This window comes from Paraburkholderia sp., assembly GCF_028283785.1.
Taxonomy (GTDB): domain Bacteria; phylum Pseudomonadota; class Gammaproteobacteria; order Burkholderiales; family Burkholderiaceae; genus Paraburkholderia.
Genome location: NZ_JAPWKB010000006.1, coordinates 114,056 through 213,608 on the forward strand (window position 1 = coordinate 114,056; position 99,553 = coordinate 213,608).

97 protein-coding genes and 3 pseudogenes (1 of these 100 only partly in view) are annotated in these 99,553 nt (G+C 63.6%); 47 read left to right on the forward strand and 53 right to left on the reverse strand.

What is annotated here, in order from left to right; translation table 11 throughout:
• The 3 genes from PW947_RS08360 to andR (PW947_RS08370) form a co-directional block, all read right to left on the reverse strand.
• On the reverse strand, positions 1–464 hold the 5' portion of the coding sequence (locus PW947_RS08360; protein WP_299630796.1) for an aromatic ring-hydroxylating dioxygenase subunit alpha. Its footprint begins 862 nt before the window's first position; only the first 464 of its 1,326 coding nucleotides appear in the window; it begins with the start codon at positions 462–464; its stop codon lies beyond the left edge, outside the window.
• Between the two features lie 25 nt (positions 465–489).
• The gene (locus tag PW947_RS08365; RefSeq protein WP_299630798.1) at positions 490–1,440 is read right to left on the reverse strand and encodes a PDR/VanB family oxidoreductase; all 951 of its coding nucleotides are present in this window, start codon (positions 1,438–1,440) and stop codon (positions 490–492) included.
• A 277-nt stretch (positions 1,441–1,717) separates the two neighbouring features.
• Positions 1,718–2,701, reverse strand: coding sequence for an anthranilate 1,2-dioxygenase regulatory protein AndR (gene andR, locus PW947_RS08370; RefSeq protein ID WP_299630799.1), 984 nt, complete (start codon positions 2,699–2,701; stop codon positions 1,718–1,720).
• A gap of 318 nt (positions 2,702–3,019) precedes the next feature.
• Here andR (PW947_RS08370) and PW947_RS08375 point away from each other — a divergent pair, with 318 nt between their 5' ends.
• The 3 genes from PW947_RS08375 (at position 3,020) to PW947_RS08385 (ending at position 6,038) form a co-directional block, all read left to right on the forward strand.
• Entirely contained in the window at positions 3,020–4,261 is a 1,242-nt protein-coding gene (locus PW947_RS08375) for an MFS transporter (protein ID WP_299630800.1), read from the forward strand.
• 60 nt (positions 4,262–4,321) lie between these two features.
• A complete protein-coding gene (locus PW947_RS08380; protein ID WP_299630801.1) occupies positions 4,322–5,407 on the forward strand; it encodes a porin in 1,086 nt (361 codons plus the stop codon).
• A 193-nt stretch (positions 5,408–5,600) separates the two neighbouring features.
• On the forward strand, positions 5,601–6,038 hold the full coding sequence (locus tag PW947_RS08385) for a PRC-barrel domain-containing protein (RefSeq protein WP_299630803.1): 438 nt from the start codon (positions 5,601–5,603) through the stop codon (positions 6,036–6,038).
• A gap of 94 nt (positions 6,039–6,132) precedes the next feature.
• Here PW947_RS08385 and PW947_RS08390 read toward each other — a convergent pair whose 3' ends face one another.
• The 8 genes from PW947_RS08390 to PW947_RS08425 form a co-directional block, all read right to left on the reverse strand.
• The gene (locus tag PW947_RS08390) at positions 6,133–6,426 is read right to left on the reverse strand and encodes an antibiotic biosynthesis monooxygenase family protein (protein ID WP_299630804.1); all 294 of its coding nucleotides are present in this window, start codon (positions 6,424–6,426) and stop codon (positions 6,133–6,135) included.
• Between the two features lie 99 nt (positions 6,427–6,525).
• Positions 6,526–7,047, reverse strand: a complete 522-nt coding sequence (locus PW947_RS08395) for an XRE family transcriptional regulator (RefSeq protein ID WP_299630921.1) — start codon at positions 7,045–7,047, stop codon at positions 6,526–6,528.
• Between the two features lie 157 nt (positions 7,048–7,204).
• Entirely contained in the window at positions 7,205–7,900 is a 696-nt protein-coding gene (locus PW947_RS08400) for an urea carboxylase-associated family protein (protein ID WP_299630806.1), read from the reverse strand.
• Between the two features lie 13 nt (positions 7,901–7,913).
• On the reverse strand, positions 7,914–9,191 hold the full coding sequence (locus PW947_RS08405; protein ID WP_299630808.1) for a M20 family metallo-hydrolase: 1,278 nt from the start codon (positions 9,189–9,191) through the stop codon (positions 7,914–7,916).
• The gene (locus tag PW947_RS08410) at positions 9,188–10,072 is read right to left on the reverse strand and encodes an amino acid ABC transporter ATP-binding protein (protein WP_299630810.1); all 885 of its coding nucleotides are present in this window, start codon (positions 10,070–10,072) and stop codon (positions 9,188–9,190) included. The genes PW947_RS08405 and PW947_RS08410 overlap by 4 nt, the downstream gene beginning before the upstream one ends.
• Positions 10,069–10,722 carry an amino acid ABC transporter permease gene (locus PW947_RS08415; RefSeq protein WP_299630812.1) on the reverse strand — a complete coding sequence of 218 codons (654 nt, stop codon included), beginning with the start codon at positions 10,720–10,722 and terminating at the stop codon, positions 10,069–10,071. The genes PW947_RS08410 and PW947_RS08415 overlap by 4 nt, the downstream gene beginning before the upstream one ends.
• Before the next feature lie 21 nt (positions 10,723–10,743).
• Entirely contained in the window at positions 10,744–11,406 is a 663-nt protein-coding gene (locus PW947_RS08420) for an amino acid ABC transporter permease (RefSeq protein ID WP_299630813.1), read from the reverse strand.
• 35 nt (positions 11,407–11,441) lie between these two features.
• Entirely contained in the window at positions 11,442–12,299 is an 858-nt protein-coding gene (locus PW947_RS08425; RefSeq protein WP_299630815.1) for a transporter substrate-binding domain-containing protein, read from the reverse strand.
• A gap of 367 nt (positions 12,300–12,666) precedes the next feature.
• Here PW947_RS08425 and PW947_RS08430 point away from each other — a divergent pair, with 367 nt between their 5' ends.
• The 4 genes from PW947_RS08430 to PW947_RS08445 are packed head-to-tail and all read left to right on the forward strand — an operon-like array spanning position 12,667 to position 15,221.
• Positions 12,667–13,038 carry a GFA family protein gene (locus PW947_RS08430; RefSeq protein ID WP_299630817.1) on the forward strand — a complete coding sequence of 124 codons (372 nt, stop codon included), beginning with the start codon at positions 12,667–12,669 and terminating at the stop codon, positions 13,036–13,038.
• Positions 13,035–13,157, forward strand: coding sequence for a hypothetical protein (locus PW947_RS08435; RefSeq protein WP_299630818.1), 123 nt, complete (start codon positions 13,035–13,037; stop codon positions 13,155–13,157). Before PW947_RS08430 ends, PW947_RS08435 begins: the two co-directional genes overlap by 4 nt.
• Before the next feature lie 7 nt (positions 13,158–13,164).
• Positions 13,165–13,905: a response regulator gene (locus tag PW947_RS08440; protein WP_299630819.1), complete on the forward strand. Its 741-nt coding sequence runs from the start codon at positions 13,165–13,167 to the stop codon at positions 13,903–13,905.
• Positions 13,902–15,221 (forward strand): HAMP domain-containing sensor histidine kinase, encoded by a 1,320-nt coding sequence (locus PW947_RS08445; RefSeq protein WP_299630820.1) that lies wholly within the window; start codon positions 13,902–13,904, stop codon positions 15,219–15,221. The genes PW947_RS08440 and PW947_RS08445 overlap by 4 nt, the downstream gene beginning before the upstream one ends.
• Positions 15,222–15,237: 16 nt before the next feature.
• Here the strand turns inward: PW947_RS08445 and PW947_RS08450 are convergent, their stop codons facing one another.
• Positions 15,238–15,924, reverse strand: coding sequence for a GntR family transcriptional regulator (locus PW947_RS08450; protein WP_299630822.1), 687 nt, complete (start codon positions 15,922–15,924; stop codon positions 15,238–15,240).
• Between the two features lie 184 nt (positions 15,925–16,108).
• On the opposite strand from PW947_RS08450, the gene andR (PW947_RS08455) reads away from it, so the two are divergent.
• The 3 genes from andR (PW947_RS08455) to PW947_RS08465 all read left to right on the forward strand — a co-directional run bounded on the left by andR (PW947_RS08455) (position 16,109) and on the right by PW947_RS08465 (position 19,019).
• Positions 16,109–17,074, forward strand: coding sequence for an anthranilate 1,2-dioxygenase regulatory protein AndR (gene andR, locus PW947_RS08455; RefSeq protein WP_299630823.1), 966 nt, complete (start codon positions 16,109–16,111; stop codon positions 17,072–17,074).
• Between the two features lie 241 nt (positions 17,075–17,315).
• Positions 17,316–18,179 (forward strand): alpha/beta hydrolase, encoded by an 864-nt coding sequence (locus PW947_RS08460; RefSeq protein ID WP_299630824.1) that lies wholly within the window; start codon positions 17,316–17,318, stop codon positions 18,177–18,179.
• Between the two features lie 42 nt (positions 18,180–18,221).
• Complete coding sequence (locus tag PW947_RS08465) at positions 18,222–19,019, forward strand: alpha/beta hydrolase (RefSeq protein ID WP_299630825.1); 798 nt, start codon at positions 18,222–18,224, stop codon at positions 19,017–19,019.
• 100 nt (positions 19,020–19,119) lie between these two features.
• On the opposite strand, the gene PW947_RS08470 is transcribed toward PW947_RS08465, so the two are convergent.
• Positions 19,120–19,380, reverse strand: a complete 261-nt coding sequence (locus tag PW947_RS08470; protein WP_299630827.1) for a hypothetical protein — start codon at positions 19,378–19,380, stop codon at positions 19,120–19,122.
• On the opposite strand from PW947_RS08470, the gene PW947_RS31200 reads away from it, so the two are divergent.
• The 4 genes from PW947_RS31200 to PW947_RS08485 are packed head-to-tail and all read left to right on the forward strand — an operon-like array spanning position 19,276 to position 22,724.
• Entirely contained in the window at positions 19,276–19,560 is a 285-nt protein-coding gene (locus PW947_RS31200; RefSeq protein WP_366146102.1) for an MFS transporter, read from the forward strand. The two genes, PW947_RS08470 and PW947_RS31200, sit on opposite strands and share 105 nt — an antisense overlap.
• The gene (locus tag PW947_RS08475; protein WP_299630828.1) at positions 19,442–20,431 is read left to right on the forward strand and encodes an MFS transporter; all 990 of its coding nucleotides are present in this window, start codon (positions 19,442–19,444) and stop codon (positions 20,429–20,431) included. Before PW947_RS31200 ends, PW947_RS08475 begins: the two co-directional genes overlap by 119 nt.
• A gap of 59 nt (positions 20,432–20,490) precedes the next feature.
• A complete protein-coding gene (locus PW947_RS08480; RefSeq protein WP_299630829.1) occupies positions 20,491–21,534 on the forward strand; it encodes a porin in 1,044 nt (347 codons plus the stop codon).
• A gap of 26 nt (positions 21,535–21,560) precedes the next feature.
• On the forward strand, positions 21,561–22,724 hold the full coding sequence (locus PW947_RS08485) for an NAD(P)/FAD-dependent oxidoreductase (RefSeq protein WP_299630831.1): 1,164 nt from the start codon (positions 21,561–21,563) through the stop codon (positions 22,722–22,724).
• Positions 22,725–22,774: 50 nt separating this feature from the next.
• On the opposite strand, the gene PW947_RS08490 is transcribed toward PW947_RS08485, so the two are convergent.
• Positions 22,775–23,974 carry an MFS transporter gene (locus PW947_RS08490; protein WP_299630833.1) on the reverse strand — a complete coding sequence of 400 codons (1,200 nt, stop codon included), beginning with the start codon at positions 23,972–23,974 and terminating at the stop codon, positions 22,775–22,777.
• Between the two features lie 160 nt (positions 23,975–24,134).
• Between PW947_RS08490 and PW947_RS08495 the strand changes: the two genes are divergently transcribed.
• From PW947_RS08495 to PW947_RS08510, 4 genes are all read left to right on the forward strand, one after another.
• Positions 24,135–24,917 (forward strand): IclR family transcriptional regulator, encoded by a 783-nt coding sequence (locus PW947_RS08495; RefSeq protein WP_299630834.1) that lies wholly within the window; start codon positions 24,135–24,137, stop codon positions 24,915–24,917.
• A gap of 496 nt (positions 24,918–25,413) precedes the next feature.
• On the forward strand, positions 25,414–27,696 hold the full coding sequence (locus PW947_RS08500; RefSeq protein WP_299630835.1) for a cellulose synthase: 2,283 nt from the start codon (positions 25,414–25,416) through the stop codon (positions 27,694–27,696).
• Between the two features lie 2 nt (positions 27,697–27,698).
• Positions 27,699–29,849: a glycosyl transferase family protein gene (locus PW947_RS08505; RefSeq protein WP_299630836.1), complete on the forward strand. Its 2,151-nt coding sequence runs from the start codon at positions 27,699–27,701 to the stop codon at positions 29,847–29,849.
• Entirely contained in the window at positions 29,846–30,679 is an 834-nt protein-coding gene (locus tag PW947_RS08510; protein ID WP_299630837.1) for a hypothetical protein, read from the forward strand. Before PW947_RS08505 ends, PW947_RS08510 begins: the two co-directional genes overlap by 4 nt.
• 13 nt (positions 30,680–30,692) lie before the next feature.
• Here PW947_RS08510 and PW947_RS08515 read toward each other — a convergent pair.
• Positions 30,693–30,854: pseudogene (locus PW947_RS08515) on the reverse strand (LysR family transcriptional regulator); the annotation flags it as partial.
• A 151-nt stretch (positions 30,855–31,005) separates the two neighbouring features.
• Positions 31,006–31,986: a LysR family transcriptional regulator gene (locus PW947_RS08520; RefSeq protein ID WP_299630838.1), complete on the reverse strand. Its 981-nt coding sequence runs from the start codon at positions 31,984–31,986 to the stop codon at positions 31,006–31,008.
• A gap of 227 nt (positions 31,987–32,213) precedes the next feature.
• Between PW947_RS08520 and PW947_RS08525 the strand changes: the two genes are divergently transcribed.
• The 5 genes from PW947_RS08525 (at position 32,214) to PW947_RS08545 (ending at position 38,528) form a co-directional block, all read left to right on the forward strand.
• Positions 32,214–33,596 (forward strand): MFS transporter, encoded by a 1,383-nt coding sequence (locus PW947_RS08525; protein WP_299630839.1) that lies wholly within the window; start codon positions 32,214–32,216, stop codon positions 33,594–33,596.
• A 2-nt stretch (positions 33,597–33,598) separates the two neighbouring features.
• Entirely contained in the window at positions 33,599–34,408 is an 810-nt protein-coding gene (locus PW947_RS08530; RefSeq protein WP_299630840.1) for an SDR family oxidoreductase, read from the forward strand.
• Positions 34,409–34,463: 55 nt separating this feature from the next.
• Positions 34,464–36,230 (forward strand): dihydroxy-acid dehydratase, encoded by a 1,767-nt coding sequence (gene ilvD / locus PW947_RS08535; RefSeq protein WP_299630841.1) that lies wholly within the window; start codon positions 34,464–34,466, stop codon positions 36,228–36,230.
• Positions 36,227–37,105, forward strand: coding sequence for an NAD(P)-dependent oxidoreductase (locus PW947_RS08540; RefSeq protein WP_299630843.1), 879 nt, complete (start codon positions 36,227–36,229; stop codon positions 37,103–37,105). The genes ilvD and PW947_RS08540 overlap by 4 nt, the downstream gene beginning before the upstream one ends.
• 79 nt (positions 37,106–37,184) lie before the next feature.
• Positions 37,185–38,528 carry an MFS transporter gene (locus PW947_RS08545; protein WP_299630844.1) on the forward strand — a complete coding sequence of 448 codons (1,344 nt, stop codon included), beginning with the start codon at positions 37,185–37,187 and terminating at the stop codon, positions 38,526–38,528.
• 42 nt (positions 38,529–38,570) lie between these two features.
• On the opposite strand, the gene PW947_RS08550 is transcribed toward PW947_RS08545, so the two are convergent.
• Positions 38,571–39,539, reverse strand: coding sequence for a LysR substrate-binding domain-containing protein (locus PW947_RS08550; RefSeq protein WP_299630845.1), 969 nt, complete (start codon positions 39,537–39,539; stop codon positions 38,571–38,573).
• A gap of 115 nt (positions 39,540–39,654) precedes the next feature.
• Here PW947_RS08550 and PW947_RS08555 point away from each other — a divergent pair, with 115 nt between their 5' ends.
• Both PW947_RS08555 and PW947_RS08560 read left to right on the forward strand, forming a co-directional pair.
• On the forward strand, positions 39,655–41,943 hold the full coding sequence (locus PW947_RS08555; RefSeq protein ID WP_299630847.1) for an NADP-dependent malic enzyme: 2,289 nt from the start codon (positions 39,655–39,657) through the stop codon (positions 41,941–41,943).
• A gap of 116 nt (positions 41,944–42,059) precedes the next feature.
• The gene (locus PW947_RS08560) at positions 42,060–42,665 is read left to right on the forward strand and encodes a DUF2867 domain-containing protein (RefSeq protein WP_299630849.1); all 606 of its coding nucleotides are present in this window, start codon (positions 42,060–42,062) and stop codon (positions 42,663–42,665) included.
• A 33-nt stretch (positions 42,666–42,698) separates the two neighbouring features.
• Here PW947_RS08560 and PW947_RS08565 read toward each other — a convergent pair whose 3' ends face one another.
• Positions 42,699–43,475 carry an SDR family oxidoreductase gene (locus PW947_RS08565; RefSeq protein ID WP_299630850.1) on the reverse strand — a complete coding sequence of 259 codons (777 nt, stop codon included), beginning with the start codon at positions 43,473–43,475 and terminating at the stop codon, positions 42,699–42,701.
• A 153-nt stretch (positions 43,476–43,628) separates the two neighbouring features.
• On the opposite strand from PW947_RS08565, the gene PW947_RS08570 reads away from it, so the two are divergent.
• Positions 43,629–44,210: a TetR/AcrR family transcriptional regulator gene (locus PW947_RS08570; protein ID WP_299630851.1), complete on the forward strand. Its 582-nt coding sequence runs from the start codon at positions 43,629–43,631 to the stop codon at positions 44,208–44,210.
• Positions 44,211–44,219: 9 nt separating this feature from the next.
• Here the strand turns inward: PW947_RS08570 and PW947_RS08575 are convergent, their stop codons facing one another.
• Positions 44,220–45,602, reverse strand: coding sequence for a PLP-dependent aminotransferase family protein (locus tag PW947_RS08575; RefSeq protein WP_299630852.1), 1,383 nt, complete (start codon positions 45,600–45,602; stop codon positions 44,220–44,222).
• Between the two features lie 170 nt (positions 45,603–45,772).
• Between PW947_RS08575 and PW947_RS08580 the strand changes: the two genes are divergently transcribed.
• The 4 genes from PW947_RS08580 to PW947_RS08595 all read left to right on the forward strand — a co-directional run bounded on the left by PW947_RS08580 (position 45,773) and on the right by PW947_RS08595 (position 50,049).
• Entirely contained in the window at positions 45,773–47,059 is a 1,287-nt protein-coding gene (locus PW947_RS08580; RefSeq protein ID WP_299630853.1) for a hydroxymethylglutaryl-CoA reductase, degradative, read from the forward strand.
• The gene (locus PW947_RS08585; protein ID WP_299630854.1) at positions 47,052–48,005 is read left to right on the forward strand and encodes a hydroxymethylglutaryl-CoA lyase; all 954 of its coding nucleotides are present in this window, start codon (positions 47,052–47,054) and stop codon (positions 48,003–48,005) included. The genes PW947_RS08580 and PW947_RS08585 overlap by 8 nt, the downstream gene beginning before the upstream one ends.
• 134 nt (positions 48,006–48,139) lie before the next feature.
• A complete protein-coding gene (locus PW947_RS08590; protein ID WP_299630855.1) occupies positions 48,140–48,667 on the forward strand; it encodes a hypothetical protein in 528 nt (175 codons plus the stop codon).
• Entirely contained in the window at positions 48,667–50,049 is a 1,383-nt protein-coding gene (locus tag PW947_RS08595; protein WP_299630856.1) for a tripartite tricarboxylate transporter permease, read from the forward strand. The genes PW947_RS08590 and PW947_RS08595 overlap by 1 nt, the downstream gene beginning before the upstream one ends.
• 3 nt (positions 50,050–50,052) lie before the next feature.
• Here PW947_RS08595 and PW947_RS08600 read toward each other — a convergent pair whose 3' ends face one another.
• The 3 genes from PW947_RS08600 to PW947_RS08610 all read right to left on the reverse strand — a co-directional run bounded on the left by PW947_RS08600 (position 50,053) and on the right by PW947_RS08610 (position 53,834).
• Entirely contained in the window at positions 50,053–51,045 is a 993-nt protein-coding gene (locus PW947_RS08600; protein ID WP_299630857.1) for an alpha/beta fold hydrolase, read from the reverse strand.
• Positions 51,046–51,168: 123 nt separating this feature from the next.
• A complete protein-coding gene (locus tag PW947_RS08605; protein WP_299630858.1) occupies positions 51,169–52,527 on the reverse strand; it encodes an MFS transporter in 1,359 nt (452 codons plus the stop codon).
• Positions 52,528–52,610: 83 nt separating this feature from the next.
• Positions 52,611–53,834: a porin gene (locus PW947_RS08610; protein WP_299630859.1), complete on the reverse strand. Its 1,224-nt coding sequence runs from the start codon at positions 53,832–53,834 to the stop codon at positions 52,611–52,613.
• A gap of 369 nt (positions 53,835–54,203) precedes the next feature.
• On the opposite strand from PW947_RS08610, the gene PW947_RS08615 reads away from it, so the two are divergent.
• Positions 54,204–55,376, forward strand: a complete 1,173-nt coding sequence (locus tag PW947_RS08615; protein WP_299630860.1) for a 4-hydroxybenzoate 3-monooxygenase — start codon at positions 54,204–54,206, stop codon at positions 55,374–55,376.
• Positions 55,377–55,396: 20 nt separating this feature from the next.
• Here the strand turns inward: PW947_RS08615 and PW947_RS08620 are convergent, their stop codons facing one another.
• Entirely contained in the window at positions 55,397–56,299 is a 903-nt protein-coding gene (locus PW947_RS08620) for a helix-turn-helix domain-containing protein (RefSeq protein WP_299630861.1), read from the reverse strand.
• Between the two features lie 148 nt (positions 56,300–56,447).
• On the opposite strand from PW947_RS08620, the gene PW947_RS08625 reads away from it, so the two are divergent.
• The 4 genes from PW947_RS08625 (at position 56,448) to PW947_RS08640 (ending at position 60,986) form a co-directional block, all read left to right on the forward strand.
• Entirely contained in the window at positions 56,448–57,290 is an 843-nt protein-coding gene (locus PW947_RS08625; RefSeq protein ID WP_299630862.1) for an SDR family oxidoreductase, read from the forward strand.
• Positions 57,291–57,325: 35 nt separating this feature from the next.
• Positions 57,326–59,110: an FAD-dependent oxidoreductase gene (locus tag PW947_RS08630; RefSeq protein WP_299630922.1), complete on the forward strand. Its 1,785-nt coding sequence runs from the start codon at positions 57,326–57,328 to the stop codon at positions 59,108–59,110.
• Entirely contained in the window at positions 59,107–59,445 is a 339-nt protein-coding gene (locus PW947_RS08635; RefSeq protein WP_299630863.1) for an NIPSNAP family protein, read from the forward strand. Before PW947_RS08630 ends, PW947_RS08635 begins: the two co-directional genes overlap by 4 nt.
• A gap of 143 nt (positions 59,446–59,588) precedes the next feature.
• Complete coding sequence (locus PW947_RS08640) at positions 59,589–60,986, forward strand: MFS transporter (RefSeq protein WP_299630864.1); 1,398 nt, start codon at positions 59,589–59,591, stop codon at positions 60,984–60,986.
• Positions 60,987–61,038: 52 nt separating this feature from the next.
• Here the strand turns inward: PW947_RS08640 and PW947_RS08645 are convergent, their stop codons facing one another.
• On the reverse strand, positions 61,039–61,728 hold the full coding sequence (locus PW947_RS08645; RefSeq protein WP_299630865.1) for a LysE family transporter: 690 nt from the start codon (positions 61,726–61,728) through the stop codon (positions 61,039–61,041).
• Between the two features lie 78 nt (positions 61,729–61,806).
• Entirely contained in the window at positions 61,807–62,568 is a 762-nt protein-coding gene (locus PW947_RS08650) for an AraC family transcriptional regulator (RefSeq protein ID WP_299630866.1), read from the reverse strand.
• A 156-nt stretch (positions 62,569–62,724) separates the two neighbouring features.
• On the opposite strand from PW947_RS08650, the gene PW947_RS08655 reads away from it, so the two are divergent.
• Both PW947_RS08655 and PW947_RS08660 read left to right on the forward strand, forming a co-directional pair.
• A complete protein-coding gene (locus PW947_RS08655) occupies positions 62,725–63,309 on the forward strand; it encodes an XRE family transcriptional regulator (protein WP_299630868.1) in 585 nt (194 codons plus the stop codon).
• A 53-nt stretch (positions 63,310–63,362) separates the two neighbouring features.
• Positions 63,363–63,845 carry a GNAT family N-acetyltransferase gene (locus PW947_RS08660; protein ID WP_299630923.1) on the forward strand — a complete coding sequence of 161 codons (483 nt, stop codon included), beginning with the start codon at positions 63,363–63,365 and terminating at the stop codon, positions 63,843–63,845.
• 14 nt (positions 63,846–63,859) lie between these two features.
• Here PW947_RS08660 and cysQ read toward each other — a convergent pair whose 3' ends face one another.
• Positions 63,860–64,708, reverse strand: coding sequence for a 3'(2'),5'-bisphosphate nucleotidase CysQ (gene cysQ, locus PW947_RS08665; protein ID WP_299630869.1), 849 nt, complete (start codon positions 64,706–64,708; stop codon positions 63,860–63,862).
• A 299-nt stretch (positions 64,709–65,007) separates the two neighbouring features.
• On the opposite strand from cysQ, the gene panC reads away from it, so the two are divergent.
• Positions 65,008–65,847, forward strand: coding sequence for a pantoate--beta-alanine ligase (panC, locus tag PW947_RS08670; RefSeq protein WP_299630871.1), 840 nt, complete (start codon positions 65,008–65,010; stop codon positions 65,845–65,847).
• 104 nt (positions 65,848–65,951) lie between these two features.
• Positions 65,952–66,611: a pyridoxamine 5'-phosphate oxidase family protein gene (locus tag PW947_RS08675; protein WP_299630873.1), complete on the forward strand. Its 660-nt coding sequence runs from the start codon at positions 65,952–65,954 to the stop codon at positions 66,609–66,611.
• On the opposite strand, the gene PW947_RS08680 is transcribed toward PW947_RS08675, so the two are convergent.
• From PW947_RS08680 to PW947_RS08700, 5 genes are all read right to left on the reverse strand, one after another.
• Entirely contained in the window at positions 66,589–67,458 is an 870-nt protein-coding gene (locus PW947_RS08680; protein ID WP_299630875.1) for a hypothetical protein, read from the reverse strand. The two genes, PW947_RS08675 and PW947_RS08680, sit on opposite strands and share 23 nt — an antisense overlap.
• A 138-nt stretch (positions 67,459–67,596) precedes the next feature.
• The gene (locus PW947_RS08685; RefSeq protein WP_299630877.1) at positions 67,597–68,736 is read right to left on the reverse strand and encodes a porin; all 1,140 of its coding nucleotides are present in this window, start codon (positions 68,734–68,736) and stop codon (positions 67,597–67,599) included.
• A 158-nt stretch (positions 68,737–68,894) separates the two neighbouring features.
• Positions 68,895–69,731 (reverse strand): ABC transporter ATP-binding protein, encoded by an 837-nt coding sequence (locus PW947_RS08690; RefSeq protein ID WP_299630878.1) that lies wholly within the window; start codon positions 69,729–69,731, stop codon positions 68,895–68,897.
• The gene (locus PW947_RS08695) at positions 69,731–70,807 is read right to left on the reverse strand and encodes an iron ABC transporter permease (RefSeq protein ID WP_299630880.1); all 1,077 of its coding nucleotides are present in this window, start codon (positions 70,805–70,807) and stop codon (positions 69,731–69,733) included. Before PW947_RS08695 ends, PW947_RS08690 begins: the two co-directional genes overlap by 1 nt.
• Before the next feature lie 39 nt (positions 70,808–70,846).
• Complete coding sequence (locus PW947_RS08700) at positions 70,847–72,076, reverse strand: ABC transporter substrate-binding protein (RefSeq protein ID WP_299630881.1); 1,230 nt, start codon at positions 72,074–72,076, stop codon at positions 70,847–70,849.
• A 169-nt stretch (positions 72,077–72,245) separates the two neighbouring features.
• On the opposite strand from PW947_RS08700, the gene PW947_RS08705 reads away from it, so the two are divergent.
• Together PW947_RS08705 and PW947_RS08710 are read left to right on the forward strand one after the other, a co-directional pair.
• Positions 72,246–72,959 carry a response regulator transcription factor gene (locus PW947_RS08705; protein ID WP_299630883.1) on the forward strand — a complete coding sequence of 238 codons (714 nt, stop codon included), beginning with the start codon at positions 72,246–72,248 and terminating at the stop codon, positions 72,957–72,959.
• Positions 72,960–72,984: 25 nt separating this feature from the next.
• Positions 72,985–74,400, forward strand: coding sequence for an ATP-binding protein (locus PW947_RS08710; RefSeq protein WP_299630885.1), 1,416 nt, complete (start codon positions 72,985–72,987; stop codon positions 74,398–74,400).
• An 89-nt stretch (positions 74,401–74,489) separates the two neighbouring features.
• On the opposite strand, the gene PW947_RS08715 is transcribed toward PW947_RS08710, so the two are convergent.
• Positions 74,490–75,317, reverse strand: coding sequence for a LuxR C-terminal-related transcriptional regulator (locus PW947_RS08715; protein ID WP_299630924.1), 828 nt, complete (start codon positions 75,315–75,317; stop codon positions 74,490–74,492).
• 129 nt (positions 75,318–75,446) lie between these two features.
• Between PW947_RS08715 and PW947_RS08720 the strand changes: the two genes are divergently transcribed.
• Positions 75,447–76,292 carry a carbon-nitrogen hydrolase family protein gene (locus PW947_RS08720; RefSeq protein ID WP_299630887.1) on the forward strand — a complete coding sequence of 282 codons (846 nt, stop codon included), beginning with the start codon at positions 75,447–75,449 and terminating at the stop codon, positions 76,290–76,292.
• Positions 76,293–76,383: 91 nt separating this feature from the next.
• Positions 76,384–77,724, forward strand: coding sequence for an APC family permease (locus tag PW947_RS08725; RefSeq protein ID WP_299630888.1), 1,341 nt, complete (start codon positions 76,384–76,386; stop codon positions 77,722–77,724).
• A gap of 20 nt (positions 77,725–77,744) precedes the next feature.
• Here the strand turns inward: PW947_RS08725 and PW947_RS08730 are convergent, their stop codons facing one another.
• The 7 genes from PW947_RS08730 to PW947_RS08760 form a co-directional block, all read right to left on the reverse strand.
• Positions 77,745–78,737: an ABC transporter substrate-binding protein gene (locus PW947_RS08730; protein WP_299630889.1), complete on the reverse strand. Its 993-nt coding sequence runs from the start codon at positions 78,735–78,737 to the stop codon at positions 77,745–77,747.
• A 14-nt stretch (positions 78,738–78,751) separates the two neighbouring features.
• A complete protein-coding gene (locus tag PW947_RS08735) occupies positions 78,752–80,647 on the reverse strand; it encodes a TonB-dependent siderophore receptor (protein WP_366146103.1) in 1,896 nt (631 codons plus the stop codon).
• Positions 80,644–80,901, reverse strand: coding sequence for a hypothetical protein (locus PW947_RS08740; protein WP_299630891.1), 258 nt, complete (start codon positions 80,899–80,901; stop codon positions 80,644–80,646). The genes PW947_RS08735 and PW947_RS08740 overlap by 4 nt, the downstream gene beginning before the upstream one ends.
• Complete coding sequence (locus tag PW947_RS08745; RefSeq protein WP_299630894.1) at positions 80,895–81,713, reverse strand: ABC transporter ATP-binding protein; 819 nt, start codon at positions 81,711–81,713, stop codon at positions 80,895–80,897. The genes PW947_RS08740 and PW947_RS08745 overlap by 7 nt, the downstream gene beginning before the upstream one ends.
• On the reverse strand, positions 81,710–82,735 hold the full coding sequence (locus PW947_RS08750) for an iron ABC transporter permease (protein ID WP_299630896.1): 1,026 nt from the start codon (positions 82,733–82,735) through the stop codon (positions 81,710–81,712). The genes PW947_RS08745 and PW947_RS08750 overlap by 4 nt, the downstream gene beginning before the upstream one ends.
• 312 nt (positions 82,736–83,047) lie before the next feature.
• Positions 83,048–83,368, reverse strand: a complete 321-nt coding sequence (locus PW947_RS08755; RefSeq protein WP_299630897.1) for a hypothetical protein — start codon at positions 83,366–83,368, stop codon at positions 83,048–83,050.
• Positions 83,369–83,649: 281 nt separating this feature from the next.
• Positions 83,650–83,961, reverse strand: a complete 312-nt coding sequence (locus PW947_RS08760) for a DUF4148 domain-containing protein (protein ID WP_299630898.1) — start codon at positions 83,959–83,961, stop codon at positions 83,650–83,652.
• A gap of 384 nt (positions 83,962–84,345) precedes the next feature.
• On the opposite strand from PW947_RS08760, the gene PW947_RS08765 reads away from it, so the two are divergent.
• Positions 84,346–85,368, forward strand: a complete 1,023-nt coding sequence (locus PW947_RS08765) for a VTT domain-containing protein (protein WP_299630899.1) — start codon at positions 84,346–84,348, stop codon at positions 85,366–85,368.
• 74 nt (positions 85,369–85,442) lie between these two features.
• Here the strand turns inward: PW947_RS08765 and PW947_RS08770 are convergent, their stop codons facing one another.
• Both PW947_RS08770 and PW947_RS08775 read right to left on the reverse strand, forming a co-directional pair.
• On the reverse strand, positions 85,443–87,590 hold the full coding sequence (locus PW947_RS08770) for a phosphocholine-specific phospholipase C (RefSeq protein WP_299630900.1): 2,148 nt from the start codon (positions 87,588–87,590) through the stop codon (positions 85,443–85,445).
• 59 nt (positions 87,591–87,649) lie between these two features.
• Positions 87,650–87,964 (reverse strand): hypothetical protein, encoded by a 315-nt coding sequence (locus PW947_RS08775; RefSeq protein WP_299630901.1) that lies wholly within the window; start codon positions 87,962–87,964, stop codon positions 87,650–87,652.
• Between the two features lie 334 nt (positions 87,965–88,298).
• Here PW947_RS08775 and PW947_RS08780 point away from each other — a divergent pair, with 334 nt between their 5' ends.
• A complete protein-coding gene (locus PW947_RS08780) occupies positions 88,299–89,297 on the forward strand; it encodes a LysR family transcriptional regulator (RefSeq protein WP_299630902.1) in 999 nt (332 codons plus the stop codon).
• 28 nt (positions 89,298–89,325) lie between these two features.
• Here the strand turns inward: PW947_RS08780 and PW947_RS08785 are convergent, their stop codons facing one another.
• Positions 89,326–90,153, reverse strand: coding sequence for an isocitrate lyase/phosphoenolpyruvate mutase family protein (locus PW947_RS08785; protein WP_299630903.1), 828 nt, complete (start codon positions 90,151–90,153; stop codon positions 89,326–89,328).
• On the opposite strand from PW947_RS08785, the gene PW947_RS08790 reads away from it, so the two are divergent.
• The gene (locus PW947_RS08790; RefSeq protein ID WP_299630905.1) at positions 90,152–90,274 is read left to right on the forward strand and encodes a hypothetical protein; all 123 of its coding nucleotides are present in this window, start codon (positions 90,152–90,154) and stop codon (positions 90,272–90,274) included. The genes PW947_RS08785 and PW947_RS08790 overlap by 2 nt on opposite strands.
• Here PW947_RS08790 and PW947_RS08795 read toward each other — a convergent pair.
• The 7 genes and pseudogenes from PW947_RS08795 to PW947_RS08825 form a co-directional block, all read right to left on the reverse strand.
• Complete coding sequence (locus PW947_RS08795) at positions 90,271–91,200, reverse strand: AlkA N-terminal domain-containing protein (protein WP_299630906.1); 930 nt, start codon at positions 91,198–91,200, stop codon at positions 90,271–90,273. The two genes, PW947_RS08790 and PW947_RS08795, sit on opposite strands and share 4 nt — an antisense overlap.
• A gap of 47 nt (positions 91,201–91,247) precedes the next feature.
• Complete coding sequence (locus tag PW947_RS08800; protein WP_299630908.1) at positions 91,248–92,345, reverse strand: diguanylate cyclase; 1,098 nt, start codon at positions 92,343–92,345, stop codon at positions 91,248–91,250.
• Between the two features lie 115 nt (positions 92,346–92,460).
• Positions 92,461–93,475, reverse strand: a pseudogene (locus PW947_RS08805) (chemotaxis response regulator protein-glutamate methylesterase).
• 91 nt (positions 93,476–93,566) lie between these two features.
• A pseudogene (locus PW947_RS08810) lies at positions 93,567–96,057 on the reverse strand (hybrid sensor histidine kinase/response regulator).
• Between the two features lie 13 nt (positions 96,058–96,070).
• Positions 96,071–96,655 (reverse strand): chemotaxis protein CheW, encoded by a 585-nt coding sequence (locus tag PW947_RS08815; RefSeq protein ID WP_299630910.1) that lies wholly within the window; start codon positions 96,653–96,655, stop codon positions 96,071–96,073.
• A 106-nt stretch (positions 96,656–96,761) separates the two neighbouring features.
• Positions 96,762–97,082, reverse strand: coding sequence for a tetratricopeptide repeat protein (locus PW947_RS08820; RefSeq protein WP_299630911.1), 321 nt, complete (start codon positions 97,080–97,082; stop codon positions 96,762–96,764).
• Complete coding sequence (locus tag PW947_RS08825; RefSeq protein ID WP_299630926.1) at positions 97,061–97,522, reverse strand: CheR family methyltransferase; 462 nt, start codon at positions 97,520–97,522, stop codon at positions 97,061–97,063. Before PW947_RS08825 ends, PW947_RS08820 begins: the two co-directional genes overlap by 22 nt.
• 25 nt (positions 97,523–97,547) lie before the next feature.
• On the opposite strand from PW947_RS08825, the gene PW947_RS31205 reads away from it, so the two are divergent.
• Positions 97,548–97,856, forward strand: coding sequence for a hypothetical protein (locus PW947_RS31205; protein ID WP_366146100.1), 309 nt, complete (start codon positions 97,548–97,550; stop codon positions 97,854–97,856).
• 47 nt (positions 97,857–97,903) lie between these two features.
• Here the strand turns inward: PW947_RS31205 and PW947_RS31210 are convergent, their stop codons facing one another.
• From PW947_RS31210 to PW947_RS08845, 4 genes are all read right to left on the reverse strand, one after another.
• Positions 97,904–98,191, reverse strand: coding sequence for a chemotaxis protein CheW (locus tag PW947_RS31210; RefSeq protein WP_366146101.1), 288 nt, complete (start codon positions 98,189–98,191; stop codon positions 97,904–97,906).
• A 55-nt stretch (positions 98,192–98,246) separates the two neighbouring features.
• The gene (locus tag PW947_RS08835) at positions 98,247–98,753 is read right to left on the reverse strand and encodes a methyl-accepting chemotaxis protein (RefSeq protein WP_299630912.1); all 507 of its coding nucleotides are present in this window, start codon (positions 98,751–98,753) and stop codon (positions 98,247–98,249) included.
• Positions 98,753–99,256 carry an MCP four helix bundle domain-containing protein gene (locus PW947_RS08840; protein WP_299630913.1) on the reverse strand — a complete coding sequence of 168 codons (504 nt, stop codon included), beginning with the start codon at positions 99,254–99,256 and terminating at the stop codon, positions 98,753–98,755. Before PW947_RS08840 ends, PW947_RS08835 begins: the two co-directional genes overlap by 1 nt.
• Positions 99,198–99,553, reverse strand: a 356-nt coding sequence (locus PW947_RS08845; protein ID WP_299630915.1) for a hypothetical protein, incomplete at its 5' end; no start/stop codon positions are given. The genes PW947_RS08840 and PW947_RS08845, both read right to left, overlap by 59 nt.

A 99,553-nucleotide genomic window follows, 5' to 3' on the forward strand; every position in this document is an offset into this window, starting at 1 on the left:
CTGGCGAACACGAAACCGCGATACACGCCGACGCGTGCCACTTTGCGCATCGAAAAATCCGGATGTTTCGGATCGAAACAGGTGTTTTGCAAGCCGTTTTTCAGCGGCGCGGACAGATGTGTGCCGTCGAGTTTGAAGGTCCATGCGTGATACGGGCAGCGAAAGAACTTGCCGGTCGTGCCGTCGCCGTCGGGAACGACTTTCGCGCCTTTGTGCGGGCAGCGGTTGTACACGACGTGAATCTGGCCGTCGCTGGCGCGCACCATCACGACGTCCTGATCGCCGAGACGGGTCGTGTGATAGTCGCCGGGGTTTTTCACCTGGCTTTCGTGGCCGACGTAAATCCACGCCTGGCCATAGATGCGCTTCATTTCGAGCTCGAAAATCTGCGGGTCGGTGTAGACGCTTTTATGCACGCTGTCCGGACGCACCAGGCTCGCGAGGGTCTCGTTGGTAAGGCTCATTCGGCTTCCTTGAACGGGGGATGTTTTATAGGTCGAGCACGAGTCGCGACGAGTTCGCGCGCGACACGCACGGACAAAAGTCGCCGCGCGCGCGGTCCTGACCCGACAGACAGATATCGCGGTGATCCGGCGTGCCGTCGATCACCTGAGTCGTGCAGACGCCGCAATCGCCGCGTCGGCAGTCGTAGAGCGGATCGAGTCCCGCATCGATCATCGCGTCGAGAATGGTCTTGTCGGCGGCGACGTTCAGCGTCACGTTGCTCGCTTTCAGCACGACTTCGAACGCGGTGTCGCCGGTGCTGTCCTGCGCCGCGGCGAACAGTTCGCTATGCACCTGCGCGTCCGGCCAGCCGAGCGTCTTCGCTTGCGCAAGCACGGCTTCGATCAGCGGACGCGGACCGCACACGTACAGATGACGACCGTCCTGCGGCGCGCCGATCGTGTCGGCGAGCGGCATGCCGTTGCGCGGATCGCCGCCGTCGAGCCAGCAGGTCGCGGCGGGCATCGTCAGCACGTCGTCGCGATACGCCATCGACACCGCTTCGCGCGCCGCGTAGTGAAGCGCATACGCGGTCCCTGCGGCATCGAGCGCGCGGGCCATCGCGAGAATCGGCGTGATGCCGATACCGCCCGCGATCAGCAGCGCGTGCCGGGTGGCGGCGTCGAGCGGAAAATCGTTGCGCGGCACGCTGACGTCCAGCTCCGCGCCGGTTTCGAGCCGATGCACCCAGCGCGAGCCGCCGCTGCTCGCCGCTTCCAGTTGCACGGCGATTTCGTAGTGATCGGTGTGATCGGGTGCGTTGACGAGCGAATACGCGCGACGTTGCGTGCGGCCGTCGATCGGTACCTGCAGGCCGATATGCGCACCCGCGCTGAAAGCGGGAAGCGGCGCGCCGTCGGCGGGGACGAGCAGCAAACGCCGTATGGTCGGCGTCAAGGCGTCGATACGCCCAACGCGCATGCGCAGCGTTGTCATCCGGGAAACTCCTTTGATTGCATTGCGGGTCAGTCGAATCGACTGTAAGACAGCGTTTTTTTGGCCTATAGCCGTTGATCGCAGCCGTTATCCAGAATGCGCAGGTTTGTCGCGGAGCGCGGTGCGTCGGGCGCGCACGCCGACGCGCGCCGGGCGGCGCGGCGTCGGCGGAAGCGTTTTGAAAGGGGCGGGAGAATGCGCGGAGACGCGCCGCGATCCATGCAAAAAGCGTGCGGATCGGGCAGAAAGAAGGTTCGGGCGAAAACGCCCGGGCGGCCTACACGCCGCGTTGACGCGACGCGCGCAGCGTATCGGACGGCGCTTCGCCGAACTTCTCGCGATAGGCGTTCGCGAAACGGCCGAGATTGACGAAGCCGCAGCTCAGCGCGATATCCGCGACGCGATCGGTGTCGCTCGCGCGCATCAGCATTTCGCGCGAACGCTCGATGCGCGCTTCACGGACCAGTTGCATCGGGCTGACATCGCGAAACCGCCGGAAGCTGTGCAGCAGCGTGCGCACCGGCACGCCCGCGGCTTCGGCGATGTCCGACAGCGTCAGCGGTTCGCACGCGTGCTCGCTGATATAGGTCTCGGCGCGGCGCACCGTGCGCGGCAGCAGCACCGCCGACTGCGCGCGCTCCTGACTGTGATGCGGCTGTCCGGCCAGCAGCAGCATCACCAGCAGCCGTTCGATCTCGACCGCGACGCGCCGGTCGCGCTGCGCCAGCGCCACCGTTTCCGGCGACGACGTCAGCCACTGCAATTGCGAGAGCCACGGCGCAAGTTCCGGCCGTGACAGGTCGATGGTCGGCTCCATCTGAAGATGCTCGAAGCCCGAGTGCGCGAGGATGGCCTGCTTGTCGACGCGCACGAAAAACTGCTCGCAATCGCCCGAAAACGTGCCGCCGAAGCGGGTCGACGGTCCGACCACGACGCCTTGCGATTGCCCGATGATGGTGCGCCGCGAGCCGACCGACACGTCCGCGTAGCCGCTCAGACTCAGGATCACGAGGTAGTAATCCTCGATCTCGCCCGCTTCGACGCTCATCGCGCCCGCGTAACCGAGCGAGCCGAACGCGAGGTTTTCGAGCCGCACGTAATTCATGTAAGCCGAATGACCGGGCTGCGCCGGGCCCGGCGTCAGCCGGTGCGGTTGCAGCACGGTCGCGATGCGCTGGCGGGTGTCGTCGACATCCGTGGATTCGAAATAGCGGTACTTCCGAAGGGCCGTCGGCGCGATCTGTAAGGAGACTGGCAGCATCAGATGGGCACTCGTCAACAGGTTGCGGGGAGCGAGGCGTGGGCAAATTTACGGTCTTTTGCGCAACTGTCCCGATGATGACTATCACTTTACCTTTTTGTGATCCAGGTCAAAAAACGGGACTTTGACCGATTGCAGGCGCTTGCCAGAAGTGGCCATGTTTTTTTGCGCTACTGCGCGTAGTGGATAGATCGGGAATTTCGGCCCCCAAAGAATCCGCTTGCCCTGACGCGATGACACAGAACCAAGGCGGCGGGGCAGGTCGGCCGGACTCCGGTCATTTCCTCACGCTCCCCCTTGCGAGTCACTCCTATGGACATGGTCCAATCTCCTTCGCTCGTGCAGCAGAGACTGCGCGGCTGGCAGGCGTTCGCGCTGCTGCTCGGCGTGCTCGGCGAGCTCTTTCTTGCCGGCGACTGGTACGGTTTCGCCGCCGTGATGCCGTTCGTGATGAAGTCGTTGACGTTGACGCCCGGCGAAGCCGGTTTCGCACAAGGCGCATTCGCGATCACGTACGCGGTCGGCATGGTGGTGTGGTCGCCGCTTGGCCGCAAATGGCCGGCGCGCACGCTGTTCGCGGTCGGCCTGATCGGCGCGGGCGTCGCGATGGTGTTGCAGGCGAGCGTGCAGTCGTACGCCGCGTTGATCGCGATGCGACTCGTGATCGGTTTTTTCGACGCGGCCGTCTGGGTCGGCACGATGAAGCTGATCGTCGGCTGGTTTCCCGTCAAACGTCACGGTCTGACGATGAGCGTGCTGCTCGCCGCGTTCAGCCTCGCGATCACGCTCGACTTCGCGATCGGCATTCCGGTGTCGGCCACTTACGGCTGGCGCGTGTTCTTCGAATGGATGGGCGTGGCCACGTGTGTGGTCGGTCTGTTCGGCGCGCTGACGATCAAGGGCAGTCCGCGCGATCTCGGCATCCGCGATTTCCAGTGGGACGATCATGCGTCCACGCCCGACCACGCTGCGGCGCAATCGGCGCAATCGTCGTGGTCGGTGTTGCGCTCGAAATGGGTGTACGTCGGCGGTCTTGCGATTTTCGGCGACATGTTCGCGATTTCCGCCGTGACCACGTGGGTCGTGCCCGCGTTCATCGAGATCCAGCAGATGCCGGTTGCGTCGGCGGCGGTGATCGGCACCGCGATGGGACTCGCGCAAGTGATCGTGCTGCTGATCGGCGGCTGGCTGTCCGACAGGATGGCGCGCACCACGATGCTGAAGGTCGGCGCCGCGTTCTGCGTGGTGTCCGCGCTGAGCTTCGTCGGCGCGACGCTGACGCATCTGGGCTGGCCGGCAATGCTTGCGATCGCGGCCTTCAGCGGCGTCGTCGTGTTGAGCGGCGGCGCGATCTTCAGCCTCGTCAGCGAGAAATACGGCGAGTCGCTGGCCGCGACGGCCATTGGTTTCGCGGAGCTCGGCGGCATTGTCTCGACCTTCGTGGCGCCTGCGTTGATGGGCGCGGTGATCGGCGCGACGCACTCGTTCACGCTCGCTTTCACCTTATTCGCCGCCGTCGAGATTGCGATTCTCGCGGTGCTCGCATTCGTCGCGCGTTGAGCGCGCAGTGTCACGTTTCCCCATTCCTGTGAATACCCAATCCGCCACCTGGAGATTTCAATGAAGAAACTGCTTTTGAGCGCGCTGTGCGCGGCGTGCTGGACAACGGCCGCGCATGCGCAAAGCTCGGTCACGTTATACGGTCTGCTCGATGTCGGCGTGACCGCGCTGTCCAATCAGAGCGGTCATCGCAACATCGTGATGGACACGGGCGTGCTGGTGCCGAACCTGTTCGGATTGCGCGGCACGGAAGACCTCGGCGGCGGCGTCAAGGCGATCTTCGACCTCGAAGGTCAGTTCGAAATGGCGACCGGCGCGTCGATCGGCAATCTGTTCGGGCGTCAGGCGTGGGTCGGACTCGACAGCGATCGTCTGGGCACGCTGACCGCAGGCAACCAGTACGACTTCATGTTCACGTCGTTGTCGGCGAAACGGCTTGGACCGGAAATGCCGTTCGTGTCGTTGACGAATCTGCGGCAAGGTCCGTTCGACGCGCTCGGCAAACCGCTCGCGCCTAGCGGCGATTTCGACTTCGACCGCACGGCGGGCGCGCAGCGCGTGTCGAATTCGGTCAAGTATCAGTCGCCGGTCATCGACGGTCTGTCGTTCGGCGGCATGTACGGATTCGGCAATCAGGCGGGCGCATTCGGCAACCAGAGCGCGTATAGCTTCGGCGCGGATTATCAGCAGAGCACGTTCTCGATCGACGCTGCGTACACGATGGTCAAATACGCGGCGATCAACAACGGCAACGACGGCATCCGCAACTTCGGTGTCGGCGGACGGATCGCGGTGCTCAAGGGCTGGGCCGACGTGCTGTACACGAATACGCACAACACGTTCACGGGCGCTGCGATCAACGCATTCGAAATCGGCGGTACGTATCCGCTGATGGTAAATACGACGCTTGCACTGGCTTACGAGTACATGAAGGGTAACGACGTGCTCGAAAACAACAAGGCGCACCAGGTGAACCTGACGCTCGACTACACGTTGTCGAAAACCACCGATGTCTACATTAGCGCCGCATACCAGCACGCGAGCGGCGACGGCAACACGGCGACCGCGTGGATTCTCGACACCGCAGGTCCGTCGTCGAGCGGCAACCAGACGGCATTGCGTGTCGGCATGCGGCACTTCTTCTAGGCTTTAGCGCGATGTCATGGGCATGGCTTTAGCGCTTGAGACCGCGTGAGCCATGCACCTTTCGCGTGCGAATCGCCCGTGTGCGTTTTCTTATATGTATTTTTCAGGACTTTTAAGAGCGAATCCGGCGACACTGTTCGTGGCTGCATCGCGTTGTGCGGGCGGCCACGCACTCAACTTCCGGAGATCGAGCGTGAAAGCAAAATGGGCACTCGCATTGGCAACGGCATCACTGATGGGCATCGCGTGCCAGCAGGCAAACGCGCAAGTCGCCGGCGCACAGACGCTGGGCGTGACTGTCGAAGAGTCGGTATTGATCGTCAACGGCTGGAGCGTGAAGAAGGGCTTGCTCGGCAAGCCGGTCTATAACGACGAAGGTCAGAAGGTGGGCATTCTGCACGACATCATCATTTCGCCGGACAACTCCGCGTCGTTCGCGGTCGTGGCCGCGCATCAGTTTCTGGGCGTATCGCAACACGACGTTGCCGTGCCGATGAGCCAGCTCGACTACACGAGCGGCAAACTGGTTTGGGCCGGTGCAACGCGCGATGCGGTCAAGGCCACGCCGAAATTCGAATACTCGCATGTGCGCGCCACGCCGGTCGCACGCAAGGATTTCGGTCACCACTAAGTTTGGGTCGTGCGAAAGCACGTGTGCCGAAGCGCCGGTTTCTAACCGGCGCTTCGTCTTTTCATGCGTGAATCAAGCGCTTCGAGTGCTTACCTTACTTGACCGCGAGTTCGGTGTGAACCACTTCGGGCGGCTTCTGGAAATACGGGCCGACCAGACGACGCCATTCCTGGAAGTCGTCGGATTCGCGAAAGCGCACCATGTGGTCTTCGACCGTATTCCACTGGACGACCAGCACGTAGCGCGTCGGATATTCGACCACGCGTTGCAACTCGACACCCGTGCAACCATGCGCGCGATGGAACAGCGGAAGCGCCTGCTTGACGCCCGCTTCGAACTCGGCTTCCTTGCCGGGAATCACTTCGAGATATGCGTTTTCGAGTACCACGGTGCTCTCCTGTAAGAAGTGCCCAAGAGCATACCCCAGTGCGAACGAGTCGGCTTGCGGGATGCCGCGAGCCGAAGCGGGAAGCCTCGCGCAAGCTTACTAGAAGGTGGGCGGCGTGTTGATCCACAGCACGCGCGTAACGACTTTGCCGGGATTGCGGTAACTGTGCGGCACGCTGCTGGGAAAGTAGAACGAATCGCCGGGTAGCAGCAGATAGCGTTCGGCGTCGAGTGTGAGCTCGAGTTCGCCTTCGATCACATAACCCAGCTCTTCGCCGACGTGCGAAATCTGCTCGTCGCTGCTCGAAAGCGGTTCGATCACGTGAATATCGCCTTGCAGCAACTGTCCGGGCGCGGGCACGACGACCCGTTCCAGTACGATCGATCCGCGCTTGCCCGCAGTCGGAAAGCTGACCGACGGCCGCTCGTTCGCGCGTTGCACGGGCGACGTGTTGATATCCGGCCCGGACACCAGCGCCGCGATGTTGGTGGACAGCGCCAGCGCGAGCCGGTGCAGCGTGGCGAGCGAAGGCGTAGCGTGACCGCCTTCCACTTTCGACAGCAGGCTTTCCGAGCAGCCTGCCTGCTCGGCGAGCGCCTTCAGCGTGAGTTGACGCACCATCCGCGCGTGTTTGAGCCGCACGCCGAGCGAATCGCCCGGCGTGGCGTGCGACGGCGCGGCGGCAGTGCCGGAAGGGGTGCGGCCGCGGCCGCTGCCCGTGGGGGAGGTCGATTTTCTGGTTGCCACCGTAGCACTATCGGAAAGGTTGAGAGAGCGGTTACGCCATCACCGTGAATTCGACTTCGAGCGGGTTCAATGCGTTGATCGGAATGATATCTTGCGGACACGCCGACATCACCACGACGCAATCCATCACCGCCTTGATATCCACGTGATCGCCGGCTTTCGACACCGGCGGCAGCCAGTCGATCGAGTAATCGGACTTGATCGGAATGTTCATCCACAGGTTGAACGGTTGCGGCACTTCGCGCGCACGCAGGCCGATCGCCTTCAGCGCGAGACGCATGTTGTCCGCGCAATTGTCGTGGTAACCCTCTACACCGAGGTTCTTGTAGCGGTACAGGTCGCACGCGGCGATCATCGTATCGTGCACGCCCGGCGACGTATCGGCCACCAGTTCAGCGATCGGGCGGCGATGGTTCGTCACCAGCGGGTCGCCCGGTTGCGGAATCACCTTGTCGATAAACGCGCGGGTATGTTCGAACGACAGGAACTCGTTCAGATGTTCGGCGTTGAAAATCCACGTGTCGCAAACCTGCGTGCCGTGCGGATTCGCAATCCGGATCGTCTGTCCGGCCTTGACGCGCACCGCGCGGCCGCAGCGTGCGGGCACCGTATACGTCTTGCCCAGTTCGGGCGAGCCGTCCGCGGAGATCGGTTCGTTCAAGGTCGCGTTCAGGCCGGTTTCGGTGCCGTTGTCGTGCGTATGGTCGTGTGCGTGAATGGTGCTCATCGTGACTCCTTCATCAAGGTTCGTTGCAAAGCGTGGCGAGGCAATGCGCGAGTGCGCGTGTGCCTAGCACGAGGTGATCGTCGTCGGTGTGTTCGAGCGGGTTGTGGCTGATGCCGTCCCGGCTCGGTACGAACAGCATCGCGGTCGGGCAGTGTTGGGCCAGATACATCGCGTCGTGAAATGCGCCCGAAGTCAGCGTCAACGTAGGCGCTTCCAGCGCGTCGGCGGCTTCGCCGAGTCGCGTCAGAAGGGCAGCATCGAAGCCGACCGGCTCATGGGAAAACAGGGCTTCCAGCATCACGTCGGGGCGTGCCGCGCATTGCGCGATCTGCTGGTCGAACGCGGCCAGCACCGCTTCGTCCGGATGCCGGAAATCGACGGTGAACGTGACCGACGATGCAATCGTGTTGATTGAATTCGGCACCACGCTCCAGCGTCCGAACGTGACGCGGGTGTCGTGCTGGCCCAATGCTTTCGCGAACGCGTCGATATCGGCGCGCACGTCGATCGCGAGGGTCATCGCATCGCGGCGAGCAGGCATCGGCGTGGTGCCCGCATGCGCGGCGACGCCGGTGCAGGTCACGGCGTACCAGCGCACGCCCTGAATCCCGCTGACGATGCCCAGCGGCCTGCCGGCGATTTCGAGCTGCGGACCTTGTTCGATATGCAGTTCGATAAACGCATGAGCGGCCTGTGTTTCATTGCGCGTCGCGAGCGATGGAAACGCATCCGAATGCGCGCTCAACGCATCGGCGAGCGTGACGCCCGACGCGTCGCTGACCGCGCGATACCGGTCGATCAGCGCGGGTTCGACGAACGCGCTCGATCCCATCGCGCCGGGTTGAAAGCGCGTGCCTTCTTCGTTGGTCCAGACCACCACGTCGAGCGGACGACGGGTGCGAATTCCCGCGTCGTTGAGCGCTTCGATACATTCGAGACCGGCCAGCACGCCGTAGCAGCCGTCGAGTTTGCCGCCGCTCGGTTGCGTGTCGGCGTGACTGCCGGTCATCACGGGCGGCAGATCTTCGGTGCCCGCGCACCGGATGAACAGGTTCGCGCAGTGATCGGTGGTGACGGTGCAGCCGAGTGCGTGCGCACGTTCGATCAGATAGCGGCGTGCGTCGAGATCGCGTCCGGACAACGCAGGGCGATCGACACCGCCGTCGTCGCGTGCGCCGAAACGGGCGAGCGCCGCGATCGCGTGCAGCAGACGCGCGGGATCGACGTGAGCCGCGGCCTGCGTGGCCGTGACGCGCAGCGCGCCGTGATCTTTTTGTTCCTGTTGCGTCATGCGATTCCCCGCGTGGATGCCGCGACCGGATCGGCTTGCGGTGCTTTTGCAGCGGTCGTGGCGGCGTTGGCAGCGTCGGATGAAGAGGCGAGTCCCGGCGACAGGCTGCGGTCGAACCACGGCTTCAGAAACTGTTGCAGACGCGGCGTGCGCGTATTGCCGAACAGTTGCGCGGGCGGTCCCGCCTCGACGATTTTTCCGGCTTCCATAAACACCACCTTGTCCGAAATCTTCGCGGCGAAACTCATTTCGTGCGTGACCATCACCATCGTCATGCCGTCCTGCGCGAGCGAGCGGATCACGCTCAGCACTTCTTCGACCAGTTCGGGATCGAGCGCGGAGGTGGGTTCGTCGAGCAGCATCACTTCGGGTTCGATTGCGAGTGCGCGCGCAATCCCGACCCGCTGCTGTTGACCGCCGCTCAAACGGGCCGGATACGCATCGGCCTTGTGTTCGAGGCCGACGCGCTGCAACGCGGTGAGCGCCTTGCGGCGCGCTTCGTCCTTGCCGATTTTCTTCGACAGCACCAGCGGCGCGGCGACGTTCGCGAGCACCGTCATATGCGGCCACAGGTTGAACTGCTGGAACACCATCGCGACCGGGCGGCGCACGTCGGCGATGCTCGCGTCGCTGTCGCGATCGCGTTCGGTGCGGCCGTTCGAGCGATAGCCGAGAAGCTGGCCTTTGATCCAGACTTCGCCTTCGTCGTACGCTTCGAGAAAATTCATGCAGCGCAGCGCGGTGGTCTTGCCGGAGCCGGACGGACCGATCAGCGTGACGATCTCGCCGCGCATCACGTCGAGGTCGATGCCTTTGAGCACGCGGGTCGCGCCGTAAGACTTGCCGACCGCCTTGAGTTGAAGAATGGGGAGTGCGCTCATGACGTCTTCTGCAAAAAGGGAATCAACGCGGTGGCGCGTGCGGCGACCAGCGCGACAGCTTGGGTCAGCAGCCAGTAGCAGACGATCAGCATCGCGTACGGGCCGATATACGTGTACGTGGACGCAACGATGTCGCTCGCGGTCATCGTGAGTTCGGGTACGGTGATGATCGATGCGACCGCGCTTTCCTTGATCACGAGGATCACCTGATTGGCCAGCAGTGGCACTGCGAAGGCGAGGGCTTGCGGCAGTTCGATCGCGCGGAACGCGGCCCAACGGCCGATGCCGAATGCGCGCGCCGCTTCGATCTGTCCGTGCGGAATGCTCGACCAGCCGGCGCGGAAAATTTCCGCGAAATACGCGGCGGCGTAAATGGACAGCGACACCACAGTGGCTTGCACGGCGGTCATCGTCAGTCCGAGCACCGGCAGTCCGAAATAGACGATCACCAGTTGCGACAGATACGGCATGCCGCGCACCAGCCACACGTAGGTTTTGTACGGAACGGTCAGCGCGTTGCTAAAGCGCATCCGCAGCGCGTTGAGTACGAAGCCGCCGATCATGCCGAGCAACGCGGCAAGCAGGCTGACTTCGAGCGTCACGAGCATTGCAGCGGCAAAGCGCGGGACCAGAGAGAGAAATGCGTTCATAGGAGTCGGCCTTGTCCCGGATCAGATTCGCTTCGCGAGACGCCGCTCGTAGCCATATGCGGCGAGCGAAAGCAGCGTCGTGATCGCCAGATAGAACAGCGCGGCGAGCGTATAGACTTCGAGCGGCCGGTAACTGGACGACGACAGTTGCTGGCCGACGCGCATCAGATCCGTCACCGCGATCACGGAAATCACCGCCGACGCCTTCACGATATCGATCATCTCGGACACCAGCGCAGGCAACGTCACCGCCACCACCTGCGGCACTTCGATATGCCACAGCGTCTGACGGCGCGTGAGATTGAAGGTGCGCGCCGCTTCGATCTGTCCACGCGGAATCGCGCGGAAACCAGCGCCGAGAATCTGCGATTGATAGGCCGCGGTATTCAGCGACAAGCCGATCGCCGCCGCGAGCACGCCCGGCAGCGTCAGTCCGATCGCGGACGGCACGTAATAGAACACCAGCAGTTGCGCTAGCACTGGTGTGCCGCGAAACACGCTGACGTAGACCCGCGCCGCGCGCGACAGCAACGCGCTGTCGCTGGCCGACATCGTGTAGATGAAAATTCCGGCGAAGAAGCCGCACAGCACGGCGACTGCCGACAGCCACAACGTGGTCAGCGCGCCATCCATCAACTGCGGCAGATAGCCGAGGCAACGGGTCAAAAGATCAGGCGTGTTCATGTCGTCTCGATGATCGGATTACGGGCCGTGCGGCTTTACATCGTCGGCTCGGGCAACGCGTCGGACGGGACGTCCATGGTCGTGCCGAACCACTTCTGCTGAAGCTTCTTCATCGTGCCGTCCTTGTTCGCGCGGGCGATGCCGTCGCTGAACAGCTTGGCGAGCGCCGCGCTGTCGGCGTCCTTGCGGGCGACCCAGGCGAAATAGCTCTTCGGTCCGATGGTTTGCGGCATCACCACGAACACGCCGGGGCGCGCCTTCATCAACGGTCCGAGATTCGCCACCGATTGCGCGACCGCGTCGAGTCGTCCCACTGCGAGATCGGCGTAGGCTTCGTCGAAGGCGACGTATTGCTTGATCTGCTTGAGGCCGGGGCCGCCTGCGTCCTTCAGTTTCTTGTCGAGCGCGACGAGTGCCTGAAGCTGCGCGGAGCCGGTTTGCGAACCGACGATCTTGCCGTTCAGGTCGTCAGGGGATTTGATTGCGGTTTCGTTGGTGCGCAGCAGCACGCCAGTGGTAGCGTCGGCCACGGGCAGCGTGAACGCGAAGTGGCTGGCGCGGTCCTTGTTGACCGTGACGGCGGTGACGACCATGTCGAAACGCTTCGCGTCGAGGCCGGGCAGCAAGCCCTGGAACGGCAGGTCGAGCTGCTTGACCTTGACGTCGGGCAACGACTTCAGCACGTACTGCATCAGGTCTGCGTCGTAGCCGACGATCTTGCCGTTGTCGATGTATTCGAACGGCGCGTAGCGCGCCTCGGTGGCGATCGTGATCTCTTTGCTGGATTTGATGCGGGACAGCAGATCGGTGTTCTGCGCCCAGCCAGGGACCGATGCGCAGAGCGCGAGTGCGCCGGTTAAGGACAGTACCAGAGTGCGGAAAGGCTGATGCATGTTGCTCCCGAGCAGTGCGATGCTGTTAAGAAATTCGTGTGAATTATATTCAAGTGACTTGAATTATCTTCAATATGCATGAAGTGTGCCAGCCGGAAAACACCGTTTTTCCGTGCCCGGCGCGCCGTCGATCTGCACCGTCGAAGGGAATGCGCGGCGTCGGCGCACTCGATGAGTGCCGAAGGCACCGGTGCGGGGACCGGCGTAATGGTCCGAACCGCGCGAGAATCATCCGAATACCGCGCATGTTGAAAGCTTGTGTGTCGGTGACGCGTCTGGATACACTGCGATACACATCGACCGGAGCGTTGCGCGATGATGGCGTCCATTGCGCATCTGCCTGCGCATCCACGTCATGGAGACACGTATGAGCACCGACCTCTTTCACGGTTCCTGCCATTGCGGTGCGGTCAGGTTCCAGGTGCGCACTGCCGTTACGCCGGCCGGCCGTTGCAATTGCAGCCTGTGTCGCCGCAAGGGCGCGTTGATGACGCCGGCGTTCGACGCCGGCGAACTGACCATCACGCAAGGCGAGGATGCGTTGACGCTTTACCAGTTCAACACCCGCGTCGCGAAGCACTATTTCTGCAGGCACTGCGGTATTTATCCGTTTCATCAGACGCGTCGCGACCCGAATCAATGGCGCGTGAATATCGGCTGTCTCGACGGTGTCGATCCCTATGCGCTCGAAGCCAGCGTGGCGGATGGCGCGAGTCTTTCGGTGATGGAGGACGCATGAAACGGCTGATCGCGATCCTCGCGCTGATCGCGGGCGGTATCGCCACGGAATGCGTGTATCCGCTTCAGTGTTCGCTGCTCGCCGGCAGCAGCGTCAATGTGAAACGTCGCAAGCACTAAGGTAGAGATGGACAATCCCGACCACGTATTGATCGTCGACGACGATCGCGGCATTCGCGAACTGCTCGCGGGCTATCTGGAGAAAAACGGCATGCGGGTTTCGCTCGCGTCCAACGGACGTCAGATGCGCGCCGCACTCGATAACGGCGCGCCCGATCTGATCGTGCTGGATCTGATGATGCCCGGCGAAGACGGCCTGACGTTGTGCCGCGAATTGCGCGCGGGCAAGTTTCGCGCGGTGCCGGTGTTGATGCTGACCGCGCGTAACGAAGAAGCGGATCGTATCGTCGGCCTCGAAATGGGCGCCGACGACTATCTGCCCAAACCGTTCGCCGTGCGCGAACTGCTTGCGCGAATCCGCTCGGTGTTGCGGCGCACGCGGATGTTGCCGCCCGGCATGGAGGTCAAGGAATCGGCGGGCATGCTCGTGTTCGGCGACTGGCGGCTCGACACCACCGCGCGCCATCTGCTCGACGCGGAAGGCACGATGGTCGCGCTGAGCGGCGCGGAGTACCGGCTGTTGCGTGTGTTCCTCGATCATCCGCAACGTGTGTTGACGCGCGACCAGTTGCTCAATCTGACCCAGGGCCGGGCCGCCGACGCATTCGACCGCTCGATCGATCTGCTGGTGAGCCGCCTGCGTCAGCGGCTGCGCGATGTCGCGCGCGAACCGCGCTACATCAAGACCTTGCGCAGCGAGGGTTACGTATTTTCGGCGACCGTGACGGAGAGCGAGGATCCGCAATGAATCCGCGCGCGTGGTTGCACTGGCCGCGCACGCTGTTCGCGCGGCTCGCGGTGATTCTGTTCGTCGGGCTGGCGGCGGCGCAGGCGCTGTCGTTCTGGATCACGCTGACCGAGCGCGATCAGACCATGACCAATGTGATGGTCGGGTATATCGAACGCGAAGTCGCCAGTTCGGTTGCGCTGCTCGATCATCTGCCCGCCGGCGAGCGCGCCGCGTGGTTGCCGCGTCTCGCGCGACGCAGTTACGAATTCGTGCTCGGACCCGGCGTGACCGGCACGCCGCCCGACGCGCGTTTGTCGGAGCGGGTCGCGGCATCGATCGCGGACGGCATCGGCGAGCATTACCGTTTGACGGCGAACGCGGTGCCCGGCGACGCCGAACGGGTGCAGGTCCATCTGCAACTGAGCGACGGCACGCCGCTGACCATCGATCTGCGGCCGATGTCCGGCGCGCCCGTCTCGCACTGGTTGCCGTGGGTGCTGGTGTTGCAACTGGCGGTGCTGGCCGGATGTTGCTGGCTGGCCGTGCGGATCGCGACGCGGCCGCTGCATCAGCTGGCCGTCGCCGCCGACACGCTCGGCCCCGATCTGAAAGCCGCGCGTTTGCCGGAAGACGGGCCGTCCGAAGTGACGCGCGCCGCGCGTGCGTTCAACGCGATGCAAGACCGCATTGCGACGTATATGACCGAGCGGATGCAGATTCTCGCCGCGATTTCGCACGACCTGCAAACGCCGATCACGCGAATGCGTCTGCGCGTCGATGTGATGGACGACGACACGCAGGGCGCGAAGCTGCGGCAGGATTTGCAGGAGATGGAGTTGCTCGTGAAGGAGGGCGTCACGTATGCGCGCACCATGCAGGGCTCGACCGAAGCGCCGTGCCGGATCGATCCGGACGCGCTGTTCGACAGTCTGGTGTGCGACTACGTCGATGCAGGGAAGAACGTGTCGTTGCACGGCCATCTGGCTGCGTCGCTGGTCACGCGTCCGCAGGCGTTGCGCCGCATTCTCGGCAACCTGATCGACAACGCGCTGAAATTTGCCGGCGCCGCCGAAATCGCCGTCACGCATTCCGCCAGCGGACTGATGACGGTGTCGGTGCTGGATCGCGGACCAGGCATTCCCGCCGAATCGCTCGATGCGGTTTTCGAGCCGTTTTACCGGCTCGAAAGCTCACGCAACCGCGACACCGGCGGCACCGGACTCGGGCTGGCCATCGCGCGTCAACTCGCGCTGTCGATGGACGCGACGCTGAGCTTGCATCAGCGAGAAGGCGGCGGCCTGGAAGCGCGGTTGACGCTGAAAAACGCAGGCTGACGGTTCGGACTGAGGCTCAGGCGTCGGCTTCGAGTAAGGCGAGGAGCGGCAATAGCTCGTCGCGCGTTTTCTCCTGGTGCGCGGTCAGCAGCGCAATCGCCTCGTCCACGTCGCCGCCCAGAATGGCCGCGACAAGCTTCTCGTGTTCCGCGACCATGCCGTCGTCACGGCCGGATACCGGCAACAGCGCCCGGTAATAGACCTCGGCCTCGTGCGACAGACGCAGCACCGCCTGATACAGACGCCGGCTGCCGCACCCTTGCAGCACCGTGCTGTGAAAAGCGTCGTGCCGTTCGAGCCACAACGGATTCAGTTCGGTCGCGTCGTCGGGATCGATCATCGGCGTACACGACAGCTTGTGATGCGACGCCAGCACTTCCGCCTGCCAGTCGACGCTCGCCGTCGCCATGCAGCGTCGCAACGCGACGTTCTCCAGCAATATCCGCTGATCCATCAGATCGACAAAATCTTCATAGGAAACCGGGCGCACCGAAAAACCGATCTGCGGCTCGAAGTTGACGAGCTGCTCGCCGGCCAGCCGGTTCAGCGCTTCACGCACGACGGTCAGACTCGCCTCGTGGGTTTCCGCCAATGCCGCCGCACTCAGTTTTTCGCCCGGGCGCAGCCGCCCACGAACGATATCCGCCCGGATCACCTCGACCAGATTGACCTTGGCCGCCCCGTTCGCCCTCTCAGTACGCATCGCTCTTTGCTCCCCGGCTTTTCGATGCTCAAATTGTCTCACAGACAAATAAACTATTCTAAGATTAACAATCTATCCTGATTGACAAAGTAGTTTTGGCTGTCGACGATAGCCATGCCCGAGCTATGAACGTCCATATGGACAGCGCGGGCAGCGTGCCAGCGGTCGCTTGGAGGGAGGATGGATGGTGGCCACCGATATTTCTGCGTTGCGGGACAACCGGCTGTTCGAGACGCCCGACCTGGACGAGGCGAGGGCATTGATTTCGTCTGTGATGCAGCCGCATGGGTTGGCGGGCGGCAAGGCCCATCCGGGCGACCGTCCGAAATCGCATATGGATTACGTGCAATGCGGACGTCTCGGCGTCGGCACGATTGCGTTTTCGCGGGCCACGCAGGTGACCGTTCAGGGCTTGTCGAACTACCACCTGTTTATGTATTGCGTGTCGGGCACCGCGCAAACGCAGATCGACTCGGTGGCCGCGCGCGCCAGTGCGACCCAGGGCGTGTTTTGTCGAAGCGGCCAGCAGTTCGTCGCCGATCTCTCGCCTGATTGCGAGCAACTGGTGCTGCGAATCGGACTCGATGCTGTCAACGCGCACACCGGCATGAGTCGGGTCGCGTTTCCCAACGAGATCGCACTCGATCGGCTGGATGCGCGTCCGTTCAATGAAATGCTGGCGAGTTTCTTAGGTTCGCCGGCGCTGGTCAAATCGGCGCAGACCAATCCGATCATCGCGCTCGAAATGGAACGTCTGTTCGTCGCGCTGCTGCTTCATGCACGCAATGAAACACCGTCGCAAGGTGTGCGTGCGTCGGTCGCGCCGGGCATCGTCAAGCGCGCGGAAGACTTCATTCGCGAGAACGCCGCGTCCGCGATTTCGCTGGGCGACATCGCGATCGCGACCGGCATTCCCGCACGCACGCTGCTGGAGTCGTTCAAGAAGTTCAAGCACTGTTCGCCGATGCAGTACCTGCGTTCGTATCGTCTGGAACTGGCGCGCGAACGCTTGTGCGGCGCGTCGTCCAGCGATCAGGTGACGGCGATCGCTTACGACTGCGGGTTCTTTCATCTTGGCCGCTTTTCGATCGCATACCGGGAGCGGTTCGGCGAAACGCCGTTCGCGACGCTAAGCCGTCACCGTCTCTAGAACACCACCTGAATTGAAGGCCCCGCCGACGGGGCGCGTCGAGCTGTCCCACGCGGACGCCCGATGACCCGTCACGCGCGTTTCGCGCTACCTGTATGCATCAAAACGTAAATTCGCCCACCGAAAAAATCAGCGGCGATTTCTGGATAGTGTCAGCTGCACGACGTGTTTTTCGGATAGCTACACGTATTCTGGCGCCGAAAAATTCCCCTCACTGATGACGCAACACGCAGGAGGTTTCATGCAATTGACGCACCGTTCGAACTTCAAGTCGATTCCCAACCCGATCGACGACTGGGAGATCGCTTACTCCAATCGCATTGCGGTGCCGTCGTTTCCGAAATGGCTGGCGAATGCGCGGGAGAAGTCGGAGCAGTTTCATCGCGACCACGCGGATCGCGCAAGCATCGACGTACCGCACGGGCCGCATGCCCGCAATACCTTCGACGTGTACGAACCGCAGACACCCGCGACCGGCACGCTGGTGTTTATCCACGGCGGCTATTGGGTGGCCAGCGCGAAGGAAGACTATCGCTATCTGGCGGCGGGCGCGCTGGCTCGCGGCTGGCGTGTCGTGTTGCCTGAATATCCGTTGTGCCCGGACGTATCGATTGGCGAGATCGCGTCGGGCTTGATACCCGCGCTCGAAACGATTGCGTCGCGCTGGCACGACGGACCGATCGTGCTGTCCGGCCATTCCGCAGGCGGCCAGCTTGCAACGTATCTCACCAGCGCGCAAAGCGGCGTGTCGGCGGATGCATTGCGTGCGATCACGCGGGTCGTATCGCTGAGTGGTCTGCACGATTTGCGTCCGTTGATCCGCGCAACAGTACTCAACGCCGCACTCAAGCTCGATCCGGATACCGCGCATGAACTGAGTCCGGTACTGCGTGCGCCGGGTGGCGGATTCGATCTGGTCTGTGCGTGCGGCGCGGCGGAACTCGCCGAATTTCGTCGCCAGAACCGGCTGCTCGGCGATATGTGGTTCGGCTTCGGTGTGCCGACGCAAATCTACGAGTACCCGGACATGAATCACTTCACGTTGCTCGATCCGCTGTCGGACTCGCACAGCGAATTGACCGCACTCATGACGTTAGCGCTTTGACGACAGCGTCTTGCACTCGCATCCATTCAAAGGAGTCTTTAAATGAAATCATTGCAGATCAACGGTGAACTGCTGACGTATACCGACTACGGCAATCCCGCATCGCCGGCGATCATCATGCTGTCGGGTTGGGCGCAAGACTATCGGTTGTTCAAGAACGTCGCGCCGATTCTCGCCGAGTCGTACTACGTGATCTGTCCGGACTATCGCGGCCACAACCCGGACATGCTGCTGTGCGCCGACTTCACGTCCGACGACCTCGCCAGCGACATCGTCGAACTGGTGAAGCGTCTTGAGCTCACGAAATTTCATCTGGTGTCGCACTCGCACGGATGCTGGGTGAATATCGAAATCTGCGAACGGCTTGGTTACGCGACGCTCGACAAGACCGTGCTGATCGACTGGTTGATGGAGCCGCATCCTGGCTTCGACAGGCAACTCGCCGACGGTCAGGATATCGAGCTGTATGCGGCAGGCCGCAAGAGCATGGCCGACGAGTGGGCATCGAAGACCGATAACGAGGACGTGCTCAACCACATCTATAACGAAATGCCGTCGTTCGGCGGCGCGATGTGGCGTCGTGCATGCCGCGAAATCGCGAAGGGTTATGCGAAGTGGGGCAGTCCGCTCGAACGCATGTCCGCGCTGGAACGCAAACCGGCCGTCGCGCATATCTTTTCGCAACCGCTGGCACAGGCATATCGCGACATGCAGGCCGACTTCGCGAAACTGAATCCGTGGTTCACGCCGGTTTATATCGCTGGAGAAACGCATTTTCCGTCGTTGGAAAACGGCCCGCAGGTTGCCGCCGCGATTCTCGCCCATCTTGCGCCGACCTGAAGCACTGAAGCAAAGCACTGACGTGATGCACTGAAAACAACAACGGCCATGCCATGTGATGCGCGCGAGTCTCGCGTCGCGCGTGGCATGCACAGTCCCCTTACTGTCCGACAAAGAGACCATGAACTATAAGCTGCTCTCGCCGCCACAACTGGCGACCCTGCACCGGTGGAAAGTCGTCAGCCTGATCCTTGGACTTGCCGCGCAGATTTTTCTTGCGGGCGACTGGTACGGATTCGCGGCGATCATTCCGTTCATTACGAAATCGATCGATATGACGCCGACGCAAATCGGCTTTGCGCAAGGCGTTTTCTCGATTACGTACGCGCTCGGCATGATCTTCTGGGGCGGCGTCGGTCATCGTTTTTCCGCGCGTTCGCTGATCGTGTGCGGCCTCGTGATGACGGGTCTGATGCGTGTTGATGCAGTCACGCGTCGAGTCGTATCCGGCGTTGATCGCTTACCGGCTCGCCATCGGCTTCTTCGATTCCGCCGTATGGATCGGTGCGGCGAAACTGATTGTCGGCTGGTTTCCGCCTGAACAGCGCGGCCGCGCGTTGGGTGCGTTGCTGGCAGCGTTCAGTCTTGCGATCACGCTCGATTTCGCGATCGGCATTCCGTTGTCCGCGAGTCTCGGCTGGCGCAGTTTCTTTGCGTTGCTCGGTGTCGGCACGCTGATCGTTGGTGTTGCAAGCGTGTTCCTGGTGCGCGACGTCGCGACACAACTCGGCATTGCGCAGTTCAGCTGGGACGACACGACCGCCGTTTCGTCCGGCGCGCGTCTGCGGGACATCTTCAGGATGAAGTACTTCTACATTGCGTCGCTGGCGATCTTCGGCGCGATGTTCGGCATCTCCGCGACCGCGACGTGGGTGGTGCCCGCGTTCATCACGACGCAGCATATGCCGCCGCCGTCGGCTGCATTGATCGGAACGGTGATGGGTCTGTCGCAAGTCGTGTTTCTGATTGTGGGTGGCTTTATGAGCGATCACTACGCGAAACGCATTGCCGCGATGAAGGTTGCCGCGTTGCTGTCGGTGATCGCTGCGGCGCTGTTGATCGTGTCCGCGAAAATCGCGTTGCCGTTTAGCGCGCTCATTGCAATCTCGATCTTTTGCGGCGTGGTGGTGGCGGCAGGCGGCGCGATCTTCGCGTTGATCAGCGAGAAGTGCGGCGATGCACTGGCCGGAAGCGCGATCGGTTATGCGGAGATGGTCGGCATTTCGTCGTCGTTTATCGCGCCGCCGCTCCTTGGCGGGATTCTCCAGACAACCGGTTCGTATGCGGCCGCGTTCTGGGGGTTTCTGCTGGTCGAAGGCCTGATCTTCGTGGTGCTGATGCTGTGCAAAAACGAGTCGCGTGCCACGCACGCCGCCGTCACGCGTCACGCCGTCGGTGCCCAACCGCTGTGATGGGCGGTCGGCCGGCAACATCGTCTCTCTTCCAGGTGCTTCGTTTAAGCGATAACAATATGAAAAAGAACTTGCAGTGCGCCGTCGCGCTGACACTGTGTGTGGCCGCGCACCCTTCGTTCGCGCAATCGTCCGTGACCTTATACGGCGTCGTGGATGAAGGCGTGCAATATCTGTCCGGTGCGTCGTCTTCCGGCGGGAAAGTGGTCGGTTTGCAATCGGGAAACCAGTGGCCGTCGAACTTCGGGATCACCGGTAAAGAGGACCTTGGCGGCGGATACAGCGCGTTGTTCCGGCTCGAAGAAGGCATCGACGTCAGCACGGGCAAGAACGTAATTCCGGCGACGCCGCTGAATCGCGCGGCGTACGTGGGACTGCAAGGTCCGTTCGGCACGGTGACGATGGGTCGTCAATACGGCGTGATGTTCGACCAGACGCTGATGTACGACCCGACCTATCTCGCGCAATTTTCGTTGATGTCGTCGAACCTGATTCCGTCGAGCATCGAGCAGTTGAACAACTCGATCAAATGGTTGAGTCCGACCTATCGTGGATTGTCCGTGGAAGCGATGTACGGTTTCGGCCAGCAGATCGCGGGGAATTTTCGCGCCGGAAAATACATGGGCGGCGCGCTCGCGTATGCGAACGGCGGTCTGAGTGCGCGGGTCCTGTTCGAGCAGACGCAAGGCTCGTCCGCCGACGGTATCGACGAGTCCGGGCTCAAGGACCAGCGGATGGGCGTCGCGATGAAATACCGGCTCGGCGACGTGACGCTCGAAGGCGGCTATCACTATGTGCGCGGCGATCTGGAACTGTCGCCGCCGGGTAGCATCTTCAACCTCGGCGCAATCTATAGCGCGACGGCGCAACTGAATCTCGTCACCGAAGTGATTCACTATCGCACGCGTAATCACGAAGGCACGCCGCTCTGGTTTGTTCTCGGCAGCATTTATTCGCTGTCGAAGCGCACCGACCTTTACGCGTTTGCCGGTTATCTCGACAATCGGGGCGGCAAGTCGTTCACGCTCAATACGTACGACTTCTCGTCGCCGGGCGGATTGAGTCAGGCAGGTGTGCAGTTAGGGATCACGCATCGTTTTTAGCATCGCATCTTGAGGAAGGAACCAACATGAAACAGAAGCTGACTGCGGTGATCGCGGGCGGGGGAATTGGCGGGCTGGCCGCTGCGGCGGCGCTCGGCATGCGCGGCTGGGACGTCACGCTGTTCGAGCGGCAGGACGCGCTGCGGGCATCCGGCTCCGGCATCTACATCTGGGAAAATGGCCTGCGGGTGCTCGAAGCGTTGGGCGCGGCGGAAGCGGCCACGCAACACGCATTTCGCGGGCACTACTTCGAGCAGCGCGACAACCTCGGCGGCATTATCGAAAGCGCGCCGATCCGCGCCGACAAACGGCTGATGACGGTGCGCCGTCCGCAGCTTCTGGCCGCGCTGGCGGACGCCGCGCGCCGGTATGGCGCGAAGATCGTGACCGGTTGCGAAGTGACGGGCGCGACCGCGCGCGGCGAATTGCTGTTGTCGGACGGTCGTCGTGTGTCGGGCGATCTTGCGTTGGGCGTCGACGGCGTGTGGTCGCGCGTGCGGCAATCGCTGGGGCTCGAAGTGCTGCACGAGCAGGCGCAGGAAGGCGCGCTGCGCACGGTTATCGAAGCGATGCCCGGCGACATTCCGACCGCCGATGCGGGCAAGTACATCGAGAACTGGAACGGTCCGCTGCGGCTTCTGATCACGCCGGTCAACGATCGGGAAATCTATCTTGCGTTGACCTGTCCGGCGACCAACGCCCGCGCGAAATCGACGACGCTCGACAAGGCGTTGTGGGGCGATGCGTTCCCCGCGTGGCGTCATCTGATCGATCGGGTTGGCGCGGACGTGTCGTGGGGCGTGTATAGCGTCACGAAGGTCACGTCGTGGTCGGCGGGGCGCACGGCGATTCTCGGCGACGCGGCATTCGCGCAACCGCCGAATCTCGGCCAGGGCGGCGGCATGGCGATGCAAAGTGCGTTGGCGCTGTCGGTCGCGCTCGCGGACGTCGCCGACGCGCGCGATATTCCGGCCGCGCTCGTCGCGTGGGAAACGCAGGAGCGGCCGCTGGTCGATCATTGCCAGAAGTGGTCGTGCCTGTACGGTGAGGTCGCGAATCTGCCCGACGAGGTGCGCACGATGACGATTCGCGCGGCGATGAGCAATCCGTGGGTGTCGGCGCAGGTGTTCCGCGCGGCGAATCATATTCCGACCGGCACCGGGCATATTCCCGTTTGGGATCAGCGCTAGGCGTCCGGCGACCGGCCGCAACGGCCGGTCGATCGCCCGCGCAAGCTTCGTCACGCCACGTGCGTTGTTTCGGCAAGCGCTCGCGTCGTGGCGTCGCTGGCCAAGGTCCGTCGCATCGCTGCAGGCACACAGGCCAGCACCAGCGCCATGACCGCCGCCACGCTGAAGATTCGCGCGGCGTTGCCCGGCATGTAAGCCATGAACGACGACGCGAACTGCCCGAAAAAGATCGCCATCGACAGATAGGCGAGATTGCGTCCGCGTTGTCGTGGATGGCTTTTTTCCACGGTCATATGGTTGACGAGCGGCACCGACAGTCCGAAGCCGCATCCCATGCACACGCCGCCGACGACGAAAACCGGCACGCTGTCGGCCAGCGCGAAGCACAGATGCGCGGCCGCATAGAACACAAAAGCGCCGACCAGTACGCCACTTTCGCCGATTCGTGCCGTCGCGCGCGGCATCGACGCGGCCGCGCCGACCGCGACCAGCGACACGAACGACAGGAAGTAGCCGGTCTGCGCCTCGCCGATGCCGAGTTCGTGGAAGCGCATGGGTAAAACGATCACGCCGGTAAAGAACGACACCATCGAAAATATCGCGACGACGTAGATCGTCCTGAGCGCGTTCGAAACCGGCGTCCGCGCATCGCGCGCGTGATCCCCGGCGTGATGTGCGGGATGCGTGGAACCAGCGACCGGCGAAGGCGCGGGCACCACGGCGAGCACTAGCGCGAGCATCAACCACGCGAACAGATACAGCGCGAAGGGCCAGCGCCATCCGTGCGCCGCGAGCAGTCCGCCCGCGAACAGAAACACCACGCCGCCCAGTTCGATCGACATGCCTTGCTTCGCGATCATCGCGAGTCGCGCGTGGCCGTCGTAGAACACGGAAATCAGGCCGGTGCCGGACGTCATCACCAGCGCGGTCGCGCCGCCGAGCAGAAAGCGGTCGGCAAAGACCGCGACCGGGCCGTGCAACCACGCACCGCCGACGCCGAGCAATCCATACGAAAACAGACCGATGCACAAGGTCCGGTACAGGCCGGTGCGGGCGGTCAGCCATCCGGCCAGAGGTCCGAGCACGACGACGCCGAGCGACGGCACCGTCACCAGCGCGCTGGCAAAACGCTCGACGCCGAGTTGCGGCGCAATGGCCGGCAGGCCGGGCACGATCACGCACCCGACCATGATGGTCAGGCACGCGACGGCGAGCAGGGTGAATGCGGTCGCGCGGGAAGGCGGGTTCATGCAAGGCTCCTTGATCCTGAGTCCGGATCGTTCTACACTGTCCGTACAGTGGAACAGTAACCCGTTATATGGATATAGGCTAAAGGCGAATGCGAGCCAAAGTCAAGGCGTGGCCGCGTGCGGCCATCGGAGAACCCGCGTGAATTCATCCAGCAACGACATGACAGACCTTCCTGTGAACGAGACGAATCCCGACGCGGACAGCAGTGCCGGAAAACAGGTGATCGCGCGCGCGGCCGCCGTGTTGCGCGCGCTCGAAAACCAGTCGGCGGGCCTGAGTCTGTCGCAGATCTCGAAGGCATCGGGATTGCCGCGCACCACCGTTCACCGGATCGTCGCGGCGCTCGAAGCGCAGCAAATGGTGATGAGCGGCGACAAGGGCATCAGGCTCGGGCCGGCCATCGTCCGGCTGGCGGCGTCGGCGCATACGGACGTGATCGCGGTGGCGCGGCCGTTCGTCGAGGCCTTGGGACGTCGAACCCGCGAAACGGTAGACGTTTGCGTGTTTCGCGGACAGTTCGCGGTATCGGTGGATCAGTACGCGTCGGATCATGAGTTGCGGGTCGTGTCGGCGGTCGGCACGGGGTTTCCGGTGCATTGCACTGCGCACGGCAAGATGCTGCTGGCCGCCAGATCGAACGACGACGTGCGCGCCGTGCTCGGCGCGCAGCTTCCGAAGCGCACGCCGAACACGCTGGACACACTGGACGCGTTGATCGCGCAACTCGACTACGCGCGCACTTGCGGCTTCGCGGTGGACGATCAGGAACATGCGCTCGGCGTGTGCGGGATCGGCGTGTTCGTTCGGACCGGACTCGCAGACGATTATGCAATCGCGCTTGCGGTTCCCGCATTGCGTTTCAAAGACCAGTTCGACGCGTTGCAAGCGGCGCTAATGCAATGCAAATCGGAGATTGAATCGGTATTTGGCACCGCACGATAATGGGCGGGTGCGATCACCGTTTGAATTCGCGAATGGATGCGATAAATCGAAGTGAATACGTGTTCGAATGAAATTCGAAGGCAGTTCGTCGCCTATGCGGTAAAGCGTGACGATTTTCACGCGTACGACTGGGACGACGTCTAAAACATCGATCTCCGCAAAACCTCGCGAGAGAATCGACGGGAAAATACCCTGCCAAACTTCGGCCGCTACTACTTCCGGTACAAATAACCCATCTGCTTTTCCCAACTGCGCGACAATCACCCCCTCGCGCGCCTGCCGCTTATTTAGCGCCAATTTTGCCGCACCCCTTCAGAAAATCGGAAAGGTGCCGTAATAAATGCCGAATGACGTGTGCCGGACCTCGTCAATGCGTTTACAAACGCCCGACGACTATCCGGACATTCTCGCGTTTGCGCTGCCCCGATCGCCCGCGACGGCGACGGGCTTGCCGCAGCCGTGACAACAATCGCAAAAGCAGAATATGTCCGCTCGGATGACAACGATTTTCCGCACGCTAGTGCTTTGCGGCGCGACCGCAGGCTGGCTTGCGTATGCGCACGCCGCACCGGCGCCGCATCCCAAACCGTCGGCTGGGCCTGCGTCGAACGTCAGCGCAGGCACGAACGCGGACGCGTCGAATCCCCGCACCGCGTTCGCCGACGCGCTGTTCAATCCGGGCAACAGCGGCATTGCGCGGATCGTCACGCTGCGCAGCCTCGGCGTGCACGACGTCGTGACGCTCGATTCGCCGCGCAGCGCCCGCGAATACTATTTTCCCGTACCGGCCGACGTGCCGCTGACCAACGCGCAACTGCAACTCGACGCCGACTATCTGCGCGCCGATGGCGGTCGCACGACCCTGCTGGTGTCGATCGACGGTTCGCCGTCGCTTGCGCGCGCACTGACGCAGCCGCAAGGCGACACCGCAACGAGCGTCGGCGTCAGCGGCGACGCGCGGCCGGGCGGCTACGTGCGGGTCGGTCTCGCGTGGGCATCGCTGATCAGCGATGCTGTGTGCGCGGACCAGACGGCGATCGGCAATCTGATGCACGTCGCGCCGACCACGCGCCTGAGCTATCGCTACGACAGTCGCGACGTCAAGGACCTGCGCACCGCGTGGTCCGGCTTGCCGCCCGCACCCACTATCGCGATCTCCGCCAATCGCATCGACGCGGCGCATTACGACACCGCGTGGCGCGTCGCTGCCTTGATGCAGCGCGACGGGCGCGAGCCGGTGGTGCGCGCGTGGCCGGCCGTCGGCGATACCGTCGATCTCGCGACGCTGAACGTGCCCGCCGCGTTGCGCGCGTTGCCCGCGTTCGCGGCACTCGCCACCGCGACGGCCGGCGCGCCTGCCGGCAAGCACCGGCTGGCAAATCCGGCGGAAGTCGCCGCGCTGCTGGTCGCAGGCAATGAAAGCACGTGGCCGGTCAGCGTGATCGTCGCCGACGACGCGTGGCGCGCGTCGCTTGCCGCATCGTTCGACGCATTGCGCGAGCAGGCGGCCCATCTGTCGTCCGACGCCGCCGACGCATTCGATGTGTGGCACAAACGCACGGTCGCGCCGTTGCTCGCGCCGCTGGCGCCGGGCGAAACCCGGCTCGCGCATCTCGCCGGACAAGCGGTGATCGTGCTCGGCGATACCCGCGCGACCGGCGTGCTCGCGCAGGCGTGGCGGCCGGTCAATGTGTCGGATCAACTGATCGTCCACGACATCGACAGCGCCGCCAACGGCAAGTCGGACCGCGTCGCGCTGGCCGCGCTCGGCGGCCAGCCGGGCACCATCGACGTGCTGCGCGACGCGTCGTGGGGCGCGAATTTCGATCTCGGCGCGGTGGGCGGCGCGGGACGTCTGCCCGACAGCGTCGTGCTCGATCTGGCCGGCACGCCGAACACGCGCGGCGCGGGCGTGGTCGCGTCGATCTTCGTCAACGACGTGCTGATCGGCGCGAAACTGCTCGATACCGACGGCCATCCGCAACGCGTCGCCGCGCATATTCCGCGCTACGCGCTGGCCGCGCGCAACCAGTTGCGCGTGTCGTTCCAGCGTCAGTCCGATGCGGGCTGCGCGACCGCGCAAGGCTATCCGGTCGCGGTGCTGCCCGATAGCCATCTGACGCTCGCGCACGCCGACGGCGAGGCGAACTTCACGGGCCTGGTCGGGCGTTTCGCGGCGAGCGCGAACCTGATCGTGCCGGCCGCGTATCTGTCGAACGCGACGGGCACCGTGCTGGGTGTGGCCCGTCTCGCGGATGCGGCAGGCGTCGCGCCGCAGCGCGCGTCGCTGAGCGTCGCACCGGACGGCCAGCCGGCGGCGCCGGGCGGTCCGTTCCTCGCGATCGACGTGCCGCTGGTCGATGCGAAATCCCATGTGCGGATCGCCGGGACCGGGCTGACGATTCTCGGTCCGGACGGCGCGACGCTGTACGACGTCGGCGGCGTTGCGAATCTCAGAGGGATCGGCGTGATCGACGTCCAGCAGTCGGGCGGCGCGACCGGCGTGGTGTACCGGCACATCGGGCCGAACGCGCCGGTGTTGCCCGCCGGGCTGCAACTCGCGCGCGGCGATGTCGCGGTGATCGATTCGTCCGGCGTGCTGAAACTGCTCGACACGCTGCACGCCGACGGCGTCGAAACCGATACGTCGGGCACGCCGTGGACGCGTCAATGGCTGACCTGGGTCGTGCCGGCCGCCGTGGTCGCGCTGTTCGCGGGCTTCGTGCTGCTGACCGTCGTGGTGCGCCGTCGCCGTCAACGCGATCGGGACGCCGGTTAACCGTGAACGCGACGGATCTCGTGCCTGCGCCGATTTACGTCGCGTATTACGCGACGCAGTACTACAACGTCCTGCAATATTGCGCGGGACTGATCGCCGTGCTGATCCTGCTGTCGAGTCTCGACGATCTGTTTATCGACGGCTGGTACTGGATTCGCGAGAGTTATCGCGCATACACGGTGCGGCGCGTGCATCGTCCGTTGACGGTCGAGCAGTTGCGTACGCGCGAGGAGCAGCCTATCGCGATCATGGTGCCGGCATGGCGCGAACACGACGTGATCGCGGCGATGATCGAAGACATGGTGCGGGTACTCGACTATCGCAACTACGTGGTGTTCGTCGGCACTTACCCGAACGATCCGGACACGATCGCGGAAGTCGAGCGGATGCGCCGCCGCTACAAGCAGCTTCGGCGCGTCGAGGTGCCGCACGATGGCCCGACCTGTAAAGCCGATTGTCTGAACTGGGTGATCCAGGCCATTTTCAACGACGAGCGCGAAACTTCGGTGGAGTTCGCGGGCGTCGTGCTGCACGACAGCGAAGACGTGCTGCATCCGGTGGAACTGAAGTTCTTCAACTATCTGTTGCCGCGCAAGGACATGATCCAGTTGCCGGTCGCGTCGCTGGAGCGGCAGTGGTACGAACTCGTCGCGGGCACGTATATGGACGAGTTCGCGGAATGGCACGCGAAAGATCTCGTCGTGCGCGAGAGTCTGGTGGGCTCGGTGCCGTCGGCGGGCGTGGGCACGTGTTTTTCGCGGCGCGCGCTGGTGGCGTTGTCCGAAACCACCGGCAACCAGCCGTTCAATACCGACAGTCTCACCGAGGACTACGACGTCGGCGCGCGACTCGGCAAGCTCGGCATGCAGTCCATTTTCGCGCGCTTCCCGGTGCAGTTCCGTACCCGTCGCGCGAGCTGGTTCGGGCTCGGCAAGCCGCGCGAAGTGATCGTCACGATGCCGCTGTGCGTTCGCGAATTTTTCCCCGACACGATCCGGACCGCGTACCGGCAACGGGCGCGCTGGGCGCTCGGCATCGGCCTGCAAGGCTGGCAGCATACGGGCTGGAGCGGCTCGCTGGCGAACCGCTATCTGCTCGCGCGCGACCGCAAGGGCGTGTTCACCGCGTTTGTCGGCATGATCGCGTACGTGCTGCTGATCCAGTTCCTGCTGTTCATGATCGCGGACGCGCGGGGGCTGATCCAGACGATGCTGCCGTCGCCGTTCATCGATTCGACGTGGATGCGCGTGGTGTTGTGGGCGAACGTCGTCGCGGTGACGCTGCGGGTCGTGCAGCGCTGCTACTTCGTCACGCGGTTGTACGGCTGGGAACAGGGGCTGATTGCGATTCCACGGATGGTGGTCGGGAACTTCATCAACTTTCTCGCGGTGTCGCGCGCGTGGCGGCAGTTTCTCGCGCATCTGCTGACCGGCAAACGGCTCGCGTGGGACAAGACGATGCACGATTTTCCGTCGGCTGACGGCTTTGCGGGCGACCGTCGGCAGCGGCTCGGCGAAGTGTTGCTGTCGTGGCAGGCGATCGACGAACACCAACTCGCGATGGCGCTCGACGACGATCACGCGCGCGAGGCGCCGCTCGGCCGCGTGCTGATGGCCAAAGGCTGGCTCGACGAAGAAACGCTCGCCGAAGCGATCGCGTTCCAGTCGGACCTGCCGCGCGCGTCGCTCGATCCGCAGCGTCTGCGTTCCGATAGCGCGCGTCTGCCGCTCGATGTCGCGATCCGTTTTCGCGTGCTCGCGCACGGCGCCGACGCGGCCGGACGCATGATTCTGCTGAGCGCCAGCCCACTGTCCGCCGAAGCGATGACCGAACTCGCGGCGGCCGCCGGTCAACCGGTGACGGCGCAAATCGTCCGCGAAAGCGAGATTGCCAATGGCCTGCGTCTGCTGCGCGGCGCCGACGACGCGGTGACGCCGGGTTCGGCGCGTGTGCCGTTGATCGGCGATCTGCTGATCGAACTCGGTCACGTGACGCGCGAGCGTTTCGATCAGGCGCTGCAGTTGTACCGGCCGGACCGCGACGGCCGGATCGGCGATTTCATGATGGCGCGCGGCGTGATTACCGGCGACGCGCTGAACGAGGCGATGGCGATGCAAAGCCGCGCCCGGGAACATGGCGTGGCGGCGCCGTGACGCGTGTGTCGATGGGGCGCTGCGTCGCGCGGCTGGCGGCCGTGGTGTTGACCGCGGCGCTATCCGCGTGTCAGCCGACACCGCTGGTGCAGGGTGTCGCATGGCAGGTCGATAACGCGCATCTGGAGCCGCACGGCGACTGGCAGGCGCTCGGCGCTACCGACTTGCTGATTCAGTGGACGGCGGTGGACGGCACCGCATTCGTGGCGGGCAGCGGCTTGCCGCAAGCGCCGCATCTGCCGGACTGGCCGCGCATCGCGCGCGAACCGTGGGCGCAACATGTGCTGGTCGGTCTGTCCGGCCGGTTCGACGAAGCCGATGCGCGCGCGCACGCCGCCCAACTCGTCGACGAATCGATCCGGCTGGCGGCTGCGGCGCCGCCGCTGCAAATCGAAGGCTGGTACTTTCCGGTCGAAGTCGACCCGACATGGCAGGACGCGGCGCGCCTCGCACCGTTGCTCGCGCGCTTGCCGAAGCCGTTGTGGATCAGCGTCTACGACCGCTCGAACATCGGCGGTGCGGCGCTTGCGAACTGGTTGGACGACTGGTTGCCGCACGATGTCGGCGTGCTGTTCCAGGACGGCGTCGGCGTGTATGCGCGTGGTCCCGAAGCGGCCCGCGCGTATGCCGACGCGCTGGCCGCCAGACTCGGGCCGTCGCGTGTGCGGATCATCGCCGAGGCGTTTCGTCCGGATGTCGGCAAGCCGTTTCGCGCGGCGACGGCGGCGGAACTGAAGCCGCAACTCGACGCCTATCGCGGCTACCGGACCTATCTGTTCGACGGTCCGCATTATGTGTCGCGTGAACTGGTGAGCGGGCTGCTCAGATAAGCGCGCCGATGCGTTAGACCGTCGCCCGGCCCGATGCATCGCCGGCTTCCCGGCTTTCGCGAATGACGTCGATAAAGCCGCGCAATCCAGCCGGCACGTGGCGATGTCCGGGGTAATACAGAAGCAGTCCGGGAATCACCGGGCACCATTCGTCCAGCACCGTCACCAGACGCCCATCGTCGAGCCACGCGCACCCGGCATTTCGCCTGACGCTCGGCAGCACCGCCTATGCGTCGATCAGCACGCGCTGGCCGAACGTCTGCGTGCGCTCGACGCGCAGAAGGACGTCGCGATGTCCGGCGACGGCGCGTCATGACAGGCAAACGTTAACCGCCCGATCCTCCCGATCCACCCGCCTGATCGAGCATCAACTCGCCCGCCACTTCGCGCAGACACGCACTGAACAGCTGCGCGGCGGGCAAGCTCGAATCGAGCCGCCAATACACGACGATCTCGCCGAGCGGTTCGAGCGGCGGCAACGGCAGCACGCGCATGCTGCCGCGCATCACGTGCGGTCGCGCAATCGACATCGGCAGGATCGATACGAAATCGCCGCTGCGGATCAGCGCGATATTCAACGCAAGTGAACTCGATTCGACCGCGCCGCCGCCGACCGAAATATCGTTCGCGGCGAGCGTGTCGATCAACGTCGCATAGGCGGGCGAGCCGTGCATCGGCGTGATCCAGCGGCACGCGCGCAGGTCGCTCCATGTGACCTGCCGGTCGGGATCGCCTGACGGATGGTGCGCGCCGACCACGAACACGAACGGCTCCCGATGCACGACTTCCTGCCGCAGCGCGGTCTGCGTGGCGGGAATCCGGTTGCGGCCGAGCGCAATGTCGAGGTCGCCGTCGTCGAGCATCTTGATCAGGCGGTCGAGCGTCGCTTCCGCGAACGAAAGCGACGCCGACGGCGCGCGCCGCATAAACAGTTGCACCGAGTTCGCGATCAGCGGTTCCGGGATCGTCACCACCGCGCCGACCCGCACGTGACCGCCGGTTCCCGACGCGAGCGCGCTGACGTCGCGCCGCGCCAGTTCGATATGGCGCAGCACTTCGCGACCGCACGCGACGATCACCTGACCGATTCCGGTCAACTCCAGCGCATTACCGACCCGGTTCACGACCGGCACGCCCAGCGCGTCCTCGATCTCCGCGATCTGCTTCGAAATGGCGGGCTGCGTGACATGGAACGCAGCCGCGACGCGCGTCACCTGGCCAAGCTCGGCAAGGCTTACGAGGATGCGCAGATGCGGCAGCTTCAGTCCGCTACGAAAGAAACGCTCGATCGGATCGCTGTTTTGCATGGCAAGGGTTTTCCCGAAAATACGTGTCGGCATAACTGAGTAGTTATAACTTTCGCCGAAATCGTGATTTGCGGCAACGCGCACGACGCGGCTAATCTTTCGACACTGCCGCAAGAAGGCAACGGTTCGCACGCAACACACCCCACGACGACGCGCCACGCGTCGTCGGCCGCGATCCCATACAACAGAAGAGACCGCGCGCCCACCGCGCGCACTGGAGACAGAACATGAGCGTCCATTCATACGGACCCGATGTCGCCCCCGGCGACGACGCGTCCCGTTCCGCCGATCCTCACAACGCCGCGCTGTACAAAAAGCTCACCCGGCGCATCGTGCCTTTTCTGTTTCTGGCCTTCGTGGTCGCGTATATCGACCGCGTCAACGTCAGCTTCGCGAAGCTGCAAATGCTCAGCGACCTGTCGCTGAGCGAGACGGTCTACGGCGCGGGCGCGGGCATTTTCTTTGTCGGCTATTTCTTCTTCGAAGTGCCGAGCAACCTGATCCTGAACCGGGTCGGCGCGCGTCGCTGGATCGCGCGGATCATGGTGACGTGGGCGGTCGTGTCGAGCCTGACGATGTTCGTCAGCGGTCCGACGTCGTTCTATGTGATGCGCTTTCTGCTGGGCGTCGCCGAAGCCGGATTCTTTCCGGGCGTGCTGCTCTATCTGTCGAACTGGTTTCCGTCGGCGCGGCGCTCGCAGATCATCGCGCTGTTCATGACCGCGATTCCGGTGTCCGGCGCGATCGGCGGTCCGTTGTCGGGCTGGCTGATGGCGCATTTCGGCGGCAGCTACGGCGTGGCCGGTTGGCGCTGGCTGTTTCTGGTCGAAGGGATCGGCTCGCTGGCGGTCGGTATCGCGGCGTTCTTCGTGTTGCACGATCGCATCGACTCCGTGCGCTGGCTCAATGCCGACGAAAAAGCGCGCCTCGCCGCCGACCTCGCCCGCGACGCCGTCACCCGCACCGAAACCTCGGCGCGCGGTGCGTTCGCGAGCGGTCGCGTGTGGCTGCTCGGCCTGCTGTACTTCTGCATCGCGATGGGCAATTACGGACTGGCGTTCTGGGTGCCGACCATCATCAAGGCGAGCGGTGTCGCGAGCGTGGGGAATATCGGCTGGCTGTCGGCGGTGCCGTCGCTGATCAGCGCGGTCGCGATGGTGCTGATCGCGCGCCACGCCGACCGTCACGACGAGCGCCGCGTGCATGTGGCCGTCTGCTGCGCGATCGGCGCGGTCGGTTTGCTGGCGTCGGTGCTGTTTGCGTCGAATGTCGCGGTGTCGATCGTGGCGCTGATCGTCGCGGCGATCGGCATCAATTCGATTGCGCCGGTGTTCTGGGGAATTCCGACGGCGTTGCTCGGCGGCGCGGGCGCGGCGGCGGGAATCGCCGTAATCAATTGCACCGGCAATCTGGCCGGTTTCGTCAGCCCGTTCGTCGTCGGCCGGCTGGCCGATCTGAGCGGCGGCAAGCTGCTGCCCGGCATGCTCGCGATCGGCGCGGCGCTGCTGACCGGCGCGGTGATCGTGCTGTGCATGCCGCTCAAACGCGCTTCGCAGGTTTCCACCGGAGCTAGTGGTTCCAACGGTTCCAGCATTCCTCAAAGGACTTGAACATGACGCAATCGAGCACGCCTGTCTGTGTGGTGACGGGTTCGGCTTCCGGGATCGGTGCGGCGAGTGCGCTGCGTTTCGCGCAGGCGGGCTGGTCCGTCGCGATCGGCAACTTCGACGACAGCACGCGCGACGCGGCGCACGCGGTCGAAGCCGCCTGCCGCGACGCGGGCGCGCAAACGCTGGTGTTCGATGCGGACGTCGGTAACGACGCGCATTGCCGCCGCGCGATGGATGCGGTTGCGAGCCGCTGGCAACGGATCGACGCGCTGATCAATTGCGCGGGCACGACGCGCGTGATTCCGCACAACGCCTTCGATCAGATCGACGATCTCGAATTCGAGCGCGTGTATCGCGTGAACCTGATCGGGCTGTATCAGATGACGCGCGCGGCCGTTCCGCTGCTGCGCGAATCCGCGACGATGGCGCACGCGTCGGGCGCGAAACGTAGCACCAGCGTGGTCAATATTTCGTCGCTGGCGGGTTTGAACGGCACGGGTTCGTCGATTGCGTATGCGGCGTCGAAAGGCGCGGTCAACACGCTGACGGTGTCGCTCGCGCGCAATCTCGCGCCGCATATCCGCGTCAACGCGATTGCGCCCGGCATGGTCGACGAAGGCCTGTTGCTGCGCGTGCTGGAGCCGCACGCGTATGACGGCGTGCTCGCCAGGATGACCGACGCCGCGCCGCTGAAACGCGTGTCGATGCCATCGGAAATCGCCGATCTCGCGTGGTTTCTCGCCGCGCAGGCACCGGCGATTACCGGTCAGGTGATCGCGGCGGAAAACGGACTGCTGCTGAACGGCGGCTGAACGCCGGACCGGACGCACACTGGATCGACCTTCAAAAGAACACGGATTTCCCTACATGACCAATCTTCACAAGCATCGCTCGCGCATGGTGACCGACGGCGTCACGCGCGCGCCGCATCGCGCGTTTCTGCGCGCCACCGGTCTCGACGACGAGTCGATGCAAAAGCCGTTCGTCGCGATCGTCGATACCTTCGGCGAAAACACGCCCTGTTCGATGTCGCTGAATCAGGTGTCGGACAATGCGCGGCTCGGCATCGCGGCGGGCGGCGGCGTGCCGATTCGCGGCTCGGCGATCTCGGTGTCGGACGGCACGTCGATGAACCATTCGGGCATGCGCATGAGCCTCGTGTCGCGCGAAGTGGTCGCCGACAGCGTCGAGCTGTTCGTGCGCGCGCACGGCTACGACGCGCTGATCGGCGTCGCCGGTTGCGACAAGACCTTGCCCGGCATCCTGATGGGCATGGTGCGCGTCAATGTGCCGGGCGTGTTCCTGTTCGGCGGCGCGATGCTGCCGGGCGTCGCGCCGGGTCAACTGCCGGGCGGCGCGGGCACCGGCCTGCAACGTCAGGCGACCATCCTCAGCACGATCGAAGCGGTCGGCACCGCGCAGCGCGGCGACATCACACGCGCGCAACTCGACGCGATCGAAAAGCAGTGCACGCCGACGGCCGGTTCCTGTCCCGGCCAGTTCACCGCGAACACGATGGCGATGGTCGCGGAAACGCTCGGCCTCGCGCCGCTCGGTTCCGCGATGGTGCCTGCGGTCTACAGCGAGCGGATTGCGATCGCGCGTCGCGCGGGCGAAACCGTGATGCGGATCCTGAAGGCGGGCGGCCCATTGCCGCGCGATCTCGTCACTGTGCAGAGCCTCGAAAACGCGTGTGCGGCGGTCGCGGCGACGGGCGGCTCGACTAATGCCGCGCTGCATATTCCGGCGATCGCCAACGAAGCGGGCATCCGTTTCACGCTCGACGACGTGCAGCGCGTGTTCGCGAAGATTCCGCTGATCGGCGATCTGCAACCGGGCGGCCGCTATCTCGCGCAGGATCTGCACCACGCGGGCGGCGTGCCGGCGGTGCTCAATGCGCTGCTGGCGGGCGGTTTTCTGCACGGCGATGCACCGGCGCTCGGCGGCGGCACGCTGGCCGAAGCGCTGAGCGCGTTCGCCGGACCCGACGGCACGGTGGTGCGTCCATGCGATGCGCCGCTCGGCGAGAATGGCGGCCTCGTGATCCTGCGCGGCAATCTCGCACCGGATGGCGCGTGCCTGAAAGTCGCCGGACTGAAGTCGCTGACTTTCACCGGCGCGGTGCGGATTTTCGAATGCGAAGAGGATTGCATGGCGGTAGTTGCCGCGCGCGATTATCGCGAGGGCGATGTGCTGGTCATTCGCAACGAAGGACCGAAGGGCGGTCCCGGCATGCGGGAAATGCTGAGCGTGACGGCGGCGATTTACGGGCAGGGCATGGGCGAAAAAGTCGCGTTGCTGACGGACGGCCGTTTCTCCGGCGCGACGCGCGGCCTGTGCATCGGATACGTCGGACCGGAGGCGGCGGCGGGCGGCCCGATCGGTCTGTTGCGCAACGGCGACCGCGTGCATATCGACGCGCGCGAAGGCATCCTGCGGGTCGAACTTTCCGACGACGAACTCGCCCGGCGCCGCGCCGATGCGCCGCCGCGCGCATCGCGACGCCTCGCGGGCGTGCTCGAAAAATACGAGGCGCTGGTGCGTCCCGCGCATCTGGGCGCGGTCACGCATTCGGGCGCGGTCGATTGGCCTTACGACGCGCCGACTCACGGCGACGACGGAGCCGCCGCATGACGCGCGCACGTGTCGGTTTTTGCGGCCTCGGCAAGATGGGATTGCCGATGGCGCAACGTCTGGTCGATGCCGGTTATCCCGTGCGGGTGTGGAACCGGTCGATGGAGAAAGCGAATGCGTTGCAGGCGTCGGCGGCGAATTGCGTCGCGTGCGATTCGCCGGCCAACGTCGCCGCCGACGCGGACATCGTGATGCTGTGTCTCGCGGATGCCGCCGCCGTCGAAGCGGTCGCGTTCGGCGTCAACGGTCTGGCGAGCTTTGCGCGGCCAGGCACGACGCTGGTCGATCATTCGACGCTCGCGCCGTCGCAGACGATCGAATTCGCGCAGCGCTGGCACGAACGCACCGGCGGCCGATGGATCGACGCGCCGGTGTCCGGCGGCACGGCGGGCGCGTCGGCCGGTACGCTCGCGATCATGGCGGGCGGCGACGCGGCGCTGATCGGCTCGCTCGGCCCGATCCTCGCCGCCTACGCCGCGCGCGTCACACGCATGGGCGACAGCGGCGCCGGTCAAGCCACCAAGCTCGCGAACCAGACCATCGTGATGACGACGATCGCCGCGCTCGCGGAGTCGACGCGGCTCGCGCGCCGCGCCGGGATCGATGCGACGCGGATTCCCGCCGCGTTGCAGGGCGGCTGGGCCGACTCGGTCCTGCTGCAAACGCTGATGCCCCGGATGATCGCGCCGCCGATGCACGCGTCGGGCACGATCCGCACCATGCTGAAAGACCTCGACGCCGTCGAAGCGCTGGCGCACGACAGCGGCACGGCGATGCCGGTGGCGTCACTGGTGCGCCGCTGGCTCGCGCAGGCGGTCGAGCAGGGCCTCGGCGACGCGGATATTTCGCAGATCGTGTCGGTGGAGATGTCGTAAGCGGTATCGAACGCACACCGGGCGTCGCGGCATGGCGGACGCGCCGGATCCATAGATACGCCATGCGTCAGGAGACACGATGCCAACCCTCGAATCCGCGAACGCGCGCGGCACGCCGTTCGACAGCCTCACCGCCAGCCAGTGGCGGCTGATCATTCTCGCGAGCCTCGGCGGCGCGCTGGAGTTTTACGACTTCGTCGTGTACGGCGTTTTCGCGCAGTTTATCGGCCGCGCCTTTTTCTCGATGCTCGATCCGATGACTGCGCTGGTGTTGTCGTTCGCGGTGTTTGCGATCGGCTATCTGTCGCGGCCGATCGGTGGCGCGGTGCTGAGCTGGTTCGGCGACCGCTATGGACGGCGGCGGGTGTTTATCGTGTCGGTGATCGTCGTATCGCTGTCGACGATCGGTATGGGACTGGTGCCGACATACGCCAGCTGGGGCATCGCCGCGACCGTGACGATGGTGTTGCTGCGGCTCGTTCAGGGCTTCTGTCTGGGCGGCGAACTGCCCGGCTCGATTACCTATGTCGTCGAAACCGTGCCGCGTCGCGCGGGCTTCGTCTGCGGGATCGTGTTCTTTTGCGTGAACTCGGGCGTGCTGCTCGCCGCCGCCGTGAATCTCGGCGTGCACGCGGTGCTGACGCCCGACGGCGTTGCGGCCTACGGCTGGCGGTTCGCGTTTATCTTCGGCGGGGTGATCGGCCTGCTCGGGTTCTGGCTGCGTCGAAAGCTGGAGGAAACGCCGGAATTCGCGCATATGAAGCACATCGCCGCGAAGCATCCGTTTGCCGAACTGATGCGCGAACACTGGCGGCCGGTGGTGCTCGGCATCCTGACGACGGCGGCGACAGCGGGTTACAACGGCTTGCTGTTCGCGCACATGCCCGCGTATCTCGACAAGGTGCTGCACTACGATGCGCATCAGGTCGCGCTCGGCCAGAACGTCGCGCTGGCGACGGCGTCGCTGGGCATTCTGCTGATCGGGCGTCTGGGCGACAGCATGCCGCGTCGGCATCTGATGCGCGCGGGCGCGCTGCTGCTGATCGTGCTGACGATGCCGTTCTATCACGCGGCCGTCAGTCACCGGATGGACCTGATCGTGCTGATGCTGCTCGGCGGTCTGGGCGCGGCGCTGATCAACGGCACCTTCGCCTGCATCATCGCCGACATGTTTCCGACCCGTGTACGGTTCAGCGGCGTCGCGCTGGCGTTCAATCTGAGCTTTACGATTTTCAGCGGGACCGCGCCGCTGATCGGCACCTGGTTGATCGGCCGTACCGGCGATCTCGCCGCGCCCGGCTATTTCATGGTCGTGTGCGCATTGCTGACGTTCTTCGCGACCTTCGGGCTGAAGTCGCTGAGCGGGCGGATCGCGCAACCGGCGACATCGGCGAGTGGCGTACCGTCGATGGACAGCGTCTGACCACGCATGGCGGGGCGGCGTCGCTGCTCCGCCGCCGCTGAATCACGTCGCCGGGTCTGCGTGCGTGGCGCGGCAAATCTGCCGTAGCGATGCCGCGAACGCGTCTTGTGCCGCCGAACGCGGCGCGTCCGCGCGCGTGAACATCGCGATCGGCGGCAGCGTCCAGCCGAACGAATACGGAACGATCGCGACACCCGCGATCCGCACCAGTTCTTCGGCGATATCCGCAGGCACGATCGACACGGCCGCTTCGCTGGTCGCGATCATTTCGCCGATCAGCTTCGACGAATAGCTTTCGACGAACGGCACCGGCGGCACGGTTCCCGCCGCCAGGAACAGGTCCGACACCTGTTCGCGCATCGGCGTATGCGGCGCACCGAGAATCCAGTCGAGCGTGACCAGCGTGCTCCAGTCGAGCTTCACGCGACCGAGTTGCGCGGCCAGACGCCGGCTCGCGATCAGGCGCGGCTGCTGCCGGTACAGCACTTCGAAGCGCACCTGCGTCAGATCCACCGCCGACGACGCACGGCCGATCACGATATCCACCGTATGGTCGCGCAACTGATGCAGCAGCTGGTCGCTGGTGCCTTCGTGGATGGTCGCGGTCAGCCGCGCCATGTCAGGCTGCGTGCGCCGCAATGCCGCCGACAGCATCTGCCCGGAAATAAACGGAATGACGCCGATATGCAGATGCGCGGCATGCCCCGACGCGACCGCTTCCATGTTGCGCGCGAGGTGATCGAGGTCGTGGATCATCGCTCGCGCGCGCGCCAGCACGACCGCGCCGAGGGCCGTGGGCAGCATGCCGCGCGAGGTCCGCTCGAACAGCGGCGTGCCGAACATGCTTTCGAGTTCGGCGAGCGCGTTGGTGACGGCGGGCTGGCTGCTCGCCATCTGCTCGGCCACGCGCGTCAGCGAACCATGCTGCTCGATCTGCAGCAACAGCATCAGGTGCCGCATTTTTAAGCGTGCGGTCAACCGCCTGACCAGCCCGTTCAACTCGAATGTCATCGAAAACTCGTCGCATCATTAGAAAAAAGTGATGGGGCAATACTAAAACAAAATGATCGCGTTATGGCGTGTCCCTAGAATCGCCGTCACAACTGACTTTCAGAGACCTACGGACATGAACAAGACCGATCAGCAAGCCGCTTTCGACTATCACGAGTTTCCGACCCCCGGAAAGCTTTCGGTGACGGCGAGCAAGCCGCTCGTCACGCAACGCGATCTGTCGCTGGCGTACACGCCGGGCGTCGCGAGCGTGTGCGAAGCGATTGCGGCCGATCCGCTGCAGGCGTTCCGTTTCACGGCGCGCGGCAACCTGGTCGGCGTGATTTCGAACGGCACGGCGGTGCTGGGTCTGGGCAATATCGGCGCGCTGGCGTCGAAGCCGGTGATGGAAGGCAAGGCGGTGCTGTTCAAGAAGTTCGCCGGAATCGACGTGTTCGACATCGAAATCAACGAAACCGATCCGGACAAGCTGGTCGAGATCATCGCGGGTCTCGAACCGACCTTCGGCGGGATCAACCTCGAAGACATCAAGGCGCCGGAATGCTTCACGGTTGAAAGCAAACTGCGCGAACGGATGAAGATTCCGGTTTTCCACGACGATCAGCACGGCACCGCGATCACCGTGTCCGCCGCGTTTATCAACGGCCTGAAAGTGGTCGGCAAGTCGATCAAGGACGTGAAAGTGGTCACGTCGGGCGCGGGCGCGGCGGCGCTGGCCTGTCTCGATCTGATGGTCGATCTGGGGTTGCCGCTCGAAAACGTCTGGGCGACGGATATCGAAGGCGTGGTCTATCGTGGCCGCGAGAAGCTGATGGACCCGCACAAGGCGCGCTTCGCGCAGGACACCGATGCGCGCACGCTGGCCGAAGTGATCGGCGGCGCGGACGTGTTTCTGGGGTTGTCGGTGGGCGGCATTCTGAGCGCGGAGATGTTGCGCGAGATGGCGCCGCGTCCGCTGATTCTCGCACTCGCCAATCCGACGCCGGAGATTTTCCCGGAACTCGCGCACGCTACCCGCGACGACGTCGTGATTGCAACCGGCCGTTCGGACTTCCCGAATCAGGTCAATAACGTGCTGTGCTTTCCGTACATTTTCCGTGGCGCGCTCGATGTCGGCGCGGTCACGATCACGCGGGAAATGGAAATTGCCGCGGTCCACGCGATCGCCGGTCTCGCCGAAGAAGAGCAGAACGAAGTCGTCGCGGCGGCCTATGGCGCGTACGACGTCGCATTCGGTCCGCAATACCTGATTCCGAAGCCGTTCGACCCGCGCCTGATCGTGCGGATCGCGCCGGCCGTCGCGAAGGCGGCGATGGAAGGCGGTGTGGCGACGCGTCCGCTGCCGGATCTGGATGCGTACGTCGAGCAGTTGCAGCAGTTCGTGTATCACTCGGGCGCGTTTATGAAGCCGTTGTTTTCGACGGCGCGTCAGTTCGTGCGCGATGGCGGCAAGTCGCGCATCGTGTTCACCGAAGGCGAAGACGAACGCGTGCTGCGCGCGGTCCAGGTGATCGTCGATGAAAAACTCGCACGGCCGATTCTGGTCGGGCGTCCGGAAGTGCTGTTGGCGCGCATCGAGAAATTCGGCTTGCGCCTGAAGCTCGGTCAGGATGTCGAAGTGACGAATCCGGAATACGACGAACGCTTCCCGCAATACTGGACGACGTACTGGGAATTGATGTGCCGCGACGGCATCACGAAGGAAATGGCGCGCGTGGAAATGCGGCGTCGTTTGACGCTGATCGGCGCGATGATGGTGCGCCTGGGCGATGCGGACGGCATGGTGTGCGGCACGGTCGGCGCGTATCACGACCATCTGCGGTTCGTCGATCAGGTGATCGGCAAGAAGCGCGGCGCGAAGACGTATGCGGCGATGAATATCCTGTTGCTGGATCAACGCACGGTGGCGCTGGTCGACACGCACATCAACGACGATCCGACCGCAGAGCAGATTGCGGAATTCACGATTGCCGCCGCGAAGCAGATGGCATGGCTGAATCTCGCGCCGAAAGCGGCGTTGCTGTCGCGTTCGAACTTCGGCTCGGGCAGTGCGGCGTCGGGCGCGAAAATGAGGCGCGCGCTGGAGATCGTCAAGGAACTCGCACCCGACCTTGAAATCGACGGCGAAATGCATGGCGATTGCGCGCTGGACGAGGCGTTGCGCCTGCGCATCCTGCCGATGTCGCCATTGAAGGGCGCGGCGAATCTGCTGGTATGCCCGAATGTCGATTCGGGGAATATCGCTTATAACCTGCTGAAAACCGGCGCAGGCAGTAATGTCGCCGTGGGTCCGTTCCTGTTGGGCGTGAATGGCCCGGTCAATATCCTGACGTCGAGTTCGACGGTGCGCCGGATTGTGAATATGACGGCGTTGACGGTGATCGAGGCGAATCGGGAAGTGTAAAAATCCGGACCCGAACCGGAACCCAGCAGCGCGACGTCCCCGAACCGGGACGTCGCGCTTTTTCGATTATGGGCGCGACTGCAGACCAGGCGGCGGAATAGTACGATCATGAACATATGGGCGTCGACATCGACGCCCCGTTCAATCGCTGCTCCTTCGGAGCTTGCCGCATGAAAATTTCAAGCCGTGTCCAGTCCACGTCACTGCCACTGGAAAGCACACTCGCACCCACGTTCGCGCGCGCCGATCTGGCCGATGCTTTCGTCTTGACGATCCCAAATGCGGACAAGTCGTCGGTCGACGATTGGGCGCATGCGGTGCTCGATCATCCGTCACCGATGCTGCGTGGCTTGCTCACGTTGCGGGACACGCTGGTCGCACCGTTGGGCCTCAAGACCTCACGCGCGTTGCGCACGTCGTTGCGAAACCGCGCGGTCGAGCATATGGACTTCTTTCAGGTGCGGTCCCGTTCCCCGAACGAGATCGTGCTTGGCGAGGATGATAGCCATCTCGACTTCAGATTGTCGCTGTTGCTCCGCGCATCGAGTGACAATGCCGCACGCCAGCTTGTGGCCACGACGGTCGTGCACTGTCACAACCTCACCGGCCGCGCGTATCTCGCGCTGATCACGCCTTTTCACAAGCGGGTCGTCATACAGAATCTGAAGCGCGCGATGCAGTGGATGCCACGCTCGACGGTGGTTTCCGGGCCGGATCGATAGAGGGACACGCGTCCATCGTCGGCCCGGAGGTCATCACCCTTTCCTGAACATCGGCCCGCCCCACGGCGCGCCGATCGTCCCGCCGTCCACCACGATTTCCGCTGCGGTAATCCCCGACGCATCCGTCGATGCGAGGAACACGGCCGCCGTCGCGACTTCTTCCGGCGTCGCGAGACGCGCCATCGGAATGCGCGGCGCGAACGCCTGTTCCGTGCCGTCGATGGTGGCGCCGGCGCGCGCGCCGCGGGTCCAGATCGGCGTGCGCGTGCCGCCCGGAATCACCGTGTTCACGCGAATCCCACGCTCGATCAACTCGGACGCGAACACTTTCGCCATCTCCGTAATGCCTGCTTTCGTCGCCGAATAAGCCGCCGTTCCCGACGCGCCGAGTTCGCGCATCACCGAGCCGTTCAGCACGATCGCGCCGCCCGCGCTCATCAATGGCAACGCTGCTTGCACCGTCAGGAACACGGCCGTCAGATTGGTGCGCAGGATCGCGTCGAATGCGGCCGCGGTCGTGCCGCCGAGTGGTGTCGGACCGGAAATGCCCGCGTTGGCGAACACGACGTCGAGCGAGCCGAATTTCGCCTTGATCTGCGCGGCCATCGAATCGACCTCGGCTTCGTTGTCGAGATTCGCGCGGATGCCCAGCGCGTTCTCGCCGAGTTCGGCAACCGCTTGATCCAGCTTCGCGCCATCGCGCCCCGTGATCGCGACCCGCGCGCCTTCGGCGATCAGAATCTTTGCCGCTGCAAAACCAATGCCGCTGTTGCCGCCGGTAATCAGCGCTGTTTTTCCCGTGAAACGCATAAACCTTCTCCTGATGAAAATCGGATAAATCGAAGCAACCGGATCAGACCGGACACGTGATGCTCGATCTGAAATTCTGCAGGTTGAGCATCATGCAGATTTTCAGTATTATGCTCGTCATGCAGATTGTCAAGTCTTGAGAAGGCGAAAAAAATGGGTTATTCGCAGGCGCAGAAAGCGGAAAGCCGGCAGCGTGTGCTGGAGAACGCGTCGCGGCAGATCCGCGAAAACGGCATCGACGCGCTTGGCGTGGCCGATTGCATGCGGAGCGCGGGCCTCACGCACGGCGCGTTTTACGGGCATTTTTCGTCGCGCGATGCGCTGATCGTCGAGGCGCTCGAACATGCGGTACAGCAAAGCGAAAAGCGGATGGCGGCACGCGCGGCGAATCCGGACGCGCAGGACAAGACGCCGCTCGCGCTACTGGCCGACGCGTTTCTAAATGAGCGTCATGTGCGCAATCCGGGCGAAGGCTGTGCATTGTGTGCGCTCGCGGGCGATGCGCGACATGCGATTCCCGACGTGCGTGCGCTGCTGACGCGCTACGTGCAGGTGCTCGCGTCGCGGATCGCGGGCGCGATGGCGAGCGATACCGACGGCCCGGCGCTCGCGATCGTCGCGACGATCGTCGGTGCGGTGACGTTGGCGCGTGCGGTGGACGACGACGAGCTCGCGAAGTCGATCATCGCTTCGTCGCTCGATCTCGTGATGGCGCAGGATGCCGACGTCGTCTGACGAAGCCGCTCACGTCATGGACTGAAGCACGGCCGCGAAGCGCGGATCGGACAGATACGCGACGTTGTACCGGCAATACGGCGACGCGCTGTCCGGATGCGGCGAGAACACCGTGCCCGGCGCGAGAATCACGTTGTGTTCGAACATCGCGTGAGCGAACGCGATCGAATCGTCATGGCCCGGCAATGCGGCCCACAGATACAGACTCTGTTCGCTGGCCTTGTAGATCGTCGCACCGAGCCGCGTCAGCGATGCAATGCCCGCGTCGGTCGCGCGTCGCAAGCGCTCCTGCATGTGGTTGGTATGACGCAGGAAATGACCGTCGCTGAGAATCGCTTCGAGCGTGCGCTCGCAATACTCGGAGCTGCTCACATGCGTGAGCATTTTCACGTCGGCCAGATCGCTCGCGAGGCCCACGTCGCAGGCGATAAATCCCACCCGCAACGCCGCCGACACCGACTTCGCAAAGCTGCCGATATAGATCGTGCGGCGCAACTGGTCGAGCGTCGAAATGCGTGTCATCGAGCGCGGTTTCAGATCGGCCAGCGCGTCGTTTTCGACCACGATCAGATCGTAGGTTTCCGCCAGTTGCAGAATGCGATGCGCCTTCGCGGCGCTGGTGTCGGTCGCGGTCGGATTGTGTCCGACTGACTGCGTGAAAAACAGCTTCGGCCGATGCGCCTTCAACCGTTCTTCGAGCGCGGCGATGTCCGGCCCGTCGATTCCGCGCGGCACGCCGACCATATTCGCGCCGCTCAGCTTCAGCTTGCCGAATAGCGGGTAATAGCCGGGATCGTCGACCAGCACGGTATCGCCGGGACGCACGAAATAACGCAGCACCATGTCCATTGCCTGATTCGCGCCGTGCGTGAGCACGATCTGCGTCGGCGCGGCTTCGATCTCGTAGCTGGCGAGTTTGTGCTGCAAATGCTGTCGCAGCGGCAGGTAGCCGTAGCGGCTGCCATAACGAAACAGCGAGCCGACGCCAGTGCGCACCACGCGTTGATGGAACTGGTCGAGCCGGGTTTCCTCCAGCCATTCGACGGGCGGAAAACCTTCGCCCAGATTCAGGATGTCGTTTCTGGTCTGCAACTGTTCGCGCATCAGCCACACCACGTCCATCGCGCGATCGAGCGTGGTGGTCTCTTCCTCGCTCGACGGCGCGCTGCCCGAACGCGTGACGAAAAAGCCCGCGCCGCGCCGTGGCTCGATCAAGCCGTTGGCCGTCAGGATGTCGAACGCGCTGATGACGGTGTTTTTCGAGTAACCGTTCCCCTCGGCATATTCCCTAATAGACGGCAAACGATCGCCCGCTTTCAGCAGACCTTCGTCGATCTGTCTGGTCAAATTGTCCGCGATTGAACCCGGCAGGCTCGTCTTCTGGCGTTTCATTGTCGTGTCCCGTGTCTCTCAGTTGGCGCTGTACTGGGTACAGTCTGATCGCTGTCGCAAGGAATTGTGCCTTTTAAAAGGGTACAGCCCGCCTATTATTCGCTCATTCACGAGACGCCCGCAAGCCCGACACGGCTCGCGGAATCACAGAAAAGCGAAGGAACACACTCATGCAAATCGATTCGAAACTGCCCAATTTCCGCGCGTTGTCGCCGGCTCAACGTCTAAAGCACATTGCCGAAGCCGCGAACCTCGACGATGCGGAATACGCGTTGCTGAACAGGCCGGGCGCGCTGCCGCTCGACATCGCGGACGGCATGATCGAAAACGTGATCGGCACCTTCGAGTTGCCTATGGCGGTGGCCGGGTACTTCCAGATCAACGGTCGCGACGTGCTGGTGCCGATGGCGGTCGAAGAGCCGTCGATCGTCGCGGCGGCATCGTTCATGGCGAAGATGGCGCGCGAAGCGGGCGGTTTCCGCACGTCGAGCACGGGGCCGCTGATGCGCGCGCAGGTTCAGGTGCTGGCCGTCAGCGATCCGTACGGCGCGCGGCTGTCGATGCTCAAACACAAGGAAGAACTGATCGAACTCGCCAACAGCCGCGACAAGGTGCTGATCGGCCTGGGCGGCGGTTGCAAGGACATCGAGGTGCACGTGTTTCCGGACACGCCGAGCGGCGCGATGATCGTCGCGCATCTGATCGTCGATGTGCGCGATGCGATGGGGGCGAACACCGTCAACACGATGGCGGAATCGGTCGCGGGACGGGTCGAGGAGATTACCGGCGGCAAGGTGCGTCTGCGAATCCTGTCGAACCTCGCCGATCTGCGGCTCGCCCGCGCGCAGGTCCGCTACTCGGCGGACACGCTGACGACGAAGGAATACACCGGCGAGGAAGTGATTCGCGGCGTGGTCGAGGCATACCAGTTCGCGGCGATCGATCCGTATCGCGCGGCCACGCACAACAAGGGCATCATGAACGGCATCGATCCGGTGATCGTCGCGACCGGCAACGACTGGCGCGCGGTCGAAGCGGGCGCGCATGCGTTCGCTTCGCGCAGCGGCCGCTATACGTCGCTGACGACATGGGAAGTCGCGAACAACGGCGATCTGGTCGGCACCATCGAAATGCCGATGCCGGTCGGTCTGGTCGGCGGCGCGACGAAAACGCATCCGCTCGCGCGTCTCGCGCTGAAGATCATGGACGTCCGGTCGGCGCAGGATCTCGGCGAAATCGCGGTGGCCGTCGGACTGGCGCAGAACATGGGCGCGTTGCGCGCCCTCTCCACCGAAGGCATCCAGCGCGGCCATATGGCGTTGCACGCGCGCAATATCGCGATGTCGGCGGGCGCGCGGGGCAGCGATGTCGACTGGGTGGTCAAGAAAATGGTCGCGGCGAAAGACGTGCGCACCGACTACGCGATGGCCTTGCTCGCCGGTCCGCGCGATGCGTGACGCATCCATCGTGAGCGATCCGTCGTTGCCGGCGCGCGTGCGGATCGTCGAAGTCGGTCCGCGCGATGGCTTGCAGAACGAGCCGTCGTTCGTATCGACCGGGACGAAGGTCGAACTGATCGAGCGCCTGATCGACGCGGGCGTCAGCTACATCGAAGCGGCGTCGTTCGTGTCGCCGAAATGGGTGCCTCAAATGGCCGACGGCGCGGACGTGCTGACGCGCGTCGGTCGCCGCGACGGCGTCACGCTGGCGGCGCTGGTGCCGAACCTGACCGGACTCGACGCGGCGATCGCGGCGAATTGCGAAGAAGTCGCGGTGTTCGCGGCGGCGTCGGAGCGTTTCTCGCAGAAGAACATCAACTGTTCGATTGCGGAGAGCATCGAGCGTTTCGCGCCGGTGATCGCACGCGCGACGGCGGCGGGCTTGCGGGTGCGCGGTTACGTGTCGTGCGTGCTCGGCTGTCCGTTCGAAGGCGCGATTGCGCCCGGGCAGGTCGCGAGCGTCGCGGAGCGTCTGTACCGGCTCGGTTGCTATGAGATCAGTCTTGGCGATACGATCGGCGCAGGCACGCCGAACAAGACCCGCGCGATGCTCGACGCGTGCGCGCAGCGTGTGCCGGTCAGCGCGCTGGCGGGGCACTTCCACGATACCTACGGGATGGCGATCGCCAACGTGTACGCGGCGCTGCAATCCGGCGTCTCGACCTTCGACAGTTCGGTGTCGGGCATCGGCGGCTGTCCGTATTCGCCGGGCGCGACGGGCAACGTGGCATCGGAAGACGTCGTGTATCTGTGCGACGAACTCGGCATTGAAACCGGTATCGACCTCGCGAAACTCGCCCATGCCGGCGGGTTTATTTCGGATGCGCTGGAGCGGCGGACGTCGTCGCGGGTCGCACGTGCGCTCGACGGCAAACGCAGGCGTCGTGAAGCGACGCCGGTATAAAGGCGGTTCTGTAAAAGCAGCAAGCATTGCACGCATTGCACGCGCATTCGATGCCGTGCCCATCACAGAACGACAAACGCGGTCCGCGCCATCCGATGGCGGCTCCGCCTGAACACTCCATCAACGGAGGAGACATGAAGCATCCCATCCCCGATCGCGCGTCGCCGGATCGACACGCGCGCATCCCGTCGTCAAGCAGTCCGATCGTCGAAGTGTGGGGCGATACGGTCGATATCCGTCATCTCGGCTGGTCCGTGGCGCTCGGCGTCGCGATCAGCCTCGGTGCGTTTTACGGCGCGAATCGCGTACTCGCCGCCTATGTCCACGATGCCGCGATGGGCCGCGCCTACGCGATGCTGGTCGGTCTGGCCGGTTGCCTGATCGCCGGTGTGGTCTGCGCGAAACTGTTCCGGCCGAAGCGCGAAGTGGTCGAGGAAGCGTCGGATCTGGCGAGCCGCGACGCCGTGCTCGACCAGCTCGCGGCGGAAGCGGGCGGTCTCGGCACGGTCGCCGACCTGCCGCCGGCGGTCGCGGCGGAAATGAAAGAACTCGGCATCTACGACGTGTTCGCTGCCTACGAACGGCGCGCGGCTCGTGCGCCGGATGCGGGATCGAAGGCGGACGGCACGGTCACGCTCGCTGGCGGCAAGGAGGCATTCTGATGGACGCGTTTCTCCAGCAATTGCTCGTCGCGCTGTCGATGGGTTTGATCGGCGCGGTGGTATTCGCCGGCGTGGGCCTGATTTCCGGCACGGACGAAACCACCACGATCGCACCGCTGACACTGCTCGTCGCGTTGCTCGGCGTGCCGCCCGTCGGCGTGTTCACGTTCTTTATGGCGGGTGCGGTCGCGAAGCATATGACGCACGCGATTCCGACCGCGTTGCTCGGCATTCCCGGCGACACGATGGCCGCGCCGCTGTTGCCGCAAGCGACGATGCTGCGCAATCTCGGCGTGCCGCATATCGCGTTGCGCAAGATGATTTCCGGCGCGATCGTCGCGGCGTTTATCGCGGTGCCGCTGGCCGTGCTGTTTGCGGTCTTGCTCGCCCCGTTCGGCACGTCGATTTCGAAAGCGGCGCCGTGGGTGTTTCTCGCGGCTGCAATCGCGATTGCCTATTTTTCGGCGGGACGCTGGGCGTCGGTGTTGTTGCTGGTGCCGTTCGTGTTGCTGATCGTCGGATTGCAGACGTTGACCGGCAAATATGGCGTGAAACTGAGCGTCAGCTATTTTCTGGGCATTGCAATCGGACCGCTGATCGCCGATCTGTTCTCGATCCTGTCGCCGGCGGACCGCAACCGGATGCGCCGCGAACGCGTGAAAACATTTTCGCTTGCGCCCGACGTCAAAGGCTGGAGCGGCTACTTCCCGAATCCGTTGCGGGTGCTCGATGCCCAGCAGCGTAACTGGACGGTCGCGACCGCGGCGATTTCGAGCGCGACCTTCGTGTTCAGTCCGGTGGCGATGACGGTCGTGATGGGCGAACTGGTCGGCTCGCGAATCCGTCATGCGTATCACCGTCTGACGACGGTGATCGCCGCACGAAACGGTGTGACGGAGGCGACGTATATCGCCGAAGCGCTGATTCCGCTGATTGCGTTCGGTCTGCCGTTGAGTCCGGTGGCGGCGGGTCCGGCTGCGCCGCTGTTCAATGCGCCGCCGCGCTTTTTCGTCGATACCGCGAGCGGTCATATCAACAATCTGCACACGCTGATGTCGAGCTGGCAATTCCTCGGCTACGGCTTGCTCGCGGTGGTGCTGGCGGCACTGGTCGCCTATCCGCTGGCGATGAATTACGCGCACCGGGCGGCGTCGTTCGTTGCGCGCAAGGTCAGTCACGAGTCGATCATCGCGACCTTTGCCGGGCTGATCGTCGTGATCAGCGTGTGGGAAGGGCAACTGCTCGGCTTCCTCGTGATCGTGACCGTGGGACTCGTGGGTGGCTTGCTGTCGCGGCGCTTCGGGTTCAATACCGGCGTGCAGTTTATGGGCTATTACACGGCGGTGTTGAGCGTGCCTGCGTTGACGAAGCTGATCGGCTGACGCTTATCCGGTGCGATGCGCAAACGGCGTTGCATCGAGTGAGGCGACGATCGCGTCGAGTGCTTCCGGCGCGAGCGTGAGTCCGATATGACCGACGCCTTCGACGATCGTTACGTTCGTCGAAGGCTTCGTGAATTCCGCTGCGAATGCGTCCGCGAAAAAGGCTTCGTCATCGGAGCCGATCAGTACATGCATCGGTTGCGTGGCGTGTCGAATATCCGCACGATAGTCGGCGTTCGGCCTGAAGTTTTGCATCAGGTTGAACGAGTACTGCGGCGTCAGCATCTTTTGCGCTTCGGGCGTCAATGCATACGCGATGGTGCGCAGATGATTGAACACCTTGATCCTGACAGCATTGAGCGTGACCAGGACGACGATGCGCGGCATGCCGACATGCGCCCATCCGCCCGCTGCGGGGCGTGTGGTCGGTGAGCGATGATGGAGAAACGGCGACAGCAACACATAGCGCGCGAACGCGTTTTTGCGCCGGTCGGCCGCGAAGCGCAGCGCGAATCCGCCGCCTGCGGAAAAACCGATCAACGTGCGCGGCGTGGCGGGATCGAGTGCGGCGAGACAATCTTCGAGATCGTCTTCGAGCTGGCCGATATACGCAATCGTGCCGCGCGCGCCCGATTCGCCGTGACCGCGCATGTCCAGCGTGTAACTCGCATAGCCCGCTTCGGCGAGCCGCATCGCAAGCGAATGCAGACTCTTGCCGCTCGCGGACGAGCCGTGAATCAGCACGGCGCTGCCGCGCGTTTGCGCCACACGTGACGGATAGAACCGGTATGCGAGCGCGGTGTTGTCGCGGGCCTGAACGTACTGGATTGCGGGCAAGCCGGACAGATCGACGGAACGGAAAGGATCGTTGATCGACGCGACCGGTTTGGGTTGCTTCGGGCCGCCTTTGATCAGTGCGAGTGCCACGGCGGCGACGGCGGCGGCAGCCACCGCGAGTACGACTACTACCACCATCAAATGCGAAGTGCCGGTCATGGCCGCATCCTCGGGACGTGGATGATGTCGGGATCAGGAGGATGACGCGCAAAGAAAAAGCCCGCATGCCCGGCAGTGTTGCTGCCGGTCATGCGGGCATTGTGCCACGCGAAAATCGTCGGATCAGTGACCGAACGACTTCGTTTCGAGCGGCGCGCCGGTGGCCGCATGCGGACGCGCGGCCTGCTTGATCAGCAGTGCAATGCACGCGAGCACGCCGGCAATCGCAACCATCGCGAAAATCCCGCCGAACGTGAAGTGACGGCGCGTCAGCTCCGCGACGAGGAACGATCCGGCGATCCCGCCAAAACGGCCGATACCCAGCATCCACGCCACGCCGGTGCCACGACCTTCAGTCGGGTAGAACGCAGCGGCGAGTGCGGGCAACGACGATTGCGCGGTATTCATCAACACGCCGGCGACGAACACCGTGAACACCAGCATGCCGACATTGCCCACGGCCTGACCGATCAGATACACGCTGACGGCGGTCAGCGCATAGCATGCCGCGATGATCCGGTTCGCGTTGAAGCGGTCCATCAGCACGCCGCACAGCACCGCACCGACGCCGCCGAGCGGGAACAGCGCGGAGATCAGCGTCGCGCGTTGCGGCGCGAGACCGGCGTCCTTCAGCAGGATCGGCATCCAGTTGATCGACGCGTAGAAGATCACGAGGCCCATGAAGTAAGCGATCCACAGCATCACCGAGCCGACGATGTACGAACGCGACAACACGACGCCCAGACCTTTGCCGCCGGTTTGCGGCGCGCTTTCGGTCATCGCGAACGAAGCGGCTTGCGATGCGTCTGCGGAGATGCGCGACAGCGCAGCGCGAATCCGTGCCACCGGCTGGTTGTTCGCCACCATGTAGCGCACCGACTCCGGCATTTTCAGCAGCAGCACGACCAGCAGCAGCAACGGCGTAACACCGCCGAGCATTAGCACGCTGCGCCAGCCGAAATGCGGAATCAGCCATGCGGCGAGAAAACCGCCGAAGGCCGCGCCGAGCGGGAAGCCGCAGAACATCAGGTTGATGACGGTCGCGCGACGGCGATCCGGGCAGTATTCGCCCATCATCGTGACGGCGTTCGGCATCGCGGCGCCGAGACCGACGCCCGTGATAAAGCGCAGCACCGTCAGTTGTCCGATGCTGGTGGAAAACGCGGAACCGAGACAGGCCACGCCGAACAGCGCAACCGATGCGAGCAGCAGCGAGCGTCGGCCGAGACGGTCGGACAGCGGACCCGAACCCAGCGCGCCGCACGCGAGGCCGAACAGCGCCGCGCTCAGCACCGGCGCGAGCGCGGGCCGGCTAATGTTCCATTCGCCGATCAGCGACGGAGCGATAAATCCGATTGCGGCCGTGTCGAAGCCGTCCAGCAGGACGATGACGAAGCACATGAAGAAAATGAGCCACTGAAATCCGGAGAACGGATGCTCATTGATGAAGGTCTGTACGTTGACAGTGTTACTACGGCTCATGTCTGGTCTCCTGACTGCAAACGGCGCGCCGAGGCGCGCCGTCTTTTTTCTGCTTCTTAAGGCGTTAAGCGCGAACCCGGCGCTTAGAACCGGTGAACGATACCGACGCCTGCCGCGAACTGGCTACGCGACGAAGACGGCGTGCTCTGGAAGCCGTCGCCGATCACGGCCGTTGCGTCGATGATACGCGTGCCGCCGGTCGATGTCGGTGCGAGCGTCTGGCCGTTCGTGCGCTGGAATGCCTGCAACGCGTAGAGGCCGGTGCGCTTGGACAGCGAGTAGTACTCGGACAGGTTGAACTGCTGATACTGCGCCGAGCTGGTGATGCCGTTCGCCTTGGTCGCGCGCGTGATGCTGTAGCCCGTCGCGAAGTCCCATGCCACCGACGCCTTCCAGTGCAGCACGACGCCGCCCGTGTTGAAGATCGCCGTGTTGCGGTAGAACGAACCCGTACCCGGAATGTACTGCACGTTCGAGTAGGCCGCCGACACGTCGAAGCCGTTACCGAAGTTATAGCCGCCCGTCACCGCGAAACGTTGTTGCGCCTGTGCCGTCGCATAGCCGTTGGTGACAGCCGACACGCCCGATTGCGCGCCGTTGTTCGACGTCGTCGAATCCGCACCCCATGCGCCGCCGCCGAGCGTCGAGTTGTTGATGCGCATGAAGCCGACCGCGAGTCCGACCGGGCCGTTCAGGTACTGGAGCGCGCCGCTCCACGTCGAGCCGCGATTCAGGCTGCCCGGCACGCCGCCGACCGAATACGAACCGCTTGCCGTGAAGCCGTACATTTTCGGCGACGTGTAGACCAGCGAATTGTTGGCGCGGTAGATCGTGTCGAGTGCGTCGATGTCGCCTGCGTGCGCGCCGTAGAAACCGGTCAGCCACGTGGTCGGGCTATACGGCGACAGCAGCGTGTAATAGGCGGTGTATTGACGACCGGCCTGGAACGTACCGTAGGTCGGGTTCGTCACACCGACCCATGCCTGACGACCGAACATCGCATTGGTGTATTGCTGCGCACCGCTCGCGGCATTGAAGCCCGACTCCAGCTGGAAGATCGCCTTGGTGCCCGCACCGAGGTCTTCCGCGCCTTTCAGGCCGAAGCGGCTGCCCGCCCATACACCGGTCACCATCTTGACGGCGGAATGGCCGTTCGCCGTCGCGCCGAGCGAAGCCGAGCTGGATTGATACCCAATGCCGTTATCGACGATCCCGTACAGCGTCACGCTGCTTTGTGCAAAAGCGGGAGCGCACGACAGGGCCATGACAGCGCCAGCGACGCGGGTCAGTTTGATGGTGTTCTTCATGTGGGTGTGTCCTCCAGGGCCGACCTGCGAGCGTGTCGTTGGCGACACCGGTCGAAATGTTCTTGATTGATGTTTCTGGTTCGTATTGCGAACTTCGTTTCACATTACGAACGGGCGGACTGTAATAAGTTTGCTATAGGGGAGCAACGCGGGATAACCCGAAGTGGCTCTGGATAAGGCTTTGCGCTGTCTCTTTTTTGCACAGGATAGTTAATTTCGTTGCTTACATGGCACGTTTGCCATCTATCGGCCATCTAATCTGTATCTCAAATTCGAATAGTGCATATCTCTGTTATCGCGTTGCGCGATAGGGTGGTTGGTCGGCACACTTGACGGACAAATTCAATTCCCCGCATCAGGAGACAACTCATGCGCACTCAAGTTGGCATCATCGGTGCCGGCCCCGCCGGCCTGCTTCTTTCCCATCTTCTCCATCTCCGCGGTATCGAATCCGTCGTGCTCGAATCGCGTAGTCGCGAGCAGATCGAATCGACGATCCGCGCGGGCGTGCTCGAGCAGGGCACGATGGATCTGTTGACGGAATCGGGCGTGGGTGCGCGGATGAAAGCCGAGGGCGCGCTGCATCACGGCTTCGAGCTGGCTTTCGAAGGCAAGCGTCGCCGGATCGATCTGACGGGTTTGACGGGCCACGCAATCACCGTCTACGCACAACACGAAGTGATCAAGGATCTGGTGGCCGCGCGCATCGACGCGGGCGGCGCGATCCATTTCAGCGTTTCCGACACGTCGATTCATGACATCGACACCGCGACGCCGTCGATCCGCTATCGCCACAACGGCGAAGACCAGCAATTGCAGTGCGACTTCGTGATCGGCTGCGACGGTTCGCAAGGCGTCGCGCGAAAATCGATTCCCGAAGCGTTGCGCAAGGATTTCGAGCGCGTGTATCCGTTCGGCTGGTTCGGCATTCTGTGCGAAGGGCCGCCGTCGTCCGACGAACTGATCTACGCGCGCCACGAACGCGGCTTTGCACTGGTCAGCACACGCTCGCCGAACGTTCAGCGCATGTACTTCCAGTGCGATCCGAAAGACACGGTGGAGAACTGGTCGGACGATCGCATCTGGGCGGAAATGCACGCGCGTGTCGATTCGTCGGACGGTCAGAAGGTGATCGACGGCAAAATTTTCCAGAAGAATATCGTCGGCATGCGCAGCTTCGTGTCCACGACGATGCAGCACGGACGCCTGTTTCTCGCGGGCGACGCCGCGCATATCGTGCCGCCCACCGGCGCGAAAGGTCTGAATCTCGCGGTGGCCGACGTGCGCGTGCTGACGAAGGCATTACAGGCGTTCTACGTCGAGAATCGCAGCGATCTGCTCGACACGTATAGCGAAACCGCGTTGAAGCGAATCTGGCGCGCCGAGCATTTCTCTTACTGGATGACGCGGATGATGCATCGTCTGGACGACGCATCGCCGTTCGAGCAACAGCTCCAGGTGGCCGAACTCGAACACGTGACAACGTCGCGCGCCGCCGCAACGGCGATGGCGGAAAACTACGTGGGTGTAGTGGCCGTTTAAGCGCGCAACAGGTTTCGCATTCAGCCCAGCGACAGATCGTTGTGCGCGGCGGCCTGAAATTCGGTCGGCGTCACACCGGTCTGTTTGCGAAAATAGCGGCTGAAATAAGCAGTATCGTCGAAACCCAGCGCATGCGCGATCTGTTTGACCGTCAAGCCGGAATAGATCAGATCGCGCTGTGCTTCCCGAATCAGATGCTCGTTGACCAGCGACATCGGTGAATGACCCAACTGGTCGCGGCAGATCCGGCTCAATTGCGCGGCCGTCATGCCGAGCTTTTCCGCATAAAACTCCACCGGCCGATGCTCGCGATAATGCGCGGCGACCAGTTCGCGCAAGCGCTTGATCTGCGCACTGCGGCGGTCGGCGGTAGCGGCATTCGCGGTTGCGCCTGCAACACTCGACGCTTCGCCGAGCCGCGCCACCTGCACGAAAAGTGCAATCATCAGCGACATGCCCGCCGCGATATGCCCGCGCGCACTGCCGCGAAATTCCTGTTCCAGAAGCCTGAATAAAGGCATCAATGCGTCATCGTCCGCCGATGCGCGCACGGGTATGACGGACGCACGCTGCAAGACCGGCAACAGCCCCGGCGACACGACCTTCGAGATCGACTCCAGCGCGCGCTGAGCGGCGGTAATCACCAGACCGTCGATATCCGGCGAAAACACGAAACCATGCACCGTCTGTGCCGGAAGCAGCACCACGCAAGGCGGATCGAATGCGACCTTGTCGCTTTCGATCACCACGTGACCGCTGCCGCTGCGGATATACAGAATCTGCAGAAGCGCGTCGTGCCGATGCGCGCCGATATGCCAGTCGTTCGGCGCACTGCGTTCCGCAATCCACTCGAAGTTGAAAGCGTCGTACCACGCGGGTCGCGCCGACTCGCCATAGAGGTCGTAGTTAGGGATTTTCCTCATACGTGCCTGTCTCCTGTGTACGGATTGTCCTGCGATGCGCCGCCTTTGTCCAATTTCATCCGCACCGCCGTCGCTATACTTTTTTCATCGGATAGGCACGCGGGCCGCTTGGCCAAAAGAGCGGTTCAGCGAAAAAATGGAGATTCGGATGGCTAATCAAAACGCATATGAAGATCGCGCCGGACACTGGCTCGCGCTTGACGGCGACGTGTGTGTGGTGACCGGTGCGGCCGGCGGTATCGGCAGTGCGATTGCAGCGGTGCTCGGCAGCGCGGGTGCACGTCTGGCACTGCTGGATCGCGATGAAGAGAAATGCGTGGCACTTGCGCAGTCGCTCGACGCGCGCGGCATCGAAGCGATTGCAGTGGCATGCGATATCGGCGATATCGACAGCGTGCAGGGCGCGGTCGAATCGGTCGATGCCGCGTTCGGCGCCGCCGATGTGCTCGTGAACAACGCGGGTCTGCTGCGTCCGGGCGGCATCGAAGAGATCGCGCTCGACGCGTGGAACGCGATGCTGCGCGTGAATCTGACCGGCTACATGCTGTGTTCGCAGAAGTTCGGTCGCGGGATGCTCGAACGAGGCGCGGGCAGCATCGTCCACGTGGCGTCGATTGCCGCCCATCATCCGCAGACGTGGAGCGGCGCGTATAGCCCCGGCAAGGCGGCCGTTTCGATGCTGTCGCGGCAGATCGCCGCCGAGTGGGGCGGGCGCGGTGTACGCAGCAATGCGGTGTGTCCCGGCATGATCCGCACGCCGCTGTCCGAGTCGTTCTATGCGCAAGGCGATATCGAGCGCCGGCGCAGTGCGATGACCGCAAGCCGGCGCATCGGTAAGCCGGACGATATCGCGGACGTCGTCGCGTTTCTGGCCAGCCGTCGCGCGAGTTATGTGAACGGCGCCGAATTGATCGTCGACGGTGGACTGGACAGCATGCTGATGGACCTGGTGCCGCGTCCGGGTTTCGATGCGAGCGGCGTTAAAGCCTAAGCGTCACGCACACACAGGCAACCAGGAGACATATGATGAAAAGCCTCATTCAGGCACCGGCACTGACGTGCGATGTGCTGGTAATCGGTTCGGGCGCAGGCGGGTTATCGACGGCGATTACCGCGCGCAAACAAGGTCTCAACGTCGTGGTGATCGAGAAAGAAACCTTCTTTGGCGGCACGACCGCGTATTCGGGCGGCGTGCTGTGGATTCCAGGCAACCGTCACGCGAAAGCCAATCACGTCAGCGACACGCGTGAAGCGGCGATGACTTATATGCGCAACGAGACCGGTGCATTCTTCGACGAAGCTGCGGTCACTGCGTTTCTGGATACCGGCCCCGCGATGCTCGAGTTCTTCGAGCGCGAAACGGACGTTAAGTTCGTGCCGACCTTGTATCCGGACTATCACCCGGACGTGGCGGGCGGCGTTGATATCGGCCGGTCGATCGTGGCTGCGCCCTACGATGCGCGCAATCTCGGCAAGGATATCGACAGACTCCGGCCGCCGCTGAAGACGATCACGTTTATCGGCATGATGTTCAACTCGTCGAATGCGGATCTCAAGCATTTCTTCAATGCCACGCGCTCGCTGACATCCGCGATCTACGTCGCAAAACGACTCGCGAGTCATCTTAAAGATCTCGCGCTCTATCGGCGCGGCGTACAGGTGACGAGCGGCAATGCACTCGCGGCGCGACTCGCCAAGTCGGCACTCGATCTCGGCATTGCGATTCACACGAATACGGCTGCGCGTGAGTTGACCGTGTCCGGCAAACGCGTGACGGGCGCACTCGTCAGCGGTCCGGATGGCGAGATTCGAATTGCGGCGCGACGCGGCGTGGTGCTCGCATGCGGTGGTTTTTCACATGACGTCGAGCGGATTGCGAACGCGTATCCGCATGTGCGTCGCGGCGGCGAACATGTGTCGCCCGTGCCGACCGGCAATACCGGCGACGGCGCGAAGATGGCCGAACGGCTTGGCGCCAAGGTTGCGCTGCGCTATCCGCAAGCGGCCGCATGGATGCCGGTGTCGCGTGTACCGCAAAAAGACGGGACGTTCGGTGTTTTTCCGCATCTGCTGGACCGCTACAAGCCGGGGATTATCGGCGTCACGCGTAATGGCCGGCGCTTTACGAACGAATCGAATTCGTACCATGACGTCGGTGCGGCGATGATCGACGCGTGCAAACACGATCGTGAAACTGCGATGTGGCTGATCTGCGATCACGCGACGATCCGCAAGTACGGGCTCGGTTATGCGAAGCCCGCGCCGGTGCCGCTGGGCGGGCTGCTGCGCAACGGCTATCTGAGCACGGGCCGCACGTTGACGGAACTGGCGCGTCACGCAGGACTCGACGCCGCAAGTCTGGAAGCGACCGTCTCACGCTACAACGTCGATGCGAAGCGCGGCGTCGATAGCGAATTCGGACGCGGCACGACGTCGTTCAACCGCTATCTCGCGGACCCGGCGCAACAGCCGAATCCTTGCGTCGCACCGATTGGCGACGGTCCGTATTACGCGTTGAAAGTGGTGATGGGCGACCTCGGTACGTTCGACGGCATTCAGACAAAGATCACCGGCGAAGTGCTCGATCAGGCGGGCGCAGCGATTCCCGGCTTGTACGCAGTCGGCAACGACCGCGCGAGCGTGATGGGCGGCAACTATCCGGGCGCGGGCATTACGCTCGGCCCGATCATGACATTCGGCTACATCCTCGGACGTCATCTCGCGGGCGTGAGTGAGCAGGACATCAGGAAAGATGCGCACGAGGGACACGACGGGTCCCTGTCTGAAACTGTATTGAGGACCGGCACATGAGTAGCACCAAGCCTTTTATCGATCATCGTATCTACACGATCCGCCCGCGCGGCATGGCGGAATTCATCGACGTATTCGATCGTCTCGCGATGCCGATTCAATTGAAGTATCTGGGCGCGCCCGTTGGGTTTTATGTCAGCGATATCGGCGCGCTCAATCAGGTGGTTCATCTTTGGGGCTACGAAAGTATCGCGGATTACGACCAGCGCCGCACCGCCCGCGATACCGATCCTGAATGGCCCGCTTATTTGCAGGCGTCCGCACATCTGATCGTTGCGCAGGAAAACCGCATCGTCAAACGCGTCGAGTTCAAGACGCTGGCAATGATGCGTTAATCGCATCCACGCGTCGAGGCGCATAGCGCCTCGACGTTTAGCAAAAAAATAAAAAAATTCCTCTATGTTCTCAGGAGACACTGCAATGAACCAACCCGACCGCGTCGCGTCAACCGTCCACGGGACGAGCGAGGAGACGCACGATGACAACCGCTAACCGCAATGTCGATGTTCAGGCTTTTATCGACAGTCAACGTTTCTCGCCGTTTCAATGGATCATTCTGGTGCTGTGCTTTCTGGTCGTCGCCGCCGACGGCTTCGATACCGCAGCAGTCGGCTTTATCGCGCCGTCGTTGCTGACGCAGTGGGGCGTGACGCGCGCGTCGCTCGGACCGGTGATGAGTGCGGCACTGGTCGGACTCGGGATCGGCGCATTGGCCGCCGGTCCGTGCGCGGACCGGTTGGGACGAAAAACAGTGTTGGTGCTGTCGGTATTTTTCTTCGGTGTCTGGAGTCTCGCGGCCGCGCGCGCAACGTCGATCGAGTCGCTGACGGTGTTGCGCTTACTGACCGGTCTCGGTCTCGGTGCCGCGATGCCGAACGCGGTCACGCTGATGTCGGAATATGCGCCGGCGCGGATTCGCGCAGTGGCCGTCAATGCGATGTTCTGCGGCTTCTCGTGCGGTCTGGCGTTGGGCGGCTTTGCGTCGGCATGGCTGATTCCGCATTTCGGCTGGCAGAGCGTGCTGGTTGCAGGTGGGATCGGGCCGCTCGTGCTTACCGCACTGCTGATCCTGATGCTGCCGGAATCGGTGCAATTTCTTGTCCTGAGAAAACGCGCGGATCAACGTGTCCGGCAGATTCTCAAGCGGATCGCACCTGCGCACCGCTTCGACGGCTGCCGGTTCGTCGCTGCGGAAGTACGCACGGCGGACCCACGCGCTGCCGCAGGCAATGCGCAATCGCCACTCGCGGTCGTGCTGTCGTCGCGCTACCGCTTTGGCACGCTGATGTTATGGCTCGCGTATTTCATGGGCTTGCTGATCTACTATCTGCTGACCAACTGGCTGCCCACCTTGTTCCGCGATACCGGCTTTTCCGGCGAGAAGGCGGCATTGATGACGTCGCTGTTTCCGTTGGGCGGCATCGTCGGCAATCTGTGCGTCGGCTGGGTGATGGATCGCGTCAACGGCAATCGCGTCATTGCATTCACGTATGTGCTGGTCGGTGTGCTGGTGATGCTGGTGGGACGCGGGCTCGGCAATCAGTGGCTGCTCGGGACTCTGATCTTTCTGACCGGCACGGTCGTGACGAGTGCAGTCACGTCGATGTCGGCACTCGCGGCGAGTTTCTATCCGACTAGCGGACGGGCAACCGGCGTTGCGTGGATGCTTGGAATCGGGCGGATCGGCGGTGTGGCCGGTGCGTTGGTCGGCGGCGCGTTGATGGGACTGGGCTGGCAGTTTGGCGCGGTGTTCAGCCTGCTTGCGATTCCCGCGTTGATCTCGGCGGGCGGTTTGTACGCGATGCTGAAACGCGTGCCGCCGGTGACGTCGGCAGACACGGATCGCGGATCGTTAGCCACGGAGTTCTATCACTAGATCGGCGAATCCCGGACTGCGCAGTCGCGCGTCCGGGCTTTAACGGCACTCGCTAAAGCAAGGTCCGATAACCGGTTGCAATCACATCGACTGCGAGATACGCAAACAGCACCGCAGAAAAAGCACTGCAATAGAACTTCAGCTTATCGCCGATCCATCGACGCCCGGCACCCGCCAGCAGCGCGAGAAACGCGGACCATGCGACGCCGCCGACAAAGAACCCCGCGAGAAATCCGGCATTGCTCGACGCGCTGCCATCGGTGGATTGCGCGATCACCGATCCGCCGACCGCCGCAAACCAGACGATCGAACTGGGCGACGCCATCGCCATGCCGACGCCGCGTGTGAATTCCCGCCATGACGACAATCGCATGCCGGATTCGCCATCCGAGGCCGTCCCGACGACACGCGCACCGCCCAGTTGCCGCCATGCCGCGCGAGTCATTGCAAACGCAAGCCACAATAAGGTTGCGCCGCCACCGATCCACATCACCCACCGCACTGCCGGAATGTGCAGCACGACCGCCATGCCGAGCAGGCAGAGGATCGCGTAAGCGAGATCGCCGAAACACGAACCGAGTCCGATCATAAAGGCGGGACGCACACCGACCCGAATCCCCGCATTGATCAAGGCCGTGTTGACGATACCGATGTCCATGCAAAGTGACAGCGAAATCAGAAAGCCTTTGAGGCTGACAGCGGCGATCATGTCGAAGCCCGCTGCGAGAGAACGTAAAAACACACTGCTGCGACGCGCATTTCAGTCAATTGAGTAGCCTAAGAAGCACTCAGCTTAGCGACGGCGCGCGCGGTGGTCTTGTCAAGAATTGATCTGTCTGAACTGTCCGGGCGTCATGCCCATGAACCGGACGAAGGCTTTGGTGAAGTGGGCTTGATCGGCAAAGCCGGCGTCGAGCGCGACCATGGCGATAGGATGGCCGGATCGCAACAGCGTGCGCGCATGCGCGATGCGTTGCTGCATCTGCCACGCGAGCGGCGGCAAGCCTGTCTCGCGATGAAACGAGCGCACCAGATGCGCGGCCGAAATGCCTTCCGATGCCGCGAGGCTTTGAAGATCGGGGACCACGCTCAGGTCGCTCAGCAAATACGTCTGGACACGTTTGATGCGCGATTGCGCGCCGGCACGATTCTCGGCAGCGGCGGCGCGCGACGTCGGCGCGATAAGCCGGTGCAATAGCGACACACAGCGCTCTTCGATATCCGCATCGGACGACATGGAGACCATCGAAATCAGTTCGCGCGTGAAGTCGGGGCGCACCGCATACGGTGCGTCGAACTCGAAAGTAGCGTGAAAATAGCGCTCGAATGCGTCGGGCCGAACGTATAAGGACGCGCAAAGCCAGACGTCGGCACCGGCGATCTCGCTCGATTGCAACTCGCCGGGGTTATAGGTCGTCAGCGTACTGGTGTCGGCTTCGAAGGTCTTGCCGTCGATCCACACCCGCTCGTGTCCGTTCACGTTGGCGCTGATGACGAACTCGTCGTGCGTGTGTTTGGGGAAGCGGCCCGTAGAGACGCGGACGCTGCCAAGCTCGAGCAATTCATTTCGAAAGGTAATCATCGGAAAGCGGCGACGTCTGCGGTGACGCGGTGTTGAATGAGTGAGCGTAAGCGGAGTGTAACCGGATCGGGTGCACGAGTAGAACCTACGAACACACCCGCCAACGCAAACTTCAATTTCCAGTTTACTGGAATTTTGTCGTCATATACTGGATTCATGGACATCAATCGCCGTATCGCCAAACGCGTGAAGGAGCTTCGCGAAGCCGAAGGCTACTCGCTGGACGCGCTCGCCGAGCGCAGCCAGGTGAGCCGTTCTCATATCTCGCTGATCGAGCGCGGGCAGAGCAGTCCGACGGCTTCGGTACTCGACAAGCTGTCGGCGGCACTCGGCGTCACGCTCGCGTCGTTGTTCGAAGAGAGCGCATCTGACGAGCCGCCTTCGCCGCTCGCACGCAGTTCGGACCAACCTGTGTGGACTGACCCGGTTTCCGGTTACGTGCGTCGCAATCTGTCGCCTGACGGCGTGTCGCCTATCCAGCTGGTCGAGGTCGTGTTCCCACCAGGCAAGCGGGTCGCGTATGAAACCGATGCGCGAGAGAACGAAACGCATCAGCAAATCTGGGTGATCGACGGCGCAATGGATCTGCTGGTCGGGACGCAATCGTGGCAATTAAAAGCCGGCGACTGTCTCGCGATGCGCCTTGATTGTCCGATCGTGTTTAGCAATCCAGGCCGCAAGAACGCGCGCTATCTCGTCGCGCTGACAACGCTTGGCTCGACTCAAAGGAAATGGGCATGAGTGAATATTGTGGCGCGGAATTGCGCGTGCGCCGTGTCGCGGCGCATGAAGTCATGCAGTGCATCGACGGCTTGACCGATGTGTTGCTCGACTGCGTGAAAGGCGGCGCGTCGGTGAGTTTTATGCAGACGCTATCGCGCGATCAGGCATCGGCATTCTGGCGAGGTGTCGCCGAAGACGTCGTGCGCGGCAATCGTGTCTTGCTGATCGCGGAAGACGGCAATGGCCGGATCGTCGGCACGGTGCAACTGATCACCGCGCAACCCGACAATCAGCCGCATCGTGCCGACGTCGCAAAGATGCTGGTGCATCGCGACGCACGGCGTCAGGGCGTCGCGCAACGCTTGATGTCGGCCATCGATGCGGTAGCGCGCGACGAACGCAAGAATGTGCTGGTACTCGATACCGTTACAGGCGGCGATGCCGAGCGGCTCTATGAACGCGCAGGCTGGAATCGCGTGGGGACGATTCCGGACTACGCGTTGATGCCGGACGGCGCGCTGTGCGGCACGACGATTTTCTCAAGACATCTTTAAGCCGGAATACGCGTTCAGGATGGCGTGCCCGACGCGTGAAGGAATGCGCGGTCTCCGCTGTCCGCGATAAACCACGGGTTCGCAAACGGGGCGTCGTCAGATACGGTTTTGCCGTAGACAAACGGCGATCCGTCCGCGCGCCGCATCCGGCCGCCGGCCGCTGCGAGTACCGCTTGTCCGGCTGCCGTGTCCCATTCCATCGTGCGGCCGAAGCACGGATAGAGATCGGCGCTTCCGCGTGCCACCATGCAGAACTTCAGCGACGATCCGACCGAAAGGATCTGCGCGCCTTCGAACTTGCCGATGAACGCGTCGGTATCTGCAGTGCGATGCGAGCGGCTCGCGACGATCGTCGGGGCGCCCGGCATTGCCCGCACCTGCAGGTTCTGGGTCGTGGTGACGTTCATGTTTTCGTCGAGCGTGCACTCTTTTGCATCGCCACGAATACCCGTGAAAAGCTGCCGCTTGACCGGCACGTACACCACGCCGATCACCGGCTCGCAGTCGCGAATCAGTGCGATATTCACAGTGAATTCGTCGCGGCCGGCGATGAATTCGCGCGTGCCGTCGAGCGGATCGACCAGGAAGAATTCGCGGCCCAACTCGCCATGCGCGATACCGTCGGCCATCTGCTCCTCGGCGACGATCGCGATGTCGGGAAAACTCTGTTTGAGTCCGCGCACGATCACGGCTTCGGCGGCCTGATCCGCGACCGTAACCGGCGATCCGTCGTCTTTGGTGGACCGTGCGCACGACGGCCCGAAGAAACGCATGATTTCGACGCCAGCGGCAAGCGCGAGCGAGGTCATGGTTTCACACATCGATTGATCGCGATGTTGCTGGTCGTCTAGCTGTGCACTCATATTGCTTCCGTTGACTTACCTGTTTTTACTCAAGCTTACCGCGCGATTCGCGGATTGAATCGACGCGCGTGAGCGTCTGATATCGCTTCTGATCCTAACATCCGCGATTTTACCCGCACAAGCCGCGCTTCTTTCACTCACTTGCGCTCGCTTGCCGCGATGGACTACGCGTGGTCGTGCGTGCTCATGGTGTCGCGGCATGCCGCCGTCAGCGCATCGAATGAAGTCGCTCCGTATAATCCGCGCGCACGATGCATCGTCAGGTTTCGTCGTGTGCCAAACCGGAGAATCAGCGTTACATGAAAGTTATCAGCTCCATCCAGGACCTGCGCGATCAATTGCGCGGCCATAACCGGACGGCATTCGTTCCGACCATGGGGAATCTGCACGAGGGTCATCTGTCGCTGATCCGTCGCGCGCGCCAGCTTGGCGATCCGGTGGTGGTCAGCATATTCGTCAATCGCCTGCAGTTCGGTGCGGGAGAGGACTACGACAGCTATCCGCGCACGCTGGAGGACGATATTCGCAAACTGGAACGCGAAGGCGTGTATGCGTTGTTCGCACCGACCGAGCCTGATCTGTATCCGGAGCCGCAAGCGTATCGGGTGAATCCGCCGGAGTCGCTCGGTGCGATGCTGGAAGGCGAATCCCGGCCGGGTACGTTTGCGGGCGTCTGCACGGTGCTGACCAAACTGTTTGCATGCGTACAACCGGCAGTGGCGGTATTCGGCAAGAAGGATTATCAGCAACTGATGATCGTGCGACGGATGTGCGAGCAGTTTGCGTTGCCGATCGAGATCGTCGCGGGCGACACCGTACGCGACGCGGACGGTCTTGCGCTGAGCTCGCGCAACCGTTATCTGAGCGCGGAAGCTCGCGAAGAAGCCCCGTTTCTGTTCAAGGTGATCAAGCAGATCGAATCGGAGTTGCGCACCGGTTATCGGGATTTTCGCGAGCTGGAGCAGACTGCGGCCGATACGCTGGTCGGACGCGGCTGGGATTGCCAGTACATCGCAATCCGTCAGCGTGCCGACCTCGCGTTACCCACGCCCGCCAGTCGCGCCGATCAACTCGTGGTGCTGGGTGCGGCCCGCCTGGGCAGTACTCGCCTGATCGATTGCGTGGAAGTGCAGCGCTAGGCTGCGCTGGCTCCAGATCGTCGATTGAACGTGGGTCTACTGGAATCGTGACGGAATCTCTAAGCTGTCGGCATATCGAAACCGGCCACACAAAGAGAGCCTCCATGAACGCACCACACGGTCCACTGTCCCCCCGATCCCGCGTCAAGCGTCTCGCCGAGCGCGCCGACTACGAACGCGCGACGCTCGACGCGATCGTCGATGCAGCGTATGTCTGTCACGTCGCTTTCGTGGATCAGCGCGGCACGCATTGCATTCCGACCGCATGCTGGCGCATTGGCGATCATCTGTATATCCACGGGTCGAATGGCAGCCAGATGCTGAAAGCGGCGGTGGACGGCGCGCAGCTTTGCGTGACGATCACGCATCTGGACGGACTCGTGCTCGCCCGCTCCGCATTCAATCATTCGATGAACTACCGCGCCGCGGTGATCTACGGCGTCGCCGAAAAAGTGGACGAAGCGCGCAAGGGCGAAGTACTCGATGCGCTGGTCGAGAAGATCGCGCACGGACGTTCCGCCGAAGCGCGTCGCGCCAATGCGAAGGAACTTGCGGCCACTACCGTACTGAGCATTGCGCTCGACGAGTACGCCTGCAAGGTCAGCACAGGCGGTCCCAACGACGACGAAGCCGATCTTGATCTGGCGGTGTGGGCAGGCGTGTTACCGCTCGCGTTGACGCCGCAAGCTGCGCGTCCGGCCGCTTCCGCAAACGGCGTGCAGATCGACGAACCGTCGTACGTCAGCGATTGGGCGCGCGCATAGCGTGATCGAGGGTCGCCGGGATCGCGCCCGCGCCGGGGCGCGTCGCCGGATTCAGGTTCACGTTCGTGAGGGAACCGGGTTGTGCGCCGACCTGAATCCGCTCGCTGTCGGCCATCGCGTACTTCAGTGTCAGCAGGGAGCCCGACGGCTTGATCAGATGTGTCGGCGTGAGCGGATCGGTCAGCATGCACGACAACATCACGTCGGGCTTGCCGGCGGTCGTGCCCACCGGAAAGTTACGGCAGGTCCGCTCGACGTAGTTCGCGGGCGCGCCGTCGGCGGCGAAAAATTGACCGGTGGTCCATGCGAGTTTCCACGTCTGATAACGCGAGTCGATGGCTTGCGTGCCGAGCATTTCGACACGCCACGCGCACCGGCCCGGCGTGTATTTATCGACGGGAATCCTGACGGTCTGAGCCGTTTGTCCCGATGGCAAGCGGTAAACTTCGAAGAACTCTTGTGGAACGCGCGCGTTCGCGGGCTTCGCATTCGGATCAGGGTTCACACGGTTGCACTGGCCGTTCATAGCAAGATAGCGGACCACGAAATACAGGTCCACGTAAGCGGGTTTATCGACCCGCACCGTGACGGGATCGACCGCGCCGGTTTTCAATCCAGGCACCACGCCTCGCGGACTCAGCCATTGCCTGCCGCCTTGCGGGCGTAGAACGGTCGCGCTGTCGTCCGCGAACGACGGCTGTGCGCCGAGTAAGCCCAGCGCAAGTGCGAGCGCAAACGAAAGCGATAATGAAAATGCGGGCCGCACGGCCCGGCGCAGCTTTTCGCCAGTCGAGCCGGCACGCGCTGGATAGCGCCATCCCACCGCGTGTTCGCGAGCTTGTGTCATGTCCGGTCCCCGTGATTGCGTAACTTGCCCGTTTTCGTCAAGTTTTGCACGGAGTACGTTTTGCGAACTGTCGGCTTCCGAACATTAAAAAAGGCCGCACGAAGCGGCCTTTTTGCGTAAGGAGCAGCGACTGACCGCTTAGAAGCGGTGACGCAACCCGGCGCCCACGACCACTTGCTGGTCCGACGACGACGCGCTTTGTCCGCTGATGTCCGCGGTCAGGCCCGAGCCGTTCGCATTGATATGCTGATAGCTCGCCTGCAGATAGACGTCCGTGCGCTTGGACAGGAAGTAGTCGGCCTGCACCGACACTTCATGCCACTTCGGATGGTGCGCGCCGCTCGCGTTCGACATCGACGCGCCGGTGTACGTGTACTCGCCGTTCAGGCTCAACTCCGGCGTCAGCGCGTAGCTGGCGTTGACTTCGTAGTTGCTGAAGTCCATTCCCTGGCCGTTCGCGACGAGACCGAGACTGTTCGCGCCGTTGATCGTGTCGAGCCCGCCGAGTTGCGTGCGGGTCCACACGAAGCCGAATTTCGCGTGGCCGATCGTGTAGTTGGCGCCCGCGCCGTAAGTGCGCTGGCTTGCTGCGATAAAGGTGCGGTCGGTGAGGGTGATCGCGCCGCTGGTGTTGCTGCCGCCACCGTTGTTCGCCTGGAAGTAACCCGCGCCGAGGCTCAGCGGGCCCATGTCGTACGCTGCGCCGAAGCTGTACAGACGGTTGTCGTCGAAGCCGCCTGCTTCGTTCGAGAAGCCGTACAACGCACCGAAACGCAGACCGTTATACGTGTTGCTTGCGTACTTCACCGCGTTGTTCACGCGGAACGAGTTGTTCAGGTTGTCGTTGTCGAACGGATGCGCGGAGAAATTGTTGCCGCCGGGGTGATGGCCGGTGAAGCTCAGCGGCGCCAGATAGTCGACCACGGAATCGTACTGGCGACCCAGCGTCACCGTGCCGAAGCGGTTGTTCGACAGACCCGCGTACGCCTGATAGCCGAACATCCGTCCGCCCTGGCGCAGCGTGCCGTTCATCACGCTAAAGCCGCTTTCCAGCTGGAAAATCGCCTTGGTGCCGCCGCCCAGATCTTCTCGACCGAGAAAGCCCCAGTGGCTGCCCGTAACGTTGCCGCTGCCCGCTGCCCATGCGCTGCTGCCTTTCGAATTGTTGGTGTACGACAGGCCCGCGTCGATCACGCCGTACAGCGAGACGCTCGATTGTGCGTGTGCGCCGCACGCGTAAACGGCCGCGCACGCGGCTACGATTAATGCCTTTTTCATGGATTCCCCTGTGTTGTCGGTAGTGTGTCGATACGTTGTCGATGCGCCGGCGACGCGCGCGACGACGCGACGCCCGAACACGGGCGCCGGTCGCGTGACGCGAAAACGGCGTGAAAGAGTGGGCTGGCTGGGACGGACCGCTAGCGCAACAAATGCGACTATTGCGGCGGCCGGCTGGCGATGCCCGGTTGACCGGCGAGACCGTCGATCAGAACCTGATGGTGGCCGCGCGAACAGGCCTCGATTCGCGCGACGACACCGAAAACCTGGCCGAGCGTCGCGGGTGTGACGACCTCGGGTGGCGAACCGAACCGGACAATCCGGCCTTCGTGCAGCAACATCGCGCATTCGCACGCGCGCATCGCTGCATTGATGTCGTGCAGCACGACGACGGTGACGATGCCGCTTTCGCGTGTGACGTCGCGCAGCACATGCATCACGTGAAACTGGTGATTCAGGTCGAGCGCGGACAGCGGTTCGTCGAGCAGCAGCACGTGCGGATTGCGCACCAGCGCCTGCGCGATGCCGACCAGTTGACGCTGACCGCCGGACAGTTCGTCGAGCGAGCGGGACGCGAGATCGTCGATATCCAGACGGCGCAGCACCGCATGCGCATGGGCGAGATCGTCGGCTTGCGACACGCCGTTCCGACGCGCGCCGAAGCCGCCGTTGCTGCGTGTCGCGCGGCACGCCACCACCACCGATTCCAGCACTTGCAGGCGCACGCCCGCAGGCAAGCTCTGCGGCAGATACACGACGCTATGCGAGCGCGCGCTCGCCGCCGACAACGCCAGCGGTTCGCCGTCCAGCGACAGCGTGCCCGATTGCGCACGCGTCAGACCCGCGAGCGCGCGCAGCAACGTCGATTTGCCGCTGCCGTTCGGGCCGAGCAGCGCGGTGATCTGTCCGCGCGGCAACGGACCGGCGCTCAGCGAATCGAGAATGCGCCGCTTGCCGTAGTCGACGCAGAGATCGTGAATCGTCAGTCCGCTCATCAGAGTTCTCCCTGCGAGCGCACGACGATGCCGAGAAACAGCGGAATGCCGACCAGCGCCGTGACGATGCCGACCGGAATCAGCACGCCCGGAATGAGCAGCTTCGACGCGATCGATGCGAGCGACAGCATCAGCGCGCCGAGCAGCAGACTGCCGGGCAGATAGAAGCGATGGTCCTCGCCGAACAGCGTGCGCGAGATATGCGGCGCGATCAGTCCGACAAAGCCGATGGTGCCGACGAACGACACAGCCAGCGCCGACAGCACCGACACGCGCAACAGCGTGCCCAGCCGCAGACGTCGCACATCGACGCCGAAACTCGCGGCGCGATCTTCGCCGAGACGCAGTGCGGTCAGCGTCCATGCGTTGCGCATCGATAGCGGCAATGCGAGCGCAAGTGCGATCGCCAGCACGCCGATCTTGGTCCAGTCCGCGCGCGCGAGCGAGCCGAGCGTCCAGAACACCAGGCCTTGCAATGCGTCGGCGGACGCGATGAACTGCATCAGCGACACCAGCGCATGAAACGCGAAGACCAGCGCGATGCCCATCAGCACGACGCCTGCCGTGCTCATGCCGCGCCAGCGTGCCACCGCGTCGAGCAGCAGCGCGGACAGCAACGCGAAAATAAACGCGTTGGCCGAGATCACCCACGTCTGCGATACGCCCGGAATCGTCACGTCGAGCACGATCGCCAGCGATGCGCCGAATGCCGCTGCGGCCGACACGCCGAGCGTGTACGGGCTCGCCAGCGGGTTGTTCAGGATCGTTTGCATCTCCGCCCCGGACAGACCCAACGCGGCGCCTACGAGCACCGCCATGACCGCGTACGGCAGCCGGATCTGCCAGACGATCACCGCCGATGCAGGATCGGCGGCGCTGCGATCGAAGAGGGTCCGCAACAGCGTGGCGACCGGCATCCCGGACGGACCGGTGCGCAGGTCGAATAGCATCGAGCCCGCGATCAGCGCGAGCACGACGAACAGCCACATCACGCGAGTCCGCGTGAGGCGCCGGTAGCGCCGAACGCTGGGTTCGGCGGACGTGGCGGATGTGGCGAAATGATCGGGCGTAGCCATTGAAGCCTTAACCTTGAAGCGGGAACCGGACCGTCACGCTCAGTGCGACGCGAGTGCCGTATCGACCCAGTACGTACCGTCCGGCGGCACTGCGAGGAAGCGGCTGTACAGTTGCGACTCGGTGGCGTTCACATCGAGGTCCTTGAACTGCTGCGGATAGAACCACTTCGCAAACGCTTCGATCGCGACGATGTTGTACGGCGAGTCGTAGTAGTTGTGCGAGATGCCGTGCACGCGGCCATCGTGGATCGCCTTGATCGTGTCGAAACCCGGACGCGCGACCAGCGTGGCGAGGCTGGCTTGTGCATCGTGCTGGCTGGTCAGTGCGCCGACGCGCAGCGACGCGAGGCCCGGTTTCGAGCGGGCACCGGTGGCGATATAGACATCCGGCTGCGACGCGATGATCTGCTCCATGCTCAGGTCGCCGAGCACGCCGGGCAACAGGCCCGCCGCGATATTGCGGCCGCCCGCCGCGTGGATGAATTCGCCGAAATTGCCGTTGCCGGCCGTGTGGCAGCAACCCGCATCCCAGACGCCCGCCAGCATATCGACGAACACCTTCGGACGTTGCTGCTCCGGAATCGTGGCGACGACCGCCTGGACGCGCGCCAGATGGTCCTGATAGAACTGCGCATAGGCGTCAGCTTCTTTCTCGCGGTGCATCACCTTGCCGAGCAGCGCGATGCTCGGCAGCGTGTTCTGCATCGGATGCAGCCGGAAGTCGACGAACACGACGGTCGTGCCGGTCGCTTCGAGTTGCTTCACGAGCGCGTTGTAGCGACTCGGGCCATGTCCGCCGAGACTGAAAATCGCCAGATCGGGTTTCAGGCTTAGCGCTTTTTCGTCGCTGATGCTGTCTTCGGTCGCTTTGCCGATCAGCGGAACCTGGCGGACCTGCGGGAAGGTTTTTGCGTAGTCGTCGAAGGTTTGCGGGTCCATCGTCGGCAGGTCGCCCTGCCATCCGACGATCCGGTCCAGCGGATGCTTGCCTTCGAGCAGAGCGGTCGCCAGCAGCAGACGGCTTTCGCCGAGCAGAATGCGATGCGGATTCGGCGGAATCGCGACCGTGCGGCCGGCGAGGTCCGTGACGGTTTGCGCTTGCGCGACGTTGGAAACCGTCGCGGCCTGCGCGACAGTGCTGGTTGCGAGCGTGGCGCAACACAATGCCGCGACGGCGGCGAAAGCGCCGGCAACAACCGCGAACGGACGACGGACAGGCGAAGACCGGAAAATCGACATGGTATAGTTGGTAATGAGAATGATTGCCATTTGCGGGCTAAACTGTAGCGGCGCAATGTAATGGCAATGTGTTGAAACACGGCCGTTTTGTAATGGAATGTGTTGGCGCGCAAAAAGAGGGACGCATTTGTTACGCTGACGTCTTTTCAGTTCGTCCCGACGATTTTTTCCGGCGCAAGCGGCACAGAAGAGCTTCACGATGGACCACATACTCGTCGTCGACGACGATCCCAACATCCGCCATTTGCTGCGCGACTATCTGCGCGAGATGGGCTATGTCGCCACGGCCGTCGAAAACGGCGCGCAGATGAAGCAGGCCATCGCGACGTCGCAGATCGATCTGGTCGTGCTCGACCTGATGCTCGAAGCCGAAGACGGACTCGACCTGACGCGCGACCTGAGGCGCGAGCACGGCGTGCCGATCATCATCCTGAGTGCGCGCGGCGGGTTGCTCGACCGTATCCTCGGCCTCGAAATGGGCGCCGACGACTATTTACCCAAGCCGTTCGACCCGCGCGAACTGGTCGCGAAGATCAAGGTCGTATTGCGGCGCACGCGCAGCATGCCGGGCGAACGTCTCGGCGACGCGTCGGCATCCATCGGTTTTGCCGGCTGGAAACTCGACACGCGGATGAAGCAGATGCTGTCGCCCGACGGTCTCGTGATTTCGCTCGGCGGCTCGGACTATCGCGCGTTGCGCACCTTGCTCGATCATCCGAACCGGCCGCTGTCGCGCGAGTTTTTGCTGGACCGTGTGTTCGGCAAGGAGCGCACGCCGCTCGATCGTTCGATCGACGTGTGCATCAGCCGGTTGCGTCAGCATCTCGGCGATGCGGCGCGCAGTGCCGCGCTGATCCGCACCGTACGCAACGAGGGTTATATGCTGGTCGCCGATGTGGAGCACGAAGCATGAGCACCCACGTGCGCGGTGCGCGTCGATGAAATTCCGCCTGTGGCCCGATTCGCTCTATGGCCGTCTCGTGCTGATTCTCGTGGTCGGGATGTTCGCGGGGCAGCTATTCACCAGCACGATCTGGTTCGAGACGCACGACAACCGCACGCTGGAAATTCCCGCGCGGCTGTTCGCCAGCCGTCTCGCCGACACCGTGCGTCTGCTTCGGCATGCGCCCGACGACGCGACACGCGATGCGATCGCCGCGCAACTCGGCGACGCGCGTTACCGGTTGAAATGGATCGCGGCATCGGAAGTCGTGCCGCCGGACGCCGATCGCGATTCGGAGCGGCTCGCGCATCGCACGGTCAACGATCTGCTGTCCGGCGTGATTCGCCGGCGGCTCGGCGAACCCGTCGATCTGCGCCTGATCAACGTGCAATTGCGTGACGATCAGGGACGGCATCGCGGCATTCTGAGTCTGTTCGATTCGCGGATGCCGTCGGGCGATTTTCATGTGCAATTGCAGATCACACCCGAGCGCTGGCTCGACGTGTACGCCAATGAAGGGCAGGCCGGCATGCAGTTCGAGCCCGCGCCGCTGGTGATCGATTATCTGTTGCGGATTTACGTGGTGCGGTTCGCGGCCGTGTTTTTTCTCGCGCTGTTTGCGGTGCGTTTCGCGGTGAAGCCGCTGCGTCAACTGACCCGGGCGGCCGACGCGCTCGGGCGCAATATGTATCGTCCGCCGTTGCCGGAAACCGGGCCGCTCGAAGTGCGTTCGGCCGCGCAGTCGTTCAATTCGATGCAGCGTCAACTGACGGACAGCATCGCGGCGCGCACGCGGTTTTTGACGGCGGTGTCGCATGATTTGCGCTCGCCGTTGACGCGTCTGCGGTTGCGCACGGAGATGCTGCCCGATCCTGCGTGGCGTGAGCGTTTGCGCGGCGATCTCGACGAAATGGAAGCGATGGTGAGCACCACGCTCGACGCGGTGCAAGGCGTGGAAATCACCGAAACGCGCCGCGATATCGATATCGATTCGATGCTCGCCGGTCTCGCCGACGACGCCCAGGAAGCCGGTCACGATGTGCGCGTCGAAGGCGGCGCGAGCCGTCCGCTAAGCGGCTATCCGCGCAATCTGAAACGTTGCCTGCAGAACCTGCTGGATAACGCGATCCGCTACGGCAATACGGCGGCGATCAACGTCACCGACGACGGCGACACCGTGCGGATCGCAATCTGCGACAGGGGTCCCGGCATTGCCGATCCGGCGATGCTCGAACGCGTTTTCGAGCCGTACTTTCGCGTGTCCACATCACGCGGCGGCGCGAACCGCGGAACCGGACTCGGCCTGACGATCGCGCGCAGTGTCGCCGCCGCGCACGGCGGAACGCTCACGCTTCGCAATGGCGCGGTCGAAGGGCTGGAGGCGATTCTGGTGTTGCCGCGCGAGGTGTGATCGGTTTTCGTATCCGAGCGGGTACGAGAGTGGTGATTTCGTGCTCGGGAGTGGGGTCTCGTATCCGAGCGGGTACGAAGCGGGGTGATTTACAACCCCGCATCATGCTCGATCCGCCCCGCGTCGTAGAACATCGCGAACAATTCCGACTGCGAGCCCACGCCGAGTTTCGCGTAGATATGCTTCTTGTGCGCGCGCACCGTTTCAAAGGAAATGGCCAGTTTCTCAGCAATCGCGCGCGATGAGAAACCACTCAGCGACAGCATCGCCACTTCGATCTCCCGCGCCGTCAACGCACTACGGCCGCCTTTACCCGCCACCATCCCGAGACGCGCATGCAGATCGGTCTGGCCGCTTTCCACATCGGGCGTGCTGTGTATCGCCACCGCGAAATCCTCGAATCGCAAGCGTTGCTGCATCAACGACAACACCCAGGGCGAGAACAGCGTCAGCAACGCAATCTCACGATCGTCGTAACGGCGCGTATTGCCCAGCGAGAAGCCCAATGTGTGATCGCCATCTATCACGACATTGAAATGCACTTCATCGCCGACGATATTTTTCCGGAAGTAGCGCTGGTAGTACTCGGTCATCCGGAAGTTGTCCGGTGCCACATCGGCGAGCGTGTAAAACCCCGACATGGGTTGTTCGAACGCAGCCAGATAGAACGGATCGAGTTGATAGAGCGCTGCGAGATAGTCCTGAAACATCGCATCGATCTTGCCGTCGGGCATGGCCTGTTCGGCGCACACATGCGGCGGCGCATTGCGCGCAAAACGCAAGGCGACCCAACTGTCGAAACCGATATGCCGTTCCAGCACGCGCGTCAGGCGTGCCCAGAAATGCGGGCCGTCGAGCGCGTCGATGGCCGAACCGATCTCCCGATGAAACGCGAGATCGCGCCAGTCGAACTCCATGCTCTTCTCCACTGGGTTACCCCTCATGGGTAATTTCTGGTCAAAAATAATACCCCGATAATGGCCTCAAGCAAAAAGCGCGGTTGACTGAAATCTCGCGCTGAAAGGCATCTGGAAGGAGATAACGCAATGCAGGTAGAACTCGCGCAACTCGCGCTGATCGACAGTGACGTCGCGCACAACACGGCGCGTGTCGTCGAGACGATCGCTCGCGCCGATGTGGCGGGCGGCACGCAACTGGTGGTGTTTCCCGAAACCACGCTGTCGGGCTTTCCGACCCGCGAGAACGTCGCCGACATCGCGCAGACCATCGACGGCCCGGCGCTGACGACGGTGCGCGACGCCGCGCGCCACGCGGGCGTGGCCGTGGCGGTCGGACTCGCGGAACGCGAGGGTGCGGCCTTCTATAACACCACCGTCCTGATCGATGCAGCCGGCGAGATCGCGCTGCGCTATCGCAAGACGCATTTGTGGGCGTCGGATGTCGGCGTGTTCACGCCTGGCGACCGTTTCGAAACCTGCCGGTGGAACGGCCTCACCGTCGGCCTGCTGATCTGTTACGACATCGAGTTCCCGGAAACGGCCCGTGCGCTCGGCGCGCTCGACGCGGATCTGCTGATCGTGACCAACGGCAATATGGACCCGTTCGGTCCTGTGCATCGACGCGCAATCACCGCGCGCGCGATGGAAAACCAGATGTTCGCGCTGATGGTGAACCGCGTCGGCACCGGCGACGACGACCTCGTGTTTCCCGGCGAATCCGCACTGGTCGATCCGTTCGGCGAGATCGTCGCGGATGCCGGTTCGAACGAAATAGTGCTTAAAACACGGATCGATCCAACCCGACTCGAAGCGAGCCGCGAACATTATCGCTATCTGCACGATGCGCGGGTTCCACTCGGACTCGCGCGCGTCGACAACCCGGATGGATCGCACGCACTGGTGATCGAAGCGCGCCGCCGCCGTATCGACTGACCCGTTTTCCGCAACCGTTTTTGCTGTTCGTCACGCGAAGCCCGTGCTTCGCGTGGGTCCCCTCACGTCTGTCGAAAGTTCTGGAGATACCATGCAAGCGTCGTCCGTAGAACCGCAGTCCCATCTAAAACGCACACTCGGTTTGCCGTCCGTCTTGCTGTTCGGCCTTGCCTATATGGCGCCGTTGATCGTGTACGGCACCTACGGCGTGCTCGCCAAGGCGAGCGACGACACGGCCGCGCTTGCTTATCTGCTCGCATTGATCGCGATTGCGTTTACAGCACTCAGCTACGGCAAGCTTGCGCGTCTGTTCCCGGTCGCAGGTTCCGCGTATACGTACACGCGTAAGACCTTTAATGCGCATCTCGGCTTTCTGATCGGCTGGGCAACGTTGCTCGATTATTTTTTCCTGCCGATGGTGATCTGGCTGATCGGTGCGGCGTATCTGAATGCCGCATTTCCGCATGTGCCGACATGGATCTGGATCGTCGGGTTTATCGTGTTGACGAGTGCGCTGAATATCGTCGGCATCGAACTCGCGGCGCGCTTCAATATCGTGCTGATGGTGGTGCAACTCGGTATCGTCGGGCTGTTCGTCGCGCTCTGCTGGCACTATGCGTCGGCGGCTGCGGGTGTCGGCGGGATTGCGATGGCGGAACCGTTTTTCAAGGCCCATGTGCCGCTTTCGTCGACGATGGCAGGTGCCGCGATCGCCGCTTATTCGTATCTCGGCTTCGACGCCGTCTCGACACTGACCGAAGAAACCATCGATCCGAAGAAGAATATGCCGCGCGCCATTCTGTGGATTGCGCTGATCGGCGGCGCGATCTTCGTGGTCGCGGCGTGGACGATGCAACTTGCGCATCCGGGCGTCGAATTCAAGGACACGGATTCCGCTGCGTTCGAAGTGGCGAAAATGGTCGGCGGCGATATTTTCGTATCGGTCTTTCTCGCCGGTCTGATCCTGGCGCAATTCGCATCGGGCATCTCTGCACAAGCGAGCGTCGGACGTTTGCTGTACGCGATGGGCCGCGATGAAATCCTGCCTAAACGTATCTTCGGTTTCGTGCATCCGAAGTTCAAGACACCCGCGATCAATATCGCGATCGCGGGTATCGTCGGGCTGATCGCGTTGAAACTGGATGTCGCCACGTCCACGTCGTTTATCAACTTCGGCGCGTTTCTCGCGTTCACCGCAGTCAATTTGTGCGTGATTCGCATCTATCTGTCCGGCAATCATGGCGACCGGAAAATGGGTGTGATCGGCGGGCTGGTTTTTCCGTTGATCGGCGCGGTTGCCGATATCTGGCTGCTGGCGAGTCTGGAGAAAACCGCGCTCGTACTCGGCGCGGTGTGGTTCGCGATCGGCATCGTGTATCTGTGCTGGATCACGCGCCTGTTCCGCGTTGCACCGCCGGAAGTGGCACTGTGATGTCGCGCGGATAACGCCCGTTAGCGTGATCCGTCAGGTGGCAATCCGGCGAGAATGCGTTGCGCATCCGCGTCGGAAAGCGGGTAGCCGAAGAACGTCGCATAGAAGTCACGGGTCGCGGCAACGAGGTCGTCGTGTTGGGCGCGCTCAGGATGCAGGACCTGCGCGGCCCACCGCACTTCGAGTGCGACTTCGGGCCCGTAACGTTCCCACGGAAACACGCCTGCGGGATTGCGATAGACGCGCTTCGCGCGCACCGCATCGAGCGATTCCCACAACGCGCGGTGCGGCGATGCGTCGAGCGAACCTGCATTCGCGGCCAGAACGATCGCATCCGGATGCCATGCCAGCACCTGCTCGATCGACACGGTTTTCAGATTGCCGGTCAGTCCGTCGGCGGCATTGCGGCCTCCCGCGGCGCGAATCCATTGATCGACAATCGTATCGGCACCGTCCACCTTCAGCGGATCGACCGACGCGACATGCAGCACGCGCGGCCGCTGATCCAGCGGCACGTTCGCAAATTCGCGCGCCGCGTCGCTCACGGTGCGGTCCAGATAGCGCCGGTACGCCTGCGCGCGTTGCGATGCGAGCGGTGTATCGAGCGTCTTCGCCGTGAGATCGATACACGCGAGCATCGAGTCGAAATCGGTGAAGCTCACCGGCACGACGTCGAGCCCGGTGCGGCGCAACGCGACAATCGCGGGATCGGACGCCGTCGTGAAGACGATATCCGCATTCAATTGCAACAACGCTTCGGCGTTCATCGTCGCGCCGTCTACGCGTTGCGCACGCGCGAGGCCGGGCGCGACGCGATACATCCACGGAAACGCGCGCGCACGCGCGACCGTCGCGACGATGTTATCGGCGGCGCCCAACATCAGCAGCACGGCGTTATGCGCGTACCACGCATCGGCAATTCGCGTTTTGGGTGCTGCGTGCGCAAGCGCTGCCGTGCATCCGAGCAGCACGGTTGCGACCGTGTTGCGTGTCCATCGATTCACGAGCTTCATGGTGTTCCCGCGCGTTAGAGGTCGAAGGTGACCGACGCCGAAATCGTGCGCGGCGCGCCGAGGCTCGCGCTGGCATTGCCCGATCCGGAGTAGCCGTTCAAGCCGCCCGGCACGATGTTGGTCCAGTAGCGACGATTGGTGAGGTTGTCGAGCGCGAAGCGGAACGTGACCGGCCGGCGATAGATGCGCGTCAGATAGCCGACGCCGACATCGAACGTCGCATACGAACCGACCGAATACGTGTTCGCGTTGTCGGTCGGGCGAGCGCCGATGTAATGCGCGTTGAAGTCGGTGAAGAGGCCGGGCACTTGCGGCACCTTGTATTCGGCCAGCAGATTCAGCGCGAATTCCGGCAAGCCGACGATCCGCTTGCCTTCCGTCGATGCCGTACCCGTGTCGAACAGACGCGGATCGAGCCATGTCACGCCGCCGAACAGCGACAGATCGCGCGTGACATTGCCGTCCATCATCAGTTCGATGCCGCGATTGCGCTGCTCGCCGGCGGTGCCGTACGTGCCGTCGGCGAGCGTGTATGCGTACGGACGCGTAATCCGGAACGCCGCCAGCGACGCATTCACGCCGCCCATCGCAAGCTTGTAGCCCACTTCCCATTGCTTGCTGCGATACGGGTCGAGAATATTGCCCGCATTGGTCGAACCGGTCGGCGCAGTGTCGCCTTGCTGCAGACTGTCCGCGTACGTGACGTAGAGGCTCTGGTTGTCCTGCGGTTTGAAAATCAGGCTGGCCGCGCCCGACAAACCCTGGTTGGCGGATTCGCTGGTCTGCACACCTTTGCTGCTGTAGTTGTGCGTCGAAAGCCAGCTTTGACTGCCGGTCAGCAGCACCGACCAGTGTTGCGTCAACGTGATGTCGTCACCCGCCATGAACGACTGCTGCGTGCTTTGCGCTGACTCGTAGCGATGCGTGAAGTCCGGCACGCCCGTCAGCGCGAACGACTGCGGATTCGACAGACTGGCCGAACCGAGCGTGGTGGTTGCGCCCGCAACCGGATTGAAGTTGTCCCACACGAAGCCGCTCGTGCCGACGCTGATCGCGTGATCGATCGAACCGGTCTTGACGTGACCGTTCAGGTACAGCAGGTTGCTCGTGATCGTAAAACGGCTGGCGGTCGCGGTGCCGATGGTCGTTGTGTAGTCGCCTGCGTTGTCCGTCAACGTGTTGGTCGGACCGGTCGATTCGCGATCGGCAATCTGCCGCAACACGGCCGCGGTCAGATGCCAGTCAGCGGAGAAGTCGTGACGCAGACGGATCGAGCCGGTGTCGGTGGTGTTGTCGCTGCCGCCGTTGGTCGAGCCGTAAGCGGAGCGGGTCGGGTCGAGCGCGGCCGGGAAATGCACGCCGCTCGCGAGCGCGAACGTCGCCGGGAAGCCCTTGGACACGTAGTGATAGTGACTGAAGTTGGTTTCGACGACCGTGCTGGGCGACAGATGAAAGTCGAGCGCGAGACTGCCTAACTGACGGCGCACGGTGCTGTGATCCGTGTAGCCGGTGCCGGTTTCGTCGAGCAAGGTCAAGCGGTAGCCGATCGCTTTCGACGGCCCGACCCGGTCGGACAGATCGACGCTGCGCAGAAAGCGGCTTTGCGTGCTGTATCCGAGCGTGAAGCGCAGCAGGCGATCGTCGGTCGGACGCTTCTGGATGTAGTTGAACGTACCGGCCGGATTGGCGGGACCGTACAGCGAACCGGCAAGACCGTTGAGCACTTCGATACTGTCGAATTCCTCGAGCGGATAGTCGGTCGTCGACACGACGTTCAGACCGTCCATGCGGCTGTTTTGCACCACGCTCCCCTGAATGCCGCGTGTTTGCGGACGCGCGCCGTCACCCTGCACGGACGGCAGATAGCGCAACGCATCGGCGATGCTCTTGATCTGCTGGTTCTGGATCAGATGCTGCGGAACGACGTTGACCGTATATGGCGTATCGAGCCGGTCGAGCGTGCGAGCGGTCCGACGCTGGCTTTATCGACGCGCAGCGTGTCGGCCGGCGGCGCGTTGGCGGTGACGGTGACGGCGGGCAATACCGTGGCGGTGTCGCTGGCCGCGACGGGTGCGGCTTGTGCAAACGCGTGGTGGGTCGGCGCGACGACGGCGGCCGCGACGAGTGCGCTGTTGAGCGCGCATCGGGTGAAGGTGTTTAGCACGAGGACGGATCGGGAGAAGGGGAGGATGAATCGGGAATGAAAAAGCGGTAACGGTCGACGTCGATCTGATCGACGGACACGTCGTAGAGCGCGCCGATCGAACGCGCGTCGATGACGTCGTACGGCGGGCCGTTCGCAATCACGCGGCCTTTTTCGAGCAGCACGGCGCGGGTTGCGCCGCTGAATGCGTCTTCGGGTCGATGGGTGGTGTTCAGGATCGCGTAACCGTCGGCAGCGAGTCCGGCCAGCAGCGACAGCATCCGCAACTGATGCCCGTAGTCGAGTCCCGTCAACGGTTCGTCCATGACGAGAACCGGCGCGTGTTGCGCGAGTGCGCGCGCCAGCAGTACCCGTTGACGCTCGCCGCCGGACAACGCCATGTAATTGCGATTCGCGAGTCCGACGATGTCGAGACGCGCGAGCGCGGCGTCGATCGCAGCGTAATCGTGCGCACGGAGCGCGCGGCCGAGACCCGCATGCGGCACCCGACCGAGCGCGACGATTTGCGCCACCGTGAACGGGAAAGTCGCGACGTGCGCTTGCGGCACATACGCGACCAGTCGTGCAATGTCCTTGCGTCGATAGCGGCTCAGTGGCCGTCCGTCGAGCGTGACGACACCCGATTCCGGTTGCAGCAATCCCAGCAGAATCCGCAGTAGCGTGCTCTTTCCCGCGCCGTTCACGCCGAGCAGCGACACCACTTCGCCGGTGCTGACCGATAGGTCCACACGGTCGAGAATCGTCGCATGCGCGCGTCGAAACACGATGTCCTTGCACGCGAGCGTCGTCACGTTAGCGAATCGCGCGCTCATTCCAGACCGCCTTGCCGCAGACGGCGCAACACGACGACGAAGGCGAGCGCACCAAATAGTTCGGTGATGATGCCAAGCGGTATTTCGTCGGTGGACACGCTGCGTGCGCAGGTATCCGCGAGCAGCAGACCGGTCGCGCCGAGCAAGGCGCTGAGCGGAACCACGCGCCGGTTCGACGCGCCGACCCATGCGCGCGCAATATGCGGCACCAGAAGCCCGATCCATCCGATTACGCCCGCGAGCGATACCGTCAGTGCGGAAATCAGCGTCGCGACGCCGATCACGATGACGCGAATCGCACTTACCGGCACGCCGAGGCTGCGTGCTTCGTCGTCGCCCAGTGTGAGCGCATCGAGAATCCGCGATGACACACATAACACCGCAATCCCGACGATCAACGGCACGGCAAGCCGGGCGAGATCGGTCCAGCCGGTTTGCGCGAGACTGCCGAGCAGCCAGTAGACGATCGCAGGCAACTGGTTCATCGGGTCCGCGACGTATTTGATCAGCGATAGCAACGACGAAAACAGCGCATTGCTGACGAGTCCGCCGAGCACCAGCATCAATACGCCGCCACCGCCTAGCATTCGCGCCACCGCGAGGCCAACCGCGACCGACATCATCCCGGCCACGAATGCGGACACCTGGACCCACGCGCCGTGCGCGCCGAGCACGATGCCAAGCGCCGCGCCGAACGCCGATCCGCTCAATACGCCGAGAAGTCCAGGCGACACCAGCGGGTTGCGAAACACGGCTTGATAGGTGGCGCCGGCCGTCGACAACGCCGCGCCGACGAGTGCCGCCGCGAGCAGACGCGGCAGCCGCGCATCGACGATCACCGCATGCAGCAACGCGTAGTGAGCGGGTTCGGCGTGCAGATGCGCGGTGACCGCCACAGTGCGGACCACGTCCGCGAGCGACACCGGATAGCGTCCGGCACACAGTGCCAGCAACGCGGTGCATGCAAGCATCGCAATTGCGCCAGGCAACGCGTAGCGTGCTTGCGTGTGGGATATCGACATGAATGACGGCATGCACAGGCGCCACGCGAACGCGGCGGCACTGCACACACGTGGCAGAGCGGAAAAGCGCCGTATATTAACGGATATAACGAAAGGAAATGGTTGGAAAAATAAACCGGCAATGCGAGTCGAAGAATGCGATTCAGCCTGTAAAACAAGGGCTATTCCGTTCGATCAGGCCGCTTGCAACGTATCAAATACGTTGTGCGTCATACGGTCGCATTGGTGTGCGGGCGGGAGCGTGAAATGCCGGTAAGTACATCGACGGATGCACCGACCGGCTTACGAAACACCAAAATGTGTCGGCGTGGGTTAGCGGCCGAAGTAGATATCGCAGTGCGTCGCCGGCACGCAGGGTGTCGTGCGCGGTCCGCCGGATTGGCTGGTCATGTCCGGAACGCCGCCATACGAGGTGTCGTTGAGCGGTTGCGAAGCAATGCCGTTAGCCGGTTGTGTTTCCCCATACGAGATGTCGGTGGCGGATTGCGCCGACGCGTTTGCGTGTTCGGCCATTCTCGCTCGCGACGATTGCTGGGGATCGGCGCCCATATCCTGCGCCTGAACCACCTGAACCTGGATCATTCCAACTACGAGTAAAGCGCTTGCCAGTGAAGACGACAGATAGCTTTTCATTTCCGTACTCCTTGAATCCACTACATCGAACGAGCCGCACTCCGCGTGCCTGAAATGCCACGCAAAAAGGGCTGCGCTGCAAGTCTGTTATAGCTCGGCTGCCGCAGAGGTCAACGGCAGGACGCTGTGGATCAAGCGCATGCGTCGAACGTCGCAGACGCTTAAGACATTCGAATCGCCACGAAAAAGCGGGCCTGCTATCTCGCGATAGCAGGCCCGCTTTTTATTGCGTAGCGAAGCCGTGCTTCGCTACGCTTTCGTCGGTGTAGCGCGCCGGGCGCTTACTGACCGAAATAGACCGGACGCACGCCACCGTCATTCAGCGGTGCACGCGAACCCGATGCCGACGTACCGCTGTTGACACCGCCTACGGCGACGTTCGCGCCCTGTTGCGCATCGACGCGCGCTTGCGCGGCTTGCAGGTTTTGCGGGTAATGCGGGTCGCTGATGCCGGGGTTGTAACCGGCCTTTTCCAGTTGGACCAGCTGGGCGCGCACTTCGGCGCGGGTCAGCGGCTGGTTCGATTGGGCAAACACGGCGACCGGAGCGGCAAATGCAACAGCAACGACAACAGCTTGAATGAGCGACTTCATGATAGCGACCTCGAATGTGTTTATTGGGCCGCGTTGGTGTGTGTTCGCAGCCAGTGATTGAATTCTATCTTTGCAATGGATGGCGATAAATCGCGCTTTTTAGTAAGAATAGTTACCGAATTTGATATAAAAATCGGGGGTGCCTGACGTGCTCCGGGCTGCGACAACATTTCGCACCCGAGCCGGACGCAGCCGCGAGCCGTCTGCCGTGTTGCCCGCCTGTCAACGCGGCGGCGGTTTTCGTCGATTCCGTCTAGAATCCGACCCGCGATGTCCGCACCGTCCCGACGACGCCAGCAGGCACGCGACATGCAGGAACGCGCTGTTCCCGGTCAATCCGGCTCGCGCCGTTGCCCGCTTTCCCCGCTTTTCAGGATCACTGACGTGTGGCACTTTCCGACCGCAGTTCCCGCATCGCTCGGCGCATGGGCCGTGTTTTTCAGCGTGCTCGTCACGCAACTCGGCGTGCCCGTCCCCGCCGCGCCGATGCTGATGCTGGCCGGGACGATGGCCGCAATGGGTCAGGTGTCGTGGGTGTCGGTGTTTTGCGCCGCGATCGGCGCGGCGTTGATCGCGGATTCGTCGTGGTTCTTCGTCGGGCGTGTGCGCGGGCGGCGTCTGCTCAACTATCTGGTGCGTTTTTCGTTGTCGCTCGATACGACCGTGCGGGTCGCGCGTAACGTGTTCGAACGTCACGGCGCGCCGATTCTGACCGTCGCGAAGTTTCTGCCGGGGCTCGGTCTGATCTCGGCGCCGCTGCTGGGTACGACCGGTATCGCGGTCGGTGTATTCCTGCTGTGGGACGCCGTCGGCGCAACGCTATGGGCAGGCGTGTGGCTGATCGGCGGGGCGGCGCTGCACGATCAGATCGTCCAGTTGATGCTGCTGGTGCGCCAGAACGGCGGCACGATTTTCGATGCGTTCGCGGTGATCGGCGCGGTGGTGTTGCTGTATCGATGGATACGCCGGCTGCAATTCCGGCGCTGGCTCGCGCAGACGCGCATCAACCCCGATCAGCTTGACGAAATGATGCGTTCGAACGCGCCGCCGCTGATTTTCGACGCGCGGCCGCGCAGTGTCCGCGACAAGGAAGCGTACCGGATCGCCGGTGCGTATCCGCTCGATCTCGACTCGCCGGGGCAACTCGATCCGGCCTTGCTCGCGCATCCGATCGTCGTGTATTGCGTCTGTCCGAACGAGGCGACTGCGAAGCGCATCGTCGGTCAGTTGCATCGCAAGGGCATTCACCATGTCCGCGCGCTGAAGGGCGGACTCGATGCGTGGGAGAAGCGCGGTTATCCGCTGGAACCGCTGCCCGACGACTTCTATTCGTCGGGGGGGCACCTGACTCGCAAGGTTGCCGGCGAGCCAGGCGAGTACACGGTCAGGGCCGAACTGCCGGGCTGACCGTCGCGCCATCTACATGGCAAGGTCGCCGCGCGCATCGCTTGCCGCGCGGCTCCTTCACCTGACAACCTGCGTCAGATCGAGACCGTCACCGGCGCAACCGCCGCCGGGTCGCTGATGCTCGGACGGCCGTTTTCGACGTGACCGGCGAGTCGGCGCACAAAACTGTCGTCGTCGCGGCTGGTCACGCTCAGGTCGTACCAGTGATGGCTCGACGCCAGCACCCACGCTTCCTCCAGCACGCCGCCCGCCGGCACCAGCACGGCACGCGAGCGCGCTCCATACGCGTTGTCCGTGACCGTCAGACGGGCAATGCCGCCGCCCGCATTGCTGAACTTCAGGAACACGTTGCCGTTCGCGACGTCGTATTGCGCCTTGATTTCCGGCACCGCAGGACCGTTGCGACCGGCCAGACCGGCCGTTTGCGTGTGCGTCGTCACGCGCGCATTGCCCGCGAATTTGCGGACGAATCCGTTCGGACCGAACACGTCGAATGCATAGACACCGCTGGTGGTCGTCAGGTCGAAGCTTTCGCTGAGCGACTTGCCGGCTTCGACGGTATAGCGCCACGGGCCGTCGGTGCGATTGGTCGCGTACACGTAGAAGTGCGCACCCTGGTCGCCGCTGTTCGCGAGGTCGATCGTGAAGGTGTTCTGCTTCACGTCCGCGTGACCGTTCACATGCAACTCATACGGCAACGCGCGTGCGAAGCGAATGCCGCTTTCCTGCGGATCGATCGCGCCGGGCGTGGCGGGAACGGTCGGTGCGGGCTGCGTGGCGCACTGGTTGTCGGCGAGACTTTTGTAGTTGCTCGTGTCCGGCAGCGGCGGCATCTTGGAGTCGGGCGTGCGGAAGTCGAACGCGGTCGTCAGATCGCCGCACACCGCGCGTCGCCATGCCGTGATATTCGGCTCCTGCACGCCGAAACGCGCTTCGATAAAGCGGATCACCGACGTGTGATCGAACACCTGCGAGCACACGAAACCGCCCTTGCTCCACGGCGACACGATCGTCATCGGCACGCGCGGTCCGAGCCCGTAAGGCAGGCCGTCGGCGGTATAGCTGCCGCCGCGCGCCGGGTTCACCACCGTATGAATTTCGCCGTCGGTGCTGACGGTGGACTTGCCTTGCGCGGCCGTCGTGGCCGGTTGCGGCGGCACCATGTGATCGAAGAAGCCGTCGTTCTCGTCGTACATGATGAACAGCACGGTCTTGCTCCACACGTCCGGATTCGACGTCAGCGCGTCGAGAATCTGCGACGTGTATTCCGCGCCGTAAGCGGGCGTGTATTTCGGATGCTCGGAGTACGCGGCGGGCGGGCAGAGCCACGACACTTGCGGCAACCGGTTCGCCAGCACGTCGGCCTTCAGGTCGTCGATCGTGCGGACTGTTTGCGCGCGTTCATACAGCGGCGAGCCCGGTTGCGCGTTGATGAAGTTCGTGAAGTTTTGCAGGATATTGGTGCCGTAATTGCCGTTCAGCGGATCGGCACCCGTCAGGCCCTGCTGATAGATCTGCCACGAGATGCCCGCGGTCTGAAGGCGTTCCGGATACGTCGTCCACGACAGCAACTGATAGTTCGGCGGACCGTCGCCGTCGACGTAATCGTTGTTGTCGAGCAGCGGACCGCCGAACGTGCCGGTCGGATCGACCGTGCCCGTCATCAGATACGAGCGGTTCGGATGCGTCGGTCCCGGCAGCGAACAGAAGTACGCGTCGCAGACGGTGAACGCATCGGCCAGTGCGTAGTGAAACGGGATATCGCTGCGAAGGTGATAGCCCATCGTCATGTCGGTCTTGTTCGCCGGCCACTGATCGTAACGGCCCGCGTCGATCGCGGCATGCGTCGCATACCAGCTGTGATCGAGATCGCCGACGCACTGCGCGCTGGTGGTCGCGGTGTTCAGATGGAACGGCAGCACCGGCGTCGTCGCATCTTCTTTCGACGGCTGATACCAGACCGGTTTGCCGCTGGGCAGCGGCACCGGAAAGCGGTCGTTGTAGCCGCGCACACCGCGCAGGTGACCGAAATAATGGTCGAACGAGCGGTTTTCCTGCATGAACACGACGATATGCTCGACGTCGCGAATCGTACCGGTGCGCGAATTCGCGGGCACCGCGAGCGCATTGCGGATCGACTCGGGAAGCGCGGTGAGGGCGGCGGCAGCGCCGGCAGACGATGCGACGGTCTGCAGGAAACGGCGACGGCTAGTTGATGTCATCGAATATCACCTTCTGCGGGGAGGAAGAGTAGCGCGCGACGCGCGCCGGGGGAATCCGGTCAGTTGCTGGTGTTCGCGGCGGAGTCGCCGGGCGCGTAGTGGATGACGGGGGCGACTTGCTGGCTGTCGGCGGCGAGCGTCGCCTGCATGTCTTGCGCGATACCGGGCGCGTTCGCGCGGGCGAATGCGTCCGCGTCGGACGGTACGTTGGACGTGCCGGTTTGCGGTGATGCAATCGCTGCGTCCTGCGTGGTGTCGTTCGCCGTGACGGCGTTCGATGCGCTGGCGGAAGCATTGTCGTCGGCGCCGCATGCACTGAGCATGGCAACGCAGGCAAGCGTCAGGACGCTTGCCAATACGGTGTCTCTTCTCATGTTCGCAACCTGTGTTCTTGATAGCGAGTGCATTCTGCAGATCTTTCAAGAAATAATTGTGAAACGTTTGCGAGCACGAAAATGCGTGCAAATAGCAGCTAAAAGGCAAATGAAAGCTTCGTTGGGTGAGCGAACGCACCGAGCCCGATACGCTGAAAGCGATCGGAGATGCGTCACGTGCGGAGTGCTTTAGCGGCTGGCGGTATCTGAGCGGATCACGCGCTAACGCGACGTCAAAGCGCGGCTTCACGTGATCTGCAAAGGCGTTTTACGCACATTGAAGTAATCGCGGCTGCGATCCATGAAACAATCTTCTGGTAATTCGAGGGGTGACATGGATACGTTTCACAACATGCGGGTCTTTCTCCGCGTCGTCGATGCGGGCAGCTTTACGGGTGCCGCGCAGCGTCTTCACTCGACCACCGCACAGGTCTCGCGCTCGGTGTCCGATCTGGAGTCGCATCTGCGCACGCGTCTGCTCAATCGCACGACGCGCCGTCTCGCGCTGACAGAAGCCGGCGAGCGCTATCTGCATCGCTGCGAGCAGATTCTCGCGTGTGTCGATCAGGCCGAGGGCGAGGCCGCCGATTCGCATGCGCGCCCGTCGGGCAAGCTGAAGGTGCATGCGATGACGAGCTTCGGCCAGCACTATCTGATTCCCGCGATCAACGCGTACCAGCAGCGCTATCCGGATGTGCGCGTGGAACTGACGCTGTCGCATCATCTGCCCGACCTGATCGAGGAAGGCTTCGATATTTCGTTGACGGTGGCGGCGGGCTTGCCGGATTCGTCGCTGGTGTCGCAGCAACTGGGCAGCGGTTTCAGCATCGCGTGCGCGTCGCCGGACTATCTTCGCGCGCGTGGCGTGCCGTTGACGCCCGCCGAATTGCGCGAGCACACGTGTCTTCAGATGGTGACGACCGTATTCGCCGCCGATACCTGGCGCTTCGACGGTCCGAACGGCGAAGAAACGTTTTCGCCCAGTAACACTGCGTTCAGGATCAACAACGCGGAAGCGCTGGCGGTAGCGGTCAGCAAAGGGATGGGCGTCGGCGTGGTGCCGATCTATTCGGCGATCGCCGGTCTGCGTAGCGGCGAACTGGTGCGCATTCTTCCCGACTACGTATCGCAACGCATGACGATTCATGCGCTCTATCCGTCGCGTCAGTATGTCGATTCAAAAGTGCGGACGTGGGTGGAGTTTTTGCGCGAGTATCTGCCGGTCGTGCTCGACAACGATAAAGCCGAGTTGTGCAATTTCGCGTGCGCGCAGCCGCTCGACATACCGGCTGTTTCCGATGTCGAACAGACAACGGACGCACTCGGCGTGTGAGCTGTAACCCGCTGCGCGACGCTTACGCTTACGACCCGGAATCGCGAAACAGCGCGTTGAGTTGCTGACCCGACGCGGCATCCGCGAAGCCGTCGAATCGTCCTTGCGCGAGAGCCTGCGCGCCGCGCATAAAGCCGCCCCACGCGGCGCGTGCCAATGCGCCGCCCACGCTGATCCGTCTGACGCCCAGCGCGGCGATCTCGTCCACGGTCAGCGTGCTGGCCGATCCCACCAGCAGATTCACCGGCTTCGACGCGACCGCCGCGACCACGGCCGCAATCTCGTCGCGCGTGCCGATACCCGGTGCGTACAGACAATCCGCGCCCGCGTCCGAATAGGCTTTGAGCCGCGCGATGGTGTCGTCGAGATCGGGATTGCCGCAGAAGAAATTCTCCGCGCGTCCGATCAGCATCGTGTCGCTGCCGTATTGATCGATCGCGCGACGCGCGGCACGGATCCGTTCGACCGCGACGTCGATGCCGAACTGCGGCGCGGCGGCGTCGCCCGTCGAGTCTTCGATCGACAATCCCGCGACGCCGGTTTGCACCGCAAGCCGGACGCTTTCCGCGACACCGTCGGCGTCGGTCGCGAAGCCGTTTTCGAAGTCGGCGTTGACGGGTAGATCGGTCGCGATGACGATGTCGCGCAGATGCGCCAGCACCGCGTCGCGCGACACGCTGTTGTCCGCATGACCGAGCGACCACGCGAGGCCGGAACTGGTGGTGGCGAGCGCCTTGAAACCAAGGCTTTGCAGATAGACCGCGCTGCCGGTATCCCACGGATTCGGCAACACGAAACAGCCCTGGTCGTGCAGCGCGCGGAAAGCCGCGCGCTTTTCAGCGATGGAGCGGGACATGAGCAACTCACGGTGGTGGGTGACCGATCTGAACGATCGGATTGCATTCATGGTAGCCGAGCTGCCCGGGTCACGCGCGGGCATGTCGCCCACTTTGCGCAGCTCGGACGTGACGCGCTAGCCGCCTTTCGCCGCGCCCGCGCAGTCCGCGATTTCATTCCATAGATGCAGTGCCGCATACGCGCGATACGGCCGCCAGTGGTCGGCCCGCGCGCGCAGTGCGGCCTTGTTCGCCATCGACGGATCGCGCGCGACCAGCGCCTGCAGCAAGACCAGATCGGTGCCGGGCCATGCGTCGGCATCGCGCAACGCACGCATCGCCACGTATTCGACGGTCCACGGCCCGATGCCGGGCATCGCCAGCATCGCCGCGCGCAATGACGCGTGATCGACGTCCGGATCGTCGAGCGGCATCGCGCCGGTCGCCACTTCATGCGCAAAATTTTGCAGTGCAGCAATCCGCTTGCCGGGCATGCCGATCTTGTCGAGATCTGCGTGGGCGAGTGCGTCGGGTGTCGGAAAACGCCACGCGGTATCGGGATGCGGATGATCGGTGATCGGCAGACCTGCGCGTTGCACGAGGCGTCCGATGATCGTCGTCGCGCCCTTGACGCTGACCTGCTGACCAACGATCGCGCGTACCACGAGTTCGAAACCGGACCACGCGCCCGGCACGCGCAAGCCGGGCACCGCGCGCGTCAACGGCGCAAACCACGGATCGCGGGCGAGATGCGCGGCAATCGCGGGCGCGTCGGCTTGCAGATCGAACATGCGCGCGACATGCCGCCCGATCGCGGTGCCATGACGGCTCGCCGCGCCGTCGATCTGCACGACGACGCACGGTTTGCTGGCGTGCGGTTTGACGCTGATCGTGCCCGCATCGCCGGCCCATTCGATTGCGCGGATATACGCGCCGTCTTCGACGGTTTCGACGCCGGGCGTCGCGCGGCCGCTAAAGAAACGCAGCACGCGCGCACTGTCGTAAGGTTCGATGAAAGGCAGCAGCAGACGTTTGCGCGGCGCGACGGCGTTGTGTGTGGAAGCCATGTCGGCCGGTTGCGCATCGGTGCGCATCAGGTGGACGCCATCCGGCGTTACTCGCTGATCGCGACGCGATTCTTGCCGTCGCGTTTGGCGCGATACAGTCCGGCGTCGGCGGCTTCGATCAGGCTCGTCACGGGCGCGTCGAGCGTCGGCACGACCATCGCCGCGCCGATGCTGATGGTGACCCAACCGGTCCCCGACCCCGAATGCTCGATACCGAGCGCTTCGATCGCGAGGCGGATCTTTTCCGCGAGCAGACGCAAGCCGCCCGCCGACATGCCCGGCAACACCACCGCGAATTCCTCGCCGCCGAAACGCGCCGCGAGATCGGGCGTGCGGCCGAGGCAGGTCGCGACCGTATGCGCGATACGTTGCAGCACGACATCGCCGGCGACGTGACCGTAGGTGTCGTTGTAAGCCTTGAAATTATCGACGTCGATCATCAGGAAGCCGAGACCGGTCTGATCGCGCGTGCCGCGTCGCCACTCGGCCGCCAGATATTGATCCAGATAACGACGGTTCGACAGGCCCGTCAGGCCGTCCGAGTGCGTCAGCCGTTGCAGTTCCAGGTTGGTCGCGAGCAGTTGCTGCTGCGATTGACGCAGCGCCTGATAAGCCTCGTCGCGCTGCAACAGGTTCATATACGAGCGCGAGTGGTAGCGAATCCGCGCGATCAGTTCGAGCCGGTCCGGCAGTTTCACCAGATAGTCGTTGGCGCCGGCAGCGAACGCCGCGCTCTTGACCAGCGGCTCTTCCTTGGTGGACAGCACGATGATCGGAATATCGCGGGTGGCCGGGTTTTGCCGGTACAGACGAACCAGCGTGAGGCCGTCGGTGCCGGGCATCACGAGGTCTTGCAGGATCACGGTCGCGCGGGTCTGCTCGGCGCAGGCCACCGCTTCTTCCGGCGACGCGCAATAGTGGAAATCGACGCCTGCTTCACCGACCAGCGCGAGCCGCACCGCTTCACCGATGATGGCCTGATCGTCGACCAGCAACACCATGATCGGACACTCGGCCGCGGGCGGGTTGTTCAGGATCCGCGACAACGCCTGCTCGACCGCGTGGTCCGGCGCGTCGGCCGTGTCGATGCGCGACTCGGCGTGCTTCGGCGTCGAGGTGTCAAGTTCCGGGTTGTAAAGGTTCATGGTGTTCAACTGGGTGTCGGTGAAAGCATACGGTGCATGTTTGCGGTGCCCGTCGTCATGCCCGGGACGCTGCAGGTATCGCGGCAATCGCGGGTCGGGCGATGTCAAAGTCTTGTCATGGCGCGCCAAGCGCGACCACCAGCGCATCGGCGATGCGCGGCAGCGGCAGGATCGCGACCGCGGCATCGACGGCGGCGGCCGCTTTCGGCATGCCGTAGACCGCGCTGGTCGCCTGGTCTTGCGCGATCGTGTGATAGCCCTTCGTGCGCATCGCTTTCAGGCCGATCGCACCGTCGCGGCCCATGCCGGTCAGCAGCAATCCGATCGCGGGCGCGGTCCAGCGCGCCACCACGCTCTGAAAGAACACATCCACCGAAGGCCGGTACGGCGTATCGCGCGGCACGTCGGTATAGCCGAGCGCGTGGGCCGTTTTCAGATGCAGATGATCGTCGGTCGAGGCGAGCAGCACGATGCCCGCCTGCGGCCGGTCGCCCTCGCGCGACCCGCACCGGCAACGCCGATTGCTGGTTCAGCCAGTCGGCCATGCCGGGCGCGAATGCGGCATCGACGTGCTGGACGATCACGATAGCGGCGGCAAAATGCTTCGGCAAGCCCGCGAGCAGCGTCGCCAGCGCGGCCGGGCCGCCCGCCGACGCGCCGATCGCCACCAGCGGCGTCGCGCGATCGGGCGGGCGCGGGCGGCGGCGCGGCGGGCGTCACCCGCTGCGGCGTGCGCTCCCGCACCAGCGCGCCGATCCGGTCGATCTTCGCGAACAGCATCGCGATGCCTTTCGCGGCGTCGGGACCGGCGAGCGCGGGCGTATCGACCGCGTCGAGCGCGCCTGCGCCCATCGCTTCGTACACGCGCCACGCGTTCGCGCCGACATCGACCGTCACGACCAGGATCGCGCACGGCGCGCGCTCCATGATCCGGCGGGTCGCCTCGATCCCGTCCACGTTCGGCATCACCAGGTCCATCAACACGACATCGGCCGCTGCACGCTGCAGAAGTCCAGCGCCTGCTGGCCGTCCTGCGCGACCCACAACACGTTATAGTCCGGCCGCGACGCGAGCGCACGGCGCAATGCTTCGACGGCAAGCGGTACAACGTTGACGATGCCGATTTTCATACGTGCCTCATTCGTCTTTTTACCCGCTCGGGTTGACGCGGGATCTGCGTGGTTTACGCGCGCCCGGCGCGCGTCTGCCCGGATTCGCGTGCTAGTCGAACGCGCCGCCGATCAGGTCGCGCACCGCATCGAGTAGCGCTGCGTCCTGGAAACTGCCTTTTGCCAGATAATAATCCGCGCCGGCGTCGAGACCCGCGCGACGATCTTCCTCGCGGTCTTTATACGACACGATCATCACCGCCATCAGACTGCAATTGCGGATCGCGCTTGATCAGCGTGACCAGTTCGATGCCGTCCATGCGCGGCATGTCGATATCCGTAATCACCAGATCGAAACGCTCGCTGCGCACCGCGTTCCAGCCATCCATCCCATCCACGGCGATCGTCACGTCGTAACCGCGCGTGGCCAGCAGCTTGCGTTCGAGTTCGCGCACGGTCAGCGAATCGTCGACCACCAGCACCCGCCGCGCCGCGCGTTTGGCCGCCTGGGTCGCGCCGCGTTCGGTGTGACGCAGATCGCCCGCCGCGATCAGTTTTTCGACCGAGCGCAGCCAGTCGTCCACGTCGGCGATCAACACCGGGTCGCCGTTTTCCATCAGCGCGCCGGATGGTGATGTTGCGCACTTTGCCCAGGCGCGGATCGAGCGGTTGCATCACGAGCATCCGTTCGCCGAGAAAGCGGTCCACCACCACGCCGAAGGTCTGCGTGCCTTCGCCGATCACCATCAGGCTCACGGTATCGTCCTCGAAGGTGGGCGGCGCGGTGTCGAGAATCTGATGCGCGGTGACGACGCCGATCCGCCGTCCGTCGAACGCGACGTGCTGATGTCCTTCGAGCAGTTCGATGTCGGCGCGATGCACGTGCAGCGTGCGATTCACGTGCGCGAGCGGCATCGCGTAAGGCTCGCCCGCCACTTCGACCAGCAGGCTGCGAATCACGGACAGCGTCAGCGGCAACTGCAATTGCACGCGCATGCCGAGACCGGCTTCGTGCGAAATCCGCGCGGTGCCGCGGACCCGCTTGACGATATCGTGGACCGCGTCGAGACCGACGCCGCGTCCCGACACGTCGGTCACGCGGTCGCGCAACGAGAAGCCCGGAAGGAACAGGAATTCGAGCAGTTCGGTCTCGGACAGACGCGCGGCGGTGTCGGCGCTGGCCAGTTGCTTTTTGACGATCGAGCTGCGCAAACCGTCGAGATCGACGCCCGCGCCGTCGTCGGATACGGTGATCAGCAGATTGCCGGCCGTATGGCGCACGTCGAGCGTGACCGTGCCCTCTTCCGGCTTGCCGCGCGCGAGCCGCACGGCGGGCGCTTCGATGCCGTGATCGATGGCGTTGCGCAGCATATGGCCGAGCGGCGCTTCGAGCAGATCGAGAATGTCGCGGTCCACCCCGGTCGATTCGCCGACCAGTTGCCAGTGCACTTTCTTGCCGAGCGAACGCGCGACGTCGCGCACCATCCGCGCAAGTCCGCCGCCGCCGTCGCCGAACGGACGCATCCGGCAGCGCAGCGCGGCGTCGTACAGTTGCTGCGACAGATGCGTCGAACGCAGATCGAAGTTTTCGAGTTCGGTCAGACGCTGGCCGATCAGCGATCGCGATTCAGTCGCGACGCGGCGCAATCCGTCGAGCGCGGCTTGCGCGCGCGGATCGAGACGCGTATCTGCGAGCGCTTCCTGCAAGCGGTCGAGCGCGTGCGTGCTGTCGCGCTGCACGCGGCGAATCCGCTGCATCGATTGCGCGAACGGTTTCAGCCAGCGCGATTCGACCAGCGATGCGCCCGAAAGCGACAGCAGCCGGTCGAGATTGTCGGCGCGCACGCGCAGCATCCGGTCGGGCGTGGCGGGCTGATGGGTCGGGCTGGCGGGGACGTTGGCCGGGACGTGGCCGACAGGCGGCGGTTTCGGCGTCGGCAGCGGGCTCGACAAGGGAGGCGACGACGGGCTCGATGACGGGCTCGATGACGGCGGCGCGGACACGGACGCAGACGCCGCTGGCGCCTCGGCGCGCAACGCATCCGCGAGACGGTTGAACGCGTCTTCGTCGGGCGATGAATTCGACTGCGTCGGCTGCGTCGGCACTGGCGGCGCAGCGTGTGCCGCCTGTGTTGCATCGGGCGGGTTCGGCGGCGTGGGATTCAGACGCAGTCCCGCCAGCGTGGCATGCGTGTCCGACGCGTGATGCGGCGACACCCCATCCATCCGGCGCTGCAATGCGGCGACGCACGCGCTGACTTCGGCGCGGGCGGCATCGTTGTCGTGATCGCCGACGCGGCCGATCAGATCGACCGCGCGCAGCAGTTCGTCGATCCACGCACGGCGTCGAGCAGCGCGCGGCCTTCCTGCGCGGCGACGAAGCCATCTTCCATCGCATGCGCGAGCGACACGCCGACCTGCACGCCGACGATCCGCGCCGCGCCCTTGAGCGAATGCGCGGCGCGCATGCACGCTTCGAGCGCAGCGGCATCGCGCGGCGTGCGTTCGAGCGCGAGCAGGCCGTCGTTCAGCACGCGCGCCTGCGTGCGCACCTCTTCGCGGAACAGATCGATCAGTGATGGGCGTCCGGAATCCGGGGTCATCCAAGGCTCCGGTTCAGGGTGTCGAACAGGCAGTCGGCGTCGAGCAGGCCGACCGTGACGCCGCGCCAGGCGCAATCGCGCGCGTGCGCCGCGCGGCGGTTTCCGATAGCGTCGCGGGCGGCGGCTGGAAACCGGCGATCGCGAGACGATGCACGCCGTCCACCTGACGCACCGGCAGCACCGCATGTTCGTCGCCGCGCGCGACCACCAGCAGGCGCGGGCTGACCGCGCCGGTCGTTCCGGTCATTCGTGTCGCGCGATTCCGCTTCGCGGGCTCGAAACCGAGCAGCAACGCCAGCGACAGACACACGAGCACCTCGCCCTGCACGTTGACGATCCCCAGCACCGCGCGATGCTTGCGATGCGGCAACGTATGGATCGGGCGCACCGGCACGATCCGCTGAAGCACGTGCGTCGGCAGCGCCAGCCATTCGTCGTCGATCCGGAACACGACGAACGATTCCGTCGCGCCTTGTCCTTCGGGACGCAGATGGCGGCTTGGCGCGATTTCGTGGCGCGGCAACTGCACATCCGGAATCGGACGTTCGAGCAGCTTCGCGGCGGCCGTTTCGAAAACCGGGCAGTTCAGGCAGCGCACGTAGTCGGCGAGGCGTTCAGGGCACGAGCTGCCGCTATGCTACGCCGATGCGGTTCCAGCAATCGTCGATGATCGTCACGGGCGCGTCGTTCACGTCGTGCTCCGTTTAGAACCAGCGATCCGCGCGTTGCATCAGCAGCCGCGCGCCGTGACGGTCGCCCTCGAGTTCGAGCAGCGCGGCGAGGTGCGTGAGCACTTCCGTGTGCTGCGGATCGAGGTACAGCGCACGGCGATATTGCGTGCGCGCCTGCGCCGCGTCGCCTCGCGCGTCGGCGAGCATGCCGAGCAGATAGAACGCATCCGGGTCCGGTTCGTGATGTTTCAGATGCGTCTCGACGACCGCGAGCGCTTCGTCCAGTCGTCCGGCGTCGGCGAGCGAACGCGCGGCGTGCAGCGGGTTCGCCGTCACCGTGCCGACGGCGGGCAAGGCCGACGCGGACAGCGCAGCGGGCGCGGCGACGAAAGCGGGCGGGCGGGTGGTGAATGCCGGCATTGGCGGGCGGCGTCGGACGAAATGGCACGCGACGCCGCGAACGTCGGCGCTGGCGTCGCTGCGAACGGGTAGGTGAGCGCCAGCGCGGCGGCTTGCGCGACCGGCGCGGGCGCAACCGACTGCGCGGCGCACGCGTCGGCGTCGTTGGGCGTCGCGCGATGGAACGCGAATGCGAGCGGAATTTTCGCGGACTGCATGCCGTAGCGCATCAGCAAGCCGGTTTCGGCCGGACCGACGAACAGCGTGCCGCGCTCGTCGAGCACGTTGTCGAGCGCGCGCAGTGCCGTGTGCTGGGTAGCGCGGTCGAAATAGATCAGCAGATTGCGGCAGAACACGAAGTCGTAGACCCCGAGCGCCGCCGCATCGAGTTGCATCAGGTTCGCGCGCGAGGGCCGACACGTGCAGCGCTTCCCAGTAATCGGCGAGCGTTGCGTCGGCGTGACCGTCGGCGAACCAGTCGGCGGCGCGCTGATCGACCGCACGTTCGATCGCGTGATCGCCCAACGACGCGGCATCGAGTCCGACCGTCCGGTGCAGCAGCTCGGTGAAGCGCCGGTACGCGTTCATGCGTGCGTCTCCGGAAACAGCAATGCTTTCACGTCGTCCGTCAGCAGTTGGTCGATCTTGACCCATTGCACGATGCCGTCCGCGTGGTTGGCGACCGGGCCGAGAAAGCGGGCGTGCGGCGTGTCGATGCCGGTTTCGTGAAATGCGCCGGCATCCAGCCGGACTTTGCAGCGTCGCGCCTTCGAGGATCACGGCGAGCACGCGGAAATCGTGGCTGGCGCGGCGAGCGGGCGGATACTGCACCAGCACCATCCGGGTGGACATGATGGCGGCGGCGCGGGACGGCCGAGCGTCAGTGCCGGCAGATCGATCACCGGCAGCGGCGTGCCCTCGTGGTCGATCACGCCCGCGACCCACGACGGCGCGCCGGGAATCGACTTCGGCGGCGTGTCGCGCGCAAGCGGCAACATGCGCTCGACCTGCGATGCGTCGATCACATAGCGGTCGGTGTCGAGCGTGAACAGGACGAACAGCATCGCTTACGCGCGCGGCGGATGGGTGACCGCGAGCGCCGGGCCGTCGTGGCTCACGTCAACACCTTTGAAGCGCGACACGCCGGTCCGCAGACTGTTCGCCACGTGCGTCAGGTCGTCGATCGCCAGGGTCGGATTGCCGCAGCGATTCGACGGTCTGCTGCGCGGCCTCAGACAGTTGCGACAGAGCCTGGCTGATCTGCTCCGCGCCGGTGGCCTCGGCCTGCATGCCTTCGTTGACCGATCGAAACCGGGGGGCGAGCGCCTGCACCTGCTGGATGATCTGCGTCAGATGCCCGCCGACGTGTTGCACTTCGAGGATACCGCGCCGTACCTCCTCGGCGAATTTGTCCATGCCCATCACGCTGGCCGACACCGCCGACTGGATTTCCTTGACCATCTGCTCGATGCGGTGACAGAGGTGGTCACCTGGATGCGCCGATTTCTGCACCTGTCCAACCAGCATGGCCAGCCCGTCGGTCATCCGGTTGAAGCCGTTTTCGAGCGCGCCGATTTCGTCGTTGCGGTTCAGTTGAAGGCGCTGCGTCAGATCGCCGGTGCGCATCACATCGACCACTTCGAGCACGCGCGCCATCGGCGTAGACGGCGCGCAACAGCCAGTAACCGGCCATCGCGGCGACCGCCGCGGCGATCATCAGCGCGATGACCAGCACGACTCGCGTGTCTCGACCGAACTGCGGATGCGGTCGGCGGCTTCGTCGGCGTAACCCTTGTTGTTATCGACCAGCTGCATCGACAGGCGGCCGGTTTCCAGATCGGGGTGATTTGCGCGTTGAAGATTCGCGCGGCGTCGTCTTTCGACGTCGGCAGCACGTTCAGCAAAGTGGCCTGTGCGGGCAGATACAGCGCGCGCTGCTGCTTGAAGTCGTTGAACAGATCGCGGTCGGCGGTCTGGAAGATCGTCGAGCCGTAATCGTTCAGCAGTTTTTCGAGCGTGTTCTGGGTTTCGACCAGACGTGCGCTGTCGCGTTTGACCGAAGCCGGATCGCTATCGACATAGATCAGTCGCTGGGTGACGGTGTAGTTCTCGAACCACGCCGCGCGCATCGCGGTCGTTGGCCGAGGCCCGGCACGGAGTCTTGCTGCTGACCTTCGCGTCGCGGCCGATGCCGCCCAGCTGAAACAGGGTAATCGCCGCCATCGTCAGCATCACGACCAGAACGGTCCCGAAGCTGTAAAGAATCCGTTTCCGGATGGTCAGTTGTTTCACGCGCGCCTCTAGGCTTTTCTGCTTTGTGTCGAGGAACATCCCGCAGACCGTGTCGGGGAAATGGCGTGAACCCCCCGAACCCGCCAAGCTCATCGGAATTGTCTGATAGATGCTTGCGCGGAATTTTACATTGA

What these genes read in the sequence shown, in the direction of transcription:
- PW947_RS08365 (WP_299630798.1), bottom strand. Translation starts at nt 1,440, where the DNA reads ATGACAACGCTGCGCATGCGCGTTGGGCGTATCGACGCCTTGACGCCG.
- andR (WP_299630799.1), bottom strand. Translation starts at nt 2,701, where the DNA reads ATGCTGCCAGTCTCCTTACAGATCGCGCCGACGGCCCTTCGGAAGTAC.
- PW947_RS08375 (WP_299630800.1), top strand. Translation starts at nt 3,020, where the DNA reads ATGGTCCAATCTCCTTCGCTCGTGCAGCAGAGACTGCGCGGCTGGCAG.
- PW947_RS08380 (WP_299630801.1), top strand. Translation starts at nt 4,322, where the DNA reads ATGAAGAAACTGCTTTTGAGCGCGCTGTGCGCGGCGTGCTGGACAACG.
- PW947_RS08395 (WP_299630921.1), bottom strand. Translation starts at nt 7,047, where the DNA reads ATGGTGCGTCAACTCACGCTGAAGGCGCTCGCCGAGCAGGCAGGCTGC.
- PW947_RS08400 (WP_299630806.1), bottom strand. Translation starts at nt 7,900, where the DNA reads ATGAGCACCATTCACGCACACGACCATACGCACGACAACGGCACCGAA.
- PW947_RS08405 (WP_299630808.1), bottom strand. Translation starts at nt 9,191, where the DNA reads ATGACGCAACAGGAACAAAAAGATCACGGCGCGCTGCGCGTCACGGCC.
- PW947_RS08410 (WP_299630810.1), bottom strand. Translation starts at nt 10,072, where the DNA reads ATGAGCGCACTCCCCATTCTTCAACTCAAGGCGGTCGGCAAGTCTTAC.
- PW947_RS08415 (WP_299630812.1), bottom strand. Translation starts at nt 10,722, where the DNA reads ATGAACGCATTTCTCTCTCTGGTCCCGCGCTTTGCCGCTGCAATGCTC.
- PW947_RS08420 (WP_299630813.1), bottom strand. Translation starts at nt 11,406, where the DNA reads ATGAACACGCCTGATCTTTTGACCCGTTGCCTCGGCTATCTGCCGCAG.
- PW947_RS08425 (WP_299630815.1), bottom strand. Translation starts at nt 12,299, where the DNA reads ATGCATCAGCCTTTCCGCACTCTGGTACTGTCCTTAACCGGCGCACTC.
- PW947_RS08430 (WP_299630817.1), top strand. Translation starts at nt 12,667, where the DNA reads ATGAGCACCGACCTCTTTCACGGTTCCTGCCATTGCGGTGCGGTCAGG.
- PW947_RS08435 (WP_299630818.1), top strand. Translation starts at nt 13,035, where the DNA reads ATGAAACGGCTGATCGCGATCCTCGCGCTGATCGCGGGCGGTATCGCC.
- PW947_RS08440 (WP_299630819.1), top strand. Translation starts at nt 13,165, where the DNA reads ATGGACAATCCCGACCACGTATTGATCGTCGACGACGATCGCGGCATT.
- PW947_RS08445 (WP_299630820.1), top strand. Translation starts at nt 13,902, where the DNA reads ATGAATCCGCGCGCGTGGTTGCACTGGCCGCGCACGCTGTTCGCGCGG.
- PW947_RS08450 (WP_299630822.1), bottom strand. Translation starts at nt 15,924, where the DNA reads ATGCGTACTGAGAGGGCGAACGGGGCGGCCAAGGTCAATCTGGTCGAG.
- andR (WP_299630823.1), top strand. Translation starts at nt 16,109, where the DNA reads ATGGTGGCCACCGATATTTCTGCGTTGCGGGACAACCGGCTGTTCGAG.
- PW947_RS08460 (WP_299630824.1), top strand. Translation starts at nt 17,316, where the DNA reads ATGCAATTGACGCACCGTTCGAACTTCAAGTCGATTCCCAACCCGATC.
- PW947_RS08465 (WP_299630825.1), top strand. Translation starts at nt 18,222, where the DNA reads ATGAAATCATTGCAGATCAACGGTGAACTGCTGACGTATACCGACTAC.
- PW947_RS08470 (WP_299630827.1), bottom strand. Translation starts at nt 19,380, where the DNA reads ATGACCGACGCCGCCCCAGAAGATCATGCCGAGCGCGTACGTAATCGA.
- PW947_RS08475 (WP_299630828.1), top strand. Translation starts at nt 19,442, where the DNA reads ATGCAGTCACGCGTCGAGTCGTATCCGGCGTTGATCGCTTACCGGCTC.
- PW947_RS08480 (WP_299630829.1), top strand. Translation starts at nt 20,491, where the DNA reads ATGAAAAAGAACTTGCAGTGCGCCGTCGCGCTGACACTGTGTGTGGCC.
- PW947_RS08485 (WP_299630831.1), top strand. Translation starts at nt 21,561, where the DNA reads ATGAAACAGAAGCTGACTGCGGTGATCGCGGGCGGGGGAATTGGCGGG.
- PW947_RS08490 (WP_299630833.1), bottom strand. Translation starts at nt 23,974, where the DNA reads ATGAACCCGCCTTCCCGCGCGACCGCATTCACCCTGCTCGCCGTCGCG.
- PW947_RS08495 (WP_299630834.1), top strand. Translation starts at nt 24,135, where the DNA reads ATGACAGACCTTCCTGTGAACGAGACGAATCCCGACGCGGACAGCAGT.
- PW947_RS08500 (WP_299630835.1), top strand. Translation starts at nt 25,414, where the DNA reads ATGACAACGATTTTCCGCACGCTAGTGCTTTGCGGCGCGACCGCAGGC.
- PW947_RS08520 (WP_299630838.1), bottom strand. Translation starts at nt 31,986, where the DNA reads ATGCAAAACAGCGATCCGATCGAGCGTTTCTTTCGTAGCGGACTGAAG.
- PW947_RS08525 (WP_299630839.1), top strand. Translation starts at nt 32,214, where the DNA reads ATGAGCGTCCATTCATACGGACCCGATGTCGCCCCCGGCGACGACGCG.
- PW947_RS08530 (WP_299630840.1), top strand. Translation starts at nt 33,599, where the DNA reads ATGACGCAATCGAGCACGCCTGTCTGTGTGGTGACGGGTTCGGCTTCC.
- ilvD (WP_299630841.1), top strand. Translation starts at nt 34,464, where the DNA reads ATGACCAATCTTCACAAGCATCGCTCGCGCATGGTGACCGACGGCGTC.
- PW947_RS08540 (WP_299630843.1), top strand. Translation starts at nt 36,227, where the DNA reads ATGACGCGCGCACGTGTCGGTTTTTGCGGCCTCGGCAAGATGGGATTG.
- PW947_RS08545 (WP_299630844.1), top strand. Translation starts at nt 37,185, where the DNA reads ATGCCAACCCTCGAATCCGCGAACGCGCGCGGCACGCCGTTCGACAGC.
- PW947_RS08550 (WP_299630845.1), bottom strand. Translation starts at nt 39,539, where the DNA reads ATGACATTCGAGTTGAACGGGCTGGTCAGGCGGTTGACCGCACGCTTA.
- PW947_RS08555 (WP_299630847.1), top strand. Translation starts at nt 39,655, where the DNA reads ATGAACAAGACCGATCAGCAAGCCGCTTTCGACTATCACGAGTTTCCG.
- PW947_RS08560 (WP_299630849.1), top strand. Translation starts at nt 42,060, where the DNA reads ATGGGCGTCGACATCGACGCCCCGTTCAATCGCTGCTCCTTCGGAGCT.
- PW947_RS08565 (WP_299630850.1), bottom strand. Translation starts at nt 43,475, where the DNA reads ATGCGTTTCACGGGAAAAACAGCGCTGATTACCGGCGGCAACAGCGGC.
- PW947_RS08570 (WP_299630851.1), top strand. Translation starts at nt 43,629, where the DNA reads ATGGGTTATTCGCAGGCGCAGAAAGCGGAAAGCCGGCAGCGTGTGCTG.
- PW947_RS08575 (WP_299630852.1), bottom strand. Translation starts at nt 45,602, where the DNA reads ATGAAACGCCAGAAGACGAGCCTGCCGGGTTCAATCGCGGACAATTTG.
- PW947_RS08580 (WP_299630853.1), top strand. Translation starts at nt 45,773, where the DNA reads ATGCAAATCGATTCGAAACTGCCCAATTTCCGCGCGTTGTCGCCGGCT.
- PW947_RS08585 (WP_299630854.1), top strand. Translation starts at nt 47,052, where the DNA reads ATGCGTGACGCATCCATCGTGAGCGATCCGTCGTTGCCGGCGCGCGTG.
- PW947_RS08590 (WP_299630855.1), top strand. Translation starts at nt 48,140, where the DNA reads ATGAAGCATCCCATCCCCGATCGCGCGTCGCCGGATCGACACGCGCGC.
- PW947_RS08595 (WP_299630856.1), top strand. Translation starts at nt 48,667, where the DNA reads ATGGACGCGTTTCTCCAGCAATTGCTCGTCGCGCTGTCGATGGGTTTG.
- PW947_RS08600 (WP_299630857.1), bottom strand. Translation starts at nt 51,045, where the DNA reads ATGACCGGCACTTCGCATTTGATGGTGGTAGTAGTCGTACTCGCGGTG.
- PW947_RS08605 (WP_299630858.1), bottom strand. Translation starts at nt 52,527, where the DNA reads ATGAGCCGTAGTAACACTGTCAACGTACAGACCTTCATCAATGAGCAT.
- PW947_RS08610 (WP_299630859.1), bottom strand. Translation starts at nt 53,834, where the DNA reads ATGAAGAACACCATCAAACTGACCCGCGTCGCTGGCGCTGTCATGGCC.
- PW947_RS08615 (WP_299630860.1), top strand. Translation starts at nt 54,204, where the DNA reads ATGCGCACTCAAGTTGGCATCATCGGTGCCGGCCCCGCCGGCCTGCTT.
- PW947_RS08620 (WP_299630861.1), bottom strand. Translation starts at nt 56,299, where the DNA reads ATGAGGAAAATCCCTAACTACGACCTCTATGGCGAGTCGGCGCGACCC.
- PW947_RS08625 (WP_299630862.1), top strand. Translation starts at nt 56,448, where the DNA reads ATGGCTAATCAAAACGCATATGAAGATCGCGCCGGACACTGGCTCGCG.
- PW947_RS08630 (WP_299630922.1), top strand. Translation starts at nt 57,326, where the DNA reads ATGAAAAGCCTCATTCAGGCACCGGCACTGACGTGCGATGTGCTGGTA.
- PW947_RS08635 (WP_299630863.1), top strand. Translation starts at nt 59,107, where the DNA reads ATGAGTAGCACCAAGCCTTTTATCGATCATCGTATCTACACGATCCGC.
- PW947_RS08640 (WP_299630864.1), top strand. Translation starts at nt 59,589, where the DNA reads ATGACAACCGCTAACCGCAATGTCGATGTTCAGGCTTTTATCGACAGT.
- PW947_RS08650 (WP_299630866.1), bottom strand. Translation starts at nt 62,568, where the DNA reads ATGATTACCTTTCGAAATGAATTGCTCGAGCTTGGCAGCGTCCGCGTC.
- PW947_RS08655 (WP_299630868.1), top strand. Translation starts at nt 62,725, where the DNA reads ATGGACATCAATCGCCGTATCGCCAAACGCGTGAAGGAGCTTCGCGAA.
- PW947_RS08660 (WP_299630923.1), top strand. Translation starts at nt 63,363, where the DNA reads ATGCAGTGCATCGACGGCTTGACCGATGTGTTGCTCGACTGCGTGAAA.
- cysQ (WP_299630869.1), bottom strand. Translation starts at nt 64,708, where the DNA reads ATGAGTGCACAGCTAGACGACCAGCAACATCGCGATCAATCGATGTGT.
- panC (WP_299630871.1), top strand. Translation starts at nt 65,008, where the DNA reads ATGAAAGTTATCAGCTCCATCCAGGACCTGCGCGATCAATTGCGCGGC.
- PW947_RS08675 (WP_299630873.1), top strand. Translation starts at nt 65,952, where the DNA reads ATGAACGCACCACACGGTCCACTGTCCCCCCGATCCCGCGTCAAGCGT.
- PW947_RS08680 (WP_299630875.1), bottom strand. Translation starts at nt 67,458, where the DNA reads ATGACACAAGCTCGCGAACACGCGGTGGGATGGCGCTATCCAGCGCGT.
- PW947_RS08685 (WP_299630877.1), bottom strand. Translation starts at nt 68,736, where the DNA reads ATGAAAAAGGCATTAATCGTAGCCGCGTGCGCGGCCGTTTACGCGTGC.
- PW947_RS08690 (WP_299630878.1), bottom strand. Translation starts at nt 69,731, where the DNA reads ATGAGCGGACTGACGATTCACGATCTCTGCGTCGACTACGGCAAGCGG.
- PW947_RS08695 (WP_299630880.1), bottom strand. Translation starts at nt 70,807, where the DNA reads ATGGCTACGCCCGATCATTTCGCCACATCCGCCACGTCCGCCGAACCC.
- PW947_RS08700 (WP_299630881.1), bottom strand. Translation starts at nt 72,076, where the DNA reads ATGGCAATCATTCTCATTACCAACTATACCATGTCGATTTTCCGGTCT.
- PW947_RS08705 (WP_299630883.1), top strand. Translation starts at nt 72,246, where the DNA reads ATGGACCACATACTCGTCGTCGACGACGATCCCAACATCCGCCATTTG.
- PW947_RS08710 (WP_299630885.1), top strand. Translation starts at nt 72,985, where the DNA reads ATGAAATTCCGCCTGTGGCCCGATTCGCTCTATGGCCGTCTCGTGCTG.
- PW947_RS08715 (WP_299630924.1), bottom strand. Translation starts at nt 75,317, where the DNA reads ATGGAGTTCGACTGGCGCGATCTCGCGTTTCATCGGGAGATCGGTTCG.
- PW947_RS08720 (WP_299630887.1), top strand. Translation starts at nt 75,447, where the DNA reads ATGCAGGTAGAACTCGCGCAACTCGCGCTGATCGACAGTGACGTCGCG.
- PW947_RS08725 (WP_299630888.1), top strand. Translation starts at nt 76,384, where the DNA reads ATGCAAGCGTCGTCCGTAGAACCGCAGTCCCATCTAAAACGCACACTC.
- PW947_RS08730 (WP_299630889.1), bottom strand. Translation starts at nt 78,737, where the DNA reads ATGAAGCTCGTGAATCGATGGACACGCAACACGGTCGCAACCGTGCTG.
- PW947_RS08745 (WP_299630894.1), bottom strand. Translation starts at nt 81,713, where the DNA reads ATGAGCGCGCGATTCGCTAACGTGACGACGCTCGCGTGCAAGGACATC.
- PW947_RS08750 (WP_299630896.1), bottom strand. Translation starts at nt 82,735, where the DNA reads ATGTCGATATCCCACACGCAAGCACGCTACGCGTTGCCTGGCGCAATT.
- PW947_RS08755 (WP_299630897.1), bottom strand. Translation starts at nt 83,368, where the DNA reads ATGAAAAGCTATCTGTCGTCTTCACTGGCAAGCGCTTTACTCGTAGTT.
- PW947_RS08760 (WP_299630898.1), bottom strand. Translation starts at nt 83,961, where the DNA reads ATGAAGTCGCTCATTCAAGCTGTTGTCGTTGCTGTTGCATTTGCCGCT.
- PW947_RS08770 (WP_299630900.1), bottom strand. Translation starts at nt 87,590, where the DNA reads ATGACATCAACTAGCCGTCGCCGTTTCCTGCAGACCGTCGCATCGTCT.
- PW947_RS08775 (WP_299630901.1), bottom strand. Translation starts at nt 87,964, where the DNA reads ATGAGAAGAGACACCGTATTGGCAAGCGTCCTGACGCTTGCCTGCGTT.
- PW947_RS08780 (WP_299630902.1), top strand. Translation starts at nt 88,299, where the DNA reads ATGGATACGTTTCACAACATGCGGGTCTTTCTCCGCGTCGTCGATGCG.
- PW947_RS08790 (WP_299630905.1), top strand. Translation starts at nt 90,152, where the DNA reads ATGAGCAACTCACGGTGGTGGGTGACCGATCTGAACGATCGGATTGCA.
- PW947_RS08785 (WP_299630903.1), bottom strand. Translation starts at nt 90,153, where the DNA reads ATGTCCCGCTCCATCGCTGAAAAGCGCGCGGCTTTCCGCGCGCTGCAC.
- PW947_RS08795 (WP_299630906.1), bottom strand. Translation starts at nt 91,200, where the DNA reads ATGGCTTCCACACACAACGCCGTCGCGCCGCGCAAACGTCTGCTGCTG.
- PW947_RS08800 (WP_299630908.1), bottom strand. Translation starts at nt 92,345, where the DNA reads ATGAACCTTTACAACCCGGAACTTGACACCTCGACGCCGAAGCACGCC.
- PW947_RS08825 (WP_299630926.1), bottom strand. Translation starts at nt 97,522, where the DNA reads ATGCAACTCGATGCGGCGGCGCTCGGGGTCTACGACTTCGTGTTCTGC.
- PW947_RS31210 (WP_366146101.1), bottom strand. Translation starts at nt 98,191, where the DNA reads ATGCTGTTCGTCCTGTTCACGCTCGACACCGACCGCTATGTGATCGAC.
- PW947_RS08835 (WP_299630912.1), bottom strand. Translation starts at nt 98,753, where the DNA reads ATGCGCACCGGCGATCTGACGCAGCGCCTTCAACTGAACCGCAACGAC.
- PW947_RS08840 (WP_299630913.1), bottom strand. Translation starts at nt 99,256, where the DNA reads ATGCGCGCGGCGTGGTTCGAGAACTACACCGTCACCCAGCGACTGATC.